The following is a 106,054-nucleotide window of genomic DNA, read 5'->3' as shown; positions in this document are numbered from 1 at the left end:
TTGCCAATATCGATACCAATCGACATCAGTTCATCAAAATCTGTCTTCGCCATGCTACTTCTCCAGTTTGCAGAAATAGGCAGAGCCTACCGTGCTGGGTGAAGCAGCCGGTACATCCCATTAGCGGACCTGCGGTCTGTCGTTCGATTTCTGCGGGCGCAGCCCGCATTGAAGGCCTTCCTTCTTCTTGCCGCAATAGTCAGCCAGGCAATCGCGATTTGCAAACGCTGCCAACGAAAAGAACGCTTCACGCCAGCTTCGAGGCTGCTAACGATGGAATGCAAAGTACCGAAGTAGATGAACCCAAGGGTGAAATCGGAATGAGCATACGCATCGCTGAATTGAGCAAGACATTCTCAAACCATAGGGCCATCAACGACCTGACGTTTGAAGTGCCTAAAAATGCGTTTTTTTGCGTTGTCGGCGCATCCGGCTGTGGAAAAAGCACGCTCTTGCGACTGATTGCCGGACTGGAAACGCCTGATACGGGCCGGATCGACCTTTCGGATCGCGAGGTCTTTGGGACAGGTGTGAATGTCCCCCCCGAAGACAGAAAGGTTGGCGTTGTCTTTCAATCCTACGCCCTTTGGCCACATATGAGCGTCGCCAAAAACGTTGCATTCCCATACGAGGCGCAGGGGGTCTCGGCAACCCACGCCGCCGAGCGCACGGCCGAACATCTTGAACGGGTTGCACTGACCGAACTTGCTGGCCGTAGACCCGAGGCATTGTCGGGCGGACAGCGTCAACGGGTGGCGCTGGCGCGGTGCCTCGCGAGCGATGCGCGAACGATCTTGATGGATGAACCTCTAGCCAACCTCGACCCGCATTTGCGCGGAACCATGGAGGGTGAGCTTCGAGCCTTCCACGATCGCTCAGAAGTGACGACGCTCTACATCACGCATGATCAACGCGAAGCGATGGCGCTTGCAGATGTCATGGCTGTGATGGATCAGGGCCGATTTCTACAACTCGGCACACCCCAAGACATATATGATCGCCCCGCGACCGAAAAAGTCGCGCGATTTATCGGCAGAGGCACGGTTTTCGAGGCGGACATTCGCGGCTCCGAAGCGTCTTTCCAAGGGCAGATTTTTCCTGTTTCAGGGCCGGCCAGCGGCCGCGTTTTCATCCGCCCGGAGCGGGTTTCCATAGCCGACGACGGAATACCGGCGAAAATCTCGACCGCACATTATCGTGGCGGTTTTTGGGAGGCGGAGGCGTTGATAGACGGCGTGGATGCGTCGGTTCAGCTGAACCTCGCTCACCCGGCACACGCTGGAGACCATGTTGCGTTGCGCTTCACGGGTGGGTGGGGGCTTCCCGACTAAAGGCGCCAGGGCACGACACCCGGCGGAGCGCGCCGCCCTGCCCAGTCCAGCAAGGCCATCAGCAGGATCGTGGCGATGATCGTAACGGCCGCCATGGCAGACGCCAGCGTGGTGTATCCGCCGTCCTCATAGTTGAAAATGGTCGTGCCGATGGTCTCGTTTCCGCTGGACCACAAAAGCGCGGATACGGTGACCTCATTGTAAGCTGTCAGGAAAACCAGAATGCCCCCGGATGCCGCAGCCGGTGCAATAAGCGGGATGGTAATGTGCGTCATCCGGCGATAGAACCCGGCGCCCGAAACTCGGGCGGCTTCGTCAAGGCTTTGGTCGAGTTGCAGGGTCGCCGCCGTCACCGGCTTTAGCGCGATTGAGAAAAAGGCGCAAAGATAGGCGAGCAGAATGATTGTCAAAGTATTGTAGATCGACACGTCGACCAGCGGCAACGGCCTGATAAAGGCGAGAATGAACGCAACCGAGATTACAAGGCCCGGAATTGCATAGGTCATTTCAGCCAGCGCCGTCATCAACGTGCCAACGCGCCTGACGGCTCTGTTCTGCGCTGCTGCGTAGCGCGCAACAAAAATGGCAAAGATAGCAAGGATACCGGCAGCGACCGCGGCGACGATTGTTGAGTTCATAAACGCCCGCGCTGTCACGGACTGCCGGAACAGGATCTCGGCAAAGTTCGCGAACGTCACCGTCTCGAAAGTCAGAGGCACGCCATAAGTCGGAACAAGGGCGGTCGCAAACAGCGCGGTGACCGGCAACATCAGCGTTGCCATGATCGCCAGCGCCAATCCTGTCTCGACAACTGGCCGGATCCGGCCAAGCCGAATATCAAGAGGCGGTTGAGGCGGCCCGATCAGCGCGTTTCGCCGTCGCGAGGCGAGCCACATTTGAAACACCACTGCCGCAACGGCGATGACGGCAACCAGGCCGGCAATTACGGCCATGTCGGTGAGAACCGTCGGGCCAAAGCTCGCGAGCCGCTGCCAGATCAGAACCGGTAGCGTCGTATACCGCGCGGGAATACCCAACAATGCCGGGATGCCGAAGTTCCCCAGTGCCGAAACGAAGGCAAGGGCATAGCCAGCAATGAGCGTCGGCGCGAGAAGCGGCAAAATGATCCGCATCAGAAGCCGCGCCGGTTTGGCTCCCGCGACCCGGGCGGCGTCCGACATCTCCCGGGGCAAACTGCGCAGCGCGGCCAAGACGACCAGAAAAACAAGCGGTGCGTGTTGTATGCCAAGAAGGATGATCACGCCTTCGCGCGAATACAGGGGGTGCGTCGAGCCGATTTCCGGCGCTAAGCCGATTGCTTGCAGCAGAGCTGATGACGGGCCGAGCGCCTGCACCCAGGCGATGGCCGTCACATGCGGCGGCACCATCATCGGTATCAGTAAAAGAAAGGTCACAGGGCCCTTCATCCTGACATCGGTTAACCCGAGGACCAGCGCGGTCGCGGTTCCTCCAACAAGAGCGATAAATGCGGAAAGGACCGAGCTTTCAAATGAGTTCCAGATGGCACGCGGCACAGATCGGCCATCAAGCGCCGAAAGAAACGCCTCCAATCCTTCGCCAATGGCGACACAGGCCAGCAACCCCAGCGGAAGGACAAAAAGCGCGGCACAGATCAAAATAAGGGCGGCGAAGGTGACCCCCTCGCCGCCCAAACATCGTTTCAACATCAGCCGCCAAAAATATTGATGAAGCGCGCTTTGTTGTCCTGATCGTTGGCAAGGGCCGCCGCCGGATCAAAATCAAGGAGCTTGATATCGCTCAACGCGGGGAAACCGTGGGGCGGTGCGATCTCGGGATGTGCAGGAAGATACCCCATATCCGAGGCCAATTGTTGGCCTTCAGGTGAGATGAGGAAATCCACGAAAGCCTTTGCTGCGGTCGGATTCTGTGCGGTCGACAGGATCGCAACTGGCTCGGTCACGGCAGATACGCCTTCCTCTGGGAACACGAACTCGACCGGTGCACCCTCCAGTTTGTTCCGGATCGGCAAGAAGTCGACCACAAACCCGTAGAGTTTTTCACCCCCGGCAATCGCTTTATACGTGCCGCCGTTGCCACCCTGGGGATTGGCGCCCTGCGCTGCCAGCCCTTCGTAGAACTCCCAGCCCAGATCGGGATGCGAGGTGATGGCTGACATGTGAATGGTCGCAGCGCCCGAGGTCAGCGGCGATGGCATGGCCAGCTTGTCCTTCGCGTCTTCGCCAAGAAGATCCGCATAAGACGTCGGCACCATCGGGGCAGATGTGTTGTAGACGATGCCGGTTGTGATCAGCTTGGTCGAGAAATAGTGCTTCTCGGCGTCCATCAGAGCTGAAGCATACGCGGAAACGTCGGCATCTGGATGTGGCATCAGCCGACCTTCGGCCTCAAGCCCTTCCATGGTGACCATATCCGCGATCAGAAGAACATCAGGCTGCGGCGCGTCGGCCTCAAATTCGGCTCGCAGCTTTGCCATAACCTTTGTGGTCCCATCTCTGATCCACTCGACCTCTACATCAGGATATTTGGCTTTGAACGCGTCGACCGTCTGTTGTGCGTCGGCGTTTGGCTGAGACGTGTACAGGACCAGTTTCCCCGAGACATCGGCAGCGAAAGCAGCGGTTGTGAAGGCGGTCGCAGCTGCAGCAGCAAAGAAGCGTCTAAACATAGATGACCTCTGTTCATTGAATTTAATAATTTTAAGAAGGCTAACGCGCCAATGTGACAGGTAAATGTCTGGACAACGAACTGAGCGCCGGTTTTTGTGCGATAAAGACGCGTCAGAACTATGCGATCCATAACCAGAAACCAGAAGATGCGCGCGCCCTTGGCCCATCAAACAATTGCGGACTAACGAGTCGCTGCGCGCTAGGTGTAAACGCCGGGAACCGTTTGTGTCTTGCGACCCACAGGAGACATCCAACAGAAGATCCGGATGCTGCGTCGCCGCCCGCATGGCCGCCATTCACTGCAAGCGAATCATCTGAAGCTGATCAGACTCGCGGTTTGCGGAGATAGCGGGCCTTCGATTTTAGATTTACGCTCGCTTCCTCGCCATGCCAATTCCCCCTCTCGCGGCCAATGTAGCGGCCCAATTTTAAGGGGGAAATACACCGGAGGCTTGCGCGGGTGGTGGTCTGCCGATCCACGACAGCCGGGCGACAGATCAAATGGTCTCACCCGGCACAAACCGGAAGTCGATGGACGTGACCTCCTCGACAGGTTTGCCCTTGATTGCCGCCAAGATTGAATCGGCGGCCTTCTGCCCCAGCTTGAGGTGCGCCACATGCATCGTGGTCAACCGCTGCGGCAGGATGGCCGAAATCGGCAGATCCCCCCAGCCCGCGATGCCCAGATCCCCCGGCACACTCAGCCCGCGAGACTGCGCGAACATCAACCCTCCCGCCGCCATATTGTCGTTCTGATAATAGATCGCATCGAGGTCAGCGGTGCGGCTCAGCATCTGCTCCGTGGCATAATATCCACCATAGAATCCGGGCGTGTCCTTGAGAACATAAGTGTCCTCGACCGTGCCACCGCCATCCTGAATAGCCGATTGCCAGCCCTGAAACCGGCTTTTGGCCGAATGCGCGGTATCGTGATGCGTGCCGATATAGGCCATTGTGCGATGGCCCCGCTCGACCATGAACCGGCCCATGGCATAGCCGCTGTCATAGTGATTGATGCCGACGCTGAGGTCGAGCGGTGATGTGTTCAGATCCCACAGTTCGACCACGGGCACATCCGCCTGGCGCAGCAGTTTGCGCCCCTGTTCGGAGTGGTTGCGCCCGGTCACGATCAGCCCGGCCGGGCGCCATTGCAGCACCCGCTCGATCCAGCTGTCGACCGAGGCGGTATCATATTGCGAGACGCAGAGAACCGCTTGATATCCCGATGAATTCAGGCGCCGCTCAATCCCTTCAAGGACCTGGGCAAAGACCTCGTTTCCAAGATCGGGAATGGAGACACCCACAAAGGTCGAGCTGCTGTGAGACGAGAAAGCCACCGCCATCCGGTCATGCATGTAGCCCAGCCGGTGCACCTCGGCCATGACCCGGTCGCGGGTCTCTTCCGAGAACCCCTTGCCATTGTTCAGCACGCGCGAGGCGGTCATCTTGGACACCCCCGCGGCCTCTGCCACTTCGGCCAGCTTGACGCGCGCACGTTTTCGAGAGCTCACAAATCCTCGCAGAGTTACCTGTAACTTTTCTATTGACACCACCTCGTGTCTGGAAGCAGCTTAGGAAAACGATACCGGTAACTCAACTGAAATGATCGGAATCGTTTAAGGGAGGATTTTAGGTGTCGAAAGCCGTTTTGGACGGGCTGGTATTTGACCGCATTTCGAAGCATTTCGGCGGCAATTACGCGTTGAAGGAGGTCTCCTTGCGCGTGGCCCGTGGCGAAATCGTCGCGTTGCTCGGCGAGAACGGCGCCGGGAAATCCACCTTGATCAAGACACTGGGTGGCATCCACACCGCAGACAGCGGCGAGGTGCGCATCGATGGCGAGCCGTATCAGCACGCCCCGGGCAGCTTTGGCGAGCGGCAGCGCGTGGCTTTCATTCACCAGGACCTTGGTCTTATCGAATGGATGACGGTCGCCGAGAACATGGCACTGTCCTTGGGCTTTGCCCGCAAGACCGGCCTCGTCAGCTGGCGCGGTGTTGACCGCTTCGCCCGCGAGGCGCTGGACCGCGTGGGCTGTGAGTTTGATCCCACGACGCGGGTGTCGAACCTCTCCCGGACGGAAAAGTCGCTTGTGGCCATCGCACGCGCATTGGCTGTGGAAAGTGACTTTCTGGTTCTCGACGAGCCGACCGCGTCGCTCCCCGCCGATGAGGTCGACGGGCTGTTCAAGGCCATTCGACCGCTGAAAGATCGCGGCGTCGGCATGATCTATGTGTCTCACCGCCTGGATGAGGTGTTCAGCATCTCCGACCGTGTCGCGGTGCTGCGCGATGGTGAGATGGTGGGTATGCGTGACACGCAGCACACCACGGCGGAAGAGTTGGTGCACATGATCGTGGGTCGAAAGACACGCGCGGTGCTCAAGCCGGATGTGCTGCCCGGAAAGCGTGTGGCCGAAGTCACGTCTCTGGCCTGCGAAGGCGTGGGGCCGGTTGACCTGGAGCTGTTTCAGGGGGAAATCCTGGGCCTTGTCGGCCTGCGTGGGGCAGGGCACGAAGCCGTGGCCCGGGCCCTCTTCGGGTCTGAGCCTTTTGTGGGCGACGTGCAGGTCGATGGCGCCGTGCCGGATCTGTCCTCGCCCAAGGCGGCCATGGAGGCGGGTATCGGACTCGTTGCCCGCGACCGGACGGAAGAATCGGTCGCAGGTTCGCTTTCGATCCGGGAGAATACGTTCCTCAATCCCGCCGCCTTCAAGCGCGGGTTCTGGGCGCCGCAAACCGTGAAATCCGAAGCGGCGAAAGCGGCTGAGATCGGCGCGGCGTTGAACCTGTCGCCCAATGATCCTGAATTGAACGTCGAGGCGCTCTCTGGGGGCAATCAGCAGAAAGTTGTCGTGGGCCGCTGGTTGGCCACCAACCGCAAGCTGTTGATCCTCGAAGACCCGACGGCTGGCGTCGACGTGGGCGCCAAGGCCGAGATCTATACGCTGATCCAGCGTGCCGTGCGTGAAGGGGTTGGCGTGATCGTCGTCTCCACCGATTTCGAAGAGGTCGCAGCGGTCTGCACGCGCGCCCTGATCTTCAGCCAGGGCAGCATCGTCGACGAGCTGTCCGATCATCGCCTGAACACCGAACAACTGATTCAGTCCGCATCGGCGGGCAATATCACGAACCAAACGGAACACGCGCATGCAGTCCATTGAATCGAATGCACTTGAACCCACCAAGGCGGAGTTGCGGGGCCTTTCCGGTGCTGCGCGGCTGCTGCGCCTGATCCCGGTTTATGGCCTTGTCATGCTGACGGTGGGGCTGATCCTGCTGTTCAGCGTGCTTTTGCCAGATACTTTCCCGACGATGCTCAACCTGCGCTCAATCCTGGCGGATAAGGCGATCATCGCGATCCTGTCGCTGGCGGCGATGATCCCGATGGTGACGGGCAAGATTGACCTGACCGTGGGCTACGGCATCGTGCTCTGGCACATCCTGGTGATCAGCCTGCAGGTGGCGGGGGTGCCCTGGCCGATTGCGTGCATTCTGATCCTCTTCGCGGGGGCTTTTGTCGGCTTTCTCAATGGGTTGCTGGTCGAAGTTGCCAAGATTGACAGCTTTATTGCGACGCTGGGCACCGGTACGGTGATCTATGCGCTGGCCCTCTGGCACACGGGCGGGCGGCAGGTCGTGGCGCAGCTAGAACCGGGGTTCTACAAGCTCAGCACGACCTTTGTCTTTGGGCTGCCGATCACAGCATACTACGTGCTGGCGCTTGCGATCCTGCTGTGGCTGCTGCTCGAATACCTGCCGTTGGGCCGCTACATGTATGCCATCGGCGCCAACGCCAAGGCGGCCACGCTGAACGGCATTCCCGTCGCGCGGTACACCATGCTGGCTTTCATGGCCTCGGGCGCGCTGTCGGCGCTGGCGGGCGTGCTACTGGCCTCGAAACTGCGGATCGGGCAGGCCAGCGTGGGACTTGAGTTCCTGCTGCCCGCGCTTGTGGGCGCTTTCCTTGGATCGACCACCATCAAACCGGGGCGTGTGAACGTCTGGGGCACGATCATTGGTGTGATCATCCTGGCAGTCGGCATTTCGGGCATTCAACAATTTGGCGGCTCCTTCTGGGTGGAGCCCATGTTCAACGGTGTGACGCTGCTCGTCGCCATCGGCATCGCGGGGCTCGCGCAGCGCCGCAAGGCCGCGGTGCAGTTCGGCGTCACACAAGCAGCGGCTCCTGAGGCGCCGCCTGCGCCAAAATCTTCAGAAACCTGACACTGATATGGGAGGATATCACATGCTTAGAAGAACACTGCTGGCCAGCGCTGTTGCAGCCATGGCCCTGACGACGGGCGCATCCGCGCAATCCGTTGATGAGGCGAAACAGTTTGTCGACCAATTTGCCTCGCGCCAGGATACCTGGACAGGCCCGACAACAGGCCCAGCGGCACAGCCCGACAAGCTGGTAGTCATGCTGGCCTCTGACCTCACCAACGGCGGTGTGCTGGGGGCCGCGGAAGGCTCTAAGGAAGCGGCAGCGGCCATTGGCTGGGATCTGCGGATCATCGAAGGCGCGGGCACCATCTCGGGCCGGACAGCGGCTTTTAATCAGGCGCTGGCTCTGAACCCCGATGGCATCATCATCAACGGCTTCAATCCGACCGAACAGCAGGTGGGTCTGGAAGCCGCGCAGAACGCCAACATCCCCATGGTGGCCTGGCACGCGACCTCCGACAATGGCCCGGCGCCTGATGTCGGCCTCTTCGCCAATATCACCACCAATGCGCGCGACGTGTCGCTGGCCGCAGCCTACTGGGCCTTCGTCGACGCGGAAGAGCAGCCGAAGGTCGTGATCTTCACCGACTCCACCTATCAAATAGCCATCGACAAGGCGGACTGGATGAAGGAAGCCATCGAAAACCTGGGTGGCGAAGTGCTGGAATATGTCGACACACCCATTGCGGAGACCTCCACCCGGATGCCGCAGCTGACCACCTCGCTGTTGCAGCGTCACGGTGCGAAGTGGACGCACAGCCTTGCCATCAACGACCTCTACTTCGACTTCATGGGTCCGTCGCTCGCAGCCGCTGGCATCCCCGGTGACGGTGGTCCAATTGCGGTGGCCGCCGGTGACGGCAGCCAGGCGGCCTACCAGCGTGTGCGCACGCAGGAGTATCAGGCCGTGACCGTGGCAGAGCCGCTGAACCTGCAGGGCTGGCAGATGATTGACGAACTGAACCGCGCCTTTGCGGGCGAAGAGTGGTCGGGCTTCAATTCGCCGCTGCACGTCGTGACACCAGACAACATCGAATTCGATGGCGGGCCGAACAACACCTTCGACCCCGACAACGGCTATCGCGACGCATACAAGAAAATCTGGGGTGTGGCAGGCTAAGCCAGCGTCACGCAATCTGTCCGGTGCGCCGCCTGCGGGCACCGGACACCCAAGACACTCAGGAGCAATCCAAAATGAGCGATCAACAACCCGTCGTATCCATGCGCGGCATCTCCAAACGCTTCGGTGGTGTACGCGCACTGGAAAACGTCGATCTTGATGCCTACCCGGGCGAAGTGCTCGCCATTGTCGGCGACAACGGGGCGGGCAAATCGACCCTGATCAAGATTCTGACCGGAGTGTATCAGCCCACCGAAGGCGAGATCTTTGTGGATGGCGAACGTGTCGAGATGGCCAATCACGCAGATGCTGCAAAGATGGGCATTGATGCTGTTTATCAAACGCTGGCATTGGCGGATCATCTGGACCCACCGGCCAATATGTTTTTGGGCAATGAGCTGACCAAGAAGTTTCTTGGGTTCACAATTCTCGACAACAAAAAGATGCGCGACGAGACGGAGCGTGTCTTGATGGAACGCCTGGGCGTGCGCTTGCGCTCGCTCGACGCGTCCACAGACAGTTTGTCCGGTGGTCAGCGGCAGGCCGTCGCAATTGCACGCGCTGTTTATCACGAAGGCCTGCGGGTTCTCGTGATGGACGAACCGACCGCCGCACTTGGTCCGCAGGAAACCGCCCGGACGCTGAAATTGATCAAGACGCTCAAAGCCCAAGGTTTGGCTGTGATCTTGATCAGCCACTCGCTGGACGATGTGTTTGAAGTCTCCGACCGCGTCCATGTCCAGCGCCGAGGCCAATGCGTGGGCGTTGCCTTGACCGCAGAGAGCTCGACCCAGGAAGTGCTGGGCATGATCGTTGGTGCCAAGGAGGACGCCGCATGAACACTGCAGTTGCGACAGACGAAAGGGCCCCGTTGTCTGAACGGTTAGAGCCTTACATGGCGATTATCGCACCAATGGCGATGATTGCTGCAATTTTCCTGTTCATGGCAGTGGCGTCTCCGGACAGGTTCTACCGCATCAGCAATCTGGAGCTGATCCTTCAGGATGCGGCGCTTTATATGCCGATGGCGATGGCGATGACCTTTGTCATCACCCAACGCGGGATTGACCTGTCGGTCGGGTCCGTCGCGGTTTTGTCGGCTATTATCATGGCATTTCTGGTCAAGCAGTTCGGCTTTTCCATCTATGTTGGCATCCCAATCGCGCTGTCGATTGGCGCGCTGCTGGGTCTGATCAACGGGCTGGTGATCACACGTTTCAACGTGCCAGACCTGATCGGGACACTGGCCATGGACCTTGTCTACAAAGGGCTTGCATTGCTTTTGGCCAAAGGCCTTGTGTTGGCGCGCTTCCCGGACGTTCTGACCGAAATTGGCCGCGGACAGACACCGTTCTTTATTCCGACACCTGCTGTGATCGGCATTCTGACCATGGTGGCTGGGTACTACATTCTCCAGCGCACACACTTCGGTCGCTACACGGTGGCGATTGGCTCCAGCCCGGAATCCGCAGAGCTCACCGGCATCGGCGTTAAGCGGCACAAGGTCTATGCCTACGTCCTGTGTGGCGCCTGTGCAGCGCTGGCGGGACTGATGCTGACCGGTAAACAGAATGCAATTCAGGCAACGATGGCTCCCTTCTTCAACCTGCACGTGATTGCTGCGGTTGTTGTGGGCGGTACGTCACTCTTTGGCGGACGCGCATCCATCATCGGGTCGTTCTCCGGTGTTCTGTTGCTGGCCATGATGCTCAATGCACTGGTCACACTGCGTATTGAGTTCTTCTGGCAGCCGGTTGCTTCAGGCTTTGTGATCATCAGTTCGGTCGCACTCTATGCCTGGATCCAAAAGAAAGACCGTGACGGTGCTGGCGGCTGGTTCGCTGATCTGAAAACTGCGGAAGGTCAGAAAACGGTGCGGTTTGCAGCCCTCATCATCGGTGTTCTAATCGGCCTGTTGGCAATCGGCGGCATCTTTGCCGGAGATCCCGTTCCAAGCGGGTAACTGAAACCAAAACACCCCCCGTGGGCGGCATAGACATGACGCCGCCCCCGGACGAACTTTTTCATCATTGGGAGGAAAATAGATGAAACTTTTTACAACAACAGCTTTGGTGGCTTCGGTTGCATTTGCCGGAATGGCAGCCGCGGATGGTCATGCCAAACTGCCCCTGAAGGAACTGCCGGACATTGCAGACCGCAACTACTGGGTGCCGGATGAGGTGAACGCCGAAGGCAAGCTGGAAGCGATGCAAGCCGTCGTCGGCAGCGAAGCCGTCAAATTCACAGGTAGCCAGGACGCGCCGATCCAGATCGCTTTGATCTACCCGTCTTCTGACACGTCAGACTTCTGGGCGCGCAACTACCTGGCGATGACCAAGCGTCTGGATGAGCTGGGCATCAAATACGAAACAACCGAATTCGCGTCACGTCAGATCGAGCATTCGCTGCAGACCACGTATGCGAACCAGGTCGTTCAGGACAAAGACCTGTATGACTACGTGATCTTCGGGCCCTCGGAACTGGCTATTCAGGCCGACAACATCGTCAAGCTGTCTAAAGAGTCCGACGACCTGACAACCTATGTCTGGGCGTTCCACACGCCGCTGAAAGAGATGGAAGTTCAACCTGCCGCTTGGTTTGATTTCTCGTCTGCCGCAGGTGCGTTGACCATGTGTGACTACATGATCGGGCGTCTCGGTGAGAACGTCACAATGGCGATGAACCGCGGTATTCCTGGTATCACCGACAACCAGCGCTCGGGCGACTTCAAAGCCTGTGTAGAAGAAAAGGCGGGCTGGACCACAGTGTATGAGCACTATGGCGAGTATCAGCGCGAAGGCGGTTTCGCAGGAACGTCCCTTATCCTGCAATCCTACCCCGAAGCCACAATCATTCACAACGCGAACACCGCGATGGCGATGGGTTCGGTTGAGGCGCAGGTTTCCGTCGGCAAAGAGAAGGAAATCTTCTCCACCGGTTGGGGCGGCACAGGCCTTGAGCTGGACGCGATCCGCCGCGGTGAGCTGGACGCAACACCGATGCGTATGGGCGACGACGTGGGTGCTGCCACAGCCGAAGCGATCAAGGCGCACATGGAAGACCGCGCTGACGAGCTGCCCTTCGTATTCCTTGGCCGCATCACGGTTGCACATGACCAGATGAGCAATGAAGAGATCGACGCGCTGGAACAGGAAGCCTTCCGCTTCTCCGGTGTTGGCAAGCTCGAACGCTGATCTGACACAAGCATAGGCGACACCCGAAACGCCGGGTGGTGCCCCTCCCGCAGCGCGTCCTTCCGATAGGGCGCGCTGCTTTGGTGTGTGCTGTGATGATGGCGCATCGCCCGATCTGCGCGGTTTTAAATATTCCAGATGTCGGCCAGCGTGCGGCTGTGGGTCGTGGGCCCGCAGCATGAATACGCTTGACCTGACATACGATATTTGGCATTCCAAATGTCGAGATCTGCAAAGATCCAACGAGGAGGAGGAAACATGACACATTTTTCGATCAAGGTTGCTGCGGCCATTGCCGCCTTGGCAACGGGCGGGGCGGCTCTGGCTGAGGAGTTCCCGGCCAAGACCATTGAGGTTGTCACCCACGCGGGCAATGGCGGCGGCACAGATGTGACCACACGCATGATGATGCTGCGCGCCCGGCGTGAGCTGGGGCAGGACATGGTTGTGGTGAACAAGAAAGGCGGCGGCGGTGCTGCGGCGCTGGAGTACTACAAGACCGTCCCGGCGGATGGCTACACCATCCTGACCTTCACCGTTGGGCATGCGGCGGTCATGGCCAAAGGGCAGGGTGGTCTGACGTTGGACGAGATCCGCCCCATCGCGCGAGGCACCGACGATCCACAGATCCTGATGACCAAATGCGGCACCTATGACAGTGCCGAGGATTTCGTGGCCCAGCAGAAAGAGGCGCCGATCACCTACGGCGTGACCCATCTGGGCAACATCGACGATGTCTCTGCCTTCATGTTTGCCAAGCGTGGCGGCATGCAGACCCCAAAGATGCTACCCTTTGATGGCGGTGCGGAGCTGGCGGTGCAGCTGGTGGCCGGCGCCGTCGATGCGGGCGTTCTGAACCTGGCGGAGGCCAGCGCCCAGATCGAGGCGGGCGAGATTTGTCCGACGGTTGTGCTGGCGGATGAGCGTATGGCCAAGATCGCCGATGTGCCCACCGCAAAGGAGCTTGGTATCCCGGTCAGTTTCTCGACCGTACGCGGATTTGCGGTGCATGCCGACACCCCGCCCGAGGTGGCCGAAAAGATCGAAGCGGCGCTGGTGAAATCCATGAACCACACCGTGTATCAGGCATTCCTCGAGTCGGCAGGTCTCGACAGCACATCGGTGGCCGGATCTGACGTCTGGGGGCCTCAGATCGAGACAACCGTGACCGAGATGAATGCGGCTCTGAAAGAGCTGGGCTTCATCGAATAAGCCTCTCGCGCAGTGACGGCCGGGGTCTCTCCCGGCCGTCAGCCCGGCCCACCCACTTTTCGAGTGAGACATGATGTCTGAAAAATCCGCATCCCGCGGCCAGTTTGAGCGTTGGCTGATCCCGGTTCTGATCCTCGCGTTCTGCATCGCGGCCTTTTACGTCTCAACGACGTTCAAGAAAATGCCGCCGATCCTGAAGCGGGGCATTCAACCGTCTGACTTTCCGCAACTTCTACTGGCCGCGATCACGCTGATGACCCTCGCGATGCTCTGGGTCGACCCGATCCGCATTCGCGACCGTCTGCAAGGCACGGTCTGGGGCACGCTGGCGCTTTTTGCCGGGTTTGCGGCGCTGACTGCGGTGGATCTGTTTCTGGCGCTAGGGGTCTTTGCGCTTGCGCTGACTGTCCTTTGGGGGGAGCGGCGGCCGGTAATCCTGTGGCTTGTGGGGCTTGTTGTGCCGCTGGCGGTGTTCTTTCTCTTTGATCAGGTCTTTGAAATCCGCTTCCCGCGGGGCCTGCTCACCAACCTGTGGTACGGCTGATGGAAGGCTTGGTCTCAGGTCTGATCGTTCTGGGCGATCCCTATCTGCTGATGCTGCTGGTCGTGGCAACCTTGGGTGGTGTTGTGATCGGAGCGCTGCCGGGGCTTAATGCCACAACGGGGGCGGCGCTGTTGCTGCCCTTCACGCTGACGATGGATCCGGTGCCCGCCATCGCGATCCTGACCGCGATCTATTGCTCTGCAACTTTTGCAGGCGCGATCACGGCCATTCTGATCAACACGCCCGGCACGGCAGCCAGCGCCACAACCTGCCTCGACGGTTACCCCCTGGCGCAACGAGGCGAGGCGGGCCGCGCTCTGGGGATGGCGGTGGTCGCCTCCACCTTCGGCGGCATCTTCAGCGTAATCTGCCTGATGCTCGCGGCGCCCTTGCTGGCGCGGGCGGCCTATAACTTTTCGCCACCTGAATACTTTGCGCTGACGCTCTTTGGCCTGTCGATGCTGGCCTCCATTGGCGATGGCTCGCCTCTGAAGAATCTGATTGCGGGTGGCTTTGGCATTTTTTTCGCGCTGGTCGGCGTTGACAATCTGACGACGGTGGAGCGGTTCACCTTTGGATCTTACGAACTCTACGACGGGATCAGTTTTGTGCCCGTGCTGATCGGCCTCTTCGGGATCTCCGAATTGCTGGTACAGGCGTCCAATCTGCATGTGCAGCGCGAAGCCGTCTCAATGAAGGCGATCAAGCTGCCCTCGATGGCGGACTACCGCAAGACATGGCGGGCGATCCTGCGCTCCTCCGGCATCGGCACCTTCATCGGCATCCTGCCAGCGGAGGGGGCAACGGTCGCCTCGATGATTGGCTACAACGAGGCCAGGCGCTGGTCGAAGACCCCGCAGGAGTTTGGCAAGGGCGCTATCGAAGGCGTGGCCGGATCAGAGGCCGCAAACAACTCCGCCACCGGCGGGGCGATGGTGCCGACGCTGGCGCTTGGCATCCCCGGCTCGGCCACGGCAGCGGTGATCCTGGCGGGGCTGATGGTGCACGGGTTACGCCCAGGCCCAACGATGTTCACCGAGCAGGCCGAATTTGCCTATGCGATCTTCTGGTCGATGATGCTAGTCAATGTGCTGTTCTTTGCCGTTGGCCTGAGCGGGGCCAAACTCTTTGCCCATGTGGCGCGCATCCCGGTTCAGGTGCTCTGGCCGTGCGTCTTTGTCTTCTCGATTGTCGGGGCCTATGCACTGGACCAGTCGATGTTCGATGTCTGGGTCGCGCTGGTCTCCGGTGTGCTTGGGTTCTTCATGCGCCGCTATGGGTTTTCCGTTGTCCCCCTGGCCATTGGTCTAATCCTTGGGGGTATGCTGGAGCAGCGGTTGGGCCAGTCCATGGTCATGTTGAACGAGCAGTGGTGGCTGATGTTCACCCGGCCTCTAACGCTGCTTTTCTTTGTCCTCACAGCGCTGGCCCTCTTTGGCCCCAGCCTCTGGCGTGTGGCTAAGCGACAGCGCCATCCCATGATGTCTTCGGGAGAGTAATATGTCAGTTATCAAATCCGTTCGTACGCGGGTCTGGACCTGGAAAGGCCCGACCGTCCCGCCGCAGGGCAATTTCTGCACCAATGCTTCCGACGCGCTGTGGATGAAGGGGGACGCGATGGCGTCGTTCCGCTTCCACCAGTGGCTGACCTGCGAAGTGGAAACCGAGGATGGCACCGTCGGCATCGGCAATGCGGCCCTCGCGCCGGGGGTGGTGAAACAGGCGATTGACGAGTGGTATGCCCCGCTGGTGATCGGCGAAGATCCATTTGACTACGCCTATATCTGGGAAAAGATGTACCGCCGCACGCACGCCTGGGGTCGCAAGGGCATCGGCATGACCGCGATCAGCGCCATCGACATTGCGATCTGGGATCTGATGGGCAAGCTGGTGGGCAAGCCGGTCTTCAAGCTATTGGGTGGGCGCACGAAGGAGAAAATCCCGGTCTATTACTCCAAGCTCTATGCCGACAGCGTCGAGGCGATGCAGCGCGAGGCCGAAGAGGCCGCAAGCCACGGCTATCAGGCGTTCAAGTCCCGCTTTGGCTTTGGCCCCAAGGATGGCATGGCGGGCATGCGCGAGAACCTCAAACGCGTGGAGGCGCTGCGCGAGGTGCTGGGCTATGATGTCGATCTCATGCTCGAATGCTACATGGGCTGGAACCTGGACTATGCCAAACGCATGTTGCCCAAGCTCGCCAAATACGAGCCGCGCTGGCTGGAGGAGCCGGTGATCGCAGACGATGTGCAGGGCTACATCGAGCTCAATGCGATGAACATTGTGCCCATCTCGGGCGGTGAGCATGAGTTCAGCTTCATCGGCTGCAACGATCTGATCCAGCGCAAGGCTGTCAGTGTCTTGCAATACGACACCAACCGCGTCGGCGGCATCACGGCGGCGCAGAAGATCAACGCCATCGCCGAGGCCGCGCAGATCCCGGTGATCCCGCATGCGGGACAGATGCACAACTACCACCTGACCATGGCCAACGCGAATTGCCCAATCAGCGAATACTTCCCCGTCTTCGACGTCGAGGTCGGCAATGAGCTGTTCTACTATATATTCGACGGTGATGCCGAGGCGGTGGACGGCTATCTGCAGCTTGACGATGACACACCAGGCCTGGGCATCACCATTTCCGCCACACACCTCAAACATTTCGAGATCACAGAATGAAACCATACTCCGGCATCTGGCCTGTTGCGCCCACCGCCTTTCACGCTGACGGCACACTGGATCTTGAAGGCTCCACCCGTGCGCTGGAGTGCATGATTGATCAGGGCTCTAATGGGGTCTGCATCCTGGCGAATTATTCCGAGCAGTTCCTGCTCTCGGATCAGGAGCGCTATGACCTAACCAAGGCGTCGCTGGAACATGTGGCGGGCCGTGTCCCGGTGATTGTCACAATCAGCCATTTCGCGACCGATATTGCCGTGGCCCGCGCCCGGCAGGCCAAGGAGATGGGGGCGGCCATTGTCATGATGATGGCCCCCTATCACGGGGCGACGCTGAAAGGCTCAGCCCAGCAGACCTATGATCAATTCGCGGCTGTGGGCGAGGTGGGCATCCCGATCATGCTGCAGGATGCGCCGCTGTCGGGCGTGGATCTGGACGTCCCGCTGCTCGCCCGCATGGCGCGCGAGATCGAGATGTTGAAGCTGCTCAAGATCGAAAGCGTGGGCACTGCCGCCAAACTCCGCGCGTTGCTGGAAGTGGCGGGCGCAGATATCGACGGACCGTTCGACGGCGAAGAAGGCATTACGCTGATGGCGGATCTGGACGCGGGCGCCACCGGGACGATGACCAGCGCATCCATCACTGATCAGATCAAACCCGTGGTCACACATCATCTCGCAGGTGATCGTGCGGCGGCCGAGGTGGCCTATGCCCGAGTTTTGCCCGCAATCAATTTTGAGAACCGGCAATGCCAGTTCCGCGCGGCGAAGGCTGCGATGCTGGCAGGTGGCGTCATCGGCAGCGATTTTTGCCGACATCCGATTGCGCCACTTCCCCGTTGGGCGAGTGAAGGCTATCTCGATCTCATCCGGCCGCTTGATCCGGTGGTGCTGCGCTGGGGAAAATAATGAGTAAACAAGCAACCTGGACCGATGATCTGCGCGCCTTCGGTGCAATCAAGCCGCGGCGCTCTCTGGCCGAAGAGGCGGCGGATACGCTGCGGGAGTTCATTCTCTTGGGCAAGCTTGCGCCGGGTGTTCCGGTGCCCGAGCGCGATCTCTCCGAAGCGCTTGGCATCAGCCGCACACCGCTCAAGGAGGCGCTGCGCCAGCTTGAGGGGGAGGGGTTGATCGACTACGGCCCCACCCGGCGCCCTCGGGTGGCGGATCCGTCGATGGATGAGATCAGCGAAAACCTCGCCGTGTTGGGCGCGCTGGAGGCGCTGGCGGGTGAGCTTGCCTGCAAGAACGCCACAGATGCCGAGATTGCCGAGGCTGCCCGGTTTGAGGAGATGATGCGCACCGCCCCTGCGGGCACCGACCCACTCGATTTCTTTCGTTGGGACATGGCTTTTCATCAGACCATTGTGAGGGCGGCGGGCAACGCGCCGCTCTCCGAGACCCATCACGCGTATAACTCGCGACTTTGGCGGGCGCGGTTTATCTCGTCGAAGATGCGCACGGCCCGCGATGCGACGCTGGGCCAACACGAAGACATTATCGCAGCACTCAAGGCCCGTGACGGTGCGGCCTGCGGGCAGCACATGCGGCGTCATCTCGAAGTGGCCATCGTCAACATCGCAGCAGCGCAAGCAAGACTGGAAAGGCAAAACACGACATGAGCAAGAAAACCATAGCCTTGGTCCAGGGCGATCCTGCGGGCATCGGGCCTGAGCTTCTGATCCGCCTGCTGTCAGAGCCGGATGTGCGCGCGGCCGCCAACCTCGTGGTCATTGGCGCGCCGGAGGTTTTTGCCCGCGGCGAAGAACAGATGGGCGTCACCATCGACGGCCTGCGCCACGCGGCCATAGACGCGCCGCTTGAGGTTGCGGACGGTGAGATCCTGCATCTGGACCTGCCCATTGACGGCATCGGCGATGTGCCCGTTGCAGAAACCAGCGCGGCGGGTGGCCGGTCTTCGATGGAGGGGTTGCGCCGTGGCTTTGAACGCAAGCAGGCAGGGGAAATCGACGGGTTGGTCTTCATGCCCTTCAACAAGGAATCCATGCACAAGGGCGGCAATGTTTTTGCGGATGAGCTGGGGTTTGCACGGGATTTCTTTGGCCTGACGACCCGCGCCAGTGAGTTCAACGTGGCCAACGGCATGTGGAACGGGCGTGTGACCAGCCATGTGGCCATGAAGGACGTGCCCGAGCTGCTCACCATCGAGAGCATCGAGGACAGCATTGCACTGGCCGATCAGACCTTGCGCTCGGCAGGCTATGAGCGTCCGCGCATCGTCGTTGCGGCCTACAACCCCCATGCGGGTGACGGCGGGCTGATGGGGGATGAAGAGATCCGCGTGATCCAGCCGGCCGTTGAGAAGGCGCGTCAGCGCCAGATCAACTGTGTGGGCCCGCTGCCTGCGGATACGCTCTGGCTCAAGGTGCGGGATGGTGACTATGACGCCGTTGTCACCATGTATCACGATCAGGGGCAGATCGCGATCAAGCTGCTTGGGTTTGACCGGGGGGTGTCTGTTCTTGCCGGTCTTCCGCTGCCGATTACCACCCCGGCCCATGGAACGGCGTTCGACATTGCCGGACAAGCAAAAGCCAATCTGGTGCCCACCAAGAACGCCTTCACCATGTGCGTGAATATGGCCAACAACCGGGCTGCAACCGATGGGGTTGAGGCCGCAGAAACCGAGGACGCGTAAGATGGGTTTGACAGGCAAACATCTGATTTCCGGCCAGTGGGTGGAGAGTGAGGCGCGCTTTGCCTCCGCGCCCGCGCATGGTCCGTCCCATGAGTTTTGCGCAGGTACCCCGGCCTTGGTGGGTCGCGCTTGCGAGGCAGCGGAGGAGGCCTTCCTCAGCTACGGCTGGTCATCTGCGCAGGACAGGGCTGCGTTTCTGAACGCGGTGGCCGATGAGATCGAAGCGCGGGGCGCGGAGATCACCGAGATTGGCACGCAGGAGACCGGACTGCCCGAAGCACGGTTGCAAGGTGAACGCGGGCGCACGACCGGTCAGCTGCGGCTCTTTGCCGAGCATATCCTGAAAGGCGACTATCTTGACCGGCGCCATGACACAGCGCTGCCAGACCGTGCGCCGCTGCCGCGGCCCGATCTGAAGATGGTGCAGCGGCCGATTGGGCCGGTGGCGGTCTTTGGTGCGTCGAACTTCCCGCTGGCCTTCTCCACTGCGGGCGGAGACACCGCCGCGGCGCTGGCAGCCGGATGCCCGGTTGTGGTCAAAGGGCACCCGGCGCATCCAGGTACGGGCGAGATTGTGGCCCAGGCCATCGCTGCCGCGATCCAATCCTGCGGTGTGCATCCCGGCGTCTTCAGCCTGATCCAGTCGGACACGCAGGATGTGGGCAGCAGCCTTGTGCAGCACCCTCTGATCCGCGCGGTGGGCTTCACCGGCTCGCTTGCAGGTGGGCGGGCGCTTTTTGATCTCTGTGCCGCGCGCCCTGATCCGATCCCCTTCTTTGGTGAGCTGGGCTCGGTCAATCCGATGTTTGTACTGCCAGGTGCAATGGCCGCACGCGGGGCTGAGATGGGCGCGGGCTGGGCCGCATCGCTCACCATGGGCGCGGGGCAGTTCTGCACCAACCCCGGGATTGCGGTTGTCCTCCCGGACCACGACAGCTTTGTCGGCGCCGCTGAGGCCGCGCTTGGCGAGGTCGATGGTCAGACCATGCTCACCGATGGTATTGCGGACGCCTTTCGCAACGGGGTCGAGCGCATCGCAGAGGGTGCGCAGGAGATCATTGGAACGCGTTCTGATGGGCGCGCGGCGCGCCCTTATCTCTTCCGGATCTCCGCAAAAGACTGGATGGATAATCCCACGCTGCAAGAGGAGGTCTTCGGCCCGCTTGGCATCGTTGTGATGGTGCAGGATGCAGAGGAGATGGCGCAGATCGCCCGGTCACTGGAAGGGCAGTTGACCTGCACCCTGCATATGGACACAAGCGATACGGTTGCCGCGCAGGCGCTGATGCCGCTCTTGGAGCGCAAAGCGGGACGCGTTCTTGTGAACGGATTCCCGACCGGCGTGGAGGTCTCGGATGCCATGGTGCACGGCGGGCCCTATCCGGCGTCCACCAACTTTGGTGCAACCTCTGTGGGCACGCTCGCGATCCGTCGCTTCCTGCGTCCTGTCTGCTATCAGAACGTGCCGGATGTGCTTTTGCCGGACGGTGCATTTCCATCCGTGTAACGTAGGGTATGCATATGGTGCGGCCCCTGCGTACAGAGGAGCCGACGCCGCTAGAATGTCTTTGCTTGGCCAGTTCTCAGACCATCGTGCGGCGATTTGCGCGGAGCAGTATAAAGCAGAACAACAACGACAATGGCAGTGAGAAGGCGGCCAGCCCAAGCCAACCGATCCCCGCGTAAAGCGCGCCGGACAGCAGTGATGCTGTTGTGGCTGAGATCGCGAGAAGTGTGTCATTCGCGCCCTGAACCAAGGGCGCATCCCGCGCGCTCAGCGCGGATTGCAGCATGTAGGTGCCGCTTACGAACCCGAAGTTCCAGCCGACACCCAGCACAATCAGCGCGGAATAGAAGTTCATGAGCTCCACCCCAGACAAGGCGACGAGGGCTGAAAACAGAATGAGGGCAAGGCCGCTGATGGCCACCCTCTCCGCACCAAACCGCTTGATGAGCGCTCCGCTCACAAAGCCCGGTGCGAACATGGCGACCACATGCCAGCGAATAACGTCAGCGGCCTGATCCTCGACAAAGTCGCATCCGATCATGGCCAGGGGTGTCGGGGTCATCAGCAAGACCATGATTGCCTGCGAAAGCGCGGCAACGCCTATTGCGACAAGAACTTTGGGGTTCTGTGCGACGATCTCCCGAAGCTTCGCGAATTGAGGTGTCGTTTGAACTGGCTGCTCGACCGGTCTCATCCTGAGGCCCAGCACGGGCAGGGCACCCAACACACCCAGCAGCGCGATGGTGGCATAAGCGCCTGCCAGAGGTGTGGGCGCCAGCGCATCCTTTGACCAGGAGAACAGTTCCGGCCCGATCAAGGCGGCCACCAGACCGGAGGCAAGGGTGAAGGAGATCGCCTGCGGTCGCTGTGCCTCGCTCACGGCTTCGGCAGCGGCAAAGCGGAAGTAATTCACGCAGATCAGGGCGCAGCCAAGGGCGGCATGGGCCAGACATAGGAGGATGAAATTCTGCATCACCAATGCCACTACGGCCAGCCCGGCACCCGAGATCTGCGCCCCCGCGCCGAGCAAAAAGCCCATACGGCGGCCGTAACGCCCCATGAACAGCGAAAGCGGAGAGGCGACGGCGATCCCTGCGAGCATTGAGATTGACGGTGGCGCCGTTGCCAGCCAGCCCATCGGAGCCAGCCATGCACCGGACAGGACGCCGAGGAGGATCAGCATAGGCAGGGCCGAGCCAAGAATGACGTTGCCCAGCAAGATCAGGATGAAGTTACTGTTCAACATCGCTTCAGCTTAAGTTCGGATATCATCGCGGTACTTTGGGGACGTAGTTGTCCCGGTCGCGACGGCAAACTTGAGCAGCAGGTTTTCCAACGGATGGTGGTTGGACATCACACCCCTCCGTCAACAGACCGCATGGATGGAAACCGGGGCCAATGACTGCGCAAGCGTTATCAGAGATGATCAAAACGACCATGGTTCTGTTGCAGATATGATGGAAGTGGCAGCCCGTAGGGGAATCGAACCCCTCTTTCCAGGTTGAAAACCTGGCGTCCTAACCGATAGACGAACGGGCCACTGGATCGTGAGCGGTTGATTAGGCAATCCGGGCGCGGCGCGCAAGCGGAAATTGCGCCCGGGCTTAAGAAACTTTACCGCTGTCAGCGCTCTGCAGGCGCGGCATCCTCCAGGCGCAGTTGCACGCTTTGCCGGCCCTGCCAGGTGTTGATGTCAAGCCGCCCGGCCAGGTGGAAATGCGCGCCGCCATGAGCCTCAAGTGCCGGGCCCAATGGGCCGTCGAAGGCGCCAAAGCAGATGCCATCGAGCGTTGGGCCGCCGGGGGCGGCAAAGCTGATCTTGAGGTGGCTTTCACCCAAACGTTTGGCAAAGCGGATCGCCATATCGGCAAAGACATAGCGCGGGGCCGGGGCGCCTGCGCCAAAGGGGCCAGCCTGCTCGATCATCTCCGTCAGCTCAACTGTGGCGGCTGCGGGCATCAGCAGGCCGTCGAGCTTCAGGTCCGCCGCGCCTGCCAGATGCGCGCCCTGTTTCGCCAGAAGCTCGCCAAGCCGCGCCATCGCGGCGTCCAGCTTGTCTTCGGCAACCGTCAGCCCTGCCGCCATCTTGTGACCACCGCCTTTGAGCAGCAGCCCCTCCCGCGCGAGGCGCTGGATCGGCTGACCCAGGTCGATACCGGAGATGGAGCGGCCTGAGCCTTTGCCGATACGATTCTCCAGCCCAATTACGATGCTGGGCCGGCCGGAGGCATCCTTGAGGCGGGAGGCCACTATGCCCACAACCCCGGGGTGCCAGCCGGGCCCCGCCGCCCAGACGAGCGGCGCATCGAGTCCGCGGCTCTCCGCTTGATCCAGCGCCGCTGCGCGCACACTGGCTTCGATCTCACGCCGTTCGGTGTTGAGCTGGTCCAGCCGCTCCGCTAGAGCCTCCGCTTCGTGCGGGTCATCCGCAGCCAACAGCCGCGCGCCGAGATCTGCCGCCCCAATGCGCCCGCCTGCGTTCACGCGCGGGCCGAGCAGAAAGCCCAGATGATAGGCCGTCGGTGCCGTGTCCATCCGCGCCACATCCGCTAGGGCAGCCAGCCCTACGCGATCCCGCCGGGCCATAACCCGCAGGCCCTGGCGCACGAAGGCGCGGTTGACACCGACCAGCGGGGCCACATCAGCTACCGTCGCAAGTGCTACAAGATCGAGCAGGCTCATCAGATCCGGCCCGGTCTGACCGGCGGCGCGCAGCTGGCGGCCCATCTCGACCAGCAAAAGAAACACAACCCCGGCGGCACAAAGATGCGCCAGATCGCCACTTTCATCCTGCCGGTTCGGGTTCACCACGGCGTAGGCCGGGGGCAAGGTCTCGGCGCCCAGGTGATGGTCCAGCACAAGCACATCGGCGCCTTCGGCTGCAGCAATCGGGCCATGCGACAGCGTCCCGCAATCGACGCAGATGATCAGATCATGTGTATTGGCCAGATCGGCCATGGCGGCGTCATTCGGCCCGTACCCTTCGTCGATCCGATCAGGGATGTAGAGCGTGGCGCTCTGACCCACCTGGCGCAGCCAGACGATGAGCAGCGCGGCAGAAGCGCCGCCATCCACATCATAGTCCGCAAAGATCGCAATTTTCTCACGCGCACGCAGCGCTGCCAGAATGCGGGTTGCCGCGCTCTGCATGTCTTTCAGGCTGCGCGGGTCGGGCAACAGGTCGCGCAGGGCAGGGGCGAGGAAGGCGTCCGCCTCCGATGCTGTCACGCCACGCCGCGCCAGAACCTGCGCCACCGCGTCGGGCAAGCCGCTTTGCTGCGCCAGCGCTTCGGCGGCGCGCGCGGTTTCCACCGGTGGGCCGACCCAGCGGCGGCCTGTCAGGCTGCGTTCAACGCCGAGAAAGCTCCCGCTCACGCCGCACCGTGCCCGGCCCGGTTCACTGTGTCTCGACTGGGGTGCGGTAGTTGATCCGCCGTACCGACCCGGTCTTGGAGCGCATGATCAGGGTTTCGGTGGTCATCCAGCCGGGCTCGCGCTTCACGGCAGGCAGGATGTTGCCGTCGGTCACACCGGTGGCGGCAAAGATCACGTCTTCGGTCACCATCTCGTCGCGGCTGTAGATCTTGTTCAGATCGGTGATTCCGGCTTTGGCGGCGCGGCCCCTTTCGTCGTCGTTTCGGAAGAGCAGACGGCCATACATCTGACCACCCATGCATTTGAGCGCCGCTGCGGCCAACACGCCCTCAGGTGCACCACCTGCGCCCATGTACATGTCGATACCGGTCATGGGCTCGGCGCAGTGCATGACACCGGCCACATCGCCATCGGTGATCAGGCGGATCGAGGCGCCCGTGGCGCGGACCTCGGCGATGACCGTTTCATGGCGGGGGCGTTCAAGGATGCAGACCGTGATGTCCGACGCGCCGCACCCTTTGGCCTTGGCCAGCGCCGAAACCCGCTCGCCCGGTGTCATGTCGAGCGTCACCACATCTGCCGCATAGCCCGGCCCGATGGCGAGCTTGTCCATATAAACATCCGGCGCATGCAGCATGGAGCCGCGCGGCCCCATGGCAATGACCGTGAGCGCGTTGGGCATGTCCTTGGCCGTCAGCGTCGTGCCTTCCAGCGGGTCGAGCGCGATGTCCACGCCCGGGCCGTTGCCGGTGCCCACTTCTTCGCCGATATAGAGCATGGGCGCCTCGTCGCGCTCGCCTTCACCGATGACCACAACACCTGCGATATCGAGCATGTTGAGCTGTTCGCGCATGGCGTTCACCGCGGCCTGATCAGCCGCTTTCTCGTCGCCATGGCCCACCAGCCGGGCGGAGGCGAGGGCTGCCGCTTCGGAAACACGGGCGAGGCCCAATGAAAGCATACGGTCCTGAAATTCTGCGTGGCCGGCCATGAAAACTGTTCCTTTTTGGGGCGAAATATGAAGGTAGGTTTAGCTGTCGGGGTCTGCAGAGACAACTGCGCGTCCCGGGCTTGGGGTCAGACGGCTTCGATCCGCAGCGCAACTGCCGGGCCGGAGAGCACGCGTGTCGCCTCCATCGCGGCCAAGGCGCGGGTCAGCGCGTCGGGTGTGGTCTTATGCGTGACGATGAGCACAGGGGCGGTGGTGTCCGCGTGTCCGTACTGGCGCATCCGGTCGATGGAGATGCCCGCGTCGCCCAAGACCGATGCGATCTTGGCAAGGGCGCCGGGTTTGTCCTCCAGCGTCATGCGCAGGTAGTAGGGCGCGGGCAGATCAGCGTGGGCGCGGGGCACGGACGCGAGGGTCGCTGCAGGCTTGCCAAAGACCGGGCCGCGCAGGCCGCGCGCGATGTCACAGACATCCGCCATGACCGCGCTCGCAGTCGGCCCTTCGCCCGCGCCGGGGCCGCGTAGCACGATCTGGCCCACCGCGTCACCTTCCAGCACAACCATGTTGGTGCCGCCATCCAACTGGCCCAGCGGCGAGCTATCAGGCACCAGACAGGGTTGCATGCGCTGCTCCAGCCCGCGCCCGGTTTTCTGCGCCACGCCCAGAAGCTTGATCTTGTAGCCCATGTCGGCGGCGGCGTGGATGTCCTCGATGCTCACACGGTCGATGCCTTCCAGCGTGATGCCGCTGAAATCGACCACAGTGCCGAAGGCGAGAGAGGAGAGGATTGCGAGCTTATGTGCTGCGTCGATGCCGCCCACGTCGAGCTGAGGGTCCGCTTCGAGATAGCCCAACCCGTCGGCTTCGGCAAAGACTTCTTCATAGCTCAGACCGGCGGATTCCATACGCGTCAGGATGTAGTTGCAGGAGCCGTTCATCACGCCCATCACGCGGGTGATCTCATTGCCTGCCAGCCCTTCGGACAGCGCCTTGATCACCGGGATGCCGCCTGCAACAGCTGCCTCGTACCGCAGCGCGCGGCCTGCACCCTCGGCGGCTTTCGCCAGGGCCTGGCCGTGAATGGCCAGGAGCGCCTTGTTGGCGGTGACCACATCCTTGCCTGCGGCAAGTGCGGCTTCGACGGCATCTTTGGCCGGGCCTTCATCACCGCCAATCAACTCGACAAACACATCCACATCGTCGCGGGTGGCCAGGGCGACCGGATCCTCTTCCCAGTCGTAGCGATCCAGAGGCAGGCCGCGGTCTTTCGACTTTTCGCGTGCCGACACCGCTGTGATCAAGATGTCACGACCGGTGCGCTCTGCCAGAAGCGACGCGTGTTGGCGGATGATGCGCAGCACGCCGATGCCGACCGTGCCCAGACCCGCGATGCCAAGACGAAGTGGTGCAGACATGACCGCAGATCCTTTGCGCTAGAGTGCCGTTGCGCGCCATGTAGCCGGTTCGCCGCGCACGTGCAACGCGCTACTCGACCTTGTCGTCAAGGCGCGCCCGTTCCTCGGGGGTCAGCCCTCCGCTGCGCAACCGGGCAGCACGCGCTTGCAGGCTGCTGACCCGCTGTTCAAGGCTCTCCTGCACCTCTTGCTGATCTGTCAGATCTTGCGCCGAACTCTGCGGAATCGTGTCGAGCGGGATCAGCTTTGGATAGGCGGCATCACGGGCTGCCTGATCGGTGGCGTCATCAATCTTAGGAAACTGCACGCAGGCGGCAAAGGGCAGCACAAGGACAAGGGGCGCAAGGCGCATCTGAGACCTCCAATTGGTGCATCCGTTGTGCCTGATGGTCCCGCCGCACGCAAGAAAGCATTGTTTTGAACAAGCGTTCAGATCATGATCGACCCATGGCGCGCACCGCAGGCTCACATTCAGATATCACCGGCCCCCGCGTCCGCGCGGCGGCGCAGAAACTCTTTGCGGCCCGCGGGTTTGCCGCCGTCTCCATGCGTGAGATTGCGCGCGAGGTCGGCGTGCAGGCCGGGGCACTCTACAACTACACTGCCGACAAGCAGAGCTTGCTGTTTGACTTGATGCAGAGCCATCTGGAGGCGCTGTTGCAGACCTTCGAGGATGATCCAACCGCCACGCCAGAGGCGCGGCTGGAGCATTTTGTGCGGTTCCATATCCGCTTTCATCACGACCGCCCCGATGCGGTGTTCATTGCCTATATGGAGCTGCGCAATCTCACCTCTGACAATTTCGCGCGCATCGAGGCGATGCGCGGGGCATATGAGGACCGGTTGGAGGCAATCCTGCGCGCGGGTGTTACGGATGGCAGCTTTGACGTGGCCGACACAAAGATCGCGACGCTGGCGGTGATTGCCATGCTCACGGGTGTCAGCACCTGGTTCCGGTCCGGGGGGCGGCTGTCGCTTCAGGATGTTGAAGCGGAGTATTGGCAGATGGTGCGCAAGGCGGTTGCCCCTTCATGATCACATCTCGTGATGCATAAGATGCCAAACATTCGTTTTAAGAATTTGTCGCGCGAGAATACATAGGGGCCATCGCTGAGAACGCCTGAAAGGAGGCTAAGATGGCTCATATCGCTTTTGAACAACGGCCCAGGGTGGAGCGCGCTCCACTGCGCGTGCTGCTGGCGCTTGCCGCTGGTGTGCTTGTCGGGTTGATGCTGGCTGAAGTGCGAACAGACGTGGACTTTAAAAGCGCCCTGACAACCGCGCCGATTGCAGGTGAAGACTGGCACGGGAATGTGCGCCGATCCGCGCCGTGACGCCTATGAGGCGGACCACCATGCACTGGGTTTGGTCCGCCCGCCACGGCCCCGGTCCAACCAAAGGGCCAGGTGGCGCAGTGGCGAGAGGGCGAGGCGCAGCCAGAGCCGGTGCGGCCAGTGCCTGAAATCGCGGTTGAACGGGCAGACGCGCATGCAGATCGCGCAGTCTGAGGCCAGCTTGGCCCAGAAGCCAAAGCATTTCTCCGCATCCGACGTCCATTTCTTGACGCCCTTGAGAACGGAGATATTGGCACCACCCACCTCCGGCGCGCCGAAGGGCAGGGCGTTGACCGGGCAGGCCTCGGCGCATTTTGTGCAGATATCGCAAAAAGCGCGTACCCCAAGCGGTTTTGGCCTGTCATGGGCCAGAGGCAGGGAGGTGAAAATCTTCGAAAACCGCAAACGCGGGCCGAACTCTGGCGTGATCACCATCTGGTTGCGAGCATATTCGCCCAGACCCGCTTGCAGCGCATAGGGGATCACCAGAGCGGTGTCATTCATGGACGGCACCGCCTCGTAGCCCAAATTGCGGATGTAGGCGGCCAGTTGCATGACCGTGGCAGCCTCCTGACTATAGGCGCGCCCGGTTGCGGCCCCGCCGGTTGCTGCGGGGTAGGTGTTGACCAGCTCCGCGTCCATCTCATGGCCCAGCACGATCACGGAGGTGAGTCCCTCCGGCAGGTCGTTGGGCGCATCGGACAGGTCGCGCACATCGACGCGGCTGCTGTAGTGCCAGCGCGGGTCAATTGCCGTGATCCCACAAAGATCTGCTTTAAAAAAGCGGGCGACCTTTTTGATCTCAGACGACATTTCGGTTGGGTTGTCTACGTCTAGCTTAACCGGTGCCACTGGCGTGTCTGCGCTGATGGAGGCCTGAAACCCTTCGCGGCGGCCCTGATCGGCAAAGCGGTCGGTCATGATGTCCGAGATCAACCACGCGGCATTGCGCAGGGCAAAGTCGCGCTGGCTGAAGCCGTCACCGCGGCGCGGGCTGGCCTCCATCCGGTAGGAGGCGAAAAAGGCATCGGTCTTGGCGCTGCGCACGGACGGGTCCCAGAAGGCGCGCGTGAAGACATCGTTGCGCTGCACGAAGGGCTCAAATGCGTCCGTCACCTCGATCCCGGCGGCGCAGTCGCGGTCACTTTGAAGGCTGGGTTTGTCCATCACGGCAGCCTAATGCCTCGCGTCCATGGGTCAATCGCCAAGGCCAGCAAAGGCGCGCTTAACCTTGGGCGCCGCCCTGTGGGCATCAGACCAGTTGACCGTCCGCCGAAAGCGTCGTCTTGCCGCCGAGATAAGGGGCCAAAACCGCCGGAAGGGTCACCGCCCCATCGGCCTGCTGCCCGTTTTCCAGCACCGCAATCAGGCAGCGCCCCACAGCCAGTCCCGACCCATTCAGGGTATGCACGAACTGCGGTTTGCCCCCATCTGCGGGGCGGAAGCGCGCATTCATGCGGCGGGCCTGAAAGTCGCCCGTGGTCGAGACCGAGGAGATCTCGCGATAGGCGTTTTGCCCCGGCAACCAGGCCTCGATGTCATAGGTGCGCCGCGCGCCAAACCCCATGTCGCCCGTACACAGAACAACCGTACGGAAGGGGATCTCCAACCGCTCCAGCAGATCTTCGGCGCACCGCAGCATGCGTTTCTGCTCGGCCTCGCTGTCATCAGGATGGGTGATCGAAACCATCTCGACCTTCTCGAACTGATGCTGGCGCAGCATGCCTGAGGTGTCCTTGCCCGCGCTGCCCGCCTCAGAGCGGAAGCAGAGCGTGTGCGCGGTCATCCGGATGGGCAGGGCGGTCTGCTCCAAAATCTCATCGGCCACCGTGTAGGTCAGCGGCACTTCGGAGGTGGGCACCAGCCACCAGCCATTGGTGGTCTGATAGCCGTCTTCCCCGAATTTCGGCAGCTTGTCGGTCCCGTACATCGCCTCATTGCGCACCAGCACGGGCGTCTGCATTTCGGTCAGGCCGTTTTCATCCACATGGATGTCGATCATGAACTGCGCCAAGGCCCGGTGGATGCGCGCCACAGCGCCCTTCAGCACGACAAAGCGGCTGCCAGAGATTTTGGCAGCGGTCTCGAAATCCATCGAGGCGGCGACGCCCGCAACCTCGAAATGCTCTTTGGGCGCAAAACCGAGGTCGCGGGGCGTGCCCCAGCGGTTGACCTCGACATTGTCGTCTTCGTCCGCCCCGTCCGGCACGTCCTCGGCCGGCAGGTTGGCGATGCGCGCCAACTGGTCGGTCAGTTGGGCATTGAGCGACTTGGCTTCGGCCTGCATCGCGGCCACTTCGGCCTTTTTCTCGCCCACAAGCGCCCGCAACCGTTCGAACTCCGCCTCATTGCCAGCGGCCTTTGCCGCCCCCACCTCTTTCGACGCCTTGTTCTGGTCTGCCTGCGCGCTCTCCGCCGCGCTGATCTTGGCACGCCGCGCCTCATCCAGCGCCAGCAGATCAGACGATATCGGCGCGTCCCCACGACGCGCAAGGGCGGCGTCAAAACCTGCGGGGTTGTCTCGGATCGCGCGAATATCGTGCATGGCGGTGCTCCTGGCGGTGAGTCGTCTCTGTGCTGCTTATGGCCGATATGAGCCGCCTGCGGAACCGTCAGATTTCACTGGGATGCCGCAGCACGGTCCATCGCGGCGCGCCACTGTTCCATCAGCCAGTCATCCACGGGCACGGTCAGGGCGCGGGAGGTGGGGCCGCTGGTCCGCGCGGAAACTATGGCCACCACGGCCCACCCGATATCGGTTTGCGCCAGCACCGGCCCGCCGGAATTGCCTGCGATCACCTCGCAGCCCAACATCAGGATCGGTTCAACAGGCTCCGACAGCACTGCGCAGTCGTCGCGTCCGTTCAGCACATGCGGCCTTTCACGATGATAGCCCAACACTGACAGCGCGCCACTGCGGAGCGCCGGATCATCATTGAGTTGCAGGGGGGCAACCAAACGGGGCGCGATCGCCGTCTCCAGCTGCAACACGGCCACGTCATAGCGCAGCCGCGCCTGACCTTCGCTGCCCGGATAGCCCGGATGGACGAACGCCTCGGCGGCAACCCTGTGTGCTGCAAAGCTGCCGCGATCCCAGCCCGCCACGAAATGGCGCGTGCCACCGACGCAATGCGCGGCGGTGACCACCAAATCCGGGGCGATCAATGTCCCAGTGCAAGACGCCTTGGAGCGATAGCCCGCCGCGTTGACAGGGCCCACTGCGACCCAGCTCTGCCGCTCGGCCAGACCAAGTGCGGGCATAGGTTCCGCGAGCGCTGCAAAACTGCCGAACAATAGCGGCAACAGCAGTCCGGCGATCTTGATCAAGGTCGGCATAGGCGGTCCTGAGCGGTATGGTTGCGTCAGAAGATGCTGTGTTTTGCGACGCCCGCCAAGCCCTTGCCTGACCTCTCTTCAGCTTGTGTTCAACGGGGGCGCGAAACCTGCACGGCCTCCCTTGCAAAGCGCAGGTTCAGCCCATAGGTTCCGCCAAACTTTGCGTCCCCGCGCCTCTCGCGGCGACGATCTACCCGGAAGGACCGTTGTCATGGAAGCGTTCGCGCAATTTGTACCTCTGATCCTGATCTTCGCGATCATGTATTTCCTGCTCATTCGCCCGCAGCAAAAGAAGGTGAAAGAGCATCAGGCGATGGTGAACGCCCTGCGCCGCGGCGATCAGGTGGTGACGCAGGGCGGGGTGATCGGCAAGGTCTCCAAGGTCAAGGACGGCGAGAACGAGCTGGAGCTTGAGATTGCCGATGGTGTGAAGATCCGCGTGGTGCAGTCGACCATCGCAAGCGTGCTGTCCAAGACCGAACCGGCGAAGTAAGCCAGCCTCCCAGCTTATTGAAAAGGCGCAGACATGCTGCAAATCGACCTCTGGAAGCGCATTCTGATCTGGCTGACATGCGCTGTGGGTCTGTGGTTGGCGATGCCCAACGCGTTCTACACCAATGTCGAGCGGCACAATGACGCGGTTCAGGCCATAGAACTGGGCGCGGATACGGCTGAGAACCAGGCAGATCGCGGGCTGTGGCCGGAGTGGATGCCCTCGGGGCTGGTGAACCTCGGGCTTGATTTGCGCGGCGGGGCGCATTTGCTGGCCGAAGTGCAGGTCGAAGACGTCTATGCCGCGCGCATGGATGCGGCCTGGCCGGAAATCCGCGATGCGCTGCGGCCTGAGCGGTCGACCGTGGGCACGATCCGGCTGCAACCGTCTGCAGATGACGAAGTGCGCGTGCGGATCAGCGAACCTGCGGGGATGCCGCGCGCGCTGGAGATCGTGCGTGCTCTGGCGCGCCCGGTGCAGACGCTGACCGGTGTGGGCGCCAATGACATCACCGTGCGGGCAGAGGGCGATCTGATTGTCGTTGCGCTCTCCGAAGAGGAAAAGCTCGCCACCGACGAGCGCACGGTGCAGCAGTCGCTGGAGATCATCCGCCGCCGGATCGACGAGGTTGGCACACGCGAACCCACGATCCAGCGGCAGGGTGCCGACCGTATCCTGATCCAGGTGCCGGGCATCGGCTCTGCGACGGAGCTGAAAGAGATCATCGGCACCACCGCGCAGCTCACCTTCAACCCGGTGGTCACGCGCGGCACCAACCCCGATGCGGCACCCGGGATTGGCAACAAGATCGTGCCCTCGCTGGATGAGCCGGGCGTCTTCTACACCATCGAAGCGGCCTCGGTCGTGACGGGTGAGGAGTTGGTCGATGCGCAGCCTGCCTTTGACCAGAACGGGCGCCCTGCAGTGAACTTCCGCTTTAACACCTCCGGTGCACGCAAGTTCGGCGATTATACGGCAGAAAACATCGGTTCCCCCTTTGCCATCGTACTGGACGACGAAGTGGTCAGCGCCCCCACGATCCAGAGCCATATTCCGGGCGGCTCCGGCATCATCACCGGGCAGTTCACGGTGGAGGAATCCACTAATCTCGCGGTGCTTTTGCGGGCGGGTGCCTTGCCCGCCGGTCTGGAGTTCCTGGAAGAGCGCACCATCGGCCCGGAACTGGGGCAGGACAGTATCGACGCGGGCAAGATTGCCACCATGGTGGCCTTTGCCGCCGTGCTGGTCTTCATGTTCCTCAGCTATGGGCTCTTCGGATTCTTCGCCAACATCGCGCTTATCATCAACATCGGGCTGATCTTTGGTCTTCTAAGCCTCATCGGCGCTACGCTGACACTGCCGGGGATCGCGGGCATCGTGCTAACCGTCGGGATGGCGGTGGACGCCAACGTGCTGATCTTCGAGCGGATCCGCGAGGAGCTGAAAACCTCGAAAGGACCGGCGCGAGCCATCGAGTTGGGTTACGAGAAGGCGCTGAGCGCCATCCTCGACGCCAACATCACCACCTTCATCACCGCGACGATCCTCTTTGCCATGGGCTCCGGCCCGGTGCGCGGTTTTGCGATCACGCTGGGCCTCGGTATCCTGACATCCGTGTTCACCGCGATCTTCGTCACGCGCCTGCTAGTGGTCATGTGGTTCGAACGCCGCCGCCCCAAAACAATCGAGGTTTGAGATGCGTCTGAGACTGGTCAAACAAGGCACAAATTTCGATTTCTTCAAGCGCTGGAAGCTCTGGCTGGGCATTTCCGGGCTGATGATGGTGGTGGCTTTTGCCTCCTTCATGATCCAGGGGCTGAACTTTGGCATCGACTTCCGGGGTGGCACAACCATCCGGACAGAGAGCCCGCTGCCCGTGGATATCGGCATCTACCGTGACGCCATGACGCCTTTGGAACTGGGCGATGTGTCGATCACAGAGGTCTTCGACCCGACTTTTGGGCCGGACCAGAACGTCGCCATGATCCGCATTCAGGCGCAGGAAGGGCAGGAGGCTGTGACCCCGGCTGTCATCGCCGCTGTTGAAGAGGCGCTGAAAACCGTGCGACCCGACATCAAGTTTGTCTCAGTGGAATCTGTTGGCCCCAAGGTCTCGGGCGAGCTGATCCAGACGGCGGCCATCGCCGTGGTTTTGGCCATCGGTGCGGTTCTGATCTACATCTGGCTGCGGTTCGAATGGCAGTTTGCGCTGGGGGCGGTTCTGGCCCTTGTGCATGACGTGATCCTGACCATCGGGGTGTTTTCCGAACTGCAGATCCGCTTTGACCTCGCCATTATCGCGGCGCTTCTGACCATCGTGGGCTATTCTCTGAACGACACCGTGGTGGTCTTTGACCGGGTGCGGGAGAACCTGCGCAAATACAAGAAACGCCCGCTGAACGAGGTGCTCAACATCTCGATCAACGAGACCCTCAGCCGAACGTTCATGACCTCCGTGACCACGCTGCTGGCGCTCATTGCGCTCTTTGTCTTGGGTGGTGATGTGATCCGGGGCTTTGTCTTTGCGATGATCTGGGGTGTGATCGTGGGCACCTATTCCTCGATCTTCGTGGCCTCCGCCGCGCTGCTCTATCTTGGCGTCAAGCGCGACTGGTCGAAGCCCGACGCCAACTCCGGCAACCAATACGCCAATATTGATGCTTGATCTGCTTGCCACGCCCGGCCTCGTCTGGGTGTTGGCAGCGACCTTTGCAGCCGGGCTCGTCTATGGCTTCTCGGGCTTCGGCGCGGCGTTGGTTTACATGCCCGTGGCCACCGCCTTTGTGGCGCCACCTCTGGCCATCGGGGCCTTCGCAGTCTCTGCCCTCGCATCGTTGGTCACACTGGTGCCGCGGGCTTGGGGACAGGCTGACCGGCCCAACACTTTGCTTATGATTGGCGCAGCCATCCTCTGCGCGCCTATTGGCATCTGGGTCTTGCGCACGAGCGATACCGATCTGATCCGCTGGGTGCTGTCGGGGATTATCTCCGTGACGCTTATCCTGCTGATCGCCGGGTGGCGCTACCACGCGGCCCCCTCTAAGCGCGTGCGCGCGACCATCGGGGCGGCGGCGGGCGTGATGATGGGCTCCGTCGGGCTGAACGGGCCGCTGGTGATCCTCTTTCAACTCAGCGGGCAGGACAGCATTGCCCGCAGCCGGGCCAACACCCTGCTCTTTCTCACGCTCACCTCGCTGTCGCTGGTGCCGCTAATGGCTCTGCAAGGGCTGATCGGGTGGGAGGCGGTGGTGCTGGGCCTCGTGATGCTCGTGCCCTATGCGATGGGCACCCTGCTGGGGCGTACGCTGTTTGACCCGGATCGGGAGAGGCTTTACCGTCACGTCGCCTACGCAGTTGTCGCAAGCGCGGTGCTGATCGGCTTGCCCCTCTGGAGCCACTAAGGAGCGAACCATGCGTCTCAACGAGATTACATTCACGGATGCAAAACCTGTCGAAGGCTACGGCCCCGGATTTTTCCGCGTGGGCGGAGAGGTTGTGCACGGCCCCATGATCATCGGGCCGGAGGGTCCGCAAAGCTGGGGCGGCTACTCGGACGCTGACGCGCTTTTGGTTCTGGCAGGCACGGTTGATGTTCTGTTCGTGGGAACGGGCGCCGAGATTGCGCATCTGCCATCTGATCTGCGCGCCGCGCTGGAGGAGGCGGGCCTGGGGGTCGAGGTCATGGCCTCCCCGGCCGCCTGCCGCACGTACAACGTTCTGCTGAGCGAGGGCCGCCGCATCGCGCTGGCACTGATCCCGGTCTGATCGGGCTTTTGGTTGTGGCGGCAATCGGTTAACGCTGGGGCCATGACACTGACGATCCGTGATCTTTGCGTGGCCCGGGGCGGGCTGCCGGTGCTGGAGGGGTTGAATTTCAGCCTCGCGCCTGGGCAGGCGTTGATCCTGCGCGGGCCAAACGGGTCGGGCAAGACGACGCTCCTGCGCACGCTGGCCGGGCTGCAACCGCCGCTGTCGGGAGAGATCATCGCCGGAGAAGACCAGATCGCCTACGCCGCGCATTCCGATGGGTTGAAGGCCATGCTGACCGTCGCGGAAAACCTGACCTTCTGGGCAGATGTCTTTGGCCAGCGCGATATCGAGACCGCGATTGACGCGTTTTCACTGGACCCGCTGCGCGACCGTCTCGCAGGCACGCTGTCCGCAGGACAAAAGCGGCGGCTGGGTTTGGCGCGGATGCTGATCACCGGGCGCCCGATCTGGATGCTGGACGAGCCGACCGTCTCGCTCGACGTGGATGCCGTCGCGCTCTTTGCCTCAGCCGTACGCGCGCATCTGGGGGCAGGGGGGGCGGCTCTGATCGCCACGCATATTGACCTTGGGCTTGAGGCTGAGGTTCTTGACGTGACCCCCTTCCGCGCGGCGCATGACGCCCGACTGGGCGCCAGCGATGAGGCGTTTCTGTGAAGGCCCTTCTCCGCCGCGATCTGATCCTTGCAATCCGCGCGGGCGGGGGCTTTGGCCTTGGGCTGGCCTTCTTCCTCATTGTGACCGTGCTGGTGCCCTTCGGCGTTGGCCCGCAGTCGGAGCTTTTGTCGCGCATCGCACCCGGTATCCTCTGGCTTGGCGCTTTGCTCGCCTGCCTTTTGTCGCTCGACCGCCTGCTGGCGCTCGACTGGGAGGACGGCACGCTCGATCTGCTCGCTACCTCACCGCTGCCGCTGGAGGCCGCGCTCAGCATCAAGGCATTGGCGCATTGGATCACGACAGGGCTGCCGCTGGTGCTGGCCGCGCCGGTCTTTGGCGTGCTGCTGAGCCTGCCGCAGCCCGGGTACTTCTGGCTGGTCATCTCTCTGGTGCTCGGAACGCCCGCGCTGTCGGTCATTGGCACATTCGGGGCCGCATTGACCGTGGGTGTGAAACGCGGCGGGCTCTTGATGTCGCTGCTGGTGCTACCGCTCTATGTGCCCACGCTGATCTTTGGGGCCGAGGTCGCGCGGCGCGGCGCCGAGGGCATGCAGACGACAACGCCGCTGTTGATGTTGGCGGGCATCACGCTGGGTGTCATCGCCATCATGCCCTTTGCGTCTGCGGTGGCCCTGCGGGTGAACTTGCGGTGAGACCGACCATTTGCCCATTGAGCGCAGGCGCGCGACCGCTTACATCTGACCCATGTCGATGACGGAAGAAACCCCGATCCCCAAGCGCCCCTCGGGCTTTTGGAGCTATGCCAACCCGGTGAAATTCCTCGGCTTCAGTGAACGGGTGCTGCCCGCGCTCTGTTGGCTGTCGGGCCTTTGTCTGGTGGTTGGCCTCATCTGGGGGTTTTTCTTCACGCCGGATGACTTCCGCCAAGGCTCCACCGTCAAGATCATCTATCTGCACGTGCCCTCGGCGCTGATGGCGATCAACGCCTGGTTCATGATGCTGGTGGCGTCCCTCATCTGGATCATCCGTCGGCACCACGTCAGCGCGCTGGCCGCCAAGGCTGCAGCGCCTGTCGGTGTTGTGATGACGCTGATCGCGCTTTTTACCGGAGCGGTTTGGGGCCAGCCGATGTGGGGCACCTGGTGGGCCTGGGACCCGCGGCTGACGTCCTTTCTGATCCTGTTCCTCTTTTATCTCGGCTACATGGCGCTTTGGGCGGCCATTGATGACCCGGACACCGCAGCCGATCTGACCTCGGTGCTTTGCCTCGTGGGGTCGGTCTTTGCGGTGCTCAGCCGCTATGCGGTGAATTTCTGGAACCAAGGGCTGCATCAGGGGGCTTCGCTCAGCCTCGACAAAGAAGAGAACGTGGCGGATGTGTTCTATTTCCCGCTGCTGGTCTGCATCGCGGGCTTTGTACTGATTTTCCTGGCGCTTGTGCTCTACCGCACGGGCACGGAAATCCGCCTGCGCCGCACCCGCGCGCTGCAGGCGCGGGAGGAGGCGCGCTCATGATGCCGGATCTGGGCAAATACGCCGACGCGGTGCTGTCGGCCTATGGTGTGTCGCTGCTGCTGCTCGTGTTGCTGGTTGTCTGGACCCTGCGGCAGGGGCGCCGTGCGCGCCGCGCGCTGCAGGAGGTCGAAAAGAGGAGCAAGCGTGATGGCTAAGGTCTCTCCCATGATGATCGCACCACCGCTGATTTTTGCGGGGTTTGTGGCTCTCGCTGGCATCGGCATGTTCCGCGACAACCCCAACGATCTGCCCTCAACCATGATCGGGCAACCGGCGCCTGCGATCACGACCGAAGCCCTGGGAGAGTACCCGCCCGTGACGCCGGAGGCGATGGCCACGGGGCAGGTCACGCTGGTGAATTTCTGGGCCAGTTGGTGCCCGCCTTGCCATGCCGAGCACCCCAAGCTGCTGGAGATGGCGGCGGAGGGGATGCCCATCATCGGCGTGAATTTCAAGGATCAGGCGCGCAACGCCTCCAGTTATCTCGATGACGATGGCAACCCGTTCAAGGCGGTTGCCTTCGACCCGCAGGGCCGCACGGCCATCGATTGGGGCGTGACCGGACCGCCCGAAACCTTCATCCTCGATGCAGATGGCACCGTGCTCTTCCGCTTTGCCGGGCCGCTGCTTGGCAGTGACTATGAGCAGCGGTTTCTGCCTGAGTTGGAAAAGGCGCTGTCGGAGTGATCAGGCCATCTTGCGCAGCCGCGCGCGGATGTATTTTGCCGCCGACCTGAAATGGCTTGGCCCGGCTGCTTCGGCCCAGCGGCCCGGTGTCCAGTGGTTCTTAGCGCCTTCCATCGGCCTACCGTAGAGCTCCGCTTCTGACGTTTCTTCGATGAAGGCCAAGAGGGTCGCCTGTGCCTGTTGCAGCGCCGTCACGGCCTCTTCCCAGCTGAGATCCATCTGCCGGGCCCGCAAATCAGCATTGTAACGCTTGAGATCGTTCCATTTGTAGCCCTCCGCTGGAAAGTGAACCTCACGCCCGGCTTGACCGTCGGCGTACCATGCGAGAAACAGCTCAACCCAATGCGCGCGATGAGCAATGACGTCCTTGATCGACGTATCATCCGCATCCTTGATCAGCGCCTGCGCTTCTGTGACCTGCGTGATCAGCTTCGCTAGTTTGTCATATTCTTTCCGGGTGATCGCGATCAACTCGTCGCGTGTGGTTGCTGCCATGGGGTGACCTCCTGTCAGCTGGCAGGTTAGGGCAAGGCGTGGGCGCGCGGTTTGATCGGGCGCAAGTTGAACAAAAAAAGCCCCGGAGTGTGCGCTCCGGGGCTTGTCGATGATGTCGATGCGAGACGTCAGGCCGCCGCTTGTGCGAGGTTGCGAAGCACGTAGTGCAACACGCCACCATGTTCGATGTATTCGATCTCGATCGCCGTATCGATGCGGCATTTCAGGGTGATCTCTTTCACCGTGCCATCCGCCATGGTGATCGAACAGGGCACCTCCTGCAGTGGTTGGATGGTGTCGAGCCCATGGATCGAGACGATCTCGTCGCCTGTGAGGCCAAGCGATTTGCGACTGTCGCCGCCGGTGAACTCAAACGGGATCACCCCCATGCCGACGAGGTTGGAGCGGTGGATGCGCTCAAAGCTCTCGGCGATTACGGCTTTCACGCCCAATAGCGCTGTACCCTTGGCCGCCCAGTCGCGGCTTGAACCGGCGCCATATTGCTCGCCGCCAAAGATCACCAGCGGGGTGCCATTGGCCTGATGCGCCATCGCCGCCTCGAAGATCGAGGTTTGCTGTCCGTCGGGGCCCTTGGTATAGCCGCCCTCAACCCCATCCAGCATCTCGTTCTTGATGCGGATGTTGGCGAAGGTGCCGCGCATCATCACCTCGTGGTTGCCCCGGCGCGAGCCATAGGAGTTGAACTCCCGCACCGGCACCTGACGCTCGACCAGATATTGCCCGGCGGGCGTGGTGTATTTGAACGACCCGGCGGGCGAGATGTGGTCGGTGGTGATCATGTCGCCCAGCACCGCCAGCACCTTAGCGCCTTCGATGTTGGTGATTACACCCGGCTCTTTGCCCATGCCCTGGAAGTAGGGCGGATTTTGCACATAGGTCGAGGCCGCGGGCCAGTCATAGGTTTTGCTGTCCGTGGTCTCGACACCCCGCCATTTCTCGTCTCCTTTGAAGACGTCGGCGTATTTGGTCAGGAAAGCTTCGCGTGTCACGGTTGCCTCGACCAGCTCCGCGATCTCCTGGCTGGAGGGCCAGATGTCTTTCAGGAAGATGTCATTGCCGTCGGTGTCCTGCCCCAAAGGCTCCGATGTGAGGTCAATGTCCAGCGTGCCCGCCAACGCATAGGCGACGACCAGTGGTGGCGAGGCGAGGTAGTTGGCCCGCACGTCCGGGCTGATCCGGCCTTCGAAGTTGCGGTTGCCCGAGAGGACGGAGGTCGCAACCAGATCGCCCTCGGCGATAGCCTCCGACAGTTCCTTCTGGATTGGGCCGGAGTTGCCGATGCAGGTGGTGCAGCCGTAGCCCACGAGGTTAAAGCCAATTTTGTCCAGGTCTTCCTGAAGGCCTGCGGCTTCCAGATAGGCGCTGACCACCTGGCTTCCGGGCGCGAGCGAGGTCTTGACCCAGGGCTTGCGGTCGAGGCCAAGCGCCGCAGCCTTGCGCGCCACCAGCCCCGCGCCGATCATCACGTAGGGGTTCGACGTGTTGGTGCAAGAGGTGATCGAGGCGATCACAACCTTGCCGCTTTCCATCGTATAGTCTTCGCCCGCGACGGCCACCTCCTTGTCCATCGGGCGCTTGAAGGTCTCCGCCATCTCTTTTGTGAAAGCGGCTTTGGCGTGGTCCAGCGCCACATAGTCCTGGGGACGCTTCGGGCCGGAAATGGCGGGCACGATGGTGCTCATGTCCAGGTGCAGCGTATCGGTGTAAATCGGGCTGTACCCCGCATCGCGCCAGAACCCGTTTCCCTTCGCATAGGCTTCGACCAGCGCGATCCGGCCCTCATCGCGTCCGGTGTTGCGCAGGTAGCGCAGCGTTTCGCCGTCGATGGGAAAGAAGCCACAGGTCGCACCGTACTCAGGCGCCATATTCGCGATGGTCGCGCGGTCGGCCAGCGGCAGGCGGTCCAGCCCTTCGCCGTAGAATTCGACGAATTTGCCAACCACGCCCTTGGCGCGCAGCATCTCGACCACTTTCAGCACGAGGTCGGTGCCGGTGGTGCCTTCCATCATGGTGCCCGTCAGCTCAAACCCGATCACCTCGGGGATCAGCATGGAGATCGGTTGGCCCAGCATTGCGGCCTCGGCCTCGATCCCGCCGACACCCCATCCCAGAACGGCCGCGCCGTTCACCATGGTGGTGTGGCTGTCGGTGCCAACAAGCGTGTCGGGGTAGGCGACTTCGGCGCCGGTTTGGTCGGTGTCTGTCCAGACGGTCTGCGCAAGGTATTCGAGGTTCACCTGATGGCAGATGCCGGTGCCGGGCGGCACCACCCGGAAGTTGTTGAACGCCTTCTGGCCCCACTTGAGGAAGGTGTAGCGCTCCATATTGCGCTCATATTCCCGGTCCACATTCATCTGGAAGGCGCGGGGGTTGCCAAACTCGTCGATCATGACCGAATGATCGATGACCAGATCGACGGGGTTCAGCGGGTTGATCTTCTCTGGATCGCCGCCCAGAGCCACAATGCCGTCGCGCATCGCCGCAAGATCGACGACGGCCGGGACGCCAGTGAAGTCCTGCATCAGAACGCGGGCCGGGCGATAGGCGATCTCGCGCGGGTTCTTGCCACCTTTGGCACCCCACTCCGCAAAGGCCTTGATGTCTTCGGTGGTGACCGTCTTGCCGTCCTCGAACCGCAGCATGTTTTCCAACACGACCTTAAGCACGGCGGGCAGCTTGGCGAAATCACCAAGCCCGGCGGCGGTCGCGGCGGAGATGGAATAATAGTCGACCGCCTGGCTACCGACGCTCAGTGTCTGACGTGTCTTGGAGGTGTCGTGACCAACAGTGATGGGCATAGCAGAGGTCCTCTGGCTTAAGCTGGATCATCTTAGGAGTGTGGATTGAATGCCCTATGGGACAAGCCAGTTCAACTCAAATCGATGGATATCCACAGTATCTGTATACCGTCGCATACCGCCATATGTTTGATTTATCTCGCAAAGTCTCAAGAAACCTTGATTGGTCATTACAGCTGGGTGCTTTTACGGTGCTGCTGTGGGGCATTGAAGGCCGGAGAAGGAATCACATGAGATGCATTGCAAAGGCCGCCGCGGCGCTGTGGATGATGGCGGCGCCGGGTCTGGCCGAAGACAGCCCCGTGGTCATCGAACTCTTCACGTCGCAAGGGTGCTCCTCCTGCCCGCCAGCAGATGAGTTGCTGCACAATCTGGCTGAGCGCGATGATGTGATCGCGCTCGCGCTGCATGTCGACTATTGGGACTATATCGGGTGGAAAGACGAATTCGCGGATCCGCGCAACGCCGAGCGGCAGCGGGCCTATGCGACGGTCGCCGGGCGGCGCTCGATTTACACGCCAGAGATGATCGTGAACGGCCTGACCGATATTGTCGGGGCTCGGCCGATGGAGGTGGCAAAGGCTATTGCGGATCACCAGCGCATGGCACCCGCCGTATCTTTGCAGCTGACACGGAGTGGAGATCAGATCCAGATTTCGGCAAAGATGCTGAAGACAGTGGGGGAGCCTATGGTGATCCATATGCTACGCTATACCCCGGAGCGCGAGGCGCGCATCACCCGTGGGGAGAACGCGGGGCGGACCATCACCTATGCGAATGTGACCGAAGACTGGACCGTGCTGGGCGAGTGGAGTGGGCGCGCGCCCTTGGCTCTGGCGGCAAAAGCTGAGGGTGACCATCCGGTTGTGGTTCTTGTTCAAGCATCAGATATGGGCCCGATCCTCGCTGCGGCGCAGCTGAAGTAGCACCGCCCGGCACCAGGGACCGCGCGGGCTGTCGCCTGTGCCGACCTCGGCGCAGATCAGCTTGGGTGGCTCTCTAACGTCTCCAAAGATCTTCGGGTTTGGTCGCCCTTGAAATGAAGCTCATCCAGAAGACAATTTCATGTCACGGGGTGACGACACCCTCCTGTGGGACCAGTGATCAGCCCTCGTCCTCGTCCTGGACCACGAGCAGCAGGTCGCCTGAGGCTTCCATCTCGCGGATCTTTGTCACAATCTCGGCCATGGCCTCTTCGCACTCTGCGGGTTTGACCTTTTCGCGCTCCTCGATCTCTTCGCGCAACTGGTCTGCCATACGTCCTGACATGTTTTCCAGAATGAAATCTGCGGTCTCTTTCATGCCCGCCGCTTCGCATCCGGCCAGAGCGGTAACCAACAGTTCCTGGTCGAGTTCGCGAATGACCCGTGGGATGTCCCGGGGCGCGATGCGCTTGGGGATATTTGCGAAGGTGAAGATGGCCTTGCGCACCAGTTCGGCAAAACCTGCGTCGGTTTCATCCAACCCTTCGAGCACGTCGTCGCGCGTGACCGCCGGAGTGGAATTCAGGATCGCGCCCACACGTTCCACGGGCCCGTCGTCGAACGCCTTGAGCGGTTTTGCGTCCAGTTGAGTGGCCAGCGACAGGCCAATGCGGTCCACCGCATCCGGGGTGACGGCGCTGGTTTGTGAGACGGCGTAGGTGATGCGGCGCGCACGCGGCCCCGGCAGCTGCCCCAGGAGTTCGGCCGCCCGGGGCACGGGGATCTTGGACAGAAGCACAGCGGCGACCTCGATGCTCTCATTCTCCAGAACGGGGAGCAGCTGCTCGGCGCTCATGTCACGCAGTCGCGCCCAGGGGTCGCCATACTGCCGCACGCCCGCCTCTTTGCGCAGACGGGCCGCAGTCTGTTTGGAGATACGGCCATCAAGGGAATCGAGCGCACCTGCGATCCCGCCTTTGAATGACAGACCAACGCTGTCCAGCTCATCCGCAAACTCCGCGACAACGCTGGCAAGCGTTGTGCGGTCAACCAGCCGCATGGATCCCATCTGTTTGGTCAGTTTGGCCTGCAAATCTTCGGGCAGGTCCTCCAAAGGGATGTCCGCCCCTTCATTCAGCAACAGCCGCACAACAATGGCTGCTTTGGCCTTGCGGCTGAGAGTGCTCGGCGCCTGGGGTTGCGCCTCCATGTCCGTTCCCGGCAGAGCCGGAAACGGTGCCATAGGAACCATGTCGGTCATCTTTACCCGCCTGTCTTTGATCTCACTTTGTTCTGGCAGACAAAGGTTAAAGATTGCCTGAGAACAAAGCAAAAACAGACGGTTTTAGTAGTTGTAGGTCGTGCCCGTTGCGATAGCGTTTTGCAGGGCGGTCTCGGACCATGTGCCTGCGCCGCCATGGGCCCGAATGGCCCGCAACTGCGCGACGGCGCCCACCATATCACCGGCCTCTACCAACCCTTGGCCCATGTAGGACCGTGCGAGAATGTTGTGCGGGTTTTCGGCAATCGCCTGTTCGTAAAACACATTCGCCAACTCAAGATTGCCCAGCTTGCGATGAGTGAAGCCCATGTAGGTCAGGCGCCCCAAGTGCCCCTCAGGCAGAGCCTGCGTCAGGGTTTGCGCGTCATCATAGCGCCCGGCATAGGCCAGCTGCCGCACGGTCAGGTAAATCTCGTCAGTTTTCAGATTGCTTTCCTGCGCATCGACACAGGTTTTTGTCTTCTTGTCATAGACTTTCGCGCCCTCGCACGTCACCGCTGGTTTTGACGGCGGGCGGTCGTTGCCGCCATCAGCCAGAGCAATGGATGGGACCAGAAGAATGGCACTTAAGAGAATACGCATGGATGCTCCTTACTTCATAACATACTTAATACGAGGGTTACGGGGCAGCCGATGCTTTTATGCGATCACGAGCCTGTGATCGCATAAGTTTTTTCAGGTTGTCGTGGCGATGCAGCTGTTCGTCGTACTGTCGTAGACGGTGCCGGCGGCGCAGGACATGGTCACTTCCTGCTTGCCGTAGTTGCAGCCAGCGGCGAATGCCAGCGCCGGGACAAAGGTGAGGGCCACCGCAGCGGCCAAAGTCTTGATCGTCATTGCGGGTCTCCTTTTTGCGATGCATTCAAAGGTAGCAGGGCTTGACCCTTGGTCAACAAAAAGCACCCCGGTCGCAGGCCCGCTTGGGGCTGTTGCCTAGTCCTTGAACACCCGCGCAAAGATCGTATCGACGTGTTTGGTGTGATAGCCGAGGTCGAATTTCTCTTCGATTTCGGCCGGGCTGAGGGCAGCTGTCACATCCGGATCGGCGAGCAATTCTTCTTTGAAATCCGTGCGATGCTCCCACACTTTGAGCGCATTGCGCTGCACGAAGGTATAGGCATCCTCGCGGCTGACACCGGCCTGGGTGAGGGCGAGCAACACGCGTTGGCTCATCACCAGACCGGGGAATTTGTTCATATTCTCCAGCATGTTGTCGGGGAAGATCAGCATCTTGTCGATCACGCCGGTGAGCCGTGCCAGCGCGAAATCGAGCGTGATGGTGGTGTCTGGCCCGACCATCCGCTCGACAGAGCTGTGCGAGATGTCGCGTTCGTGCCAGAGCGCCACGTTTTCCATCGCGGGCACAACGGCGGAGCGGACCATGCGCGCGAGGCCGGTGAGGTTTTCGGTCAGCACCGGGTTCTTCTTGTGCGGCATGGCCGAAGAGCCCTTTTGCCCCATGGAGAAGAACTCCGCCCCTTCCAGCACTTCGGTGCGCTGCATGTGGCGTATTTCAGTGGCGATGTTCTCGATGGAACTGGCCACGACGCCGAGCGCGGCAAAGAAGGCAGCGTGGCGGTCGCGCGGGATGACCTGGGTCGAGATCGGCTCGGGTTCCAGCCCCATCTGTTTGCAGACGTGGTCTTCCACTGCTGGGTCAATGTTGGCGAAGGTGCCGACTGCGCCCGAGATGGCACCGGTAGCGATCTCGTAGCGGGCCTTTTCGAGGCGGTTCAGGTTGCGGTCCATTTCCGCATAGAAGCGTGCGAAGGTCAGGCCCATGGTGGTGGGTTCGGCGTGGATGCCGTGGCTGCGCCCGATGCGCACGGTGTCCTTGTGCTCGTAGGCGCGGCGTTTCAGGGCGGCGAGCAGGGCCTTGGTGTCGTCTATCAGGATGTCGGCGGCGCGGGTGAGCTGCACGTTGAAACAGGTGTCGAGCACGTCCGAAGAGGTCATGCCTTGGTGTACAAATCGTGCTTCATCGCTGCCCACATGTTCGGCCAGATGCGTCAGAAAAGCGATGACATCATGCTTGGTAACGGCTTCGATTTCATCGATGCGGGCCACGTCGAACTCTACATCCTTGGCTTTCCAGACCGCTTCGGCGTTTTCGCGCGGGATGACGCCAAGGTCTGCCATCGCGTCACAGGCATGGGCCTCGATCTCGAACCAAATGCGGAATTTCATTTCTGGGGACCAGATGGCAACCATGTCGGGGCGGGAGTAGCGGGGGATCATCAGCGCACCTTTTCGCGTTTGTGTCGGCTTGGCTGCGCTCATAAACTGCGCGGGGTAGAGCCACAAGGCAGCGTGCCAGCGAAATCGGGCAGGGCGGAGCGTTGAATGAGAGACAGTGTGGAACAGGGGCCGGTGAACCAACCCGGTCGGACGCTGGGGGACTTCATAGGGCGCTGGCGACTCACGCGGCAGATCCGGCATACGGGCGGAGCCCAGGCGGAGTTTGCCGGGCACGCGGTCTGGCAGCCGGAGGCACAGGAGCTCATCTATCATGAAACAGGTCTTTTGCAGATGCCGGGCAGTCAACCCATGCAGGCGGAGCGCAAATATCTCTGGCGCGAGGGGCTTTGTGTCTATTTTGACGATGGCCGGTTTTTTCATCAGGTACCTGCGCGGGGAGGCAATGCCGAGCACTGGTGCGATCCGGATACATACTCTGTGCGGTATGATTTTGCGGACTGGCCTGCGTTTTCGACAGCTTGGACCGTTCGCGGGCCGCGAAAGGACTATGAGATGTCCAGCCAATATGAGCGCTGTTAGCGCAACAGGGCTTGCACCGCCGGAAGGGCTGCGGCATTGAAGGGTCAAACTTTCCAACAGGAGACCGAGCCTTATGCAACTGACTGCCTCCCACGCCGTTCTGGCAGATCATTTCGGCCCGCAAGCCGGGACCGCGCGGCGTATCAAGCAGGCCGTTTTGGTGGTGCTGGGCATCACTCTGCTCACTGTTGCGGCGAATATCAAAGTGCCCGTACCGGGCTCGCCCGTGCTGATGAACCTCGGGACCTTTGCGGTGCTGACCATTGGCGCGGCCTATGGCGCGCGGCTCGGGCTGGCGACGATCCTGGGCTATATGATCATCGGCGCGCTGGGATTTGATGTGTTTCAAAGCTCGACCGCTGATCTGAATGGGATTGAATACATGATGGGCGGCACCGGCGGCTATCTTGTTGGCTATGTCATGGCCACAGTGCTGTTGGGGGCGCTGGCGCAACGCGGCTGGGACCGGTCAATGCTGTGGATGGCTGTGGCGATGCTGCTGGGTAACATTCTGCTCTATGTGCCGGGCCTTTTGTGGCTGGGTCAGCTTTATGGTTGGGACAAGCCGATCCTGGAATGGGGTCTGACCCCCTTTCTGCTGGGAGATGCGGTGAAGCTGGCGTTGGCGGCGCTGATCCTGCCCGCGATCTGGAAGCTGGTGGGCGGCGCGCGCGGCTAAGATTCTACCAAATCAGTTAAAATGTGAGGCGCGGCCCTGTGGGCCGCGCCTCATTCTTTTCTAGGGGCGTTCGTGGCGCCCTGAGCCCCCGCAGCAGACGGGGCTTTGGTTTACACCGGTTCGGAGGCCGTGTCTTCGACCAGTTCGGTGATCACGGTGGAGCTGCGTTCCAATGTGCGGTGGACAGGGCACTTATCGGCGATCTCCAAGAGGCGGGCGCGTTGCGCGGCGTCAAGCTGACCTGTTAGTGTGATCCGCCGTTTCCAGGTGTCGATCTGCTCGCCGACGGCTGTTTCTGCATCCTGCGCATGGACCTTGTTGTGGCTGACATCGACCGATACATGGGTCAGCGGCCAGCCCTTGCGGCGGGCGTACATGCGCAAGGTCATGGAGGTACAGGCGCCCAGCCCGGCAGAGAGAAAGCCGTAGGGGCTGAGCCCTCTATTGGTGCCGCCATAAGCCAGTGGCTCATCCGCGAGCAGGTGGTGGCCATCGGAGGAGGTGATGTCGGTGAGATACCCATCCGGGTCCGCTTCTGACACGCGCAAGACGCCCTCCGGGGCCCCAGGGGGCGGGGCCGGGGGGCACAGCGTGATGTACCGGCGCGCCCAGGTGGCAATCACATCAGCGGCGTAGTCGGCGTCTTCTGGGCGGGTGATCAGGTGATCGGCGCTGTCAAGGGTGACGAAGCTCTTGGGATGCTTTGCGGTCTGGAAGATATCGCCTGCATTGTCGATGGAGACAATTTCGTCACGCGGTGCATGCATCACAAGCAGGGCCGCGTTGAGTGTGGCGATGGCCGGGGTCAGCTCGTTGTGTGCGACATCCTCAACAAACCCTCGCCCGATGCGGAAAGGACGCCCGCCCAGCGACAATTCGGCACTGCCATGCGCCTCAATCTCCGGCAACGCATCCGCAAAGTTGTGGGTGACATGGCCGGGGTCAGAGGGAGCTCCAAGCGTTGCCACGGCTTTGATTGTCTCCAATTTGGCGCCTGCTTTGAGAACAGCAGCCCCGCCCAGAGAGTGACCGATGAGAAGAGCCGGGGCCATACCACGCCCGTTCAGATAGCGGCTGGCCGCAATCAGATCATCTACATTCGAGGTGAAGGTGGTGTTGGCAAATTCGCCACGAGAGTGGCCGAGCCCGGTAAAGTCAAAGCGTAGGACCGCGATCCCCATGGAGGAGAGCCGCGCTGCGATCCGCCGGGCCGCCGGGATGTCCTTGCCGCAGGTGAAGCAATGGGCAAAGAGCGCCGTCGCCAGATGTGGGCCGTCCGGCAAATCCAGCCGTGCAGCAAGCTCCGAGCCATCGTGGCCGGGAAAGGTGATCCGTTCTGTGGGCATGGCAGCGCTCCTTTGTGCTTTCAGAGTGGGACGGGCGTGCGCGCCATGCAAGAGGTGTGACAGGGGGATCACGGGGAGGTGACGGCTTGCTGTCCTGTGTTGATGAGATTGCGCGCGATCTGCCGGGACGGGGTGCGCCCTTGGAGATCAGCAAAAACGCGCCGGGTCCGGTTTGGCGCGCGCCAAATGTGCTTTTGAGTCGTCCGCTGCCAGCGTAGACGTCGGGCCAATGAGCAGAGATCAACAGGAGAAAAGATCGAATGAGCCTAGTGAGATGGATCGTGGCCTGCGTGGTTCTGGCCGGAGGGGCCATGGCGCAACCTATTGATATTTCAGACTATGTCGCCGATGCGGGGATTGAGAACGCCACAACGGCGGTGGTTGTGCAGCGGCTGTCGGACGGGCAGGTCTGGAGCAGCAACTTCGCCCGGGCCGAAGAGCGGTTTCAGCCAGCATCCACCTCGAAAATTCCGCATACGCTGATCGCCCTGGAAACCGGCTATGCCACGCCGCAGACCATCTTTAAATGGGACGGCAAGGCGCGGTTCCTGGACTCCTGGAACCAGGATCAGGCGCTGCCGCAGGCGTTTCAGCGCTCCGCCGTCTGGGTCTATCAGGAGATTGCGCAGGGTCTGGGTGGCGCGGTGATGTCGGACTGGTTGACCCGCTTTAACTACGGCAATGCTGATGTGGGCGGGGCAGAGGACCTTCAGACCTATTGGCTGCGGGGACCACTGGCGATCAGCGCAGAGGAGCAGATCGGGTTTCTGGCGCAGTTGGCGCGCGAGGAGCTGCCGCTGTCACGCCGCACCTATGCAGAGGCCCGAGAGATCATGAGGGCAGAGGTGCAGGACACAGCGACGCTCTATGCCAAGAGCGGTTACAATCTTCGCCGGGGGCAGGATGATCTGGGTTGGTATGTCGGTTGGGTGGTCCGGGGAGACGAGATACATGTCTTTGCGGTGAACATGGATCTGTCGGGGTTTGATGCCGCGCCGGAGCGTCAGAGATTGACGCGCCACGTGCTGGATCAATTGCAGATCTTCCCGTTACCGAAGTCGTGATCCAGCGGCTAGGGGCGCGAGACAAGCTGGGTCCCGGAATGGCAAAGCAGGGGTTTCAGCGCATGATGGGACAAGACAACGCTTTCAATTGCGGCCAGACGGCGGCACCATCTCCATATCTGGACTAAGAAAGTTGGGCCGTCATGAAAATCAGACTGCTTTGGTTCTCCTTGCTGTGTGTCGCCTCGCCGGCGTTCTGCGAAACCTTCATTGTCACCAGCGCGCCAAGCTCCGCTATTGTCTATATTGGAGGCGCCAAGGTGACGCGCAAGCTGACCTTGGAGCTGCCAGCCGGTCGCCACAGTATCGTTTTGCCGGACCTGCCTCCCGAACTCGAATACCAGGTTCCGCAAATTGCAGTGACGAACGCGATCTTGGGGCCGGTCTCGGTGCGGAAAGATGCGTTGCCGCCCCTCGTTGACGCGGAGACAGAAGACATTGTCGCCGCGCGGGCGCAGTTGCAAAGCGCCGAAGCCGCGCTGGCCAATCACATGGATGACGAGGCCCGTGTGATGTCAGCTGCGGAAGCTGCGACCATGCAGATAGATTTTCTCAGAACATTGGCGAAGAATGAAGGACTGTCCTCGGACGCGGGCAACCTGCATGAGATTGCGGTTATGGTCGGAGAACAGACCCGACGCGCACGACAGCAGATACTGGATGCAGAAAAGGCCGTGCGCGGCATGCGTGAGAGACGCGAAGACCTGGAAGACGCCGTCAAAAACGCGGATGAGGCCTTGGCCGTCTTACTGACGGCGGAGGAAGATCGCTTTCAAGCTGAACTCACGCTGTCGACGGAAACCGCGACAACTGCGGAGCTTTCCGTCTCTTACTTCGTGCCCGCCAACTGGGAGCCGCTCTACGATGTTTCCCTGTCCACAGCACAACCGGCACAGGTCAGCGTCCGGCGCGGTGCCGCTGTTGAGCAATACAGCGGCGAAGATTGGACAAATGTTGAGATGAGTCTGTCGACCTTGTCGGTATCGGAAAGGTTGATGCCTTATGACGTCTTTCCTCGAAAGCTCAGGGCCGTCGACCCAACACCTACTGCCAAGCCGTTGCACAGCAGCTCCAGGCAGCTCCAAGAGCAATTTGTGGAGGCTCCGGTTGTTGTGGAGGAGGTAGAAACCGCAGCGGCAATCTATGATGGCCCCGGTGTGACCTATGATGTACCTGCGCCCGTCACGGTGGCAAAAGATGTGGATGCGGTTCGGATTTCCCTGGATACGATCGCATTTCCCGCAGAGGTGTTTGCCCGTGCGGTTCCTCTCGCAGACGAAACGGCGTATCTCATGGCTCGGTTCACGAACAGGTCTGACGAGCCCATCTTCCGATCAGGAAATACCTTCTTCTCGGTTGACAATGAATTGGTCGGAGTGGCGGAGATGCCGGAAATTCCGGCCGGAGACGAGGGTGTTCTGGCGTTCGGGGCCATTGAAGACCTGCGACTGGAACGACAGGTGCTTGATCGAACTGATGGCGATACCGGTTTGATCAGCCGCTCAAACCTGCGGGCCGAAGAAACACGGATCATTGTGACCAATCTTGGCCAGAAATCATATGCATTGGAGCTGATTGGCCAGGTTCCTTACAGCGAGCAGGAAGATCTGGTGATCACATTCACTGCAGACCCGGAGTCTGCTGAGCAAAGGTATGAGGGCATGAGGGGGGTGTTGAAGTGGGATCTGAATATCCAGCCTGACCAGACCGCGCGCATTTTGCTCAATCAGAGTATTCGCTGGCCCGAAGATAAAGTGCTGGAGTGACAGCTCAACTGCGGTTCACAGATGGCCGATACCGCACCGGCATCTAAGCATCAGCTGTAACACGGTTTTGGGTCGCCGCTTGGCATCGGCGATGTGACTTCTCCACAAAACAAGTGATCGGGCGTCGCGGGTGCATGGTTTCAGGCGCCTTGCAGTGCGGCATCAAAGGGGTAGCGCGTCAGGTTCTCATAGCCGTCTTCGGTGATCAAAACCTGATCCTCCAGCTTGATCGAAAAGTCACCGCCCACCTCACCGCACAGCACTTCAACACAGAGGGTCATGCCCGGCTCAAGCGCATAGTCACAGTCGCCGGGGACCGCCTGATCCGGATAGGCGATCAAGGGCCATTCATCGCATAGGCCTACGCCATGCATGAGGCAGCTGTATTTCTGTCTTTGGTAGCAGTCGTCCAAACGGTGGCTCGCAGCCGTCAGCTCCGGGATGGTCACGCCGGGCCGCAACAGCTCCATGTTGCACTGGATGTGTTCGATGCTGTGCTGCATGGCGTAGATCATGTCAGGGCGCGGAGGCGCCTCGCCGATCCACCAGGTGCGTGAGATATCGGTGCAGATGCCATAGGTGCCCACCAGATCCGTGTCGAAGGCGATGATTTCATTGCGCTGACAGATCCGCGCGCCACATTCCTGAAACCAGGGGTTGGTGCGCGGCCCCGATGTCAGCAGCCGCGTTTCGATCCATTCGCCGCCGCGCTTGATGTTCTCGGCATGCAGCACCGCCCAGATGTCGTCCTCGCAGGTCTTGCCGTCTCCCACATGTGTGCGGGCAAAGTCTTCCATGGTGTGCACCGCCTGTTCGCACGCGTGTACGGCGCACCGCATGGCAAGGATTTCGTCAGGGCCTTTGACCGAACGTGCCTTTTCGGTGACCTCTTCACCGTCCATGATGGCATAGCCCTGCGCTTCCAGGCTGCGCAGCCCGTGCAGCATGATCTTGTCCACGGCCAGGCGTCGCTCTCCGGGAGCATGTGTGTCCAGCAAATCACGCACCTCTTTGGCGAAGACATCCGCTTGACGGCCCACCCTGTCACCACGGCTGAAATAGAACAGATCAGCGCCCGCGCGCTGTTCGCGCACGAGGGGGTTAAACTGTGACAGGAAGGGTGCGTTCTTGTAATCCCAGATCACCATGTAGCCGTCTGCGCAAAGCAGTACGGCGCGGAACGGGTTATGCGTGTTCCAAAGCTGCATGTTGGTCGAATCCGTGGCGTAGCGGATGTTCAGAGGGTCGGTCATCAGCAGCCCTGCATAGCCACGGTCAACGATACGCTGGGTCAGCCGTGCATGGCGGTAAGCCCGCATGGCTGGAAGATCGGGAAGGGCGAGCCCAGCGGCCTCCCACTCCGCAAAGGCCAGCTGAGTTGGTCCGATCTCGATGCGATTCTGATCGTTTGCCGTGCCATCGCCCAAGACCGCGCCACGATGGGGATCGATCTTGCGCGTGTTGCTGACATGCTGGTTCATCGCGGGCCGCCCTTGTGCTTGGGTCAGACTGCGCGCGAATCAGAGTGCGTGACTGTTTGTCTGCGACATCAACGGTGGTCGTAACTGGCGGACAGGGCCGGGATCGAAGGGTAAAGGCTTGTCATGGTTGAGATTTTACAGAAGTCCATTCCCGACGAGATGCGGCAGGCGCGCGCCCTGCCGGGGATACAGCCGCTGCAGGCCCCCTGGTTGCGGGTCGACGAGGCGTATGAAGCGCAAATGGCCCATCGCCGAGCGTTGATCGCGGCGCAGCGGGATGATGTCTATTGGCAGGATCCTGAGGCGGAGGCGGTCTCTGCGGAGGTGCTGGCTGAGGCGCTGGAGGCGCTGCCGGAGCTGGGGTTCCACATCGACGGGCGGCACTGCCGGTGCCCCGATGGGGTCGTGGTTGATTTGGAGAGTGATGTGCCGCTCGTCGTTCTCGGGCAGCTGGTACAGGAAGATATCTGCCTGATGGACAAACGCGGGGCAGAGCATGTTCTGGTCGCGGCTAACTTGTGTTTTCCAGCGCGCTGGCTGCTCAGCGAAAAGGCCGGGCGCCCTCTGATCCACATTCACGGCGCCGTCGAGAATTATGACGACGCGCTTGCGCGCCGTGTGCAGCGGCTGTTTGACGGGGTGCAGGTGGGTCGCCCGCTGTGGCGGTCTAACGGGTTGCCGTTCCATGACCCTGAGCTGTTCCAGCCCCGCTCGGTCCTCGACCCGCCGCAAAACAGGGAGGATGGGATCAGCGCCCCATACCACCGGGCCGAGCGGCAGTGCATTGTGCGGATGCCGCGCAGCGGGACGGTGGTGTTCTCCATTCACACTTATGTGGTGAGATCCGGGTGCCCCTAAGGGCGCCCGGAGGGTCAGGGCCGTGCCCAGTGATCGTCCAGCACCATCTGCGGCACGCCATCGGACGTCTTCTGCGGGCTGCGCCCCCGCGCATCCAGCGTGCAGCTGATGTGCTGACGCAGGCAGGAGAAATGCGGCGAACGTGCGACGTCGACAGGGGCGTCGAGCCGCAGGGTCAGCCGCCAGTGTGTGGTCCCCCGTTGTTGGGCGGCGCGGATATGGCCGCGAAACGGGTGACCGAGATAGCGGCCGGACACGCGCTGGCCAACCTGCCAGACAGGTTTGGGCTGCTCTCCGGCCCATGCGCTGAGCGTGTTCCAATCCCGCGCGCCCCATTGGTGAGCCACAGCTTCAAGTGCCGCACTGTGCGAAAGGGTTTGGCCGGTTTCGGCCAGTTTGATCCGCAAACGCTTGGCCTGAGCCTTGAGCGCATCGCGGGAGGGTAGGGCGATATCCATCATCCACTCCATTGGATCGCAGGACGGTACCGGGTGTTCGCATTGCCTGGCCGATGGCGACCCATTGGATCAGAGATCGGACGGTTCGCGCTGGCTTCACCACGGATGCGAACGGCAGGCGCCAGCGGCCTTGCGCTGCGTATAGGGCGCGCGCGCCCTTCGCGCAAGGCCACAGCGCGTCAGCTCAACAGGGCCAGATCGGTTGTGTTCATCTTACGTCGCGTCGGCATGGACTGCGCATCCTGCCCGGCAAGGGTCAGTGCTGCGTCGTGATAGAATTTGTCATTGTCGAACCACCAGCGGTGCGAGTTGAGGGCTGTGCGGTCCTGGAGCTTCACATCTTTGAGGTACTGTTCGTGGCTGTAGATATCCACGTGGTTCTTGTGAATGAGCGGTTTAATCCCGCTGCGACCAACCCGTTTGGCGCCGCCGTTCAGCACAACGGCGCCGTTCAGAATATCGTCGAGCTGGCTGAAGTAGTTCGTAAAGCGTCGACTGCGGTGTGCCAGGACCAACGCGCCCCAGGCGCCCTTGCTCATCCAATCCTGATCGGCGTCGCCGGACACAAAGAGGATCTGATTGGTTTTCCAGACCGAGGCGCCCGGGCCGCTGGCGTCATTGAAACCGGAAAACCCCCGCAGCGTCAGATAAGCGCCCATGGAGTGCGCGATCAGGTTGATCCTGTGGCGGGGGGCCAGGGTTAGCAGCGGCAGAATGCCGTCTTCGACCAGCGACGCCGCTGTTCTCTTGGCGTCCTTGCGGTCACGGGCGTAGGAGACGAGCGTACCGCGCCCGTCACTGGGCCAGTCAAAGCCAATGACTGCTCCGCGATAGCCATGCCTGCGCAGACCGGCCTCGATCTTGGCGGTGCGGGCCAGCATCTCGGATTGGGCGGTATTGTAGCCATGTACGAAGATGGTGATGTCGCGGCTGTGCGCCTGTGCTTTGACTTTGGCCAGCCAGTCTTTCTGTGAGATGACGTCTTTCTTGGTGACGTTTTTGGGATTGGTGGGGGCGAGGTAGTAGGTGTCCTTTGAGGGGTTCTTGGTAAAACGGTGCTTGGTGCCGTCGTACCCACGGCGGGAAAAAAACAGCGTCATGAAACAGGTCTCCGGAAAAAATGTGTCGATCAAATGTGGTGATGATGCACCAAAACCTGCAAAACGCAAAATTGGTTGGGATTTTTCTGTGATCCAATGGAGACCGCCCGTCTGGCGGAGCCAGACGGGCGGTCACATCTTTTATTGAAAGCCCGCAAAGCGGGCTTGCGCCTGCGGCGGGCGGGGCGCGTTGCGGCAGAGGTGGCGCGGGTTGCAGCGTATAGAAAAAGGCGCGGAAGGTATCCGCGCCTTTTGCTTATTGTTCGACCGGGCCAGCCGCAAGTTTCTTGCAAAAACTCGCTTTCCCGGCTCAGTTGCTAGAGGCCCTTGGCCTCTAGCAACTGTAATACATCCCGAATTCTACGGGGTGCGGTGTGTGCTCGTAGGTTTCGATCTCTTCCATCTTCAGCTCGATATAGCCTTCGATCTGATCCTTGGTGAAGACGTCACCCGCGAGCAGGAAGTCCATGTCGGCCTCCAACTCTTCGATGGCTTCGCGCAAGGAGCCGCAGACGGTCGGGATGCCTTCCAGCTCTTCGGCGGGCAGGTCGTAGAGGTTCTTGTCCATCGCCTCACCCGGGTCGATCTTGTTGGTGATCCCGTCCAGGCCGGCCATCAGCAGAGCTGCAAAGCACAGGTAGGGGTTCGCCGACGGATCGGGGAAGCGGGCCTCAACACGTTTGGCTTTCGGGCTCTCGGTCCACGGGATCCGGACACAGCCGGAGCGGTTGCGGGCCGAATAGGCGCGCAGCACGGGCGCCTCAAAGCCCGGGATCAGGCGCTTGTAGGAGTTCGTGGACGGGTTGGTGAAGGCGTTCAGCGCCTTCGCGTGCTTCAGGATACCGCCGATGAACCAGAGCGCTTCATCCGAGAGATCCGCGTATTTGTCGCCTGCAAAAAGCGGCTTGCCGTCTTTCCAGATCGACATGTTGCAGTGCATGCCAGTGCCGTTGTCGCCGTAGATCGGCTTGGGCATGAAGGTGGCGGACTTGCCGTAGGCGTGGGCCACGTTGTGGATCACATATTTGTACTTCTGCAGCTCATCGGCCTGTTTGGTCAGGCTGTCGAAGATCAGGCCTAGCTCGTGCTGGCAGGACGCCACCTCGTGGTGGTGCTTGTCCACCTTCATGCCCAGACGCTTCATGGTCGAGAGCATCTCGGAGCGCAGGTCCTGGCTCTCGTCGGTGGGGTTCACCGGGAAGTAGCCGCCCTTGACGCCGGGACGGTGACCCATGTTGCCCATCTCGTAGTCGGTGTCGGTGTTCCAGGAGGCGTCAATCGCATCAACCTCGTAGGACACTTTATTGATTTCGTTTGCGAACTTGACATTATCGAAGAGAAAGAATTCCGCCTCTGGACCGAAGTAAGCCACGTCACCGATGCCGGACGATTTGAGGTAAGCCTCGGCTTTTTCTGCGGTTGAGCGCGGGTCGCGCTCGTAGGCTTCGCCGGTGTCAGGCTCAACGATGGAGCAGTGCAGGCAGACAGTTTTCTCTGCATAGAAGGGGTCGACATAGGCGCTGTCCACATCGGGCATCAGCTTCATGTCGGAGGCTTCGATGGATTTCCAACCCGCGATGGAGGAGCCGTCGAACATGAAGCCTTCTTCAAGGAAGTCCTCGTCCACTTGGTCGGCCATCACTGTCACGTGCTGCAGCTTGCCACGCGGGTCGGTGAAGCGGATGTCGACGTAGGCCACATCCTCGTCCTTCATCATCTTCAAAAGATCTTTGCTCATTCTCGTATATCCCTCTTGGTTGGAATGATGTGTCTGTGCCGCGCTCAGAGCGCGTCAGATCCGGTTTCGCCGGTGCGGATGCGGATTGATTGCTCTACAGGCGAAATGAAAATCTTGCCGTCGCCAATCTTCTCGGTCTTGGCGGCGTCCACGATGGCGTCGACGGCGGCGTCGACCATGTCATCGTCCAGAACAATCTCGATTTTGACCTTTGGCAGAAAATCGACCACGTATTCGGCGCCGCGGTACAGTTCGGTGTGGCCCTTTTGGCGACCGAAACCCTTGACCTCGATGACGGACAGCCCCTGAACACCCACTTCCTGGAGGGCCTCTTTCACCTCGTCGAGCTTGAACGGCTTGATCACCGCTTCGATTTTCTTCATGGGGGCCTCCCTCGCCAATGTCCAAATGGTTCAGACCATTTCGGGCTGGAGTGGTCCATGGATTGACGTAGACTGCTCATGTTTGGCTACAAATTTGGCAAGAGTGCGCTTAAATTTCAGGCTGAACGCATAAAAAGTAATCAAAACTGAATCGACGGTACCTACATGCCCCAAATCTTGACCTCGGCACAGATGAGAACGCTTGAAATTGAGACGATGGCACAGGGTCATGTGACTGGCCGGGTGTTGATGGAGCGTGCGGGTCGGGGTGTTTGCGATGCTGTTTTTGAGGCTTGGCCGGACCTGACTGAGCAAGCAGGTCGCGCCTGTATTCTCTGTGGCCCCGGCAACAACGGGGGCGACGGCTATGTCGTCGCTCGGCTGCTGTGTGATCGGGGGTGGGGCGTCACCGTCTTTGCCTTGGGTGATCCGCGAAAACTGCCGCCAGACGCCCGGGCAAATCACACCCAATGGGCCGAGATGGGTCAGGTCAGACCAATCGAAGAGGCGCAGTTTGATGCGGAGACGATGCCGGATCTTGTTGTGGATGCGCTGTTCGGGATTGGACTGACCCGCGCTTTGACTGCGCCGCTCGACCGGCTGGCAGAGCAGCTCGCACAGGTTACTGCACAAGGCAGTGGCAGGGTGGTCGCGGTCGACGTGCCCTCCGGCATCTGTGCTGACAGCGGGCGCGCCCTCGGTGCGGCGGTTCGGGCCGATTTGACGGTGACATTTCACTGCTTCAAGCCGGGGCATGTGTTGGATGGGCCAGAGAGGGCGCATTCCAGCGCCACTGTTGTGAAGGACATCGGGCTGCCGAAAGCGCCCATGACCTCCATCCCGGGGCCGGCCGTTGCCTTGGCCACGGCGCCTGCCGCGGAGGATCTGCGCAAAGCGGGGCCTGCGCACAAATATACCCATGGGCACGCCGTGGTCTTGAGCGGACCGGCAGGGCGCACAGGTGCCGCCCGTTTGGCCGCTCGCGGGGCATTGAGGATCGGCGCAGGGCTGGTGACCGTGGCCGCGCGCGCCGACGCTCTGCCTGAGGTTGCCGCCCATCAGACAGCCGTGATGCAGCGCGTGGTTGACGACGCCGCAGATCTCAAGGCGTTCTTTGGCGCTGATACGCGGGCCAATGCGTTTTGTGCCGGTCCGGCCATGGGGGGCGGGGCAGGGGCGCGCGACATGCTTGCAGAGCTGCTGGCCCTGAAGCGCCCGACGGTTCTGGATGCAGACGCGCTGACGTTGTTGTCCGAAGACCAAAGCCTGCGTGACGCGCTGCACGGCAGTTGCGTATTGACACCGCATCAAGGGGAGTTTGCGCGGCTCTTCCCGGATTTGGCCGCGCGATATGCAGCGCCGCCAGTGTCCGGCCCGGCCTGCTCAAAGCTGGATGTGACGCTGGACGCGGCCGTGCAGACAGGCTCTGCAATTCTTTTCAAAGGCGCTGTCACAGTGATCGCAGATCCGCAGGGGCGCGCCGTTGTCAGCCCAGCCGACGACCGGACGGCCTGGCTTGCGACAGCTGGCTCCGGCGATGTTCTGGCGGGTTTCATCCTGGGGCTTATGGCGCGAGGGCACGCCCCGTTTCAGGCTGCGTGTCACGCGGTGTACTTGCATTGTGCCTGCGCCCGGCGGTTTGGCCCGGGTCTCGTTGCCGAGGATCTGCCCGAGACCTTGCCGGAGGTGTTTCGCGCGCTGGGTGTTTAGGATAAACCCGCTGATCTCTGCGGATCGGACCTGTCGTTCGTCTGTCTTGCCTTTTGCAACCCGCCATAGCACCGAGATGGGGAGCCTATTCAACCCTTCGCAGTTGAGGGTGGGCGCGGTGGCATCGCCGTTATGCCACCGCGCAGGACCACTCCACCTGAAGCGTCTCGACGTCGTGGACTCAAGTCCTGCCAAACCGACGCTACAGCAGAGGTTGACGTCGCTCTAGCGCATCTGATGGCTTGGTTCAGCAGTGTGGAGATCTGCGGTGCAAAGCTCCAGCCCATCCGCGAAGAGGATCTGCGGCGATGGGCAGTAGAGGCGATAGAGGGTCACCAGTTGTTGCCCGACATCCCGTACGAACTCGCCATCGACCAGGCTGCGGGCTCGTACCAGCGCCGATGTCTGTCCTTGAAACGCAGCCGCGCGCCAGTCGCTGAGATGCACGATCTGGTCCGCCGAGAGGAGCGCATCGCGGTCGGTGCGGCTATGGCCCAGCGAGCCCGCCAGAACATAAATGGCGGGGATAACGGCGCTCAACACATCAATCCGCATCACTGGCACCGCGCCGCGTCGGCTGAGAACATGATCCCCAACCCGTAGGCTTTCGACGGCGCGCTCACCTTTCAAAGTAAGCAATTGGGCCCCTTCAATGAGGCCGTGAAACGACCCCGGTGCTGTATCCGCACGCGCTGTACGAAGCCGGGTCCGGTGTTCCACCGCTCTTGATGCCATTTGCTTGTCTCCTTGGATGACCCGCAAATGAATTGAATACACAGAAAGATAACGCCTTCTTAACGTATGGCATTATTTTTGCTTTGGGGCGGTGCGCGCGGCATGTGTCTGCCACGAAACGCGCATGGCACGCGCGGCTGCCATTCGCGTGGTCCAACGCTACACGTGGCCGCGCAGGTGGGGATGCTCCGTGATGCGGCCACCTTCGCGCTGAGCATTGTCATACGGGCCCCGCACGGGCGCTATCTTTCCCCTGGTCCTCCTATGGCAAGCAGATTTGACGCTGGCCGGTGCCGCGAAGATGGCTCCAGCCAGGATCATGGGTGCTGCAAACAGAAAGGTTGTCGACAGCCGCGCGTCGAAGATGAAGAGGTCTGCAAGAAGGGGTCAGAGGAGGGCCGCGTAGTCCCTGTGCCACCAGGGGAAGAGGATCAGAACAAAGAACGAGCGGACGAAGACAACCTTGCCCAAAGGCACGTCTGGGCCTGCAGCCGTCACACGGACAAACACTCCGGCACCCAAGAGCCCTGCGAGGATGCGGAGGCTGATGCCGAGAGAGGGCGGTCGAGATCGCTCACGTGCGTGTATCGTCTCCGGCAAGGGCATCCCGCAAGGCGTCCCCCGCGAGGTTGATGGCCAGCACGCAGGTGACGACAACCAGCCCTGGCCAGATCATTTGCAACGGGGTGGAGCGCATGTGCACGCGCGCGTCGAGCAGCATGCTGCCCCATTCGGGCAGGGGAGGCTGGACCCCGAAGCCCAGAAACCCCAAGGCCGAAATGCCCAGAATGGCGCGAGCAAACATGCCCGTCCACACAACGGTGAGCGAGGGCAATAGCGACGGCAGGTAGTGCCAGCGGGCAATGGCCAGAGGAGACAGCCCGGCCAATTGCGCCTGCACGACATAGCCCCGGGTTCTCAACGACAGACCAACCCCGCGCGCGACCCTTGTGTAGCGCATCCATCCGGTCACGCTCAGCGCGAAGATCAGGCTCCAGGTGCCCGCGCCCATCAGACCCGCGATCACCACGGCGGCGACCAGCTCCGGAAAGGCAAGGAACGTATCGGTGGTGCGCATGATGGCCCAGTCCACGACCTTGCCGCCCAAAGCTGCGGCGAGGCCAAGCGCGGTGCCGATGGCGAGACCGATCAGGGAGATGAAGAACGCAAGGCCCAGGGACCACCGTGCCCCATGCAGGAGGCGCGAAAGGATGTCGCGCCCCAAGGCGTCGGTGCCGAGCAGAAATTCCTCGCCTGGCGGGGAGAGCCGGTGCGGGATGTCGATGGCCGTGGGATCATGAGGCGCCAGCAGTGGCCCGAAGACAATCAGGAACAGAATGACCCCGACGAGGGTTGCGACACTACGCATCGCGCTCTCCGATCCGGGGTTCGATGACCCGGTAGATACCATCTATCAGCAGGTTGACCGTGACGAAGATCAGCGCAGTCAGGACAACCACCGCCTGCACATGCGGAAAGTCCCGCGCCAAGATCGCCTGCACCAGGAAAGTGCCGAGGCCCGGGCGTCCGAAGATCACCTCGACCAGCACCAGACCTTCCAAGAGAAAGGCAAGCTCCAACCCAAAGACCGTCACAACCGGAATGGCCGCGTGCGGGGCCACATGGTCGCGCCCGATGGCGCGGTCGGAGACACCCCGGCGCCTGATTGCAGGCAGGAACGGCTGGCCACGCGCCTCCAGAATGCCCGAGCGGATAATGCGCGTGAAGGACGCCGTGACACCCAGACCCAGGGTCAGCGCTGGCAGAATGGCATGGGCGGCAGTTCGCGCACCCATCGCGGGCAGCCAGGCCAGCTTCACCGCGAAGAGCAGGATCAGCAGCAGGCCAAGCCAATAGGCGGGGATCGCGACACCCAGGGAGGCAACCGCAACGGCGCATCGGTCAACGAGGCTGCCGGGGCGCTTGGCGGCGAGAACTGCCAGAGGCAGGGAGACTGCGAGACCCACGGCCAGGCTGGCCAGGGCCAAGGGGAACGTGTAGCTCATCGCGGTGACGAGATCCGGCCACACCGGACGCCCCGTGACGGCCGAGTTCCCGAAATCGAGCGACAGCAACGGCACCAACCAGGATGTGAAGGCGGGCCAGAAACTGATGTCGAGCCCGGCTTCGGCGCGGACTTGGTCGATGACATCTTCGGTCAAAAGCGCATCGAAACGCGCCATGGCGATGGCCTGTGCAGGATCGCCCGGGGCGTTCCAGAGCAAGGCGAAGGTCAAAGCCGCCGTGCCCGACAGCACCACAGCCGCCCGCAGCACAAACCCCAAAAGGCCCATGATCATGCGGCGGCCTCCAACGCACCAAGGGCGAGCGCCGCGTCGCGCAGCTGTTCGCAATAGCCCGGTTTTGGCGTGAGGACGAACTGCTCTGGCGTTGCGATCTCTTCGATCCGGCCAGACTTCAGCACCGCAATTTCGTCGCCATGAGCGGCGGCATAGCCCAGATCATGGGTGACGATCAGCGCGGCAAAGCCTTCCTCGCATTGCAGGTCAGAGATAAGCCGCGCCGTGTGCTTCTGTGTGACGGCATCGAGCGCCGAGAGCGGTTCGTCAAAGAGCACCAGCGGCGCGGAGGCGACCAAGGCCCGCAAAATGCCGACGCGCTGCGCCTGACCAATCGAGACTTCGGTGGGCCGCCGGTCGAGAATGTCGGGCGGCAGCTCCAGCCCGTCGCAGAGGTGGCAGAGCCGATCCGCCGGGATGGTCCCTCCGCTCGCCACAATGGGTTCCATCACGGAGCGGCGCAGCGACAGGACCGGGTTGAACGCGGACCTAGGCTCTTGCATAACAAGCGCCGGGCGGCAAGCCCGCACTGGCGCACCCGCCCAGGTAATTTCGCCATGGGACGGGCGCAGCAAACCAAGGATCGCCGCAATCAGCGTCGACTTCCCGGCGCCGCTTTCCCCAACCACGGCAAGGGTGCGCCCGGGCTCTAGAGAGAGCGAGATATCCTGCAAGGCCACCGCCGCTCCACGCTTGACCCAAACTTGATTGACCCTCAGCATGGCAGCGCCATCCAGTTGCGATGCGCGACCAAGGCCTGAGCGGCCCGGGTCTGAGGACGCAATAAGATGTCATCGGTCGGGGCCTGCTCCACCAGCTGCCCGTCATGCATGACCATCAGTTGGAAGACCCGCCGTGCCGCAAGGCCGAGATCGTGGGTGATCAGCATCATCGCGGTCTCCCGTCCGTCCAGATGACGGTCGAGCAAATCCATCGTGGCCGCCGCGACCACCGGGTCCAGCGCCGAGGTCGGCTCATCCAGAACAATCAGATCCGGCGTGCCAATCAGGGCCATGGCGATGACAAACCGTTGTTGCATCCCCCGGCTCCAGCTCCAGGGGCGTTTGCTCAGATCGCCGCCTTCGATGTTCAAGGCGGCAAAGAGGCCGCGCTGATCTGCCGAGCCAGGTGTCAGCCCCAGTGCGTGTTCCGCCTCCTGCCAGTGAAACGCCATGCTGCGCAGCGGATCGAGCGCCTCGTCCGGGCTTTGTGGCACGTGGGCCACGCTACGCCCCTGCGCGCGCAGATCATCAATCAGGGCATGGCCCAGCGTTGATTTGCCCGAGCCGGACAAACCCACAAGTCCGATCCGCGCACCTGGCGCGATGACCAGCGAAGTGGGGTGAAGGATGGTCCGGCCTGATCGTACTGCGCTCAGGCCGGAAACAGAGAGCGTCATTCCGCGAACTTCGTCTCGTGTGTGATCCAGTAGGTTTCCGTGGGATGTACCGCGTAGCCGGTCAAACCGGGTTTGCTCACGTTCACCTGGGCCACATGAAAGACGGGGATCATGGCCGCATCTGCCACGATGATCTCCTGCACCTCGTCATAGATCAACGCGCGCTTTTCCGGCTCGAAGGTCAGGCGGCCGTCGTTCAGCAGCTTGTCCAGCGCGGGGTTGGCATAGTTCCCTGAGTTCGACCCGCCATCGGATTTCAACAGCGCTTCCAGCACGGCACCTGGATCGCCTTGGGGCGTTGTCACCCAGGCCTGCAGGAACATGTCGGCCTCACCTGCCGCGATCAGATCGTTGCTGGCGCCCCACTCACCCACTTTGATGTTTGCAGTGACCCCGATGGCCGCGAGGAAGGCCTGGGTCAGCTCTGCCGTTGGCGGCAGGGCGGCGCGCGACGTGTATGTCACGATATCGAGCTCAAGCGGCGCACCGTCGAGCATCCAGCGACCGCTTTCCTTGACGGCGCCCGCTTCGGCGAGCAGCTCTTCGGCCTTGACCGGATCATAGGGCATCGAGACATCAGCCGCCCAGCCTTTCCCTTTGGGGAACACGGTTTCAGCCGGAACCCCGCCGACACCCGAGAGCACCGCATCCACCACGCCCTGCCGGTCGATTGCGATAGAAACAGCCTGGCGGATCAGCGGGTTCGACATTGGGCCGCTTGCAGCATTCACGGTGTAGAAATAGAGCCGCGCGGTGGGGGCCGAAAACCCGACTGCACCGGTTTCCGTGATGCGTTTGAAGTCGGCTTCGGGATAGTTGATGACCAGATCAATCTCTCCGGCCTCGAAGGCCAGTGCCGCGGAGCTTGGGTTTGGCATGCCAACCACCCGCACCTCTTCGAGGCCCGGAGCTCCCAGCCGATAGTTCGGGTTGGCTTCGACCCGGTAAAGCTGCTGCGGGATGGCTTCGCGGAAAATGTAAGGTCCGGTAGCGTTGATCGGGAAGTCCTCGGACGGGGTGCCGAGGATGGCAAGGCCCGGTTCGGACAGCGACCAGGGGAAGGCCGCGTTCGGGCTGTTGGTCTCAAAGACCACCACACGCTCGCCATCGGTGGAGATGCCTGCAAGATCCAGCAGTTTCGACACACGCGCGTTGCTGCCCGGGTGGCCCTCTTCCGAGATCGGTATGATCGCGTCAACCACGGCCTGCGCTGTCACATCCGAGCCGTCATGGAAGCTGACACCCTCGCGCAGCGTCACACGCCAGGTCGTGGGGGAGGATTGCTCAATGCTCTCGGCCAGGCGCGGATAGAGGTTGAGGTCATAGTCGATGCCCATCAGCGTCTCTGTCACGCCGGTCTGGTTGGACATCCAGCCGTTGTACCCTGCGCGCGGGTCCGGCACCTCATCATCGGAAACAAACCCGACAGAAATGGTGAGGCTGCCGTCTTGCGCGCTAACAGGCAGGGCCGCGCCAAGCGCCAGGATGGCGGCAAATGCGAGCCGGGAGAGGAGAGACATGAGCGTTTCCTTCAGGTGTTAGAATTGAGTTGATAAATGGTGGAATGATGGTCACGCGCCAGCATGCGGGCCTCGGCCCGGCTCAGCGAGACAAGTGCTTCTTCCGGTGAAAGCCCTTTGGATCGAGAGGTCGACCAGATGCGATGCGCGGAGGCCGGAGACCACGGCAATGCAGCTTGCGATAACCATTGCCGGAGCGGTGCCGGCAAGCCATCGAACACCGCCATCGGATCGCGTGCGCGTCTATGGCGGCGCAAGCTGCTTTGGCCTAGATTGCGGGCGGATGTCGATCGTGCCACAGGACCCCCGGCGATTTAACTCAAGTTCGTTCTCATAACTATCCTAGTTACGAGAGTATCGCAACTGACTGTGTTACGCTTGTGGCAAAGTTTGGAGTAATTTTGGCTTTGAAACGGAATAGTAAGCTTTCTCTTGCGCTCCATACCCTCGGCCATATGGCGGATGATGAGGGGCGCATGCTGACATCAGCCGAGATTGCGACTCACGTTGGTACCAACCCCGTGGTTGTCCGTCGCGTGTTGGGGCGGTTGCGAGAAGCCGGCCTTCTTATCTCGGAAAAGGGACATGCCGGGGGCTGGCGACTTGCGCGGTCACCAGAGGTCATCACGCTTGCGGATGTCTACATCGCGTTGGACGAGAGCATTGTGGCTGCGGGCAGCCCGGATCATAACCTGTCTTGTTCCGTTGAAAACGCGCTCCATAGCAGGGTCGCGGGTATCCTGCAGCAAACGGAGATGGCCTTGATCGAGCAGCTGGGCAAGACGACAATCGCCGATGTTCATGACGACTAGGCCCGGCTCGTTGCAGGTGAGGATGTGATCAGTTTTTGAGGCTGTGGTTCGGCTTCAGACCGGTAGGCCATCAGTTCGGACGAGGGGACTTGCGCGAATTGGTCCGGCAATATGCGGGCCTATCGTGGTCACCCTCGCCACAGGTCGGGACCGCTCTGCCCAGAGAGACAACCGGTTCTCCCAGAAGCTGGAGGGACGTAGAGGGACAGGCCAGCAGCAATGCGCTTTGGTCCATTTGAGGGGCCTGCGCTCAACTGGTCTTGTGACTGCGCGGATGATCTGACCTGGCTCAAGGGCGAGACGGGCTAACGTCCTCGCTTCTTCCGCCGTGTGCCGCCGCGCATCCCGCCGCGTCCCATCGTGCTGCGGCCTGAGGCTTTCTGGGCGTCATCGACCGCTTTCTCAACAGCATACTGCCGCGCCATCGGGTCGTCGGCGATGGCTAGGTCGACCGCTTCGAGGCGCTTGACCTCGTCACGCAGGCGCGCGGCTTCTTCGAATTCCAGGTTTTCCGCCGCTTTGCGCATGTCGGCGCGCAGCCCATCCAGAACCGCCTGCAGGTTACCGCCCGCCATCTGATTGTCGATCTTCGCGGTCACGCGGCTCTGATCGGTGTCACCCTTGTAAAGCCCGGCCAGAATGTCCTCGACATTCTTTTTCACCGTCGCTGGTGTGATCCCGTGTTCCTCGTTGTAGGCGATCTGCTTTGCGCGGCGGCGGTTGGTTTCTGCCAGCGCGCGCTCCATCGAACCGGTGATCTTGTCGGCATACATGATCACGCGTCCTTCGGCGTTGCGCGCGGCGCGGCCAATGGTCTGGATCAGCGAAGTCTCGGACCGCAAAAAGCCCTCCTTATCCGCATCAAGGATCGCCACCAGCCCGCACTCGGGGATGTCGAGCCCTTCGCGCAGCAGGTTGATGCCGATCAGCACGTCAAAGGCGCCAAGGCGCAAATCACGCAGGATCTCGATGCGCTCGATCGTGTCGATGTCGGAGTGCATGTAGCGCACGCGGATGCCCTGTTCGTGCATGTATTCGGTAAGGTCTTCGGCCATGCGCTTGGTCAGCGTGGTGCAGAGTGTGCGGTAGCCGTCCGCGGCGACTTTACGCACCTCATCGAGCAGATCGTCCACCTGCATCTCGACCGGGCGGATCTCGACTTCCGGGTCCAGAAGACCAGTGGGGCGGATCACCTGTTCGGTGAAGACACCGCCCGTTTGTTCGATCTCCCAGGACGCCGGCGTGGCGGAGACAAAGACGGATTGCGGGCGCATCGCGTCCCATTCCTCGAACTTGAGGGGGCGGTTGTCCATGCAGGAGGGCAGGCGGAAGCCGTGCTCGGCGAGCGTGAACTTGCGCCGATAGTCGCCTTTGTACATGCCGCCGATCTGCGGGACGGAGACATGGGACTCGTCCGCGAAAACAATCGCGTGATCGGGAATGAACTCGAAGAGCGTGGGCGGCGGTTCCCCCGGCGCGCGGCCTGTGAGATAGCGGGAATAGTTCTCAATGCCGTTGCAGACGCCCGTGGCCTCCAGCATCTCCAGATCGAAATTCGTGCGCTGTTCCAGCCGCTGCGCCTCCAGCAGTTTGCCTTCGGAAACAAGCTGATCGAGCCTGATCTTCAACTCTTTCTTGATGCCGATGATGGCCTGCTGCATCGTCGGCTTGGGCGTGACGTAGTGGCTGTTGGCATAAACGCGGATCTGGTCGAAATTGTCGGTTTTTTCACCGGTCAGCGGGTCAAACTCGGTGATAGATTCCAGTTCTTCGCCGAAAAAAGACAACTTCCAGGCCCGGTCTTCCAGGTGCGCGGGGAAGATTTCCAAGCTGTCGCCGCGCACGCGGAAGGAACCCCGCTGGAAGGCCTGATCGTTTCGGCGATACTGCTGGGCCACGAGGTCCGCCATCACCTGCCGCTGGTCGTACATCTTGCCAGTCTTGAGGTCTTGCGTCATGGCTCCGTAGGTCTCAACCGAGCCGATGCCATAAATGCAGGAGACAGAGGCCACGATGATCACATCGTCCCGTTCCAACAGCGCGCGCGTGGCGGAGTGCCGCATCCGGTCGATCTGTTCGTTGATCTGGCTCTCTTTCTCGATATAGGTGTCCGACCGCGCGACATAAGCTTCGGGCTGGTAGTAGTCGTAATAGCTGACAAAATACTCCACAGCGTTGTCCGGGAAGAAGCCCTTGAACTCGCCATAGAGCTGGGCGGCCAGCGTCTTGTTGGGCGCGAGGATGATTGCGGGCCGCTGGGTCTCCTCAATCACCTTGGCCATGGTGAAGGTCTTGCCGGTGCCGGTGGCGCCCAGCAGCACCTGGTCACGCTCGCCATCCAACACACCCTCGCTCAGTTCAGCAATTGCGGTGGGCTGGTCCCCGGCTGGTTCGAATTCCGTCGCCATCACGAACGCCTTGCCACCCTCAAGCTTGGCGCGGCTGCGCACATCCGGGGCGGGGTTGGCCATGACGGCGGGCGCATCGGACGAATCGGTCTGGGCGTAGGGCATGGAGGCTCCTTGACGGTTGCCCACAAGGTGCCACGAATTGTCAGGGGTTCAAGGGGCTTGGAGGCCGCTCATGACAAAAACTGTCAGCTTGGCCGATGGCTCTGCATATCCGGAAGTCGGCCAATCAACTGACACCCAAGTGTTCGCGTCAGGGCCTCGGTCAGCTCATCCAGCGTCTCGGCGGGGGCGTAGGTCCCTCCCGTCTGATCGGCCAGGCAACGGGCGACGGTCACTCGACGTTCGTAGCCATTGTCTTGCGGATCATCCCAGCCGAAATGATCGTCGCGGACCTTGAAGCCAATGACATGTACGGTGAGGTCATGCGCCTCGGAGGCCAATTCGGTCGCCAGCGCACAGGGCTGACCTTCGCAGGTCTCCTTGCCATCCGTCAGCAGAACAATCACACCCGGTTCCTCGCGATAATTCAGCACTTCGGCGGCGCGTTCCACAGCCCGTGTCAGCGGCGTTTCCCCTGCGGGCTGCAAGTGCTCGACCGCGTCTATGATCGGGCCTGCCGCGTTTGGGCGCGGCGCGAAACGCAGTTGGATATTGCCGCAGGCCTCAGGCTGCCCTGGACCATAGATGACGAGCCCCACATGGCGTATGGCAGCGATCTGTGGCAGGCTGTCGTGCACAGCGCGGCGGGCTTCGAAGATGCGCGGCTCGTCCAACAGGTTGAAGCCCACTTCGGACATCGAACCGGAGCCGTCAAAGACCAGCATCGCGTCGTCGGTACAGCTTTGCGATGCGATGAGTGGCCCGGCGGCCAGCGTCGCTGCGGTTGCAAGTGCCACAGTCAGGTATCGTTTGGCGGTCATATGGTCCTCCTGCTCAAAACTGTCGCAAATGCGGGTCCACCTGTCTATCCCGCCAAAGTAGCGAGGCTTTGTCATATTTGGCGTCTTGCCCCACAGGATCAAAATGATGATATAGAAGGGAGCCATCTGAGGAGTTGAGCCATGCGCGCACGCATCTATCAGCCTGCCAAAACCGCCATGCAATCGGGCACGGCCAAGACACGCGGCTGGGTGCTGGAGTTCGCACCCGCATCGGTCCGTGAGGTCGACCCGTTGATGGGGTGGACGTCGTCGGATGACATGCAAAGCCAGGTGCGCCTGCGATTCAAATCCAAAGAGGCGGCGGTGGAGTACGCGCGGGACAACGGCATCGAAGCCGATGTCCAGGAGCCAAAGAAGCGTCGGGCCAATATTCGCCCCGGTGGGTATGGCGAGAACTTCGCCACCGGACGGCGTGGTGCCTGGACCCACTGATGAGTTTTCGTATCTCGCGGGCTGATGTACATGAACCGGACGTCGCCACCCTGTTGGACCGTCACTTTGCCCTGATGCGGGCACAGTCGCCGCCTGAAAGCTGCCATGTGCTTCCCAAGGACGAACTTTCGCATCCCGACATAACCCTATATGCTCTGCGCGAGGACGACGTTTTGCTGGCCATTGGGGCCATTCGCGACTTCGGCCCCTGGGGGGAAGTCAAGTCGATGCACACCGCCAAAGAAGCCCGCGGGCGAGGTGCGGCGCGGGCTCTCCTGGATGCGCTCATCGCATCGGCTGCGGCGAAAGGCATGCAGCATCTCAGTCTTGAGACCGGATCTGGACCCGAACATATGGCCTCGCGCCGTCTTTATGCCAGCGCGGGGTTTGCGGATTGCCCACCCTTTGGCAACTATACATACGACCCGCTCAGCCATTTCATGACCCGTGCGATCTGACACTTGCGCGATTGGCCTCGCTGCGGCATGAGTGATCCCAGCGGTCCCTTAGCTCAACTGGATAGAGCAGCTGACTTCTAATCAGCAGGTTGAGGGTTCGAGTCCTTCAGGGATCGCCATTTACGTAATTAAATCAATATTTTATGTGCCGGCATTGCTATACCCCATGCCGGCATGCATTCTGGGGGACAAGCAACCCAAGCTAACGGCATTTGGAGCTATGTTGAAAGCCCGGCCATCGCGTTGACACCGCCCGTCAGAATCGGCTGATCTGAGGTCGTATTGTTTGCTCAAGGCGCCCGTTCCAGTAGACCGTCACCAACCTATCGCAAGCACTGCCCTATCCACCCGAGCCAAACGGGCGCTGGCCCAGAACGACATCCACACATTGGGCGAATTGAGACTCTTGTTTAACGAATGCGGCGCCAACAATATCAGAGAGCGCATAAGACCGGGCCTCACCAATGCTGCGCCATACACCAATGCCCGCTCTGGTGGCAGAGGGCTTACTTGAGAAACTCCAAAACTTCCTTCAGGACTGAATCCGTCTTTTCGAGCTGCGGCATGTGGCCCGCGCCAGGGATGGTCGCGAACTCCGCTTCGGACATGAGCTGATGCAGCGCTTTGCCTCTGTCGAGCGGTATCCATGGATCGTTTTCACCCCAAACGATTTTTACAGGGCACCGAACTTCGCCGAACTGCGCCTCGACCTCTTCTGTATATTTCTCGTCTGCTTGAGCGAACTGCCGATAGAAACTCGTTGAACCATCATCGCTCAGCCATGGAGCCACTAGCGCGTCGAAATCCTCCACCGGGACGTCATTGACCAGAGCGCCTTGAATGTATGCCTCAACGATTGCCTTATGGATGTGCGATGGCAAGCCCTGGAAGGCCTCGACGTGGCGCCCCACATGAGCGAAGAACTCTGATCCCCATGGCCGCATTGCCACCACGTTCATCAGTAGGTATTTTTCAAACTCGCAGCCGTGCAGCAGGTGCGCTCGGAGCGTCGTGGCACCCCCAAAATCATGCGCAACAACGTTCGGTCTTTGCAGCCCCCAGCGCTGCATCATCTCGGCAAAGACCTCCCCTTGGATATCGAGGGACGTACGCTGGCTTTCAGATTTCGCCGATTTTCCGTATCCGGGCATGTCGTACCAATGAACGGTAAAAGACTTCGCCAGTTCGGGAATGACGCGATGCCACGAAAATGAAGACCACGGCCACCCATGCGCAAGCACCAAGTCCAGCCCAGTTCCAGCCCGACCTGCGGCGACCGTGCCTGCTGTCGTCTCATAAGTTTCGTCGAGTTTCCAATTTGGCATACAAGGCAATCCTTATCTTTCCGAAGTACGATAGCCTGTCGCGTGGAAATTTCGATGGTTGCCATTCATGATGATCGATCGGGCGCCAGCTTTGTGCCGCAAATCGTTCCCCGAGCAAGACACCGCCAGTACCTCATGCTGCCCAAGCTAGCAGCGGGCTGTTCAGGCATGCCTTCGCCTTCCCCTATCAACTGGGAGATACCACCGAGCAGGCTGTAGGCAGCGTCAGGAGGGCCGTTGAGCCATGTGTCATAGGATTGCGGCGGAAGTATAAGAAGTATAAACGGCATGGGGGTGTGGTACTGCGCGGCGAAGCTGTTTGGGCTGGCGGTCATGATGGAATAGACCGTGGCGTTAGTCTCAGTGTCGCCCACCACTCCGGCCTGGCGCTTCCATATCCCGGCAAAGGCAAAGCCCTCCGCATCCTTCACGTTGGCCCAATGTTAGGTCGCTGGATTGCAGCCCGTTGCTTCGGCATAAGCAGTCCCGGGAACCAGGCAGCGGCGCGTCTCAAAGCTGTCTCGCCATAGGCGAGAAAAGAGCCGCCTAAACTGGTAGCCCCTTTTGACACTCTCAAGGTTTGCTCAGGTCGTCCTCCTGCATAACTAGCCAACCAATAGACTTCTCGTGTGCTGGACCAATCCAAACGGGAGTACTGCCACCGCGCAAGTTAGTTTTACACCTGCTTCCTGCGCCGCAGTCTACCCAAACTTGCAATTCCCAATCCAAGCAACAAGGCACTCGCTGGCAAGGGAACGGGACTTACATCATCCCCAACATCACCTTCGTCATCAGATGCGGCGATGCGCAAGTTATCAAAGGCACCGTAACCAGCGCCGGGCAATAGATCAATCTGAAAAGTCACATTGCCATTCGTGTTACCTGCGGTAGACAGACCAAATGTTCCTCGTGACCAATCGAAAACTTCCCTCGCTGAGGCCGTCCCAGTAAAATCAACCTGATCAAGCAAGGTACCCGTACCGACCGAGAGATTGCCCGTTGGGTTATCAAACAAACTGAAACGGAACGTTGGAACAGCTCCATCCGGTACAAAGGGACCAGAGAACGTCGAAAGATCAATACTGGATACGTCGATCCGGAAATTCAAAAAATCAAGATTCCCAACGTCAAAGCTCAATCCAAGCAGATCACTTTGACGATTTGCCAACATGCCAATTGCGTAATCACCTCCGATTCCAGAGGGATCGCTCCAACCAGTACCAAAAGCAGCTGTGCCACCACCTCGCGCTGACCCTGTTACGTTCAAAGTCTCAACGGTAAAACGTTGGGCGAAACTGAATCCCGGGGGCTGACCTCCGTAATGCTGATTTACATTTCGAAAGATGCTGACATCTCCACCGTCATTGTTGTAACCGACGGGATTTTCAAAGTCTTGATCGTACAAGACAATTGTCGCAGCCTGAACGGCTGACGACGCCGGTATCACTGACACTGCGGCAAAGACAGAAAGTAGTTTGCGATAGCTCATATCTCCATCCCTCTCAATCGCTTTAAAGAATTCGAAGGGGTGCGCAAAACTACACGAACGTGATGATGTAAGAAAGTATGGCCGAACCTTTAACCAGCACCCAAGTCAATCAAACACATGATCCAATTTTTCGTCAACGGTTTTGTCCACTGTGACTGCGAAACCAGATGATCCTTCGGCACAGGTGCTTGCGTAAAGAAGCGGCCCGACAAATTTGAACAGTTGAACTAGGTGGATTTTCCGCTCCTGATCCGGCAGCGTGCCGGGACGAAGGAGCGAAGATGGCAAAACGACCACGACGGAACCACAGCCCTGCTTTCAAGGCGAAAGTCGCATTGGCGGCTTTGAAGGGCGACAAGACGATGAGCTAACTGGCGACGCTGTTCGATGTGCATCCCAATCAGATCAAGCAGTGGAAGGATCAGCTTCTCGACGGCGTGACGGATGTCTTTGATGACAATCCGAAAGCGTCGAAAGAGCCCGAGATCGATGTCAAATCGTTGCACGCGAAGATTGGCCAGCTGATGCTGGAGAATGATTTTTTAGAGGGAGCGCTAAACAAGGCCGGTCTGTTGCCGAGCGCAAAGAAATGACGGATCGTGACCACGCCTTGAGCCTGAGCTGCCAAGCCGATCTGCTCGGGATTAGCCGGGGCAGTCTGTATTACGAGCCGCGCCCCACCAGCGAAGATGATCTCAAACTGATGCGTCGGATTGACGAGCTTCACATGGAGTATCCGTTCGCGGGAAGTCGGATGATGAAGGGTCTCTTGCGGCAAGAAGGCTTTACCATTGGGCGGTTGCATGTAGCTACCTGCATGAAGCGCACCGGCATCCAAGCCCTGTCGCCGTCGTGGCGATCGGGCTGCGCCCCGGACAGAGCCTGCACATGCCAGGTCAGAAGTTGTTCGGCTGTCGAAGGTTCACGCATCGGTCTTGCGTTCCTCTCTGGCTTTGCGAGCAGCTTCTAACCGCGCGACCTTCGCCGCTTTGGCCCTTGCGATCTTTGCAAGTTCCGCGTGGCGCCAAGCATCTGCAGCCTTGTGCACCTTCATGGGGGATGGACTTGTGAACTTCATCGGCAAGTCGCCAATGAATGCGACATAGGGAAGACCGCCCGTCATCGGCTCATATCCGAAGACGCTGCCATCACCGGCGCTGTGAAGCGACAGAAGAGCAAAGTGGGCCCAATTGAAGAAGAGATCGAATATGACGGCGCCGCTCTGATCGAACCGAAGTATGGCGCCGTCGGGGGTATTCTCGCCCCCATCCTGACCGGTAGCCAGCCCGGCGCTGCGCCGACTTGGAACTGGCGCTGATACGTTGAGGGGGTGGGGTGACTTTACAGGCGCGCTAAAAAAGCATTGAAAATCAATGTGTGCGGTCACCCTGGTTTTACAGTATAACTCTTTGTTTTTTTATAGATTAGTGATGTCCTTCAGGGATCGCCAGTCTATTAAAAAATCAACATTTTAAGGTCTGGTGCTCTGTGCAGTTGGTTGTCGTGTTGCACAAAAGGGTTGGACTCTCGGCACTTGACCCCACTGTTGATGAGTGCCGCTCTGAATGCCCTTGGATCGATCAGCGATGAGCTCTTTGCGCGCGCCGGGGCAGCATTGGAACATCCAATCGCATTAACCCCTGCAATATTCAAAAACTCTGTCTAGGCAACTTCTGAACGGCTTGTGAATGTGTACGGATACTGCAGCTGACTAGCGCGATCCAAATCCTATTTTTCGGCATGACCTGGCCCTTGTCGCCCCACTTAGAAGGCCACAATACCCGACATACTAGAAGAGCGTGCCGTGCAACTCGTCATAGTCGATCTGCCGCCCTCATAGTTGCAAAAATTGCTGCATTTCGTCTTGTCTAACGCGGTTTCAGCCATAATCTGCCGTCGGGGATTCTTTTCAATTGGGGAAATCATGTTCAAAAAACTTGTCTATGCAGCCACTTTTGCTTTGGCTGGTGCCAGCGCCTACGCTGCGCCTATTACGCCGACGTTCACTTCGTTTGGCGATATTGACGCCGCTTTCAGCAATACCGTCACTTTTGGCGGCTCCGGCATTCCGACCGCGCCAGGGTCCATTACAGAGATCGGGATCAGCGGTACGGATACGATCCTGCGGATGGGCATTATGGCCACACCGAGGTTTTCGAGCCCTGCGCCAGTCGATGACGGCGCAGGCACATACACTGTCGAACCTGGCGAATCGATTGGTGGCAGCCCTGGTGCCAGCAAATGGAACTTCAGCTTCGCCGCAGAACTCGTCGGCCCGGATAGCTTCACGATAAGCGACGTGAACCTGCAGCTGCTCTATGACCTCGACCCGGGGACGAACACCGACGACTCGCTCATGGGTGTGATCGACTTCGGCTCAGTGCCGGGGGCTGGCGGCCTATCGTTCATCGAAGGCAGTCAGAATGCGTCTTTTGGGTTTCTCACATCTGCACTTGTGCCAGGTGTCACTCCGCCAGCATTCACACCTTTCTCAATTTTTGCGCCGGGAGAGTATAGCTTTGCACTGCGCGCTTCGGTCAATAATGAGATATCTGAGGCGTCCATCAACGTCACGGTCGCGCCAGTACCACTCCCCGCGGGTGGCGCATTGCTCTTGACTGCTTTGGCGGGTGCCGCCGCGCTGAAACGGCGCAAAACGGTATAGACCAGCTGTCAGTCAGCCATGTTGGCGGCGCTTGAACAAGGCGCCGCCTTTTTTGTGGGGTGGTGGTTCTCAGTTGTTTGGGTCAGAGGCAGGTCCATCGAGACGGGTTCGCTTTCGTATCGCGAAAAGCGGCTGTAACCTGGCGGCCGACTTCCACGATCAGCTCTCTATCGATGTTGTCGAGGCGGGGCAGTTACTCATCCACGATTGGACCAAAACGTGCCAGCCGAGCCGTGCGCCTGGAGACGCGCTGGTCGTGTCTTTAAGAGCTGGGACCGCTGCTATGACGCGGTTCGAAGCGTCTGCTTTGACTGCGCCAAGATGGCATCCGCAAGGTAGCGCGAGTCTTCGTCGATGCCCAAAAACCGGCCCGACCCCCAGGTGTTGAGCCAGCCCAGCCCGATGAAGTAAAACCCGTCTTCGCGGCAGACGCCTCGGTGGAACTGCGGGCGGCCCTGCGCGTCAAAGACATCGACGTCGATCCAGCCATAGTTCGGACGGAAGCCGATGGCCCAGAGGATCGAGGTGATGCCCGCCGCTTCACAGTCAATCTGCGTGATCTCCTGCTCCGGCCGCCAGAGTTTCTCAAACGGAGGCTCTGCTGGCGCGTCGATGCCGTTTTTCTCGATAAAGGCGTCAATGGCCGTGCGGATGCCAAGATAGCTTGCGTCGGCGTCATCGAGGTTCGCTTCAAGATCAGGCAGAAATTCGACTGTGCTGCCCTGCATCCCGCTGACCGATCCATACAGCGACACGCCTTCGGCGGCGAAACGGCGCAGGTCAATCTCATGCCCGCCGTCGCGCCCGCTCATATAGTGGTTGGTCTTGGTCAGGGCATGCTGCGGGTTGGGGTGTTTGTCGATGGTGATTTCATAGTGGCCCATGTCATAGAGCCAGTCGATGGCGTCGCGCCCGCGATACTTGCGCGGGGAGCGCGGCGCGGGCCCCACGGCGAGATGCACGTCACGCGCTTCGAGGTGCAGATCTTCCATCAGCTGCACGCCGGATTGGCCGGTGCCCACGATCAGGGTGGCACCTTCAGGCATCTGATCGGGGCGGCGGTAGTCAACCGAATGCATCTGCAGGATCGACGGGTCGAGCTGATCAGCATAGGGCGGCACGATGGGGTTGTCATAGCCCCCTGTCGCGATCACCACCTGATCGGTCGAGTAGTTGCCCTGGCTCGTGTCCACCAGATAGCCGCCGCCGGGGCGCTTGGCGATCCGGGTTACTTCACAGTGCTCGACGATGGGCGGCGCGAAGGTGTCGGCGAAGGCATCAAGGTAGTCGGTGATCTCCTCCTTGACCATGAAGCCGTCCGGGTCGTCGCCTCTGTACGGAAACCCTGGCAGGCGGCATTGCCAGTTCGGGGTCACAAGGCAGAAGCTGTCCCACCGGTTGACACGCCAGGAGTGGAACTTCTCGTGACGCTCCAGCACGACGTGGTCGAGCCCCTGTTGGGTCAGGTAGTAGCTGACGGATAGGCCAGCCTGACCGCCGCCGACGATGACAACTGGGATATGATCGCGATGGGTCATGATGGGATCCTTATGAAATCGAGAGGCAGACAACATCTGCGGGTGCTTTGAAGGTGCTGACCTTACGCTCAATCTGGGCCAGTTGGTCGTCGGCGCTGGTGCAGCGGTAGCCGTATTTCGCCTCGACCCGCGTGCTGGCCTGTTCCAGTGCCACGCGACAGCGCTGCGTGAAATCTTCCAGCGGGTAGGTCTGACCTGCGGTCAGGTGGTCTCGCACCACGGTCGAAGGGGAATAGAGCTGCTCCGTCCGGCCATCGGGCCAGCGGACGGTGAACCGGGTCTCAGGCATGGCGGGCCTCCTGCGGGGAAAGGTTGAGGTAGGGGGTACGGGCGTAGTCCCAAAAGGGCGTGGAGCCTTCGCGGCTGGTCAGATGCACGGCGGAGCCATCGGTGACATCGCCACAAATGCTGGCCGAGACGCCATGGCAGTGGAAGGCGTCACAGATGGCGTCGGCATCCTTTGCCGCTGCAGTCAGCAGGAAGCCGAAGCTGGGAAAGCTGCGCAGCCAGCGGCCCAGCTCGACGCCTTCGGGACGGGGCAGCGCCTCCAACTGGATGTCGATGCCGACGCCGGAGGCTTCGGCCAGCATGAGCGCCGTGCCCACAATGCCACCCTGGCTGATGTCCTTGCCGCCGGTGGCCAGGCCCGCCTCCGCGATTTCGGGCAGGATCGATAGCGCGGCGCGCAGGGCCGTGGGCGGCGTGGTCAGCGCGGCGTTCCAATTGTCAAAGGGCTCGCGATAGCTGCCGCGCAGGTCAACGGCAGCGATCAACACTTCACCCGGCCGCGCAGTGAAGCTGGAGATCACCGCCCGCGCATGGCCGAGGATCGAGACGGACAGTTGCAGCGCCTCCGTCCGCAGGTTGGTGTGGCCGCCCACGATGGGCACGCCATAGGCTTGGGCGGCGGCTTTCATCCCGGCCAGAACCGGCTGCGCCTGCTCCGCATTGGGGGCCCAGATCGCATTGGTCACGCAGCGCGGGCGCCCACCCATCGACAGGATGTCAGAGATGTTCACCATCACGCCGCACCAGCCCGCAAACCACGGGTCGGCCTCGACAAAGGCATTGATGAAGCCTTCGCAGGCGAAAAGATCATAGCCGTCTTTGGTGGGCAGCACCGCGCAGTCATCCCCCGGCTGGCCTGTGCTGTTGGCGGTCAGGCCCAGCGTCCCTATGCTCTGTGCGATGTCGAGCTTGCCGCGCACCGAAGGATGATCCCGCAGGTCGCGCACCATCTGGCGCAGAGGGATATGCGGCTTCATCACCGCCGCCCCCGCTTGGCTGATAGGGTCTTCCACCCCACGAAAGGATCGGGAATGGGCGGATAGGCGGCAAGATCCGCCTGCATCTCCATATGCGGCACGCCGTGCACTTCGATTTCGCGCAGCGGAGCCCAGTGCAGACGCTGGAAGAGGGTCACATTCTGCATCTGCACCTGCGCCAGAAACCGGTCGCACCCCCGGCCATGGGCGGTGCAGACCGCCAGCCGTATGAGCTCAGCGCCGAGCCGCCCCATGCGCCGGTGGGTTTCCGTCACCGCCAGCCGCGAGCCGCGCCAGATGCGCGGGCTGTCCTCGTGAATGCGCACGGTGCCGACGACCTGATCCGCCTCGGAGGCCAGCGTGCTGATCGCGGCCAGCGGCAGGGCGATGGCGTCGGTCGCATCCCGGTCAGTGGTGGCAAAGATCTTCTGTTCCTCGACAAAGACGCGGTGGCGCAGATCGCGCACGCCATCAAGCTCCCACGGCTGCGACGCAGCCCGGATGATGAAATCGGGCGAGAGGAAGACGCGGGCGTTCTGAAAGCTCATGACGCCCTCAGCTTTTCATAGACCGAGAGCGCCGAGCAGGCGCCGCATTTCGCGCAGCCCGCCTTGGAGCTTTCGGCACTCATCCCTGCGCGTAGGATCATGCCCGAGAGCGGCCTGAGGATCTGTGCCATGAAATCCGCACCCGGCGCCGGATGGCTTTCGAGCGGCGTGCCCGAGACCGGCACAAAAGGCACCACAAAGGGGTAGACGCCAATCTTGCAGAGCTCTTGCGAGGTCTCAAGGATCGCCTCTGGCGTGTCGCCCAGCCCTGCGAGGATGTAGGTCGAGACCTGACCGCGCCCAAAGACCTTCACTGCAGCCTTGAAGCTGGAAAAGTATTTCTCAAGGCTGACTTGCGCCTTGCCGGGCATGATCCGCGCGCGCACCTCTGGCGTGACCGCCTCCAGATGCATGCCCAGCGTGTCGACTCCGGCTTCGGCCATGCGGGCGTGCCAGGCGTCCTCCTCGGGCGGTTCGCATTGCGCCTGAAGGGGCAGGTCCACCGCCGCTTTGATGGCTGCCGCACTCTCGGCCATGACGGCAGCGCCCCGGTCTTTGCCTGCGGGCGTGCCGGTGGTCATCACCATGTGCTTGACGCCGTCGAGCTCCACTGCCGCCTTGGCGACCTCGGCCAGCTGTGCGGGTGTTTTGTAGGCGATGGTGCGCCCTGCCGCGAGCGATTGCCCGATGGAGCAGAACTTGCAAGTCTTCTTGCGGCTCTCATAGCGGATACAGGTCTGCAAAACGGTGGTGGCCAGCACGTCCCTGGAATGCAGCGTCGCGATCTTCCAGTAGTCCACGCCATCGGCGGTCTTGAGGTCGTAGAACCGGGGCCGCGTCGGAAACCGGACCTGCCCCAGGGACACGCCGGATTTGGTGACCTCGGCCAGACCATCCGCACCCGGGGCCTGCACCAGATAGGGGCTGTCAAAGGCGGGGGCGGTATGCACCGGCACCATCACCGTCGTGTCGCCCACGGTCACGGCCTTGTGGTCCGTGGGGCCGGCGCCGCCCCGGCGGCTCTCCATCCCGGCGGACGGATCGACCAGCCGCATGCCACGGGTCTGCAATTCGTTGATCAGGTCAGCGTCAGACATCTTCGGCCTCCGGTTCGGGGGTGGCGATCAGGTCGGCGGGGGCCTCGATCCGGTGCACGGGCTGGGCGGGGCGTGCGTCATGCACCAGATGCAGCAGTTCTGGCCGGGCATAGTGGCCTACACTGTCCATCATCCGCTTCCGCTTGGTCACCAGCGCCATGTCGAGGTCGGCGATGAGGATGCCTTCGCCCTCGGTCAGAGGCGGGACCACATGCCGCCCCTCAGGCGAGATGATGCAGGTCATGCAGCCGTCGCGCAGACCTTTCTGCAACTTGGGGTCGGGCGAGATGCTGACGATCTGCTCTTCGGTGAGCCAGCCTGTGGCATTGACCACAAAGGCCCCAGCTTCCAGCGCATGGTGGCGCATGGTCACCTCGATCTGCTCGCCAAAGATCGGGCCGACGAGGCTGCCCGGGAAATGGCCCACATGGATCTCTTCGTGTTGCGCCATCAGCGCATAGCGGGCGAGCGGGTTGTAATGCTCCCAACAGGCCAGCGCGCCGATGCGCCCCAGCTTGGTCTCGACCACCTTCAGCCCGGCGCCATCCCCTTGGCCCCAGATCATCCGCTCGTGATAGGTCGGCGTGATCTTGCGCCGCTTCAGCGCGAGTGATCCGTCCGCATCGAAAATAAGCTGCGTGTTGAAGAGCGAGCCCTTGTCACGCTCATTGACCCCCAGAACGATCACGACGCCGCGCTTCAGGGCGGCATCGGCCACCGCCTGCGTCTCGGGAGAGGGGACGACAACCGCCTCTTCATAGAGGCGCATATGTTCCGGCCCCTGCTGGATCGGCGGCAGGACAAACGAAAAATAGGGGTAGTAGGGCACAAAGGTCTCTGGAAAGACAATGAGGTCAGCGCCCTTTTCAGCAGCATCGGCGATGGCGTTCAGCACGCGCTCGATGGTGCCAGCGCGGCCGGTCAGATCGGGTGCGATCTGGACAGCAGCCGCGCGCACGATCCGTTTGGCATCGGTTTGAGACATGATCTGTGTCCTTTCGGGCGCAAGGGGCGACGCCATTGCCGCCACAGGGCAGACTGAGTGCCGGGGCCGCGCCGGTGCGGCCCCAAACGCGGTTCTGGCTCAGAGCGTCCAGGTGTCGAGGATGATGGCGTTGTCGCGCACATGCAGTAGTTTCAGATCCAGCACATCCTGCGGCGCAATCGGCGTGATCCCGGGTACCAGCGACGGCTCGCCATGGCCCATCAGCATTTGCAGAGCGAAGCGGCAGGCATAGACCTTGCCGCCTTCCTTCATGAATTTCTTGAGGTTTGCGGCATAGTTCTGCGCGCCGGGGAAGGCTTCGTCACCCAGCGTAGGGAAGCCGCGTTGCACGCCCAGTGACACGCCGGGGCCGTAAAGCAGAACGGACGTTTCGAACCCTTTGCGCTGCAGGCGGATCGCTTGCAGAATGTTGACCAGCCCGATGGAGCCTTCGAAAGCGACGGTGTGGAAGGTCACAAGGGCCTTCTGGCCTTCTTCCGCCTGCACATCCTCAAAGACCTTGTCTTCGTAGTTTACAAAAAAATCGCCGTCCTTGTGGGCGGGTGTGGTGACTTCGGGCATTGCGTTCTCCTGTCATGCGCGTTTGCTGTTACCTCCAGCTAGACGTGGAATGCGCGCGCAGGCTATTGATGCGTACAATTATGCAATCAATGTAATTGTATTGATTGTATGGGTCTGCTTATCCCATGGGCCTCTGAAGGTGTAAGTGACCGAATTATGTGCGTTACAAGGCTGAATTGGCTTGTCCATGCGTCAAAAATCGCTGAGAGAATTGTCTACATCGTATGCATACAATAACTGGATTTGTAGTGAAAACGGAAGGTGCAGCATGCAAAACTGGCCCCAGCGAATCAAACAATCCGGTCGGCCACGCTATTTGGCGATTGTGGATTGCATTGCGCAGGACATGAAAGACCGCGTGCTTTTGCCGGGGGATCAGCTGCCCCCGCAACGGCAGTTGGCCGATATCATCGGGGCGAATTTCACGACCGTCTCGCGTGGCTATACCGAAGCCATCAATCGCGGTCTGATCGCCTCGCATGTGGGCCGCGGAACCTTCGTGCTGCCGCAAAAGACCCTCAGCAGCAGTGATGAGCGTCGGGCGCTCGCAAATGACCTGACCATGAACGCGCCGCCGGAGCCGACCGACCCGGAGTTGCTGGAGCGGATGCGGGCGGGTCTCTCAGCCGTTTCGGACGATCTGGTGCATCTGCTGCGCTATCAGGACCCGATTGGCGGCAGTGTCGACAAGGAAGCGGCCTCGATCTGGCTGTCCATGCGCGGGCTGGTCCCGAACCTCGATCGCATTGCCGTCACCCCGGGTGCGCATGCGACGATGCTGGCCATTCTGACTGTTCTGGCGCGGCCGGGCGACTGCGTTCTCTGCGAAGAGATCACATATTCCGGGTTCAAGAAAATCTGCGCACAGCTTGGCCTGAAGCTTGTGGGCTTGCCGATGGATGAGCACGGCATTCTCCCGGATGCTTTGGAAGCCGCAATCCAGCGCCACGCGCCACGTGCGTTGTATCTGAACCCCACCCTGCACAACCCGACCACCATGATCGTGCCGCAGGATCGGCGGCTGGAGATTGCGCAGGTGATCAAACGGCACAACCTCCCGCTGATCGAAGATGATGCATACGGCTTTGTCCTGCCCGATGCGCCGCCACCGATGGCCGCCAGCGCGCCCGAGCTGACCTGGTACATCGGCGGGCTTGCCAAATGCATCGGCGCGGGGCTGCGTCTGGCCTATTCGGTGGCCCCCAACGCCCGCTCCGGCTTTGCCCTGGAAAACGGCATTCGCGCGACATCTGTCATGTCATCCCCTGTGTCCATGGCGCTGGCCACACGCTGGGTGCTCGATGGGACGGCGGATCAGATCCGGCGCTTCATCCGCAAGGAAACGGCACAGCGCCAGACCATCGCCTCCGAGATCATCACCGAGGCGGAGTTCGTCTCCAACCCGCATGCCTTCAACATCTGGCTGCGCCTGCCTGAAAGTGTGACCTGTGCGGCGCTGATGGCCAACATGTCGAACCACGAGATCGGGATTACCCCGGAAAGCGGCTTTCGGACGGCCGAAGGTGAAGACCGGTTCGTGCGCATTTGCCTTGGTGGACGTCTTCCCAGAGAGACCCTGCCTCGCACGCTCTCACATTTGAACAATCAGATTTGGCAGCTTTCACACTAGGCTCAGGATCCGCTGCTTTCGGAGGGATGGCCTGTATGACGGCTCAAAAGAAAACGGTGAACAGGTCCGATCATTTCTCATTCAGTGACGCGTTGAGGGCGCGCCTTGAACGTGGTCGTCATCATAGGCGCAAAATCGCGGCAGCGCGCTGACAGTATCAATCACGGCCCCGTCTGAAGCGCCGCTATTGTGCAGGCTGCCCAAGCTTGCCCGGCATCTGGCGGTAGACCAGCGGTGCGTCCTCTTGGGCCGCGTGGGTGTTGGCCTGGGTCTGCAACGCCGCATGATGGGGGGATTTCACACAGACCGGATCGGTTGCGGCGGCGTCACCGACGATCGCCATCGCCTGACACCGGCAGCCTCCAAAATCCACCGTCTTGCGCTCGCAACTTTGGCAAGGCTCCGCCATCCAATCCGTGCCGCGATAGGCGTTGAAGGCAGCGCCCTCGTACCAGATGTCATGCAGTGACGCCTCGGTCACTGTGTCGAATGTCAGATGCGGGATGGATTGCGCTGCGTGGCAGGGCAGCACAATCCCGTCGGGCGCCACATTCAGACCTGAGGTCCCCCAGCCCCCCATGCAGCGCTTGGGATAATCCTCGTGGTAGTCGGCAGGCACGTAGTCGATCACCAGACGACCTTTCAGATGAATGCGGGCCTCTTGCACGATGCGCGTTGCCTCCTGCGCTTGTTCGCGCGTTGGCATCAGCGCGTCACGGTTTTTCAGCGCCCAGCCGTGGAACTGCACGGTCGCCACTTCGATCCGGCGGGCGCCCATCTCTTCGGCCATCTCCAGCGCGCGCGGCAATTGGTGCAGGTTCCGCCGATGCAACACAGCGTTCAGGGTCAGCGGAAAGCCGATGTCGCCGATCCATGCGGCCACCTGCATCTTGCGCTTGAAGCCGCCGTTGTAGCCGCCGATTTCGTCGGCCATCTCGGGATTGGTGCCCTGCAACGACAGTTGGATATGGTCGAGCCCGGCGGTGTTCAGTTCGGACAGCCTGCGCTCTGTCAGCCCGATGCCGGAGGTGATCAGGTTGGTGTAAAGCCCGGCCTCCCGCGCGGCACGCACCAGCTCTGTCAGATCGCGGCGCGAGGCCGGCTCGCCCCCGGACAGATGCAGTTGCAGAACGCCCAGATCTGCGGCCTCGCGGAACACACGCGCCCAGGTGGCGGTGTCCAGCTCAGCCTCCTGTCGGGCCATCTCCACCGGGTTGGAGCAGTAGGGGCAGGACAGCGGACAGCGGTGGGTAAGTTCCGCCAGCATGGCGATGGGCGCAGGGGTGCTCACGAAACGACATCCAGAAAGCGGCGGTTGCGCAGTGCCTCCAGAAAGCCTGCGCTGTCTTTTTGGATCTGTTCAATCGGTGCGTTGAATCGCTCTGCCAGCGCGCCGGTGATTTCAGCAAAACTGCGCGCGCCGTCCACTTCGCTCAGGATCGCGTGGCCCACTATGTCGAGCGTGATCGCGCGCTCGGGCGCCAGCAAGACCCAGGTGTCGCGCACCCTGTCGCGGTGCAGCCGCACGCCACGGGGCAGGGCGGGGATATCGGCGCTCTCCATGCTCAGGATGCCTTTTGGAGCAGCAGCCCCTCCCCGGGCGTCCAGGCGCCGGGGGGGATGCGCGCAGGCTCGACATAAGCGCCCCAAAGCGCGTCGAGCTGCGACCAGAGCACATCGGTCTTGAACGTCAGCGCGGCGGCTGCGGCGTCCTGCTTTTCAGCCGTGTCCGCGTGATCCAGCACCCAAGCAAGGCCGAAGGCCACGTCTTTTGGCGCCTCTTTCAGCCGGTTCTTGAAGTAGCTGAGTGAGCTGTCATCGGCAAAATCATAGTTCTTAAGTAGGCCCTGAATGCGGTTGGCATGGATTTTTGGTGCAAAAAGCTCGGTCAGTGAGGCGGCGACCGCTTCCAGCAGGGTCTTCTCCCGCACAAAGCGCACATAAGCATCCACCGCGAACTTAGTCGCTGGCAGCACACCCTGGCAGGAGGCCACATACTCCGCATCAAGACCCACCGCTGTGGCCAGCCGCAGCCAGCGGCGGATGCCGCCTTCGTTGTCGTCGGTGCCGTCGTGATCCTCGATACGGGAGCGCCATTGGCGGCGCAGATCCGGGCTCTCGACCCGGCTCATGAAGGCCGCGTCCTTCATCGGGATCGAATGCTGGTAGTAATAGCGATTGATCACCCAGGCGCGCACTTGATCGGGGGTGCAGCCGCCGCCATGCAGCAGGTCGTGAAACGGGTGCAGGTCGTGATATCGCTCCGCACCGATCTGGCGCAGGCGGGCTTCGAAGTCTTCGCGGCTTTGCAGCGTCATGTGATCTCCATTCCGTCCTGACCGATGATCCATCCGGCGGCCTCGGCCTGCGCTTTCTCGACAGAGTCGGGCCGCAGCACCGGGTTGGTGTTGTTCATATGCACAAAGACTTTCTTGCCAATGCGCATGTCTTCAAAAGCTGCAATCGAGCCCTCGGGGCCGCTCATCGACATATGCCCCATGCGTTGCCCTGTCTTCTGCCCCAGTCCCGCTTGCACCATCTCGTCATCCTGCCAGAGAGTGCCGTCAAAAAACAACAGGTCTGCGCCATCCAGTCGGCTTCGCAGATCGTCGTTCAGCAGGGCGCAGCCAGGAATATAGAAAGCGCTGCTGTCTTCGGTCTGCAGGTGCACGCCGACGGTCTGATCGCCGATCAGGTCGGTCTGAACGTCTCCCGCCTCAAGATAAAGCGGCACTTTGCCGGGCACCGGAAAGAGCGTTGCGGTCAGCCCTGGTGCCAGTTCAAACGGTTGGTTAAGCGCAATGGTTTCGCGGGATACAACCGCGCTGTTGAGCGCGTCGAAGATTGGGTTTTCCGCGAGCACTTGGTGAATGCCAGCCGTTGCGAAAAGGGTGAAGGGTTGCATCTCGCGCAGCGTCAACAAGCCAGCCACATGGTCGATGTCGCCATTTGTGACGAGAACTGAGCGCAAAGGAAGCTGTCGCAATCCGGTAGGATGGAGAGACTGGGATTGCGACAGCTGATGCCGAATGTCCGGGGACGCGTTCAGAATTGCCCAAAAGGCATTGTCCGCCGTAACGGCCAGGGAAGACTGGGTCTGTGAAGGTATGGTGCCCAAGCGGGCAAGGCCGCAATTCTTACAGCCGCAGTTCCATTGAGGCAGGCCGCCACCGGCAGCCGCCCCGAGTATTCGCGCGCGGAATGTCATAGAGCACGCCCGCGCGCAAATGAATCAGAACAGGACTTCGCGCTCTTCGTCGCTGTCCGGTCCGTACATGTTGATTTCCATGCCGCATTCGATTTCGCGGATGATTGGTTTTGTCCAGGCCATGGGTCTCTCCTCCAAGAATGGTCCTCTTTGCCCCTCTACCGTGGCAGAGCGGGGCGATTTGAGCGACTCTTAATTTTTAAGAAACCATTAGACTTTGGTCTGTGTCAGGCGGCCTCAATGATCGGCATCCGGCCCGTGAGGCAAAACCCTTTGTTTCTCAAGGTTTTGATTTCCATTGAGAAATCAGCGGTCGCCAGCTTCTTGCGCAGATAGCCGATGTAGACATCGACCACATTTTCGTTCCCTGAGCCTTCGCTGGCCCAGAGGGTTTCAAAAATCTCGATCCGCGGGACAGGGGTGTCAGGAGACTGCATCAGCAGGTCGAGCAAGGACAGTTCGCGCTCGGTCAGCGTGACAGTTTGCGTGGCCGTGCGCAGCGCGCGGTCTGACCGGTTGAGCCGGGCGGGCTGTGGGCGCTGCGTGCCCACGCGGTGCTCCTGCACGCGCAGGCGTGCGATCAACTCGTCGAAGTTGAAGGGTTTGACCACATAGTCATCGGCCCCCGCTTCCAGCCCCGCCGCACGGTGTTCGACCTCCGAAAGCGCCGACAGCATCAGGATTGGAAGGGTGGCCCCCGAGGCGCGGGCCGCGCGCACCAGTTCAATGCCACTGTCCGCGCCCAGCATCACATCGACAATGGCGCCGATGTGGCGTCCTGATTGCAACCGTTCAAGCGCCCGGTCCGCGCGGTTTTCCGTCTCTGTTTCATATCCATGCAACGCCAACCCCCGCGCCAGCGCGGAGGTGATTTCTGGATCGTCGTCGATGATGAGAAGCGTGCTCATTGCCACAGTCTAGTCGCTTACGCGCGGCAGGCGAACCGAGATTTTGGTCCCGGGTTCTTTGCCGAGGGCCTCTGCCGTGGGCACCGGGCTGGTGAGGGCGATGTCGCCCCCCTGCGCTTCCACCACCCAGCGGGCGAGGGCCAGCCCCACGCCGAAGCCTTCATTCGCCGTTGCCGAGGTGCCCTGCACAAAGCGGTCAAAGATCCGGCCCTGATCCTCTGAATCGATGCCGGGGCCGTTGTCGGTCACTGCGATGGTGGCTGTGTCGTGCCCCGCCACCGCGCTCAGCTGGAGACGCCCGCCTGCGCGGGCGTGCCGGATGGCATTGCGGATCAGGCTGACGATCACCTGGCGGATCCAGTTCTGATCGCAGATCAGCTCTGCACCCGGCATCTCGCCAATGGTCAGGCTCATGCCGGCACTGTCGATCTCTGCCTGAATCTCGCTGTGCACAGCGTCGATCAGCACAGCCAGCGCGACCGGCTGAGCATCCAGCGCCAACTCCCCGGTGTCCGAGCGGGCAAGCCGCAGCAGATCGTCAATGCGCCGGTTCAACCGCACCGCACGCGCCTCGATGGTGGCAAAGGCAGCCTCCGGATCCGGGCTGCCCTGTTTGCCGATCTGCGCCTCCATCAGAATGACCGTCAGTGGCGTGCGCAGCTCATGGCTGATATCGGCGAAAAACCGGCGCCGCTTGTCGTCGATCTCGGCCAGTGAGGCGCTTGCGGCGCGCAGCTCTTTTGTCCGCTGCGCGATCGTTTCATTCAGACGGGCCCATTCGGCCTCCACATCTTTCTGCCGGGCCAGAAGTGCGGATGCCATGCGGTTTGTCTCTGCCGACAGCTGGCCGATCTCGTCGGTACGTGACACCGGAAGATTGATTGAGAAGTTCCCCGAGCCGATCCGCGACGCGGCCTGCCGCAGATGATCGAGGCGTGAGAACTGCGGCCGGATCAGCCCGGCATAGAAGAGTGTGACTGCCACAAGCGTGGCCGCCGCGATGCCAAAGGCAATGAGCGTAAGCCGCTCCCGCAGCGTGCCGATCCCAGACAGGATTTCATTGCGGAACAGAACTTCGGTGTTCACCGCCTGGCTGAGCAACTGATCGAAGCTGGACGCGAAACTGTCCAGATAGGCGCGTAGGCGCTCTGCCTCTTCTGTTGGTGTGCTGAGGCCACGCTCTGTGCTCCTGAGCATCGCTTCCATTCGCGCGATCCCAAGCGACTGTGTGCCATAGCGCGACTGCTCATCCAGACCGAGAGCGTGGGCCGCTTCGACCGCCTCTTCGACGTCCTGGTGCAGCCGCACAAAGGTCTGCCGCATCTGGTCGGCGACGGGGGTGATGCGGTCGGCTCGGCTTTGCGTTGACTGACCGGTCTGTATCGCCTCAGTGGCCACGACAAGGAAGGTCGAGGCCTGGGTCGACAGGCTGGAGTAACGCGCCATCCGGGTGTCGGAGGCGAGCGCGGTGTCAAGGCGACGCGCCACCTCGTTCAGCCCAAAATAGAGGATCAACGCGGTCAGCACCGTGCCTGCCCCCAATAAGGCAGCCCCGATGGCCAAACGGGCCTTCAGTGACACGGAGGATCTGTCGCGTGTCAAACTCATCTGCGGCTGACCTGAAAAACGGGCAAACTCTTAAAAAATGACCAAAGACATATCATTTCTTGCCACAGTGGGCCTGGTATCTGGTTGCTTAAGAAGAAATTTACCGACTTTAGTCTAGGTCGGGCCTGTGCGCTTGAGCAGAACCCGATAACAGGAAAGCCTGATCCATGATTGAACTGTTGTTTGTCGCCTGTCTGTCGACAGCGCCGACTGAATGCCGCGAGCGCAGTCTTTTGTTCACTGACATCTCGCCCACGCAATGCCTGATGGGCGCGCAGCCGGAGCTGGCGAAATGGTCTGCGCATCATCCCAAGTTTGATATCAAGAGCTGGCGGTGCCGCACCGCCTCGCTGGCCGAACAGCAGATCTGAGCGCACCGGCCTCACCCCTTGCGCCGCATCAGCCCGCGCGCAGGGTCATAGCCCCAGACGGCCAGGAGGCTGAGCACGAGGGTGCTCAGCACAACCCAGGCGAAGGCGTGCAGATTGAACTGCAGGTACAGCAGGAAGCGGATCAACTCCACCACATGGGTGAACGGGTTGAGCGCGCAGATGTCGCGCAGCAGCGGTGAGCTTTCCGCCATCTTCCACAGGGGGTAGAGGGCGGAGGACAAAAAGAACATCGGGAAGATGACGAAGTTCATCACGCCCGCGAAGTTTTCCAGCTGCGAGATGAAGCTCGACAGCACCAGACCAAGAGCGCCCAACATCAGCCCGCCGAGCACCAGTCCCGGGAGCACGGCGATATATCCAAGCGTCGGTAGCGTGATCCCGAAGAGGGCGGCGATGCCCAGGAATGCGTAGACCTGCAGGATGGATATGGCGGTGGAGCCAAAGAGGCGGCAATACAGCAGCCACCAGCGCGGGAATGGGCTGGTGAGCAGCAGCCGCATGGACCCCATCTCGCGATCGTAGACAAGGCTCAGCGAGCTTTGCATGCCATTGAACAGCAGCACCATCGCGCAGAGGCCGGGTACGATATAGGTCTCGTAGGTGATGTAGGTCTGATAGGGCGGGATGATCGACAGACCCAGGGCCGCCCGGAACCCTGCTGCGAAGATCAGCAGCCAGACCAGCGGGCGCACGAGGGCCGCGATGAACCGCTCCCGCTGGTGGATGAACCGCAGAAATTCGCGCCCGACGATGGCGCGGGTGACGCCCCAGAATCCGCTCATGCGGGGGCTCCCGTGCGCGCAAGAAACCAGTCTGACAGCGTGTGCGCCCCGCGGATGTCGCCCGCAACACCCGTGTCGATGATCCGACCTTGATGCAGCACGAGCAGCGCATCGCTATCGCGCACCTCATCGGTCAGATGTGTGGTCCAAAGCACGCAGAGCCCCGCATCCGCCAGATCATGCACATGGTCGGTGATCGCCTGCCGCGCGGCAGCGTCGAGGCCGACGGTTGGCTCATCCAGCAGCAGCACTTTCGGATCATGCAACAGCGCCCGGGCCAGTTCCATCCGCCGCCGGTGCCCGCCGTTGAGTGCGCGGACCTTCTCATCTCCGCGCGCGCGCATGTCGAGCCTGTCGAGAGCTGCATCGATCCGCCCCGGTGTTTCACCTCTTGGCAGACCGTGCAGCGCCGCGAAATAGCTCATGTTCTGGCGCACCGTCAGGTTCAGATCCAATGTGGGTTGCTGAAAGACCACCCCCAGATCCGCCAGCGCCTTGCGCGGGGTCGCGCGCAGGTCATGGCCTGCGATGTGGATGTCACCTTTCGGGGCCACAAGCAGCCGGGTCAGCAGCGAGACCAGCGTCGATTTTCCGGCGCCGTTTGGCCCCAGCAGTGCGCAGAACCGCCCCGGCGGCACCGTCAGCGAGACATCATCGAGCGCCAGTTTTGGACCGTAGGTGAAATTCAGCCCGGTCACGGCCAACCCACCGTTTGTCATGGCCTCGATCACCACACTGCCTCCTCCTCATGTCCCTCGTCACAGGTTGCCCCGAAAGCGCCGGGGCGACAAGCGGTGGCGCATAGCCTTTGGTCTAGCTTGCTTGCGATCGGGACGCAGGTTCACAGAGTGTTCATTGTGGCATCTTCAAGCACCACGCTATGCTGCATGTATGTCTCGGGGAGGAAGACCATGGCCGTCACACGGCGCGACACGCTCAAATCCGGATCAGCGGCGCTTTTGGCGCTGGGGTTCCCGAGCTCTCTTCAGGCCGAGGAGGTCACAGCGGAGCAGGCCATCGCGGCCTTTGTGAAGGGCGGTGAGATCTTGCAGGGCGGTATCACGCTTGATCTGGAAGACACGGCAGAGGATGGGTTTCGCGTTCCCGTTTCGGTGACCGCTGAGGGTGCCGAGGCGATCCTGATTGTCGCACCCGCAAACCCGGTGCCGCCGATTGCGCTGGTTGCGTTTGGTGCGCTGGCGGCAGATCAACAGCTGTCGACCCGCATGCGTCTGGCGCGCACGCAGCAGGTTCTGGCACTGGCCCGGATGCCGGATGGGACGGTGCGGCAGGTGTCGAAACACGTCGATGTGGTCGTCGGCGGCTGTGGCGCCTGAGGGGAGAGTGTGATGGCAACTGGTGTGAAATCCCGCGTGAAACTGCCAAAGACCGCCCGCGCAGGCGAGGTCATCACGATCAAGACGCTGATCACGCACCGCATGGAAAGCGGCCAGCGGATCAACGACGACGGCACCGCGATCCCGCGGTCGATCATCCACCGGTTCACCTGCGATTTCGAAGGCGCGCAGGTGGTCGATGTCACGCTGCACCCCGGTGTCGCCACAAATCCGTTCTTCGAATTCAGAGCCCGCGTGCCACGTGCCGGTGTTTTCAATTTCACCTGGTATGATGAGGATGGGGCCGTCTACACCGACAGCAAGATGATCAGCGTCACGTAGTTATGGCCCAAGGACGGCACCGGATGGGGTGCTTTTCAGGGTCAGCACCCGGCTGGCCAGCCTGTCAGCCTCGCGCAGGTCGTGGGTCACAAACAGCGTGGCGGGGTGATGTTCGGAGATCAGCGCTTCGGTGAGGCGCAGCATCGTCTCCGCTGTTTCAGGATCCAGCGAGACAAAAGGTTCGTCCATGATCAGCATTTTGGGCGCGCAGGCAAAGGCACGCGCCAGCGACAAGCGTCGCTGTTGGCCCAGCGACAGCTGCCCGGGAAAGAGCGTCTCCTTGCCGTCAATTCCGACCCGGGCCAGCATCGTGCGGGCGGCATCCGGTCTCAGCTCCGGGTGCGGGATCAGCAGATTGTGCAGAACCGACCGCCAAGGCAGCAGCGTGGGTTCCTGAAACACCATGGACAGCGCACCAGGGCGCTGCACCCGGCCTTCGAACTCCGGGTCGATCCCCGCGAGAATGCGCAGCAGGGTCGACTTGCCAATGCCGGAGGGTCCGACCAGAGCCAGCGTCTCGCCCGGCGCGATCCGGAACGAAATAGGGCCAAGCACAGGCATGCCATCGAAACTCTTCGATGTAATGTCGACCGAGATCATGCCGTCCGCCAACGTCGGCTCCTGCGCTCGGCTGGTTGCAGCAGCAGCCACTCCACCGTGAGCATCACGCCGATGAAGGCAAAGGCATAGACCAGCACCATCGCCACATCGAAGAGCTGGAAATGCAGGTGGATCTGAAAGCCCACACCCGACGACCGCCCAAGAAACTCGACCACAAGCACGATCTTCCAGATCACCGCAACACCGGAGCGGGCGGCGGCGGCCACAAAGGGGGCAAGCTGCGGAAAGACCACATGCCGCTGCCTCGTCCACCACGACATGCGATAGACCTTGGCCATCGCATCAAGATCGGGGTCAAGCGCCCGCGCGCCCTCGCGGATGACAACGGCCACGTTCGGCACCTTGTTCAGCGTCACCGCCGTGATGGCCGCCGCCTCCGTCAGCCCGATCCAGAGATAGCACAACACAATCAGCACAAGGGCGGGCAGGTTCAGGAAGATCACCAGCCAGGGGTCCAGCCAGCGGTTGGTGGCCGTGGAGCGGCCCATGATAAGGCCCAGCACCGTGCCCAAACTCATCGCCAAGGTGAAGGCCCAGAGCACGCGCACAAGGGTCGCGCCGAGATGGGTGAGCAGATCGCCCGAGGCAAACTCCTGCGCAAAAAGCGGCAGCAGCTGCCACGGGGTCGGCAGGATCTGGGCGTCGTTCGTCAGACCAGCCGCCACCACCCAAAGCGCCAGCATGCTGGCCAGCGACAATACCGGGGTGAGCCGTGACGCGGCCACGTCCTTGGGGCTACTTGACCACGGCGAAGAGGCCGTCGGGCAGCGAGGTGGCCTTGCCCACCAGCTCCGGCCCACCGAGTGTGCTCATCAGCGCCAGCATCTTTTCAGCGGCCTGCACATCGACGGGGGCACGGGCGGGGATGCCCGCAATCCAGTCCGACTTCAGTTGCTCGAATTGCGCATCCGAGGCTGCATTCATGCGGGGGCGTATGGCCTCCCAAGCAGCATCAGAGCTGGCGAGCTTGTCCTTTGCGGCGCGGCTGGCCTCGAAGAAGGCCTGCGCCAGCGCCGGGTGCTCGGACAGGAAACTCTCTTTCATGTAGTAGCCCAGCAGTGGGGTGTCAGCATCGAGGCCAAGCGCCTTCCCGGCCTCTGCGACAGAGACCAATTCGCGCATGCCGGAGGCTTTGTTCTTGGCCAGGAAATGCCAGAAATTGATGGCCCCGGCATAGTCCCCACCCATGGCCGATTTGAAGATCAGCGGCGGCGCGCCAAACACCTGTTCGGTGTCTGCCTTCAGATCCATGCCGTATTGCTGCTGAGCATAGGCACGCAGGATCAGCCAGGATTTGTCCAGCGGGCCACCGGCGATGCCAATCTTGCCGCCTGCCAGATCTTGAATGGATTGCGCGGTGCTGTCCGCTGGTACAACCACCCCGCCCACCGCTTTGGAGTAGGGGATGAAGACATAGTCCTTGCCCGCTGCGCGCTGCCGCGCGACCCAGATCCAGTCGGCCACGGCCATATCCGCCGCCCCGCCTTCCACCGCGATCCGCGTCGCACCATTGTCGGCAAAGGGCTGAACGTCCAGAATGAAGCCATTCTTCCGGTCCAGCCCGTTGTCGGTGATGGTTGCCAGCTCCCAATTCACGGTGCCGATTTTGAGAACCGCGGCCCGGATCGTAGGCAGATCTTCGGCGTCAAGGGGAGAGGCCAAGGCCAGACAGGCTGCGATTGCAACGCGCATCAGACGCATGCTGCTCTCCTCCGCTTCGCTGACGCGCTATTCGGCGCGGCGGCTCACCTCGTTAAAGTCCTTGTCGAGCTTGATGTCGAACTGACCGCCGCCCTTGCAGATCACATCGTCGAGATCATAGCCGTCGTCTTCGACCTCAATATCGTCCGGGTCCATCTGGCACTCGATGGAGGCCAGCATCGCTTCGATCTTTTCGACCGTTTCGGCGTCGAGATGTCCGTCAGCGAAGGCCGGAGCAGACATAAGCGAGAAGGCGGCAAGCGCGATAATGTGTTTCATGGTTGGATCTCCCTGGATTACTGAATTGAAATCGTGATGGATTGCGTCTCTCCGGTGGAGCCGGGGATGCGCAGCACATGGCGACCGGGCTTGATGGCGATGAACGACATCTCGACCACACCGGCCTTGTCAAACTCGATGCTGTCGATGGCCATGGGGCGGATCTCGATTTTGTTGATGACGATTTCATTCATCCAGATCGAGCGGAAGAAGCTTGCGCCTTCAATGGCCAGTTCCGCCGAGCCATCGGCGGTCACCACCAGCGTGTAGTAGGCACCTGATTCCAAGGTCACATCCTCGCCCAGCGGTTGGCCGGAGGCCAGGGTCAGCGGTATGTCCTCCCCCCGGTTGCACTTGGCCAGCAGCCCGGCAAAGCCAAGGTCATCGCAGAGCGGGGCTGCCAGCGCGGGCCCGCTTGTCACGGCCAAGGCCGCCGCCATCAGTAGTTTTTTCATATCTGTCCTCTCCCTGTTTCGCTGATCATGCTCAGTCGATGGTCACCACGCCCCAGGGCTGCTGGCCGACCTGAACCGATTTGATCGCCTTCTCCTTGGCCACATCGATAACGGTGATGTCGTTGGAGTTGCCATTGGTCGTTAGTAGGAACTGCTCGTCGGGCGTGAAGTCCAGCTGCCAGACCCGCTGGCCTACGAGGATGTAATCGAGCACCTCAAGGCTTTGCGCATCGACAACCGCGACCCGGTTCGCAGGCCCCAGCGCCACAAACAGCCGTTTGCCGTCAGATGTCACTCGCGCGCCAACCGGTTGCAGCCACTCGGGCTGTACGCCTGCCACTTCAAAGCTGATCTTGCCCACAACCGTCGGTGCGCCATCCTCCGCGATATCCATCACGGTGACGGTGCCGCCAATCTCGGACGTCACAAAAAGGCGGCTGCCATCTGCCGTGTAGTGCGCATAGCGCGGGCGCTGATCGACAAGGATGTTGTGTTTGATCTTATAGTCTTCGGTTGAGATGAAATGCGCCATGTTGGTGGTCTCAGACGTGTTCACCACGAACTTGGCATCCGGGCTCATGCCCATGCCTTCGGGCTCCACGCCCACGGGCACTTCGGCCAGGATCATCCGGGTCTCCGTGTCGGTCACGGTGACCAGATTGTCGTCCTCATTTGCGATGTAGAGGCGCTTGCCGGAAGGCTCCAAGATGAACAATTCCGGGTCCGGGCCGGAGGGCAGGCTGGGCAGCTCCTCATAGGTTTCCGCATCAAAGACCCGCACCAGATTGTCGTCCGAGGCGCAGACATAGATCACCTTCCCGTCCGGGCTCGCGGTGATGCCACGCGGGCGGTTGCCTGCGAAGAATTCGGTTTCCACTTCCCATGTGTCGGTGTTCAGCACGGTGATGGTGTTGCCGCGCTCGTTGGAGATGAACGCCTTGCCCGCAAGGGCAGGGCCCGCGATGAGAGCGGCCAGGGCTGTCGAGAGGAAAAGCGATTTCATCTGTTGTCTCCGATTACTGAAAGGCGTCGCAGCGGGATTCGGGCCGGTCGAGGCCCATGGTGTCGAGCGGGGAGGTCTGGTGCAGAAAGCCCTCTTGCGGGCTGACGCTGACGGTGATGCGCCCGTCATAAAGCAGGATCGGTTGGCGCAACTGGCCGTTCCAATCGCGGAAGGTGACCTTTTGCCCCTTGAAGGCGGCCAACTCAAAACTGTCAGAGATGGCATAGTCGCGCACGCCATCTGGCGCGGCGGTATTGGCGCGGGTCACGGCCTCACCCACAACGCGCAGGGCGAGCCAGACGTTATAATCCTCCGGCATCGCATAACGACCGGTCAGCGCCTCAAAGCGGGTCTGGTATTGCGTGGCGCCCCAGGCTTCATGCGCGCCGTGGAAGGTCGTGGGCACCAGCCCGCCTGAGCCCATCACGGGGCGCGGGGTCCACAAGTGAAAGCTCATGAACCGCGCGAAATAGTCGGTCTCATCTGCTGTGATCACCACGTCATGATCGTCAGCGCCTTGGGTGAAGGCAGGCAGTTGCCGCTGGACCAACACATGGCCGGAATCCGTGCGGCGAGAACCTCCGGTGTCTTCGAACATCCGGTCCTCGGTGATCTTGGCGCCGAATTTCTGCGCGGATTTGCGAAAGGCGTCTGACAGCGCCACATCCTGCGGGTTGGAGCCGGAAATCAGGAGCCACTTCGTCCATTTTTTCCAGACTGCAAATTGCGCCACCGCGTCCGCCATCATGGCATGTGAGGGCGCCGTGTGCAGCAGATTGCCGCGGCAGGCCTCATCGCGCAGGCTGATATCAGCCGCGCGGGCGTTGAACACCAGCGCACCCGCGTCGGCGGCCTGATCGGTCAGCCGCAACAGATCGTCCTGGCGCGCCTGCACCACCACCAGCTTTATGCCGCTGGACAGGATTTCGGCCATGGCTGCATCGGCCCCCTCTGGTGGGACCGCCATAGTCTTTGTCTCATAGGTATGACCCAGAAACCCGCCCGTCGTGCCGTTGTCCTCATCCGCAAGGGCCGCGCCTGCGAAGCCCAGATCATCGGGCGGCAGATCATAGCGGCTGATCGGCAAAAGTGTGGGGTAGTCGATGCGCAGAACAGCGGCCTTGACGTCAATCGCCCAAGCCGCGCTGGTAGAGAACAAAAGAACAAGTGCCGCCAAAAGCGACTGGTGCAAACGATGCACGTGATCCTCCCATGCCCGGATCTTGTGCCGGGCTCCCCTTTTTATTCCCGGCCCCTCGTTTCGCGTGAACCGATACTTTTGGCCGGGTTGTGACAAGCAGCCTAGCAGCCGCACGATAAAGCACGATTCTTATTTTTTAAGAATGGACATATGCGATTGATTTTGCTCGCCTTGTTCGCGGCAACTGCGGTTCATGCTGAGGAGCGTGTGGCCTTCTTCGGCTTGACCCTGCTCGATACGTCGCTGCAGTCCAGTGCCGCTGGCGACAGTGCTGCGGAGCTTGCGCGCCTGACCGGGCTGGAGCGTATGGTCGCTGAGCGTTTTGCGGCGGAGGGCTACACGCTCATTGACGTGGAACCGGCGCGCAAGGAGATCGACCGCGTGGTGAACCTCGCCAAATGCTATGGTTGCGACACGCGGATCGCGGCGGGCCTTGGGGCGGAGTATTCCCTGGTCGGCGAGGTGCAGAAGGTCTCGGACCTGATCCTGGCGATCAACCTGCAACTGCGCGATGCAGAGAGCGGCGAGATGGTCAAAGGCGGCGTGGTCGATATTCGCGGCAACACCGACGAAAGTTGGCAGCGCGGCATGCGCTACATCCTGAAGAACAGATTTTTCACTGAGGAGGAATGATGAAAAAGCGCGTATTTTTAGGGGTTTGCCTGGCTGCGGCGGCTTTGCCCGGTCTGGTCTGGGCGCATGGACCCACCCGCCAGAAGGTCACCGTCACCACAGAGGTCGCCGCCGATCCGGCGGAGGTTTGGGCCACTGTTGGCAATTTTCAGGATATGTCCTGGCACCCGGCTGTGCACAGCAGCACCGGCGAGAACGGCAATGCGATCGACGCCACGCGGGTGCTGAGCCTCGGCGCGGCGGATGGGCCAACCATTTCAGAGATCCTCTACAAGTTCAGCGATGAGAAGATGAGCTATTCCTACCGGATTACCGACGTGAAGGTGGAGGTGCTGCCGGTGACAAATTACTCGTCGCATCTCACCGTCATGCCACGGGATGGAGGTGGCTCGATCATTGAATGGCGCGGGGCGTTCTATCGGGGTTATCCCAACAATGACCCACCCGAAGAGTTGAATGATGAGGCCGCGATTGCCGCGGTCACCGGTGTCTATGAAGCCGGGCTGCAGGCGTTGACCGAGAAATTCGGTGCGGCTGGGTCCTAGCCTTGCAGGCGCGCTGGTGCTGGCCGCCTTGCCGGTGGCAGCGCGCGATCTGGCCTTTGTGACCTGCCAGACAGGGGATGCGCTTAGCGTGCTGGATCTGCAGGCGGGTGCCGAGATTGCACGCTGGTCGGTGCCCGGCAAACCTGCCGGTGTGGCCGCTTCACCCGGGGCTGTCTTTACCGTCGCTGCAGACAGCAAGAAACTGCGCCGGCATGATCCGTTGACTGGTACTGTGACGGCCGACATTACGCTCGACGGTGGCCCCATCGGCATCACTCATGATGCCGCGCGAGGCCGCTTGTTTGTGTCCGACTGGTACAGCGCGCGCATCTGGGTGGTGGCGGATCAGAGGCTGGAGGTGCTGCAAACCCTGAAAGTTGGTGCCGCTCCAGCGGGGCTGGCCCTGTCGGGTGATGGCCGTTATCTCGCCTCGGCGGATCGGGATGCGGATCAGATCTCGCTTTTTGAGGCGGAGACGCTGGCCCATCACGCGAACGTTCTTGTGGGCGTGCGCCCCTTTGGTCTGGGGTTCTCGCCAGACGGGCGGCTTTTTGTGGGCAATGTGGGCAGCAATGACGTGACGGTCATTGACCCGGAGACTGCCGAAGTACTGGCCACCGTGCCCGTGGGTGACCGCCCCTATGGTGTGGCCTTCGCCAAGGGGCATGCCTTTGTCACCAATCAATACGCCGACACGCTGAGCGTCATTGATCTGGCGACGCTGGCCGTGGTCGAGGTGCTCGACACCGGCGAATACCCCGAGGGGGTGGATACGATAGCGAATGGTGCGCACGTCGTTGTGGCCAATTGGTTCGACAACACGGTCACCATTTTCGACGCAGACACACTTTCTGTGCTACAAGAGATCGAAACCTGCGACGGACCCCGCGCCTTCGGAGCGTTTCTAGTGGAGGAGAAGCGATGAAACATCTTGGATTGACCACTGCGCTGCTGTGCTGCACGGCGCTGCCTGCGCTGGCCAGCAACGAGGCCTGGGACTCTGTGAGGGAGCAGCTCTACGGTGACCGTGTGATGCTGAGCGGGCAGGGGATCATCGCCATTGACGCGCCCTATCGCACCTATGATGACGCGCGCACGGATCTGGCCGCGCAAATCATTGCCCCACCCGGCGTGCAGATTGCCAAGGTGACGGTGGTGCTGGATGAAAACCCCATGCCTGTCTCTGCGGTCTTTGACCTCGCCGAGCCGCAGCCGGGATTTTACTTCGATATCACCATGCGGGTGAATGGGCCAACGCCGATGCATGTGATCGCCGAGGCGACAGACGGGCGGCTGTTTGTATCGGAGACCTTCGTGAAAACCTCGGGGCAGGGAGCCTGTGCGGCCCCACCGGGGACTGATCCGGAACTGGCGCTGGCCTCTCTGGGGCAGATGAGCATCGACGTTGCGGGTACTGTGCCGGGCGTGCAGGGCGGAAAGCTGACAAGCCTCGCCTCACGGCTCAGCCGGATGGATGTGGATATCTCGCACCCCTCGCATTCGGGCATGCAGATGGATCAAATCTCGCTGCTCTTCATCCCGATGCGCTATGTGGAGAATGTGGATATCGACCTCGATGGCGCGGGATTTGTGGAGATGACAGGCTCGATTTCGCTGTCCGAGAACCCGCGTCTGGGGCTTGCCGTGCCGCAAAGCACGCGGTCGGTCGATGTGACGATGACGGATACAGATGGCGCAGTGGCCCATGCGCATAAGGATCTGGCGGGGTTTTAGAGAGCGTCGCCAAAGTTCTTTGCTTGCATGTTGGGCGACCCCACGGGGCATCCTTACCTGCAACCTGAGACATCCAGCAGCGTTGTTGAAGTGCCGGTCCGAGGGGTGGCGCCCGCGCGCCGCGCTTTTTGCCAAAGGCAAACCTCTGGTTTGACGGGGGCGGAACGGCGCGACGCAACAGTGCCTGTTGCGCGGCTGCTCTGATCGACGCAATCTGTCTCAGATCTAAAGCTGGATGCCTTATGGGTCATTCGCCCTCTGACTCAATTTGTCTGCGGCTGCCCCGCCTCTGGCGTTACCTTTTCCAGCGGATAGCCCCAAAGCGTCCACCCGTCGGTGCCCTCGGGCAGCCAGTAAACGGACGTATAGCCCCATTCCACAGCGCGTTTGGCAGCGTTCCAACTCATCCAGCAATCCTCAAGGCAGAAGATCACAATAGGATGGGCGCGGTCGCCTTCCGTAACGGTCTCCAGACCGGCCTTGAAGTAGTCAGCTGTGACATCAGCAATAGCCCCGTAGCCCACATTCGGCAGCCAAATGGCTGCGGGGATGGACTGGCGCGGCTTATCGCGCCAGATTGTGCCCTTGGGCAGGTTCGCGGGTTTCGGCGGTTGTGGCAGGACGTCGATGAACGCTGTCTTGCCGTCTTTCCAGAGCGCATGCGCCTCTTCGGGGCCTACAACCGTCGCACCGTCCAGCGTGGCTGGCACCGGCGCGCGGTAGTGGTCCATGCGGTAGTCAGTGGGTTCGGGAACCGTCTGAGCATGGCTGGCAAGCGGCAGGGCCAAGCAGGCCGCCACGAGCCAGCCGCACTTCAATTGGAGATCTCCATGACCTCGGTGCCGAGATCGGTCACCAGTGGCACACCGGCCTCATTGAGCAGCGCGTTGATTTCATCTTGATTGCGCCGGATGAGCGAGTTCAGTTGCCGCTGCCAGACCTTTTCACCGATGCGCACGCCCATGGTGATGCGGTAGAACAGGCGCGGCGGCAGTTCTTCCTTGATCAGCGGGATGACCTTGAAGCCGGGATAATCCGTCTTGACCAGCGGCCCGCCCAGTGGCCCCCAAAGCACGGCGGCATCAATCTCGCCCGATTTCAGATCATCGAGCATGTCTACGGCGGGGCTTTCATGACGGCGATCCACCACGAGATTATACCCCTTTGATTTGCCGATCAGACCGTGCCGCGCTAGATGTGCCGCAGGCGGCGTGCCGGCAATGATCCCGATCCGCCGCCCTTTGAGCGCGGGGTCGGTCAGCGCCTCGACGGCGGCCAGATCGCTCGTATCCGGCACGATCAGCGTATAGACGGAGGTGAAATAGTGGTTGGTGTTCAGAACCAACTCATGCCCCTGCGCATAGCCCATGACGATGTCGCACTGCTTGGCTCGCAAGGTGTTGCGGATGAAGCCGGTCGCCATTGGATACCAGGTGTATTGCACCGGCAGATCGAGCTTGGCGGCGACGAACTCGGCCAGTTTGTTCTCAAACCCGCTCTCGTCCTTGGCGGACATGGGGTAATTCGCGGGGTCCGCACAGACACGCAGCGCCGTATTGGAGACCAAGTCAGACGTTTGCGCGCCAGCAGACCCCGCGAGGGAGACCCCCAGCAAAAGGGGAATCGTCAGGCGGCGGAGCGTTTTAGCCCATGCAGGCATCTTCATCCTCGCGGATCACGTCGGACTTGGCCTCTTTCTTCGCAGGCCGTCCGCGCGCCAGATTGTCGGTGCCACGCGCTTTCAGATAGACGTAGATGTCGTCGAGATAGCACATCACATTGCGGTTTTCGCCAAAGCCCGGCATCACCGAATTGCCGTTGTTCCGGCCATTCACCACCACGTTGACGAATTCGTCATAGCCCAGATCAACCGAGGAATTCTTGATGGCGGGCGCATAGGTGGAGCCTTCGCCGTCCGGCCCGTGGCAAACATGGCATTCCGCGTGATAGCGGCGGAAGCCCGAGAAGGTCAGCCAATCGACGGTGCCGTCGTCGGCGATCTTGAAGGTGGGCACGTCATCTTCGGTGAAGTAACGGCCGTCTTCGTCGTAAGAAACTTCATAGCTCTTTGGATCAATCGGATCTTCCGCGAGAGCGGCCATCGGCAGCCCGGCTGCGAGACAAAGCGCCATGATGCGGTGTATCGTTTTCATCTGTGTCCTCACCCATTTGTATCAGGGGCCGCGTTTCGCTGTCGCCCGATGTCTTTGTTGGACGGGCGCGACCTTGGCCGCGCCCCTCGGTGTCAGTGGGTTCGCCGTGCTCAGTCGGGCAGGGCGAAGACGGTCAGCTGACCACCCAGAGCGGTATAGTCGCTGAGCGCGGCATAGCCGCCCACGGCGCCAAGACCGTCATTGGGGTTGGTCAGACCAGCCGCGAGGCCAATCCCGGCCCAGCCGCCGACACCCGACAGGATGCCGATGTACTGTTTGCCAGCGGATTCGTAGGTCATCACGTTGCCGATGATGCCCGAGGGTGTCTTGAAGCGGTAAAGCTCCTCACCGGTCTCGGCATGCACCGCCTTCAGGTGACCTTCGAGCGTGCCGTAGAAGACGATGTCACCGGCTGTGGCCAGAGCACCGGACCAGACCGAGAACTTCTCGGGGATGGACCATTTGATCTCGCCGTTGATGTTGTCCCAGGCGATGAAGTTACCCATGCCACCATGGCTTTCAGGCGCGGGATACATCGACAGGGTGGCACCCACGTAGGGCTGACCTGCGGTGTAGCTCACCCGGAACGGCTCATAGTCCATGCAGACGTGGTTTGTCGGCACATAGAAGACTTCGGTCTTGGGTGAATAGGCTGCAGGCTGCTGGTCCTTGGTACCAAGAGCGGCAGGACAGATGCCCGTGGTGTTGACGTCTTCACCGTTCTGCTTGGTGGAATACTGCGCCACCACAGCCGGACGGCCATAGGTGTCGGAGTTCGGATCCATATCGACACCGGTGGTCCAGTTCACCACGGGGTCGTATTTCTCCGCCACGAGCAGCTCGCCCGAGACACGGTCCATCGTGTAGGCCAGACCGTTGCGGTCAAAGTGGGTGAGCAGCTTGCGCTCTTCGCCATCAATCTCCTGCTCCGTAAGGATCATCTCATTGATGCCGTCATAATCCCACTCGTCATGCGGGGTCATCTGGTAGAACCACTTGGCCATACCGGTGTCGATGTCCCGTGCCATCACGGTCATCGACCAGCGGTTGTCACCAGGACGCTGCGCGGGGTTCCAGGTCGAGGGGTTGCCCGTGCCATAGTAGAACAGGTTCTCGTCCATATCCGCAGAATACCAGCCCCAGGTGGTGCCGCCGCCGATCATCCACTGGTCACCTTCCCAGGTGTTGGTGCCGGAATCCGCGCCAACCGGTGTGCCGAGATGCGTGGTGTTTTCCGGATCGGCCAGGATGTCGCTGTCAGGCCCCATGGAGTAAGCGCGCCATTCCTGCTCGCCGGTTTCCATGTTGTAGGCTGTGACCGAGCCACGCACCCCGAACTCGCCGCCCGAAATGCCCACAATCACCTTGTCCTTGATCGGCAGCACGGTCGCTGTGTTGGTCTCGCCAATCGCCGGGTCGCCGTTCTGGGCTTCCCACTCAACGGCGCCGGTCTCTGCGTTCAGCGCGACCACCTTTGTGTCGGCCTGATGCAGGAAGATCTTGCCATTGGCATAAGCCACACCGCGGTTCACCGTGTCACAGCACATCACCGGAATGACGTCCGGGTCCTGCTTGGGCTCATACTTCCAGATGATCTTGCCTTCATTTGCAAGATCCAGCGCATAGACGATGTTGGGGAAGGGGGTGTGCACATACATCGTGTCCCCGATCACCAGTGGCGAGCCTTCGTGCCCGCGCAAAACGCCGGTCGAGAAGGTCCAGGCCACCTGCAGGTCGCCCACATTCTCCGCATTGATCTGTTCCAGCTGCGAATATCGCTGGTTCTTGTAGTCACCCGTCTGGATGGCCCATTGGCTTGGGTCCTCCATCTGGGCAATGAGATCGTCATTTGCATAGGCCATTGTGGCGGCGCAAAGAGCGATCCCAGACGTGAAAAGCTTGAGCTTTTTCATCATAGTACCTCCCTGTGGTGCGGCGGGATTGCCGCGAGGATTGATACGCAGACCCATCGCTGGGCCTGGTACCAGATCTTCCCTGCGCCGCCGGTCTCTCCCTCGCCGACGCAGGGAATTCTAGTGCTTACGAGCCTTCGCCTGGGAAGCTCGCAAGATATGCGATTACATTTGCGCGGTCTTCGTCTTTACGCAGACCGGCAAAGGACATCTTGGTGCCCTTGAGATAGCTGCGAGGCTTTTGCAGAAAGGCGTCGAGCTCCTCTGGCGTCCAGGCCTTGCCCTCGGCGGCGGCCTCCATCAGCGCATCCGAATAGGAAAAGCCCTCAACCGCGCCAAAGGCGCGATCCACAACGCCGTTCAGCACCGGCCCGACCTTGTTTTCAGCCCCTTCGCCCACCGCATGGCAGGCTTTGCACTTGCGGAACACCTTTTCACCCTTGGCCGCATCTCCGGTGACATGACCATCCGCGAGCAGCGCTGCGGGGAGCATCATCAATGAGGTGGCGACCAGAATTCTTTTCAGCATGTTGTGTTGTCCTTGGTTTCAAGCCTGGGTTGTGTGAATTCAATTCAATCGCGCGGCGTGCCATTGCACGTGATCCCGCGCAAAGCTGTTCACGAAGAAGTACGAATGGTCATAGCCGTCCTGCATGCGGACTTGGCCCGGCTGACGGCGACGGGCCATCATGTCTGCCAAGGCCTCGGGTTTCAGGAGGTCGAGGAACTGATCGCCGGAGCCCTGATCGACCAGCAAATCGCTCTTCCAGCCGTATTCCTGCAGCAGCAGCGTCGCGTCATGCTCAGCCCAACTGCTCTCATCATCGCCCAGATAGGCGCTGAGCTGTTTGCGGCCCCAGTCGGATTGCGTCGGGTTGGTGATCGGCGCAAAGGCAGAGAGGGAATCGAACAGCCCCGCATTGCGGAGTGCGATGGTGATGGCACCGTGCCCGCCCATGGAGTGGCCGGTGATGCCGTGGCGGTCCCGCACTGGCAGGTTGTCCATCACGATAGAGCGCAGCTCGCTCACGATGTAATCGTACATGCGATAATGCGTCCGCCAGGGGTTGCGCGTCGCATTCACGTAGAACCCCGCGCCTTGTCCCAGATCGTATGCCTCGTCGTCACTAACACCGTCGCCGCGCGGAGAGGTATCCGGGAAGATCACGGCCAACCCGTGTTTGGCCGCGTGCTCCTGAAACCCGCCCTTCGTCATGGCGTTTTCATGGGTGCAGGTCAGGCCACTGAGGTACCACAGCACCGGCACCGGACCATCGGCGGCCTGCGGCGGTAGATAGGCGGCAAAGGTCATCTCGCAGCCGCAGGTGTTGGACGGATGCGAATAAACCAGCTGACGCCCTCCAAAACTGCGATTTTCCGAGATCACCTCCATACCCTCAGAACTCCACGACGGCTCTGATGGATTCGCCTTTGTGCATGAGGTCGAAGCCGTGGTTGATCTCGTCGAGGGTCAGCTTGTGGGTGATCATCGGGTCGATCTCGATCTTGCCGTCCATGTACCAGTCCACAATCTTCGGCACATCCGTGCGCCCCTTGGCCCCGCCAAAGGCCGTGCCGCGCCAGACGCGCCCCGTGACCA

Annotated in this window: 111 protein-coding genes, 2 tRNA genes and 2 pseudogenes; 48 read left to right on the top strand and 67 right to left on the bottom strand. The window is 61.2% G+C overall.

Annotated features, from left to right (window positions below; all coding sequences use genetic code 11):
- Positions 1-1,331, top strand: a 1,331-nt coding sequence (locus So717_RS20880) for an ABC transporter ATP-binding protein (protein ID WP_238841147.1), incomplete at its 5' end; no start/stop codon positions are given.
- Here So717_RS20880 and So717_RS20875 read toward each other — a convergent pair.
- From So717_RS20875 to So717_RS20865, 3 genes are all read right to left on the bottom strand, one after another.
- Positions 1,328-2,866 (bottom strand): ABC transporter permease, encoded by a 1,539-nt coding sequence (locus So717_RS20875; protein ID WP_238841145.1) that lies wholly within the window; start codon positions 2,864-2,866, stop codon positions 1,328-1,330. The genes So717_RS20880 and So717_RS20875 overlap by 4 nt on opposite strands.
- 152 nt (positions 2,867-3,018) lie before the next feature.
- Positions 3,019-3,999: an ABC transporter substrate-binding protein gene (locus So717_RS20870; protein WP_159980972.1), complete on the bottom strand. Its 981-nt coding sequence runs from the start codon at positions 3,997-3,999 to the stop codon at positions 3,019-3,021.
- A gap of 498 nt (positions 4,000-4,497) precedes the next feature.
- Positions 4,498-5,511, bottom strand: coding sequence for a LacI family DNA-binding transcriptional regulator (locus tag So717_RS20865; RefSeq protein WP_238841143.1), 1,014 nt, complete (start codon positions 5,509-5,511; stop codon positions 4,498-4,500).
- A 122-nt stretch (positions 5,512-5,633) separates the two neighbouring features.
- Here So717_RS20865 and So717_RS20860 point away from each other — a divergent pair, with 122 nt between their 5' ends.
- The 14 genes from So717_RS20860 (at position 5,634) to So717_RS20795 (ending at position 21,137) form a co-directional block, all read left to right on the top strand.
- A complete protein-coding gene (locus tag So717_RS20860) occupies positions 5,634-7,163 on the top strand; it encodes a sugar ABC transporter ATP-binding protein (protein WP_159980942.1) in 1,530 nt (509 codons plus the stop codon).
- A complete protein-coding gene (locus So717_RS20855; protein ID WP_159980939.1) occupies positions 7,150-8,226 on the top strand; it encodes an ABC transporter permease in 1,077 nt (358 codons plus the stop codon). The genes So717_RS20860 and So717_RS20855 overlap by 14 nt, the downstream gene beginning before the upstream one ends.
- Before the next feature lie 22 nt (positions 8,227-8,248).
- Positions 8,249-9,346 (top strand): substrate-binding domain-containing protein, encoded by a 1,098-nt coding sequence (locus tag So717_RS20850; protein WP_159980937.1) that lies wholly within the window; start codon positions 8,249-8,251, stop codon positions 9,344-9,346.
- A gap of 74 nt (positions 9,347-9,420) precedes the next feature.
- Complete coding sequence (locus So717_RS20845; RefSeq protein WP_159980935.1) at positions 9,421-10,185, top strand: ATP-binding cassette domain-containing protein; 765 nt, start codon at positions 9,421-9,423, stop codon at positions 10,183-10,185.
- Entirely contained in the window at positions 10,182-11,309 is a 1,128-nt protein-coding gene (locus So717_RS20840) for an ABC transporter permease (RefSeq protein ID WP_159980933.1), read from the top strand. The genes So717_RS20845 and So717_RS20840 overlap by 4 nt, the downstream gene beginning before the upstream one ends.
- 82 nt (positions 11,310-11,391) lie before the next feature.
- Positions 11,392-12,540: a substrate-binding domain-containing protein gene (locus tag So717_RS20835; protein WP_202981924.1), complete on the top strand. Its 1,149-nt coding sequence runs from the start codon at positions 11,392-11,394 to the stop codon at positions 12,538-12,540.
- 258 nt (positions 12,541-12,798) lie between these two features.
- A complete protein-coding gene (locus So717_RS20830; protein ID WP_159980931.1) occupies positions 12,799-13,752 on the top strand; it encodes a Bug family tripartite tricarboxylate transporter substrate binding protein in 954 nt (317 codons plus the stop codon).
- 73 nt (positions 13,753-13,825) lie between these two features.
- The gene (locus tag So717_RS20825; RefSeq protein ID WP_159980929.1) at positions 13,826-14,296 is read left to right on the top strand and encodes a tripartite tricarboxylate transporter TctB family protein; all 471 of its coding nucleotides are present in this window, start codon (positions 13,826-13,828) and stop codon (positions 14,294-14,296) included.
- Entirely contained in the window at positions 14,296-15,795 is a 1,500-nt protein-coding gene (locus So717_RS20820) for a tripartite tricarboxylate transporter permease (RefSeq protein ID WP_159980927.1), read from the top strand. Before So717_RS20825 ends, So717_RS20820 begins: the two co-directional genes overlap by 1 nt.
- 1 nt (position 15,796) lies before the next feature.
- Positions 15,797-16,972 (top strand): L-rhamnonate dehydratase, encoded by a 1,176-nt coding sequence (locus So717_RS20815; RefSeq protein WP_159980925.1) that lies wholly within the window; start codon positions 15,797-15,799, stop codon positions 16,970-16,972.
- Positions 16,969-17,880, top strand: coding sequence for a dihydrodipicolinate synthase family protein (locus So717_RS20810; protein ID WP_159980923.1), 912 nt, complete (start codon positions 16,969-16,971; stop codon positions 17,878-17,880). The genes So717_RS20815 and So717_RS20810 overlap by 4 nt, the downstream gene beginning before the upstream one ends.
- Entirely contained in the window at positions 17,880-18,593 is a 714-nt protein-coding gene (locus tag So717_RS20805; RefSeq protein ID WP_159980921.1) for a GntR family transcriptional regulator, read from the top strand. Before So717_RS20810 ends, So717_RS20805 begins: the two co-directional genes overlap by 1 nt.
- Positions 18,590-19,630: a 4-hydroxythreonine-4-phosphate dehydrogenase PdxA gene (locus So717_RS20800; protein ID WP_159980919.1), complete on the top strand. Its 1,041-nt coding sequence runs from the start codon at positions 18,590-18,592 to the stop codon at positions 19,628-19,630. The genes So717_RS20805 and So717_RS20800 overlap by 4 nt, the downstream gene beginning before the upstream one ends.
- A gap of 1 nt (position 19,631) precedes the next feature.
- Positions 19,632-21,137 (top strand): aldehyde dehydrogenase (NADP(+)), encoded by a 1,506-nt coding sequence (locus So717_RS20795; RefSeq protein WP_159980917.1) that lies wholly within the window; start codon positions 19,632-19,634, stop codon positions 21,135-21,137.
- A gap of 76 nt (positions 21,138-21,213) precedes the next feature.
- On the opposite strand, the gene So717_RS20790 is transcribed toward So717_RS20795, so the two are convergent.
- The 6 genes from So717_RS20790 to So717_RS20765 all read right to left on the bottom strand — a co-directional run bounded on the left by So717_RS20790 (position 21,214) and on the right by So717_RS20765 (position 27,228).
- The gene (locus tag So717_RS20790) at positions 21,214-22,383 is read right to left on the bottom strand and encodes an MFS transporter (RefSeq protein ID WP_159980915.1); all 1,170 of its coding nucleotides are present in this window, start codon (positions 22,381-22,383) and stop codon (positions 21,214-21,216) included.
- 218 nt (positions 22,384-22,601) lie between these two features.
- Positions 22,602-22,676 (bottom strand) — tRNA-Glu (locus tag So717_RS20785).
- A gap of 84 nt (positions 22,677-22,760) precedes the next feature.
- Entirely contained in the window at positions 22,761-24,512 is a 1,752-nt protein-coding gene (recJ, locus tag So717_RS20780; RefSeq protein WP_159980913.1) for a single-stranded-DNA-specific exonuclease RecJ, read from the bottom strand.
- Between the two features lie 22 nt (positions 24,513-24,534).
- On the bottom strand, positions 24,535-25,503 hold the full coding sequence (glpX, locus tag So717_RS20775) for a class II fructose-bisphosphatase (protein ID WP_159980911.1): 969 nt from the start codon (positions 25,501-25,503) through the stop codon (positions 24,535-24,537).
- Between the two features lie 86 nt (positions 25,504-25,589).
- Positions 25,590-26,876, bottom strand: coding sequence for a homoserine dehydrogenase (locus So717_RS20770; protein ID WP_159980909.1), 1,287 nt, complete (start codon positions 26,874-26,876; stop codon positions 25,590-25,592).
- 70 nt (positions 26,877-26,946) lie between these two features.
- Positions 26,947-27,228, bottom strand: a complete 282-nt coding sequence (locus So717_RS20765) for a hypothetical protein (RefSeq protein ID WP_159980907.1) — start codon at positions 27,226-27,228, stop codon at positions 26,947-26,949.
- A 95-nt stretch (positions 27,229-27,323) separates the two neighbouring features.
- Here So717_RS20765 and So717_RS20760 point away from each other — a divergent pair, with 95 nt between their 5' ends.
- On the top strand, positions 27,324-27,911 hold the full coding sequence (locus tag So717_RS20760; protein WP_159980905.1) for a TetR/AcrR family transcriptional regulator: 588 nt from the start codon (positions 27,324-27,326) through the stop codon (positions 27,909-27,911).
- A gap of 101 nt (positions 27,912-28,012) precedes the next feature.
- Positions 28,013-28,210, top strand: coding sequence for a hypothetical protein (locus So717_RS20755; RefSeq protein WP_159980903.1), 198 nt, complete (start codon positions 28,013-28,015; stop codon positions 28,208-28,210).
- Positions 28,211-28,213: 3 nt separating this feature from the next.
- On the opposite strand, the gene So717_RS20750 is transcribed toward So717_RS20755, so the two are convergent.
- From So717_RS20750 to So717_RS20740, 3 genes are all read right to left on the bottom strand, one after another.
- Positions 28,214-29,377 carry a 4Fe-4S double cluster binding domain-containing protein gene (locus tag So717_RS20750; RefSeq protein WP_159980901.1) on the bottom strand — a complete coding sequence of 388 codons (1,164 nt, stop codon included), beginning with the start codon at positions 29,375-29,377 and terminating at the stop codon, positions 28,214-28,216.
- Positions 29,378-29,462: 85 nt separating this feature from the next.
- Positions 29,463-30,755, bottom strand: coding sequence for a serine--tRNA ligase (gene serS, locus So717_RS20745; protein WP_159980899.1), 1,293 nt, complete (start codon positions 30,753-30,755; stop codon positions 29,463-29,465).
- A 74-nt stretch (positions 30,756-30,829) separates the two neighbouring features.
- The gene (locus So717_RS20740) at positions 30,830-31,546 is read right to left on the bottom strand and encodes a trypsin-like serine peptidase (protein ID WP_159980897.1); all 717 of its coding nucleotides are present in this window, start codon (positions 31,544-31,546) and stop codon (positions 30,830-30,832) included.
- A 211-nt stretch (positions 31,547-31,757) separates the two neighbouring features.
- Between So717_RS20740 and yajC the strand changes: the two genes are divergently transcribed.
- Genes yajC through So717_RS20690 form a run of 10 tightly spaced genes read left to right on the top strand, consistent with a single transcriptional unit; the run spans position 31,758 to position 38,627 of the window.
- Positions 31,758-32,039, top strand: a complete 282-nt coding sequence (gene yajC / locus So717_RS20735; protein WP_159980895.1) for a preprotein translocase subunit YajC — start codon at positions 31,758-31,760, stop codon at positions 32,037-32,039.
- 33 nt (positions 32,040-32,072) lie between these two features.
- Positions 32,073-33,734 carry a protein translocase subunit SecD gene (gene secD / locus So717_RS20730; RefSeq protein ID WP_159980893.1) on the top strand — a complete coding sequence of 554 codons (1,662 nt, stop codon included), beginning with the start codon at positions 32,073-32,075 and terminating at the stop codon, positions 33,732-33,734.
- A gap of 1 nt (position 33,735) precedes the next feature.
- Positions 33,736-34,704 (top strand): protein translocase subunit SecF, encoded by a 969-nt coding sequence (gene secF, locus So717_RS20725; protein WP_159980891.1) that lies wholly within the window; start codon positions 33,736-33,738, stop codon positions 34,702-34,704.
- Positions 34,697-35,440: a sulfite exporter TauE/SafE family protein gene (locus So717_RS20720; protein WP_159980889.1), complete on the top strand. Its 744-nt coding sequence runs from the start codon at positions 34,697-34,699 to the stop codon at positions 35,438-35,440. Before secF ends, So717_RS20720 begins: the two co-directional genes overlap by 8 nt.
- Positions 35,441-35,450: 10 nt before the next feature.
- The gene (locus So717_RS20715; protein WP_159980887.1) at positions 35,451-35,804 is read left to right on the top strand and encodes an Mth938-like domain-containing protein; all 354 of its coding nucleotides are present in this window, start codon (positions 35,451-35,453) and stop codon (positions 35,802-35,804) included.
- Positions 35,805-35,846: 42 nt separating this feature from the next.
- The gene (gene ccmA, locus So717_RS20710) at positions 35,847-36,464 is read left to right on the top strand and encodes a heme ABC exporter ATP-binding protein CcmA (protein WP_159980885.1); all 618 of its coding nucleotides are present in this window, start codon (positions 35,847-35,849) and stop codon (positions 36,462-36,464) included.
- Positions 36,461-37,117 (top strand): heme exporter protein CcmB, encoded by a 657-nt coding sequence (ccmB, locus tag So717_RS20705; RefSeq protein WP_159980883.1) that lies wholly within the window; start codon positions 36,461-36,463, stop codon positions 37,115-37,117. The genes ccmA and ccmB overlap by 4 nt, the downstream gene beginning before the upstream one ends.
- A 52-nt stretch (positions 37,118-37,169) precedes the next feature.
- Positions 37,170-37,940: a heme ABC transporter permease gene (locus tag So717_RS20700; RefSeq protein ID WP_159980881.1), complete on the top strand. Its 771-nt coding sequence runs from the start codon at positions 37,170-37,172 to the stop codon at positions 37,938-37,940.
- Positions 37,940-38,095, top strand: coding sequence for a heme exporter protein CcmD (gene ccmD / locus So717_RS20695; RefSeq protein WP_159980966.1), 156 nt, complete (start codon positions 37,940-37,942; stop codon positions 38,093-38,095). The genes So717_RS20700 and ccmD overlap by 1 nt, the downstream gene beginning before the upstream one ends.
- Positions 38,088-38,627, top strand: coding sequence for a DsbE family thiol:disulfide interchange protein (locus So717_RS20690; RefSeq protein ID WP_159980879.1), 540 nt, complete (start codon positions 38,088-38,090; stop codon positions 38,625-38,627). Before ccmD ends, So717_RS20690 begins: the two co-directional genes overlap by 8 nt.
- On the opposite strand, the gene So717_RS20685 is transcribed toward So717_RS20690, so the two are convergent.
- Together So717_RS20685 and acnA are read right to left on the bottom strand one after the other, a co-directional pair.
- Positions 38,628-39,122 (bottom strand): ClbS/DfsB family four-helix bundle protein, encoded by a 495-nt coding sequence (locus tag So717_RS20685; protein WP_159980877.1) that lies wholly within the window; start codon positions 39,120-39,122, stop codon positions 38,628-38,630. It abuts the gene before it with no gap.
- Between the two features lie 128 nt (positions 39,123-39,250).
- Positions 39,251-41,941: an aconitate hydratase AcnA gene (acnA, locus tag So717_RS20680; RefSeq protein WP_159980875.1), complete on the bottom strand. Its 2,691-nt coding sequence runs from the start codon at positions 41,939-41,941 to the stop codon at positions 39,251-39,253.
- A 230-nt stretch (positions 41,942-42,171) separates the two neighbouring features.
- On the opposite strand from acnA, the gene So717_RS20675 reads away from it, so the two are divergent.
- Entirely contained in the window at positions 42,172-42,867 is a 696-nt protein-coding gene (locus tag So717_RS20675) for a DUF1223 domain-containing protein (protein ID WP_159980873.1), read from the top strand.
- Positions 42,868-43,045: 178 nt separating this feature from the next.
- Here So717_RS20675 and So717_RS20670 read toward each other — a convergent pair whose 3' ends face one another.
- The 4 genes from So717_RS20670 to purB form a co-directional block, all read right to left on the bottom strand.
- A complete protein-coding gene (locus So717_RS20670) occupies positions 43,046-44,116 on the bottom strand; it encodes a flagellar motor switch protein FliG (protein ID WP_159980964.1) in 1,071 nt (356 codons plus the stop codon).
- Positions 44,117-44,209: 93 nt separating this feature from the next.
- Positions 44,210-44,728, bottom strand: coding sequence for a tetratricopeptide repeat protein (locus So717_RS20665; RefSeq protein WP_159980871.1), 519 nt, complete (start codon positions 44,726-44,728; stop codon positions 44,210-44,212).
- A 93-nt stretch (positions 44,729-44,821) separates the two neighbouring features.
- Positions 44,822-44,983, bottom strand: a complete 162-nt coding sequence (locus So717_RS20660) for an adenylosuccinate lyase (protein WP_159980869.1) — start codon at positions 44,981-44,983, stop codon at positions 44,822-44,824.
- A 96-nt stretch (positions 44,984-45,079) separates the two neighbouring features.
- Positions 45,080-46,384 carry an adenylosuccinate lyase gene (purB, locus tag So717_RS20655; RefSeq protein WP_159980962.1) on the bottom strand — a complete coding sequence of 435 codons (1,305 nt, stop codon included), beginning with the start codon at positions 46,382-46,384 and terminating at the stop codon, positions 45,080-45,082.
- A gap of 105 nt (positions 46,385-46,489) precedes the next feature.
- Between purB and So717_RS20650 the strand changes: the two genes are divergently transcribed.
- Together So717_RS20650 and So717_RS20645 are read left to right on the top strand one after the other, a co-directional pair.
- Complete coding sequence (locus So717_RS20650) at positions 46,490-46,924, top strand: DUF6314 family protein (RefSeq protein ID WP_159980867.1); 435 nt, start codon at positions 46,490-46,492, stop codon at positions 46,922-46,924.
- Positions 46,925-46,997: 73 nt separating this feature from the next.
- Positions 46,998-47,603, top strand: coding sequence for a biotin transporter BioY (locus tag So717_RS20645; RefSeq protein WP_159980865.1), 606 nt, complete (start codon positions 46,998-47,000; stop codon positions 47,601-47,603).
- Positions 47,604-47,713: 110 nt separating this feature from the next.
- On the opposite strand, the gene So717_RS20640 is transcribed toward So717_RS20645, so the two are convergent.
- On the bottom strand, positions 47,714-48,949 hold the full coding sequence (locus So717_RS20640; protein ID WP_159980863.1) for a bifunctional alpha/beta hydrolase/OsmC family protein: 1,236 nt from the start codon (positions 48,947-48,949) through the stop codon (positions 47,714-47,716).
- A gap of 260 nt (positions 48,950-49,209) precedes the next feature.
- Between So717_RS20640 and So717_RS20635 the strand changes: the two genes are divergently transcribed.
- Both So717_RS20635 and So717_RS20630 read left to right on the top strand, forming a co-directional pair.
- The gene (locus So717_RS20635) at positions 49,210-50,013 is read left to right on the top strand and encodes a penicillin-binding transpeptidase domain-containing protein (RefSeq protein WP_159980861.1); all 804 of its coding nucleotides are present in this window, start codon (positions 49,210-49,212) and stop codon (positions 50,011-50,013) included.
- Positions 50,014-50,156: 143 nt separating this feature from the next.
- On the top strand, positions 50,157-51,779 hold the full coding sequence (locus tag So717_RS20630; protein ID WP_159980859.1) for a DUF4139 domain-containing protein: 1,623 nt from the start codon (positions 50,157-50,159) through the stop codon (positions 51,777-51,779).
- Between the two features lie 140 nt (positions 51,780-51,919).
- Here So717_RS20630 and dddP read toward each other — a convergent pair whose 3' ends face one another.
- On the bottom strand, positions 51,920-53,260 hold the full coding sequence (gene dddP / locus So717_RS20625; RefSeq protein WP_159980857.1) for a dimethylsulfonioproprionate lyase DddP: 1,341 nt from the start codon (positions 53,258-53,260) through the stop codon (positions 51,920-51,922).
- Between the two features lie 123 nt (positions 53,261-53,383).
- On the opposite strand from dddP, the gene So717_RS20620 reads away from it, so the two are divergent.
- Positions 53,384-54,118 (top strand): heme-dependent oxidative N-demethylase family protein, encoded by a 735-nt coding sequence (locus So717_RS20620; protein ID WP_159980855.1) that lies wholly within the window; start codon positions 53,384-53,386, stop codon positions 54,116-54,118.
- 14 nt (positions 54,119-54,132) lie between these two features.
- Here So717_RS20620 and So717_RS20615 read toward each other — a convergent pair whose 3' ends face one another.
- From So717_RS20615 to So717_RS20600, 4 genes are all read right to left on the bottom strand, one after another.
- The gene (locus tag So717_RS20615) at positions 54,133-54,576 is read right to left on the bottom strand and encodes a glyoxalase superfamily protein (protein WP_306439510.1); all 444 of its coding nucleotides are present in this window, start codon (positions 54,574-54,576) and stop codon (positions 54,133-54,135) included.
- A gap of 179 nt (positions 54,577-54,755) precedes the next feature.
- Positions 54,756-55,676, bottom strand: coding sequence for an alpha/beta fold hydrolase (locus So717_RS20610; RefSeq protein WP_159980851.1), 921 nt, complete (start codon positions 55,674-55,676; stop codon positions 54,756-54,758).
- 334 nt (positions 55,677-56,010) lie between these two features.
- Positions 56,011-57,414, bottom strand: coding sequence for a type I glutamate--ammonia ligase (glnA, locus tag So717_RS20605; protein ID WP_159980849.1), 1,404 nt, complete (start codon positions 57,412-57,414; stop codon positions 56,011-56,013).
- Positions 57,415-57,458: 44 nt separating this feature from the next.
- Complete coding sequence (locus tag So717_RS20600) at positions 57,459-57,797, bottom strand: P-II family nitrogen regulator (RefSeq protein ID WP_159980846.1); 339 nt, start codon at positions 57,795-57,797, stop codon at positions 57,459-57,461.
- Positions 57,798-57,989: 192 nt separating this feature from the next.
- On the opposite strand from So717_RS20600, the gene So717_RS20595 reads away from it, so the two are divergent.
- On the top strand, positions 57,990-59,507 hold the full coding sequence (locus So717_RS20595) for an NAD(P)H-hydrate dehydratase (RefSeq protein ID WP_306439509.1): 1,518 nt from the start codon (positions 57,990-57,992) through the stop codon (positions 59,505-59,507).
- Between the two features lie 225 nt (positions 59,508-59,732).
- On the opposite strand, the gene So717_RS20590 is transcribed toward So717_RS20595, so the two are convergent.
- The 7 genes from So717_RS20590 to So717_RS20560 form a co-directional block, all read right to left on the bottom strand.
- Complete coding sequence (locus So717_RS20590; RefSeq protein ID WP_159980842.1) at positions 59,733-60,242, bottom strand: Hint domain-containing protein; 510 nt, start codon at positions 60,240-60,242, stop codon at positions 59,733-59,735.
- 574 nt (positions 60,243-60,816) lie between these two features.
- Positions 60,817-61,611: an ABC transporter permease gene (locus tag So717_RS20585; RefSeq protein WP_159980840.1), complete on the bottom strand. Its 795-nt coding sequence runs from the start codon at positions 61,609-61,611 to the stop codon at positions 60,817-60,819.
- Positions 61,604-62,542, bottom strand: coding sequence for an ABC transporter permease (locus tag So717_RS20580; RefSeq protein WP_159980838.1), 939 nt, complete (start codon positions 62,540-62,542; stop codon positions 61,604-61,606). The genes So717_RS20585 and So717_RS20580 overlap by 8 nt, the downstream gene beginning before the upstream one ends.
- A complete protein-coding gene (locus So717_RS20575) occupies positions 62,539-63,264 on the bottom strand; it encodes an ABC transporter ATP-binding protein (protein WP_159980836.1) in 726 nt (241 codons plus the stop codon). The genes So717_RS20580 and So717_RS20575 overlap by 4 nt, the downstream gene beginning before the upstream one ends.
- Entirely contained in the window at positions 63,258-63,941 is a 684-nt protein-coding gene (locus So717_RS20570; protein WP_159980834.1) for an ATP-binding cassette domain-containing protein, read from the bottom strand. The genes So717_RS20575 and So717_RS20570 overlap by 7 nt, the downstream gene beginning before the upstream one ends.
- Positions 63,938-65,461, bottom strand: a complete 1,524-nt coding sequence (locus So717_RS20565; RefSeq protein ID WP_159980832.1) for an ABC transporter substrate-binding protein — start codon at positions 65,459-65,461, stop codon at positions 63,938-63,940. Before So717_RS20565 ends, So717_RS20570 begins: the two co-directional genes overlap by 4 nt.
- Positions 65,462-65,472: 11 nt before the next feature.
- A complete protein-coding gene (locus So717_RS20560; RefSeq protein WP_275113691.1) occupies positions 65,473-65,760 on the bottom strand; it encodes a DUF6525 family protein in 288 nt (95 codons plus the stop codon).
- A 108-nt stretch (positions 65,761-65,868) separates the two neighbouring features.
- On the opposite strand from So717_RS20560, the gene So717_RS20555 reads away from it, so the two are divergent.
- Positions 65,869-66,273, top strand: coding sequence for an RrF2 family transcriptional regulator (locus tag So717_RS20555; RefSeq protein WP_159980828.1), 405 nt, complete (start codon positions 65,869-65,871; stop codon positions 66,271-66,273).
- A 305-nt stretch (positions 66,274-66,578) separates the two neighbouring features.
- Here So717_RS20555 and uvrB read toward each other — a convergent pair whose 3' ends face one another.
- Complete coding sequence (uvrB, locus tag So717_RS20550; RefSeq protein ID WP_159980826.1) at positions 66,579-68,786, bottom strand: excinuclease ABC subunit UvrB; 2,208 nt, start codon at positions 68,784-68,786, stop codon at positions 66,579-66,581.
- 83 nt (positions 68,787-68,869) lie between these two features.
- Positions 68,870-69,604, bottom strand: a complete 735-nt coding sequence (locus tag So717_RS20545; RefSeq protein ID WP_238841141.1) for a vWA domain-containing protein — start codon at positions 69,602-69,604, stop codon at positions 68,870-68,872.
- A 141-nt stretch (positions 69,605-69,745) separates the two neighbouring features.
- Here So717_RS20545 and So717_RS20540 point away from each other — a divergent pair, with 141 nt between their 5' ends.
- The 3 genes from So717_RS20540 to So717_RS20530 all read left to right on the top strand — a co-directional run bounded on the left by So717_RS20540 (position 69,746) and on the right by So717_RS20530 (position 70,634).
- Positions 69,746-70,057 (top strand): ETC complex I subunit, encoded by a 312-nt coding sequence (locus So717_RS20540; RefSeq protein ID WP_159980824.1) that lies wholly within the window; start codon positions 69,746-69,748, stop codon positions 70,055-70,057.
- Complete coding sequence (locus So717_RS20535) at positions 70,057-70,515, top strand: GNAT family N-acetyltransferase (RefSeq protein ID WP_159980822.1); 459 nt, start codon at positions 70,057-70,059, stop codon at positions 70,513-70,515. Before So717_RS20540 ends, So717_RS20535 begins: the two co-directional genes overlap by 1 nt.
- Before the next feature lie 42 nt (positions 70,516-70,557).
- Positions 70,558-70,634 (top strand) — tRNA-Arg (locus So717_RS20530).
- A 387-nt stretch (positions 70,635-71,021) separates the two neighbouring features.
- On the opposite strand, the gene So717_RS20525 is transcribed toward So717_RS20530, so the two are convergent.
- The 3 genes from So717_RS20525 to So717_RS20515 form a co-directional block, all read right to left on the bottom strand.
- On the bottom strand, positions 71,022-71,840 hold the full coding sequence (locus tag So717_RS20525) for an alpha/beta fold hydrolase (protein ID WP_159980820.1): 819 nt from the start codon (positions 71,838-71,840) through the stop codon (positions 71,022-71,024).
- Positions 71,841-71,905: 65 nt separating this feature from the next.
- Positions 71,906-72,271: an SOS response-associated peptidase family protein gene (locus So717_RS22700; protein ID WP_159980818.1), complete on the bottom strand. Its 366-nt coding sequence runs from the start codon at positions 72,269-72,271 to the stop codon at positions 71,906-71,908.
- 245 nt (positions 72,272-72,516) lie between these two features.
- Positions 72,517-73,329, bottom strand: coding sequence for a VPLPA-CTERM sorting domain-containing protein (locus So717_RS20515; RefSeq protein ID WP_159980816.1), 813 nt, complete (start codon positions 73,327-73,329; stop codon positions 72,517-72,519).
- 281 nt (positions 73,330-73,610) lie between these two features.
- On the opposite strand from So717_RS20515, the pseudogene So717_RS22455 reads away from it, so the two are divergent.
- Positions 73,611-74,173 (top strand): annotated as a pseudogene (locus tag So717_RS22455) (IS3 family transposase); the annotation flags it as partial.
- Between the two features lie 78 nt (positions 74,174-74,251).
- On the opposite strand, the gene So717_RS22095 reads toward So717_RS22455, so the two are convergent.
- Complete coding sequence (locus tag So717_RS22095; protein WP_174239076.1) at positions 74,252-74,716, bottom strand: hypothetical protein; 465 nt, start codon at positions 74,714-74,716, stop codon at positions 74,252-74,254.
- Positions 74,717-75,169: 453 nt separating this feature from the next.
- Between So717_RS22095 and So717_RS20495 the strand changes: the two genes are divergently transcribed.
- Positions 75,170-75,994, top strand: a complete 825-nt coding sequence (locus So717_RS20495) for a VPLPA-CTERM sorting domain-containing protein (RefSeq protein ID WP_238841139.1) — start codon at positions 75,170-75,172, stop codon at positions 75,992-75,994.
- 281 nt (positions 75,995-76,275) lie between these two features.
- On the opposite strand, the gene So717_RS20490 is transcribed toward So717_RS20495, so the two are convergent.
- The 7 genes from So717_RS20490 to So717_RS20460 form a co-directional block, all read right to left on the bottom strand.
- The gene (locus tag So717_RS20490; RefSeq protein ID WP_159980808.1) at positions 76,276-77,532 is read right to left on the bottom strand and encodes an MSMEG_0569 family flavin-dependent oxidoreductase; all 1,257 of its coding nucleotides are present in this window, start codon (positions 77,530-77,532) and stop codon (positions 76,276-76,278) included.
- A gap of 10 nt (positions 77,533-77,542) precedes the next feature.
- A complete protein-coding gene (locus tag So717_RS20485; protein ID WP_159980806.1) occupies positions 77,543-77,821 on the bottom strand; it encodes an MSMEG_0570 family nitrogen starvation response protein in 279 nt (92 codons plus the stop codon).
- Positions 77,814-78,797, bottom strand: coding sequence for a sll0787 family AIR synthase-like protein (locus So717_RS20480; protein WP_159980804.1), 984 nt, complete (start codon positions 78,795-78,797; stop codon positions 77,814-77,816). Before So717_RS20480 ends, So717_RS20485 begins: the two co-directional genes overlap by 8 nt.
- Entirely contained in the window at positions 78,797-79,345 is a 549-nt protein-coding gene (locus So717_RS20475; RefSeq protein WP_159980802.1) for an MSMEG_0567/Sll0786 family nitrogen starvation N-acetyltransferase, read from the bottom strand. The genes So717_RS20480 and So717_RS20475 overlap by 1 nt, the downstream gene beginning before the upstream one ends.
- Entirely contained in the window at positions 79,342-80,442 is a 1,101-nt protein-coding gene (locus So717_RS20470) for an MSMEG_0568 family radical SAM protein (protein WP_159980800.1), read from the bottom strand. The genes So717_RS20475 and So717_RS20470 overlap by 4 nt, the downstream gene beginning before the upstream one ends.
- A complete protein-coding gene (locus So717_RS20465; RefSeq protein WP_159980798.1) occupies positions 80,435-81,427 on the bottom strand; it encodes a Nit6803 family nitrilase in 993 nt (330 codons plus the stop codon). Before So717_RS20465 ends, So717_RS20470 begins: the two co-directional genes overlap by 8 nt.
- 99 nt (positions 81,428-81,526) lie before the next feature.
- A complete protein-coding gene (locus So717_RS20460; protein WP_159980796.1) occupies positions 81,527-82,009 on the bottom strand; it encodes an MSMEG_0572/Sll0783 family nitrogen starvation response protein in 483 nt (160 codons plus the stop codon).
- Positions 82,010-82,277: 268 nt separating this feature from the next.
- On the opposite strand from So717_RS20460, the gene So717_RS20455 reads away from it, so the two are divergent.
- On the top strand, positions 82,278-83,639 hold the full coding sequence (locus tag So717_RS20455; protein ID WP_159980794.1) for an aminotransferase-like domain-containing protein: 1,362 nt from the start codon (positions 82,278-82,280) through the stop codon (positions 83,637-83,639).
- Positions 83,640-83,823: 184 nt separating this feature from the next.
- Here So717_RS20455 and pqqE read toward each other — a convergent pair whose 3' ends face one another.
- The 7 genes from pqqE to So717_RS20420 all read right to left on the bottom strand — a co-directional run bounded on the left by pqqE (position 83,824) and on the right by So717_RS20420 (position 89,363).
- Positions 83,824-84,930 (bottom strand): pyrroloquinoline quinone biosynthesis protein PqqE, encoded by a 1,107-nt coding sequence (pqqE, locus tag So717_RS20450; RefSeq protein ID WP_159980792.1) that lies wholly within the window; start codon positions 84,928-84,930, stop codon positions 83,824-83,826.
- A complete protein-coding gene (pqqD, locus tag So717_RS20445; RefSeq protein WP_159980790.1) occupies positions 84,927-85,202 on the bottom strand; it encodes a pyrroloquinoline quinone biosynthesis peptide chaperone PqqD in 276 nt (91 codons plus the stop codon). The genes pqqE and pqqD overlap by 4 nt, the downstream gene beginning before the upstream one ends.
- 2 nt (positions 85,203-85,204) lie before the next feature.
- Positions 85,205-85,957: a pyrroloquinoline-quinone synthase PqqC gene (gene pqqC / locus So717_RS20440; protein ID WP_159980788.1), complete on the bottom strand. Its 753-nt coding sequence runs from the start codon at positions 85,955-85,957 to the stop codon at positions 85,205-85,207.
- A complete protein-coding gene (gene pqqB / locus So717_RS20435) occupies positions 85,954-86,847 on the bottom strand; it encodes a pyrroloquinoline quinone biosynthesis protein PqqB (protein WP_159980786.1) in 894 nt (297 codons plus the stop codon). The genes pqqC and pqqB overlap by 4 nt, the downstream gene beginning before the upstream one ends.
- Positions 86,848-86,871: 24 nt before the next feature.
- Entirely contained in the window at positions 86,872-86,970 is a 99-nt protein-coding gene (pqqA, locus tag So717_RS20430; protein WP_012177128.1) for a pyrroloquinoline quinone precursor peptide PqqA, read from the bottom strand.
- Positions 86,971-87,074: 104 nt separating this feature from the next.
- Entirely contained in the window at positions 87,075-87,755 is a 681-nt protein-coding gene (locus tag So717_RS20425; protein ID WP_159980784.1) for a response regulator transcription factor, read from the bottom strand.
- Positions 87,756-87,764: 9 nt separating this feature from the next.
- Positions 87,765-89,363: a sensor histidine kinase gene (locus tag So717_RS20420; RefSeq protein ID WP_159980782.1), complete on the bottom strand. Its 1,599-nt coding sequence runs from the start codon at positions 89,361-89,363 to the stop codon at positions 87,765-87,767.
- 167 nt (positions 89,364-89,530) lie between these two features.
- On the opposite strand from So717_RS20420, the gene So717_RS20415 reads away from it, so the two are divergent.
- Positions 89,531-89,734, top strand: a complete 204-nt coding sequence (locus So717_RS20415; protein WP_159980780.1) for a hypothetical protein — start codon at positions 89,531-89,533, stop codon at positions 89,732-89,734.
- Positions 89,735-89,745: 11 nt separating this feature from the next.
- Here the strand turns inward: So717_RS20415 and So717_RS20410 are convergent, their stop codons facing one another.
- Positions 89,746-90,537 carry an ABC transporter permease gene (locus So717_RS20410; protein ID WP_159980778.1) on the bottom strand — a complete coding sequence of 264 codons (792 nt, stop codon included), beginning with the start codon at positions 90,535-90,537 and terminating at the stop codon, positions 89,746-89,748.
- Positions 90,534-91,256, bottom strand: a complete 723-nt coding sequence (locus So717_RS20405; RefSeq protein ID WP_159980956.1) for an ABC transporter ATP-binding protein — start codon at positions 91,254-91,256, stop codon at positions 90,534-90,536. The genes So717_RS20410 and So717_RS20405 overlap by 4 nt, the downstream gene beginning before the upstream one ends.
- Positions 91,257-91,448: 192 nt before the next feature.
- On the opposite strand from So717_RS20405, the gene So717_RS20400 reads away from it, so the two are divergent.
- Positions 91,449-91,874 (top strand): thiosulfate oxidation carrier protein SoxY, encoded by a 426-nt coding sequence (locus So717_RS20400; RefSeq protein WP_159980776.1) that lies wholly within the window; start codon positions 91,449-91,451, stop codon positions 91,872-91,874.
- 12 nt (positions 91,875-91,886) lie between these two features.
- Positions 91,887-92,216 (top strand): thiosulfate oxidation carrier complex protein SoxZ, encoded by a 330-nt coding sequence (soxZ, locus tag So717_RS20395; RefSeq protein ID WP_159980774.1) that lies wholly within the window; start codon positions 91,887-91,889, stop codon positions 92,214-92,216.
- Here the strand turns inward: soxZ and So717_RS20390 are convergent, their stop codons facing one another.
- Genes So717_RS20390 through So717_RS20360 form a run of 7 tightly spaced genes read right to left on the bottom strand, consistent with a single transcriptional unit; the run spans position 92,217 to position 97,476 of the window.
- Positions 92,217-92,816, bottom strand: coding sequence for an ABC transporter ATP-binding protein (locus So717_RS20390; protein WP_159980954.1), 600 nt, complete (start codon positions 92,814-92,816; stop codon positions 92,217-92,219).
- Positions 92,813-93,520 (bottom strand): ABC transporter permease, encoded by a 708-nt coding sequence (locus tag So717_RS20385; protein ID WP_159980952.1) that lies wholly within the window; start codon positions 93,518-93,520, stop codon positions 92,813-92,815. The genes So717_RS20390 and So717_RS20385 overlap by 4 nt, the downstream gene beginning before the upstream one ends.
- A 52-nt stretch (positions 93,521-93,572) precedes the next feature.
- Positions 93,573-94,538, bottom strand: coding sequence for an ABC transporter substrate-binding protein (locus So717_RS20380; protein WP_159980772.1), 966 nt, complete (start codon positions 94,536-94,538; stop codon positions 93,573-93,575).
- Between the two features lie 27 nt (positions 94,539-94,565).
- Entirely contained in the window at positions 94,566-94,817 is a 252-nt protein-coding gene (locus So717_RS20375; RefSeq protein ID WP_159980770.1) for a PepSY domain-containing protein, read from the bottom strand.
- Positions 94,818-94,834: 17 nt separating this feature from the next.
- Positions 94,835-95,272: a cupredoxin domain-containing protein gene (locus So717_RS20370; RefSeq protein ID WP_159980768.1), complete on the bottom strand. Its 438-nt coding sequence runs from the start codon at positions 95,270-95,272 to the stop codon at positions 94,835-94,837.
- Between the two features lie 31 nt (positions 95,273-95,303).
- Entirely contained in the window at positions 95,304-96,275 is a 972-nt protein-coding gene (locus So717_RS20365; RefSeq protein ID WP_159980766.1) for a YVTN family beta-propeller repeat protein, read from the bottom strand.
- Between the two features lie 13 nt (positions 96,276-96,288).
- Positions 96,289-97,476, bottom strand: coding sequence for an ABC transporter substrate-binding protein (locus So717_RS20360; RefSeq protein ID WP_438810689.1), 1,188 nt, complete (start codon positions 97,474-97,476; stop codon positions 96,289-96,291).
- 150 nt (positions 97,477-97,626) lie between these two features.
- Here So717_RS20360 and So717_RS20355 point away from each other — a divergent pair, with 150 nt between their 5' ends.
- Genes So717_RS20355 through So717_RS20340 form a run of 4 tightly spaced genes read left to right on the top strand, consistent with a single transcriptional unit; the run spans position 97,627 to position 100,388 of the window.
- Positions 97,627-98,109, top strand: a complete 483-nt coding sequence (locus So717_RS20355; protein ID WP_159980764.1) for a DUF3280 domain-containing protein — start codon at positions 97,627-97,629, stop codon at positions 98,107-98,109.
- The gene (locus tag So717_RS20350; protein ID WP_159980762.1) at positions 98,109-98,654 is read left to right on the top strand and encodes an SRPBCC family protein; all 546 of its coding nucleotides are present in this window, start codon (positions 98,109-98,111) and stop codon (positions 98,652-98,654) included. Before So717_RS20355 ends, So717_RS20350 begins: the two co-directional genes overlap by 1 nt.
- A complete protein-coding gene (locus tag So717_RS20345) occupies positions 98,638-99,579 on the top strand; it encodes a YncE family protein (RefSeq protein ID WP_238841136.1) in 942 nt (313 codons plus the stop codon). The genes So717_RS20350 and So717_RS20345 overlap by 17 nt, the downstream gene beginning before the upstream one ends.
- Positions 99,576-100,388 carry a quinoprotein dehydrogenase-associated SoxYZ-like carrier gene (locus tag So717_RS20340; protein ID WP_159980760.1) on the top strand — a complete coding sequence of 271 codons (813 nt, stop codon included), beginning with the start codon at positions 99,576-99,578 and terminating at the stop codon, positions 100,386-100,388. Before So717_RS20345 ends, So717_RS20340 begins: the two co-directional genes overlap by 4 nt.
- Positions 100,389-100,651: 263 nt before the next feature.
- On the opposite strand, the gene So717_RS20335 is transcribed toward So717_RS20340, so the two are convergent.
- The 7 genes and pseudogenes from So717_RS20335 to So717_RS20305 all read right to left on the bottom strand — a co-directional run.
- The gene (locus tag So717_RS20335) at positions 100,652-101,176 is read right to left on the bottom strand and encodes a PQQ-dependent catabolism-associated CXXCW motif protein (protein WP_275113690.1); all 525 of its coding nucleotides are present in this window, start codon (positions 101,174-101,176) and stop codon (positions 100,652-100,654) included.
- Between the two features lie 26 nt (positions 101,177-101,202).
- Entirely contained in the window at positions 101,203-102,048 is an 846-nt protein-coding gene (locus So717_RS20330) for a substrate-binding domain-containing protein (RefSeq protein ID WP_159980756.1), read from the bottom strand.
- Positions 102,032-102,541 (bottom strand): c-type cytochrome, methanol metabolism-related, encoded by a 510-nt coding sequence (locus So717_RS20325; protein WP_159980754.1) that lies wholly within the window; start codon positions 102,539-102,541, stop codon positions 102,032-102,034. Before So717_RS20325 ends, So717_RS20330 begins: the two co-directional genes overlap by 17 nt.
- Positions 102,542-102,651: 110 nt before the next feature.
- A complete protein-coding gene (locus So717_RS20320) occupies positions 102,652-104,454 on the bottom strand; it encodes a methanol/ethanol family PQQ-dependent dehydrogenase (protein WP_159980946.1) in 1,803 nt (600 codons plus the stop codon).
- Positions 104,455-104,581: 127 nt separating this feature from the next.
- Entirely contained in the window at positions 104,582-104,983 is a 402-nt protein-coding gene (locus So717_RS20315; RefSeq protein WP_159980752.1) for a c-type cytochrome, read from the bottom strand.
- Between the two features lie 39 nt (positions 104,984-105,022).
- The gene (fghA, locus tag So717_RS20310; RefSeq protein ID WP_159980750.1) at positions 105,023-105,847 is read right to left on the bottom strand and encodes an S-formylglutathione hydrolase; all 825 of its coding nucleotides are present in this window, start codon (positions 105,845-105,847) and stop codon (positions 105,023-105,025) included.
- Between the two features lie 4 nt (positions 105,848-105,851).
- Positions 105,852-106,054 (bottom strand): annotated as a pseudogene (locus tag So717_RS20305) (S-(hydroxymethyl)glutathione dehydrogenase); the annotation flags it as partial.

The sequence above is a fragment of the Roseobacter cerasinus genome (assembly GCF_009811755.1).
GTDB lineage: Bacteria > Pseudomonadota > Alphaproteobacteria > Rhodobacterales > Rhodobacteraceae > Roseobacter > Roseobacter cerasinus.
Note: the sequence above shows the minus strand (reverse complement) of the source record. Positions and strands in the feature narration are given on the sequence as shown.

Coding starts and splice junctions, on each gene's coding strand:
- pqqA (WP_012177128.1), bottom strand. CDS start 86,970: ATGGCCTGGACAAAACCAATCATCCGCGAAATCGAATGCGGCATGGAA.
- So717_RS20810 (WP_159980923.1), top strand. CDS start 16,969: ATGAAACCATACTCCGGCATCTGGCCTGTTGCGCCCACCGCCTTTCAC.
- So717_RS20615 (WP_306439510.1), bottom strand. CDS start 54,576: ATGGATATCGCCCTACCCTCCCGCGATGCGCTCAAGGCTCAGGCCAAG.
- So717_RS20320 (WP_159980946.1), bottom strand. CDS start 104,454: ATGAAAAAGCTCAAGCTTTTCACGTCTGGGATCGCTCTTTGCGCCGCC.
- secD (WP_159980893.1), top strand. CDS start 32,073: ATGCTGCAAATCGACCTCTGGAAGCGCATTCTGATCTGGCTGACATGC.
- glnA (WP_159980849.1), bottom strand. CDS start 57,414: ATGAGCAAAGATCTTTTGAAGATGATGAAGGACGAGGATGTGGCCTAC.
- purB (WP_159980962.1), bottom strand. CDS start 46,384: ATGATCCCCCGCTACTCCCGCCCCGACATGGTTGCCATCTGGTCCCCA.
- So717_RS20535 (WP_159980822.1), top strand. CDS start 70,057: ATGAGTTTTCGTATCTCGCGGGCTGATGTACATGAACCGGACGTCGCC.
- So717_RS20475 (WP_159980802.1), bottom strand. CDS start 79,345: ATGAGCTTTCAGAACGCCCGCGTCTTCCTCTCGCCCGATTTCATCATC.
- So717_RS20830 (WP_159980931.1), top strand. CDS start 12,799: ATGACACATTTTTCGATCAAGGTTGCTGCGGCCATTGCCGCCTTGGCA.
- So717_RS20540 (WP_159980824.1), top strand. CDS start 69,746: ATGCGCGCACGCATCTATCAGCCTGCCAAAACCGCCATGCAATCGGGC.
- So717_RS20850 (WP_159980937.1), top strand. CDS start 8,249: ATGCTTAGAAGAACACTGCTGGCCAGCGCTGTTGCAGCCATGGCCCTG.
- serS (WP_159980899.1), bottom strand. CDS start 30,755: ATGCACGATATTCGCGCGATCCGAGACAACCCCGCAGGTTTTGACGCC.
- So717_RS20565 (WP_159980832.1), bottom strand. CDS start 65,461: ATGTCTCTCCTCTCCCGGCTCGCATTTGCCGCCATCCTGGCGCTTGGC.
- So717_RS20620 (WP_159980855.1), top strand. CDS start 53,384: ATGGTTGAGATTTTACAGAAGTCCATTCCCGACGAGATGCGGCAGGCG.
- So717_RS20760 (WP_159980905.1), top strand. CDS start 27,324: ATGGCGCGCACCGCAGGCTCACATTCAGATATCACCGGCCCCCGCGTC.
- So717_RS20340 (WP_159980760.1), top strand. CDS start 99,576: ATGAAACATCTTGGATTGACCACTGCGCTGCTGTGCTGCACGGCGCTG.
- So717_RS20585 (WP_159980840.1), bottom strand. CDS start 61,611: ATGCGTAGTGTCGCAACCCTCGTCGGGGTCATTCTGTTCCTGATTGTC.
- So717_RS20855 (WP_159980939.1), top strand. CDS start 7,150: ATGCAGTCCATTGAATCGAATGCACTTGAACCCACCAAGGCGGAGTTG.
- So717_RS20420 (WP_159980782.1), bottom strand. CDS start 89,363: ATGAGTTTGACACGCGACAGATCCTCCGTGTCACTGAAGGCCCGTTTG.
- So717_RS20590 (WP_159980842.1), bottom strand. CDS start 60,242: ATGGCATCAAGAGCGGTGGAACACCGGACCCGGCTTCGTACAGCGCGT.
- So717_RS20365 (WP_159980766.1), bottom strand. CDS start 96,275: ATGAAATCGCTTTTCCTCTCGACAGCCCTGGCCGCTCTCATCGCGGGC.
- So717_RS20870 (WP_159980972.1), bottom strand. CDS start 3,999: ATGTTTAGACGCTTCTTTGCTGCTGCAGCTGCGACCGCCTTCACAACC.
- So717_RS20845 (WP_159980935.1), top strand. CDS start 9,421: ATGAGCGATCAACAACCCGTCGTATCCATGCGCGGCATCTCCAAACGC.
- So717_RS20410 (WP_159980778.1), bottom strand. CDS start 90,537: ATGAGCGGATTCTGGGGCGTCACCCGCGCCATCGTCGGGCGCGAATTT.
- So717_RS20315 (WP_159980752.1), bottom strand. CDS start 104,983: ATGCTGAAAAGAATTCTGGTCGCCACCTCATTGATGATGCTCCCCGCA.
- So717_RS20800 (WP_159980919.1), top strand. CDS start 18,590: ATGAGCAAGAAAACCATAGCCTTGGTCCAGGGCGATCCTGCGGGCATC.
- So717_RS20330 (WP_159980756.1), bottom strand. CDS start 102,048: ATGCCTGCATGGGCTAAAACGCTCCGCCGCCTGACGATTCCCCTTTTG.
- So717_RS20600 (WP_159980846.1), bottom strand. CDS start 57,797: ATGAAGAAAATCGAAGCGGTGATCAAGCCGTTCAAGCTCGACGAGGTG.
- So717_RS20805 (WP_159980921.1), top strand. CDS start 17,880: ATGAGTAAACAAGCAACCTGGACCGATGATCTGCGCGCCTTCGGTGCA.
- So717_RS20665 (WP_159980871.1), bottom strand. CDS start 44,728: ATGCGTATTCTCTTAAGTGCCATTCTTCTGGTCCCATCCATTGCTCTG.
- So717_RS20690 (WP_159980879.1), top strand. CDS start 38,088: ATGGCTAAGGTCTCTCCCATGATGATCGCACCACCGCTGATTTTTGCG.
- So717_RS20400 (WP_159980776.1), top strand. CDS start 91,449: ATGGCCGTCACACGGCGCGACACGCTCAAATCCGGATCAGCGGCGCTT.
- So717_RS20815 (WP_159980925.1), top strand. CDS start 15,797: ATGTCAGTTATCAAATCCGTTCGTACGCGGGTCTGGACCTGGAAAGGC.
- So717_RS20825 (WP_159980929.1), top strand. CDS start 13,826: ATGTCTGAAAAATCCGCATCCCGCGGCCAGTTTGAGCGTTGGCTGATC.
- So717_RS20720 (WP_159980889.1), top strand. CDS start 34,697: ATGCTTGATCTGCTTGCCACGCCCGGCCTCGTCTGGGTGTTGGCAGCG.
- So717_RS20355 (WP_159980764.1), top strand. CDS start 97,627: ATGCGATTGATTTTGCTCGCCTTGTTCGCGGCAACTGCGGTTCATGCT.
- So717_RS20770 (WP_159980909.1), bottom strand. CDS start 26,876: ATGTCTGCACCACTTCGTCTTGGCATCGCGGGTCTGGGCACGGTCGGC.
- So717_RS20390 (WP_159980954.1), bottom strand. CDS start 92,816: ATGATCTCGGTCGACATTACATCGAAGAGTTTCGATGGCATGCCTGTG.
- So717_RS20490 (WP_159980808.1), bottom strand. CDS start 77,532: ATGACCCATCGCGATCATATCCCAGTTGTCATCGTCGGCGGCGGTCAG.
- pqqB (WP_159980786.1), bottom strand. CDS start 86,847: ATGACATTCCGCGCGCGAATACTCGGGGCGGCTGCCGGTGGCGGCCTG.
- So717_RS20610 (WP_159980851.1), bottom strand. CDS start 55,676: ATGACGCTGTTTTTTTCCCGCCGTGGGTACGACGGCACCAAGCACCGT.
- dddP (WP_159980857.1), bottom strand. CDS start 53,260: ATGAACCAGCATGTCAGCAACACGCGCAAGATCGATCCCCATCGTGGC.
- uvrB (WP_159980826.1), bottom strand. CDS start 68,786: ATGCCCTACGCCCAGACCGATTCGTCCGATGCGCCCGCCGTCATGGCC.
- So717_RS20525 (WP_159980820.1), bottom strand. CDS start 71,840: ATGCCAAATTGGAAACTCGACGAAACTTATGAGACGACAGCAGGCACG.
- So717_RS20375 (WP_159980770.1), bottom strand. CDS start 94,817: ATGAAACACATTATCGCGCTTGCCGCCTTCTCGCTTATGTCTGCTCCG.
- yajC (WP_159980895.1), top strand. CDS start 31,758: ATGGAAGCGTTCGCGCAATTTGTACCTCTGATCCTGATCTTCGCGATC.
- So717_RS20325 (WP_159980754.1), bottom strand. CDS start 102,541: ATGAAAACGATACACCGCATCATGGCGCTTTGTCTCGCAGCCGGGCTG.
- So717_RS20385 (WP_159980952.1), bottom strand. CDS start 93,520: ATGCTGGCGCTTTGGGTGGTGGCGGCTGGTCTGACGAACGACGCCCAG.
- So717_RS20595 (WP_306439509.1), top strand. CDS start 57,990: ATGAGAACGCTTGAAATTGAGACGATGGCACAGGGTCATGTGACTGGC.
- pqqC (WP_159980788.1), bottom strand. CDS start 85,957: ATGACGCTGCAAAGCCGCGAAGACTTCGAAGCCCGCCTGCGCCAGATC.
- So717_RS20470 (WP_159980800.1), bottom strand. CDS start 80,442: ATGTCTGACGCTGACCTGATCAACGAATTGCAGACCCGTGGCATGCGG.
- So717_RS20640 (WP_159980863.1), bottom strand. CDS start 48,949: ATGCCCACAGAACGGATCACCTTTCCCGGCCACGATGGCTCGGAGCTT.
- So717_RS20485 (WP_159980806.1), bottom strand. CDS start 77,821: ATGCCTGAGACCCGGTTCACCGTCCGCTGGCCCGATGGCCGGACGGAG.
- So717_RS20635 (WP_159980861.1), top strand. CDS start 49,210: ATGAGCCTAGTGAGATGGATCGTGGCCTGCGTGGTTCTGGCCGGAGGG.
- So717_RS20455 (WP_159980794.1), top strand. CDS start 82,278: ATGCAAAACTGGCCCCAGCGAATCAAACAATCCGGTCGGCCACGCTAT.
- So717_RS20380 (WP_159980772.1), bottom strand. CDS start 94,538: ATGCGTCTGATGCGCGTTGCAATCGCAGCCTGTCTGGCCTTGGCCTCT.
- So717_RS20405 (WP_159980956.1), bottom strand. CDS start 91,256: ATGACAAACGGTGGGTTGGCCGTGACCGGGCTGAATTTCACCTACGGT.
- So717_RS20670 (WP_159980964.1), bottom strand. CDS start 44,116: ATGGTTCCTATGGCACCGTTTCCGGCTCTGCCGGGAACGGACATGGAG.
- So717_RS20820 (WP_159980927.1), top strand. CDS start 14,296: ATGGAAGGCTTGGTCTCAGGTCTGATCGTTCTGGGCGATCCCTATCTG.
- So717_RS20570 (WP_159980834.1), bottom strand. CDS start 63,941: ATGACGCTCTCTGTTTCCGGCCTGAGCGCAGTACGATCAGGCCGGACC.
- So717_RS20765 (WP_159980907.1), bottom strand. CDS start 27,228: ATGCGCCTTGCGCCCCTTGTCCTTGTGCTGCCCTTTGCCGCCTGCGTG.
- fghA (WP_159980750.1), bottom strand. CDS start 105,847: ATGGAGGTGATCTCGGAAAATCGCAGTTTTGGAGGGCGTCAGCTGGTT.
- So717_RS20350 (WP_159980762.1), top strand. CDS start 98,109: ATGAAAAAGCGCGTATTTTTAGGGGTTTGCCTGGCTGCGGCGGCTTTG.
- So717_RS20795 (WP_159980917.1), top strand. CDS start 19,632: ATGGGTTTGACAGGCAAACATCTGATTTCCGGCCAGTGGGTGGAGAGT.
- So717_RS20630 (WP_159980859.1), top strand. CDS start 50,157: ATGAAAATCAGACTGCTTTGGTTCTCCTTGCTGTGTGTCGCCTCGCCG.
- ccmD (WP_159980966.1), top strand. CDS start 37,940: ATGCCGGATCTGGGCAAATACGCCGACGCGGTGCTGTCGGCCTATGGT.
- So717_RS20660 (WP_159980869.1), bottom strand. CDS start 44,983: ATGACGATCAAGACTTTGGCCGCTGCGGTGGCCCTCACCTTTGTCCCG.
- So717_RS20425 (WP_159980784.1), bottom strand. CDS start 87,755: ATGAGCACGCTTCTCATCATCGACGACGATCCAGAAATCACCTCCGCG.
- So717_RS20645 (WP_159980865.1), top strand. CDS start 46,998: ATGCAACTGACTGCCTCCCACGCCGTTCTGGCAGATCATTTCGGCCCG.
- glpX (WP_159980911.1), bottom strand. CDS start 25,503: ATGGCCGGCCACGCAGAATTTCAGGACCGTATGCTTTCATTGGGCCTC.
- So717_RS20515 (WP_159980816.1), bottom strand. CDS start 73,329: ATGAGCTATCGCAAACTACTTTCTGTCTTTGCCGCAGTGTCAGTGATA.
- So717_RS20650 (WP_159980867.1), top strand. CDS start 46,490: ATGAGAGACAGTGTGGAACAGGGGCCGGTGAACCAACCCGGTCGGACG.
- acnA (WP_159980875.1), bottom strand. CDS start 41,941: ATGCCCATCACTGTTGGTCACGACACCTCCAAGACACGTCAGACACTG.
- So717_RS20715 (WP_159980887.1), top strand. CDS start 35,451: ATGCGTCTCAACGAGATTACATTCACGGATGCAAAACCTGTCGAAGGC.
- So717_RS20415 (WP_159980780.1), top strand. CDS start 89,531: ATGATTGAACTGTTGTTTGTCGCCTGTCTGTCGACAGCGCCGACTGAA.
- So717_RS20480 (WP_159980804.1), bottom strand. CDS start 78,797: ATGAAGCCGCATATCCCTCTGCGCCAGATGGTGCGCGACCTGCGGGAT.
- secF (WP_159980891.1), top strand. CDS start 33,736: ATGCGTCTGAGACTGGTCAAACAAGGCACAAATTTCGATTTCTTCAAG.
- So717_RS20840 (WP_159980933.1), top strand. CDS start 10,182: ATGAACACTGCAGTTGCGACAGACGAAAGGGCCCCGTTGTCTGAACGG.
- soxZ (WP_159980774.1), top strand. CDS start 91,887: ATGGCAACTGGTGTGAAATCCCGCGTGAAACTGCCAAAGACCGCCCGC.
- So717_RS20740 (WP_159980897.1), bottom strand. CDS start 31,546: ATGCCGACCTTGATCAAGATCGCCGGACTGCTGTTGCCGCTATTGTTC.
- So717_RS20835 (WP_202981924.1), top strand. CDS start 11,392: ATGAAACTTTTTACAACAACAGCTTTGGTGGCTTCGGTTGCATTTGCC.
- So717_RS20370 (WP_159980768.1), bottom strand. CDS start 95,272: ATGAAAAAACTACTGATGGCGGCGGCCTTGGCCGTGACAAGCGGGCCC.
- So717_RS20700 (WP_159980881.1), top strand. CDS start 37,170: ATGTCGATGACGGAAGAAACCCCGATCCCCAAGCGCCCCTCGGGCTTT.
- So717_RS20790 (WP_159980915.1), bottom strand. CDS start 22,383: ATGTTGAACAGTAACTTCATCCTGATCTTGCTGGGCAACGTCATTCTT.
- So717_RS20755 (WP_159980903.1), top strand. CDS start 28,013: ATGGCTCATATCGCTTTTGAACAACGGCCCAGGGTGGAGCGCGCTCCA.
- So717_RS20460 (WP_159980796.1), bottom strand. CDS start 82,009: ATGCCCGAAGTCACCACACCCGCCCACAAGGACGGCGATTTTTTTGTA.
- So717_RS20675 (WP_159980873.1), top strand. CDS start 42,172: ATGAGATGCATTGCAAAGGCCGCCGCGGCGCTGTGGATGATGGCGGCG.
- So717_RS20685 (WP_159980877.1), bottom strand. CDS start 39,122: ATGGCAGCAACCACACGCGACGAGTTGATCGCGATCACCCGGAAAGAA.
- So717_RS20575 (WP_159980836.1), bottom strand. CDS start 63,264: ATGCTGAGGGTCAATCAAGTTTGGGTCAAGCGTGGAGCGGCGGTGGCC.
- So717_RS20545 (WP_238841141.1), bottom strand. CDS start 69,604: ATGACCGCCAAACGATACCTGACTGTGGCACTTGCAACCGCAGCGACG.
- So717_RS20750 (WP_159980901.1), bottom strand. CDS start 29,377: ATGGACAAACCCAGCCTTCAAAGTGACCGCGACTGCGCCGCCGGGATC.
- So717_RS20580 (WP_159980838.1), bottom strand. CDS start 62,542: ATGATCATGGGCCTTTTGGGGTTTGTGCTGCGGGCGGCTGTGGTGCTG.
- ccmA (WP_159980885.1), top strand. CDS start 35,847: ATGACACTGACGATCCGTGATCTTTGCGTGGCCCGGGGCGGGCTGCCG.
- pqqD (WP_159980790.1), bottom strand. CDS start 85,202: ATGGAGAGCGCCGATATCCCCGCCCTGCCCCGTGGCGTGCGGCTGCAC.
- So717_RS20465 (WP_159980798.1), bottom strand. CDS start 81,427: ATGTCTCAAACCGATGCCAAACGGATCGTGCGCGCGGCTGCTGTCCAG.